We start from the raw sequence: 108,850 nt of genomic DNA, 5'->3' as shown, positions 1-108,850 counted from the left end.
GTGGTCATTCATATTTTCATAGAGGAAATGTATAAAAACACAAACATTCAGCTTGAAGCGCAAAAAGAATTGATTACAGAGCTGAGCTCGCCGGTAATTGTGCTTTTTGACAATGTCGGACTGCTGCCGCTGATCGGGGATATTGACACGGCAAGAGCCAAAATGATTTTGGAGAATACGCTGCACCAGTGTTCAGAGAAGCGCATCACGCAGCTGTACATTGATTTATCAGGCGTAGCCATGATTGATACGATGGTTGCCCAACAGCTTTTCACCTTAATTGAATCACTCGGAATGCTCGGCGTGAAAGCGACGTTATCCGGAATCCGGCCTGAAATCGCCCAAACCGCGGTGCAGCTCGGACTGAGTTTTTCAAATTTATCAATACGGTCTTCGCTTGCGGAAGCGATCGCTTCCGATCTGACACAAAAAAAGGGATAAGGCATTTCAGCCTTATCCCTTCTTTTATCAGTCTTTCCACGGATATGTCCAATACACTTCTTCTTCAAACCATGTTTGAAGAACCGGCTCGTTATTTTTAATTTTTTCTTCCAGCTCTCTCAGCATGCCTTCCGTTTGGGTGCGGTGCGCTTTTAAGGCATTCATTTTAATATCGGCAACCTCTTTAATATCAAGAATGACATCAGGCTTGCCGACGGCTTCCTCCCTGTTGCGGGTGATTGCCATGCAAAGCGTGCGCGGGCGGTCCTCTTTTTTCTTTCTGTAAAGCGCTCTGATGACCGCTTCGCCGCATGCATCATGATCCGGATGGACGCCGTGCTCCGGATAGAATGTGACAATCAGACTCGGTTTTACATCGTCGATAATCTCTTCCATCATATCCGCGAGCCACTCGTCATCTTCAAATTCAAGTGTTTTATCACGAAGCCCGAGCATTCTCAGGTCAGTAATGTCCATTGCTTTACATGCGTCAATCAGCTCTTGCTTTCTTAACAGCGGCAGTGTTTCACGGTTCGCGAAAAAGGGATCTCCCATGTTCCGGCCCATTTCGCCAAGCGTTGCGCATGCATACGTAACGGGAATATCTTTTTGTCTGTGTAAAGCAATCAGTCCTGCCACTCCGTATGATTCATCATCAGGGTGAGGCAGGATGACGAGTACATGTTCTTTCATGATTTTCACCCTTTTCTTTAAACTGTAAACGGCTTTTCGCTGATTTGAAGCGAAATCGCCAATTTTCCGCCCGGCAGATGCCCCGCCATTAACAGACGGTCTTCGTCATCTACTGTATACTCAGTCAAACCTTCTGCGTAAATCCAGCCCTCTTCTGTTTTCAAACCGACGCGGTACGGGCCGTTTCCTTTGATTTTCGCCTGATGGTACGTCACTTTTGCATTGCGTATATAGGCTACAACCGTCATGTTTTTCTCATTCAGATGCGCTGAATAAGAACCGGTCGTTGTTTCCAAATGGATATATACAGGACGATCGGCATATCGCTCTAAAGAAGTTTGCACATCTTCTTTTATGATCGCTTTCATAGCTGCTCCCCTCTTTCTTCTTTTAAAAATTGCAAACGCTTCGTATGTAGTTCAACCAATTCATATTTCTCAATCGGCCGCAGCCGGGAATCTACAATTCGCTGCACCGCCAGAGCAAACTTTTCCTCGGGTGACTTCCGGAGCCTCGGATGTGTTCTTTGATCAAGCAGTTCAAGATCAATCGCCTTCTCCGCTTCTTCAAGGGTTGAAGCCGGGAGAGTGCGGTTATTCCACAGTGCCTGATAGGCTTTTGCTATGTCTTTATCAGTGCCCATTGTACAGCTCCTTTACATACTCGTAATGATTATACATAATTTAAGCTATCGCTGGAAAGCGAAAGGCTTAGCGGCTTTTTATCGGCCGCTTCCATTTTATCTGTGAAAATGTAAACAAAAGCAATGCTGCCCATATACAAATGAAGGTAAACGCTTTTTGCCCGGAAAACGGTTCATGATACACAAACACGCCGAGCATAAGGGTAATGGTCGGCGCTATATATTGCAAAATGCCGACTTGATACAGGGGCAGACGCTTTGCCCCCTCTGCAAACAATAACAGCGGCAGGGCCGTAAATACGCCTGCGAAAAATAGGAGCGCCCATGTTCCTGCCCCCAAGGAGCCAAAAGTGCTCCCGTCAGCTGTAAATCCTAAATAAATAAGTGCAGCCGGGGTAATCAAAAGCGTCTCCAGCGTCAGCCCGATCGTGCTGGACATGCGGGTTCTTTTTTTACATAAGCCGTACAGGCCGAAGCTGAATGCAAGCAGCAATGCGATATAAGGAACCGCGCCATATTGAAACGCAGATATGAGCACGGCCGCCCCGGCAATAGAAACGGCTGCTGTTTGCATCTTGTTAAGCTTTTCTTTTAAGAATAGGATGCCCAAAAGAACGGAAACGAGCGGATTAATGTAGTACCCGAGACTTGCTTCAAGCAAAAAGCCGTGATTGACGGCCCATATGTACACAAACCAATTAACGGAAATTAAAACGGAAGCGAAAAAAAGCGCCAGCAGGCCCCCTTCCGATTTCAAAAGACGCAGTTCACGCCATCCGGTTTTCCACTTCTTAAGCACAGTTAAAAGCACACACATGAAAACAAATGACCATAAAATCCGGTGAGCTAAAATGTCCAATGCGGGTATTTGTTCAAGAAGTTTCCAATAGACCGGAAACAGCCCCCACATGGCGAAAGAACAAGCGGTATAAATGATTCCTTTTCTTACGTTATTCCCTTGCACGGCCTTCCCCTTCCTTTCTGTAAACAGATTATATTATATCACGGGAAGCTTCCGGCGGGCATATACTATGTTGTCCGTTAAGAAAGGGTGAGATGCCGTGTTTGATTGGAACAGATATTTTCCCTTCCAAAATCAGTTCTCTAAAGAAACGTTTAAAAATGCTGATCCGAAAGATGTCGAGACATATGTCAACCGAGTGATGGAAAGCGTATTCGGCGCCGGTTATGCCGGACAGTTCCCTTTTCGCGACCCGATGTCCAAAAAGACCGATCCGGTCGAAGCGGAACCGCCCAAGCCGGAAATTGACCTGTTTGAAACATCCGATCATGTTTTTGCGAAAATTCCCGCCGAACAAGAGGAACTCGACCGTATCAGGATTAAGCATACGTCACACAGCCTCGTTGTAGAGAACAGCAGCCTGGGAGAAGGAAAAAAAGAAATCATACTTCCGAGCCTCGTCAAACGGAAAGGAACAAAAGCAGTCTATAAAGACGGGATGATTGAAGTTATGTTTTCAAAACAGGAAGACTACAATCTTTCGGAAGTGGAGATTTTAAGATAAAAAAACGGCCCGCGCGATGCAGGCCGTTTTTTCTTTAATAAAATGGCGGATAACCGCCGGCTCCCGGCCCGAAACCGCCGTATGGGACGCCTCCGTATCCGTAACCGGCGAACCCGTACGGAAAGCGGGGTCTTGTAAAACCTGTGGCAATCACGCCTCCGAGAAGACCGCCTAAAAATCCGCCGAATAAAGGAGCGCCGAACAAAAAAGGACTTCTCGCCGGAAATCCGGCAGGACCGAAATTCCCGCGATACAATGCATGACGAGGGTACATGTTTTTCCTCCTTTATGTCTGCCTATTCTTAAGCGTATTCATAAAATGAGGAAATTGATTGGGCGATTGTAACAACATGTGCCTCTCTTTGATATTGCATTAACGTACAAACATTTTGGTTATAATTTGATTATATTTTGATTAACTGTTATACTTTTTTTACAAGTTGCAACATTATAAAACCGTCAGGGGGAATAAAATATGCCATTACTTCGTTTTGACGTTATTGAAGGCCGGGATGACGCAGCATTAAAAAAATTACTGGATACCGCCCATTACGCCATGGTTAAAGCTTTTGACGTCCCAGTAACGGACCGTTATCAGATCGTTCACCAGCATCGGCCTCATGAGCTTATCATTGAAGATACCGGGCTCGGTTTCAAAAGAAGCAAAGATCTTGTCATCATCAGCATTGTCAGCAAAGCGCGCACCGAACATCAGAAAGAAACGTTATATCAACTGATGGCTGATCAGCTTAAAACAGAATGCGGCATACCACCCGAGGACGTCATGATTTCCATTACAGAAAACGGGAACGCCGATTGGAGCTTCGGGCTCGGTGAGGCTCAGTTTTTAACCGGGAAACTGTAAAAGGCCTCCCCGCTTGTTCTGAATGATTGCAAACTGAATAAAAGAGGGATGTATGTTGGTTAGTGAGTTGTATCCTTGTTTGATATGCGGATTTAAAGGATTAGAGACAAATCCCGTTTATAACGGCGAATATCAAAAAACATTTGATATTTGCCCCTGCTGCGGGTTTGAATTCGGCTACAGTGAGGACCATGACGTAAGCTTAGGGTTTATTGTAACGCCTGATCATTTAATTGAAGCGGCATTTCAGTTATACCGGAAACAGTGGATTGAGGGAGGAATGAAACTATTTTCTCCGAACGATGTTCCGGCGGAATGTAAAAATGATCATTTCCTTACATTCGATGCTTTATTAAAGCAATTAAAAGGCTTGAACCTCAATCTGAACAATTTTGATATTAATGGTTTTTATGACGATTAAACATTATCATTAAGAAAAGGCTGCCTTGGGCAGCCTTTATTATTCATCACATGTGTCGTTGGCAGATCCCCCGGGCTCGCAAAAACTGTCTGCCCATTTTTGCATTTCCTGAAAAACGGCTTGCAGGGCCATGCCTTTATCAGTCAGTTTATAAATGACTTTGACAGGTGTTTCAGGCAGCACCTGACGCTCGACGATTTCATTTTGTTCCAGCTCTTTGAGCCGCTCCGCGAGCATTTTTTGGCTGATTGTCGGTATCGTTTCGGTCATATCTTTAAATCGTTTCGGCCCGTCCATCAGTACATGGATAATGAGGCCGTTCCAGCGCTTTCCCAAAAGAGAAAAAGCGGATTCCATTTTAGGACACATTGTATATCCCACGTGAGTTCATCCCTTCATCTATGAATTGACAAGTTTTTTGTGATCCATTAAAATTAGTTTTCGAGTTACATTTAGTAAGCTTCTAACTTTTCTATTATGATAACACGTTTATCCGAAGGAGGAAACATGATGACATCCGTATTAGACGTTTTAAAGGAACGCGCATCTGTTAAAGAATACGATAAAGACGCGGTCATTACAAAAGAGGAATTGACAGAACTCCTTGAAATCACAACGCAAGCGCCTTCCGCCTGGAACCTTCAGCATTGGCATTTTCAAGTCTTTCACAGTGATGAAGCAAAAGCTGCCCTGCTTCCGGTTGCTTTTAATCAAAAACAGATTATTGATTCATCAGCAGTTATTGCCGTATTAGGCGACTTAAAAGCAAATGAAAATGGTGAAGAAGTTTATGCTGAACTGGCTGAGCAAGGCAATATCACAGAAGAGATTAAACAAACGCTTTTAGGCCAGATTAACGGTGCATACCAAAATGATCAGTTTGCCCGCGATTCAGCATTTTTAAACGCTTCTTTAGCAGCGATGCAGCTGATGCTTGCCGCTAAAGCAAAAGGCTACGACACTTGCGCGATCGGCGGATTCAATAAAGAGCAATTCGTTAAGGAATTCGACGTGAGCGAGCGTTTCGTGCCCGTCATGCTGATTTCAATCGGTAAAGCCGTTAAGCCGGCGCATAAAAGCAACCGGCTGCCTGTATCTAAAGTCTCAACTTGGCTGTAAGATGAAAGAAACCCTTAGTCCGCTTAAGCAGACTAAGGGTTTTTTATAGGAATCGCTCACTGTACCAGGCTCGTGCCTGCTCGGCTTCCTGCTGTGTGAGCTGATGACCGCCCTCCTGCCATTCAAGAGCAACGGATGCATGAGCATCTGTCAGATACTGATAAAGCTCCTCCGATTCTTCTTTTGTACATAGGGGATCGCGTTTTCCCGCACCGATAAACACAGGCAGCCCTTCCATATCAGGCAGCTTCACTCCGCGTATCGGCACCATCGGATGATGCAGAACCGCTCCTTTCAGTACATCTTTATAATGAAACAAAAGACTTGCTGCAATATTGGCGCCGTTTGAATAGCCGGCAGCAATCACGTTTTCTCTGCTGAACCCGTACATTTGCGCCGCTTCATCAATGAAATTCTTTAATTCTTCCGTCCGTTCAATTAAATCTTTCTCGTCAAATACGCCTTCTTTCAGCCGCTTAAAAAAACGGGGCATGCCGTTTTCTGACACTGATCCTCTGACCCCTAGCAGACTTGCGTTCGGATCGATAAAACGTCCGAGCGACAGAAGATCATGTTCATTTCCTCCCGTTCCGTGCAAAAGCAGCAGAACATTTTCTGACGTTCCCTGTTCAAACACATGTTTCATCATCATTCTCCTTTCTCCATTTTGGGCAGAACAGCTGTAATCTGACTGCGATGCTCTTCCAGCCATTCCGGAAGCTTCAGCTCTGTTCCGAGATTTTCAAAGGATTCATCCGTCATAAAGCCCGGTTCATCGGTTGCCATTTCAAATAAAATGCCGCCGCTTTCTCTGAAATAGATTGAAGTAAAGTAAGACCTGTCAAGAATGTCAGATGAAGCAAGATGAGAATCAGCAAGAATGTCCTTCCACTCCGCCTGCTCTTTTTCGCTCGTGCGGAAAGCGACATGATGAACTGTCCCGTAACCGCCGGCACCTGCTTCTTTCGGCGCAAGGTCAACATCTATAATATGTCCGATCCGTGCCTCCGATTGCAGCCTGACAATCTGATTTTCTTCTCCTGTCTTTGAATAACCGAAGCGTTCTATGAGAAATTGAATGGTTGCTTCAGGACGGTACGAGTACAGAAGAACACCTCTCATGCCTGTGATCGCTTCTTTTTCAGTAATGCCCGAAGGAGTCCATTCACTCTGTCCGCTTCTTTCATCTTCCATTATGGCAAGCGGCAGGTCTTCTGTATCATTAAAGAGAAGGACTTGTTCAGACAGCATGATCTGTTCTTTTACAGACAAGCCGTTTTCTTCAAGCCGGCGCTTCCAAAACGCGAGTGCTCCTTTCGGCACGGAAAAATAAATTCTTCCGGCCTGCCCTTTTCCCACGGTTCCCGGGCGGCTTCCCTGAAAAGGAAAAAATGTAATGATCGTGCCCGGCTCTCCGTTTTGGTTGCCGAAATAAAAGTGATAAGTGGCCGGGTCGTCAAAATTAACGGTTTTTTTAACAAGCCGCAAACCCAGCACTTCAGTATAAAACCGAAGATTTTCAGCAGGATCTTTTGCAAATGCGGTAACATGGTGCAATCCTTGTGTATTCAATGTATTCACTCCTAAATATCTTGAGTTCGAGATATTAACTATTCTAATTTAATATGAATGAAGATGCAACTAAAGTGTTTCAGTTAAAAAAGTAATAGAATTCTTTTTTTTCTGAAAAATATCTTGTGATCTTATCTGACACCTGCTATGATAAGGAGCATTATCAAGTTTCAGGAGGAAAGTAAATGGTCAGAAAAGCACTAATTTTCGTTCTCATCTTAATCCCTTTCAGCCAGCTGGCCCTGCTGTCAGTCGCTAATCGGGTTCATCCGATCATTATCGGGCTGCCTTTTTTTCATTTCTGGCTGCTTTTATGGATCGCAGTCACTCCATTATGTTCGTTTCTTATTTATAGGCTGCAGAAGAAACAAGGAGGACTGGACTGATGCCCGCAAATATAACAGCATTGATCATTACAGCCGTAATCGTTTTAACCGTTGTCTGTATCGGCTTTATAGCCGGAAGAGACAAATCATCACGTACTTCTGTTGAGGAATGGTCTGTCGGCGGCAGACGGTTCGGAGGGCTCCTCGTCTGGTTTTTAGTCGGCGCGGACCTCTATACGGCTTATACGTTTTTAGGCTTGACAAGCACCGCCTACACAGGGGGAAGCGTAGCTTTTTTTGCAATTCCGTATTCTTTTTTGGCGTATTTTATTGCTTATTTCTTTCTGCCGAAGCTGTGGAAAGTGGCAAAAATCCATAAATTAACGACGCTTGCCGATTACGCCCGTGAGCGTTTTGACAGTAAGCTTTTGGCCAGTCTTGTCGCCATTGTCGGCGTTCTTATGCTCATTCCTTATATTTGTCTCCAGCTGAGCGGGATTCAAGATACGCTTCAGGTGGCCGGAACGGGTGTCATTAATGTCAATATGGTCGTCATCATCTCTTTTATTCTTGTAGCGCTGTATACTTTTTTCAGCGGGATTAAAGGGCCGACGTTTACGGCGATTATTAAAGACATTCTGGTGTGGGTGATTATGCTGTTTATGGTCGTCTCACTCCCGCTGATCCATTTTCACGGCTGGACGCCAATGATTCACACTTTGGCTGAAAAAGCGCCGCAAATGCTGACGATTCCGGACTCGGGGCCGAAAGGAATTCCTTGGTTTATCACAGCTTCCATCGTATCTGCACTGGCGCTCTTTATGTGGGCGCATGCGGCAACCGGCGTATTTACGGCAAAAAGCGCAGATGCCGTCCGCAAAAACAGCATGTTTCTGCCGCTTTATAATATTGTTTTGATTCTTGTTATCTTTCTCGGCTTTATCGCGTTTCTTGTCCTGCCGGAAGATACCAATCCGCGGCTCGCTTTATTGAAGCTGATTCAAACGTCTTACGGCGGAGTCGCGCAGGGCTTTGCTTACTCCACGATCGCCCTTGCGTCATTGATTCCCTGCTCTATCATGGCCATCGGAGCATCAAACTTATTTGCGAATAACTTATATCGGGATTTGATTCACCCGAATGTGTCACCAAGCAAGCTGACGATGATCACCCGTTCAATGGTATTTGTCGTCATCGGGCTCGCGCTTTTATTCGGCATGCTGTTCCCGACTGCGCTCGTTACCCTTCAGCTTCTCGGTGTTTCCGGCATGGTTCAGATCTTTCCGGCTATCGCCGTCAGTCTATTTTGGAAGAATCAAACGAAAGAAGCGACAATTATCGGTCTTCTCGTCGGTCTTCTCGTGACATTCACGGTAAATATCACCCAATCCGCCCACGGTATATATGAAGGGTTTTGGGGTTTGACCGCTAACATGGCAGCCGTTATTATCCTTAACCCGTTTTTTGTAAAAAAAGCGGCTTCAAACGCCGTCAAAGACGGTTTATTCAATAAAGCGCCTACTGATAAACTGAACCAAAAAGGCGCTTAACAGAAAGAAGCCGGCACGTAAATGTGCCGGTTTTTTACTTTTTGTGCTGCCATTTGTAGGTGGCGACGGTTTTTGCCGGGATGACGGCTTCAAACTGCCGATTTTCTGAAACGACATGGAATTTTTGTTCTGAAGATGTCTGGTTGATTACGACTGTCACAATGGATTGATCAGGATTAAGGAACGATACATTCGAGACTGTGTTTTTGGAGCCGTAATTACTTTCTATCCGCTTTGCTCCCCGGTCGATAAATTTTGAAAAGTTGCCTGTCATATGAAAGATCGGGATATTCCAATAGCGGTCAGGGTTTTTAGCATCCTGAATAAACAGCGTCGGGTCTGGGGTGCCTATCCAATGATGCGTCTTAATTTGACTGTCGAGCATCGTCACCCACGCATTGTAGCTCGACGCGCCGTTGCGGAAATACTGTGCGATCCGATCCGCCCCTGCCGTCCCCCAGACAGACCGCTCCGTTAAGTGAATAGATTGATCAGGATATCTCTTTCCGATTTCCGACATGACAGAAAGGTCACCGTCATAATCGTGAAAAGCGATGCCGTCTGCCGCCCGGTTTCCTTTTTTATCATCTAAAATCGGCGGAATATAGTTCCACGCCCCGCTCGCATTGTGATCATAAATCCAAATTTTCGTGTCAATTATGTGTTTTTTCAATTCTTTTTTCACGGCTATCGCCAGTTTGCGCTGCTGAGACGGCGGCATGTACATGCTCGGATAGTCGATTTCCAGCAATGGTTCATTTTGAAGGGTCATCGCATAAATCGGAATTCCCTGCTTTTCGTACGCCTCAATAAATTTGCGGAAGTAAACGGCCAGTGCGCCGATATATTTATCTTTCAGCTTTCCCCGCTTGAGGTTTTCATTCGTTTTCATCCAAGCCGGCGGGCTCCACGGTGAGGCGATGATTTTCAGTTCCGGATTTATCGCCAGCGCTTCCTTGATGGTTGCTGTAATGTGTAAATCAATATCCTTTTGGATCGAGAAATGACGGAGCTTAGGATCTGTTTGGCCTTCAGGCATATCGTCATACGTATAAAATTCCTGTGCCGTAAAATCAGATGTCCCGATCGTTATGCGCATAACGTCCATGCCGATACCATCTTTGGGATCAACCAATTTTTTCAGCACTTCTTTTCTTTTTGCGGGTGTCATTTTTGATAAATTATGGATTGTGGATTCTTCCAGGGACGATCCTACGCCCAACACACTTTGATAGCGGCGCGACGGATCAATATACACGGCGGCGGAGTCAGAAGCCTTCTTTTTTGTCCATGTAAGCGGTGTTTGTTCGTCTAAGGCGTATTTCACTTCCAGCGGCCCGTCATACCACGTACGGGAAGCCGGATCTTTTTCAGAACTGAACCACACCCTTACTTTGTTTTTGTCTGAAGCCTTCCGATCAGCTGCATACACTTCGGTTTCTGTGCTGCTTGATATGAAAAAGAAAAACATAAGAAAAACCAGGGTCATGTGCAGACTTTTTTCAAAAAACATGAACCACCATCCCTTTCCTTATTTTTATAAGCGATTCTAAATGAAAAGCCGGACAGTCACCTCCTTCCCGCTTAAATGAATGCGCTTTCAAAACCACTGATAAAAAGCCGGCTTCACACAACGGTGAAGCCTTCCCTTTTTACACCTTTAGGATACATATGCGCCGTTTGATTCAATCACTTTTTTATACCATTCAAATGAGTCTTTCTTAAGCCGCTTCATTGAACCGTTGCCTTCATTATCCCGATCAACATAAATCATGCCGTAGCGTTTTTTCATTTCTCCGGTTGTAAATGACACGATATCAATAATTCCCCATGGGGTATAGCCCATTACATCCACGCCATCATATGTGACTGCTTTTTCCAAAGCTTTTATATGTGACGATAAATATTCAATTCTTGAAGCGTCATGAATTGAACCGTCCTCTTCTAATGTGTCAATGGCGCCGAATCCGTTTTCCACGATAAATAATGGAATCTGGTAGCGGTCGTATAAGCGGTTTAATGTGTACCGTAAACCGGTCGGGTCAATCGCCCAGCCCCAATCACTCGCTGTAATATAAGGATTTTCCACGCCGTTTGGCAATCCTCCGTTTACGACATCCCCGGTATTATCGTTTGATACGTCACTTTTTACGGTAGTGGACATGTAATAGCTGAATCCGAGGTAGTCCACTCGGCCGTTTTTCAAAATCTCTTCATCACCGTCTTCAAAGTGTATCTGATAGCCTTCTCTTTCAAACTCTTTTAACGCATAGCTTGGATAATATCCGCGAACCTGCACGTCCGGGAAGAAAAAACGCTGTCTCATCGTTTCTTCAGCCAGCATCACATCATCGGGGTGAGATGAGTACGGGTAAATCGGGACATGTGATACCATCGCGCCGATCCTGAACTCGGGATTGATTTCTCTTCCCTTCGAAACTGCCAATGCGCTTGCCAGCAGTTCGTGATGGCCGGCCTGATACATGACTTCTTTTGCGTTTTCGTTTTCTTTAACGGCGACGCCCGAGTTCGTCCATAAAAAGATCGGATTATTCACATCCATCTTATTATTGATTTCGTTAAACGTCATCCAATATTTCACCTTATGTTTATAGCGTTCAAAACACACTTCAGCGAATTTCACAAAAAATCCGACTGTTTTTCTGTTTCTGAAACCGCCGTATTCCCTCGCCAAATGCAGCGGCATCTCAAAATGTGACAGCGTGATTACCGGTTCAATCCCATGTTTCAGCAATTCATCAAACACCCGGTCGTAAAAAGCCAATCCTTCCTCATTGGGCTCGGCTTCATCACCTTTAGGAAAAATTCTGCTCCAGCCGATGGACGTTCTTAAACATTTCAGGCCCAGCTCGCTGAATAATGCGATGTCCTCTTTATAACGATGATAAAAATCGATCGCTTCATGATTCGGATAAAATTCCCGCTCTTCAATTGTATCTGTTATTTTCCGGGGCACACCATGCGCGCCTGCCGTCATGACGTCCACTACACTCGGCCCCTTGCCGCCTTTATTCCATCCCCCTTCAAATTGGTGGGCGGCCAGAGCGCCTCCCCATAAAAAATCTTTTGGCAATGTCCCCATCGTGTATATCCTCCTTTATTTGACTGCCGCTTGCATGCCGAATAAATGCACTGCAGCAGCTTCAACCATCCGCTTCACAAGTGTAGAAGAATTCCTGCCTTCATTTTCATATTATACGTTTACATTATAATTGTACCGGTATAATTTATCAATACATAAACAATTATAGTTAATTTACGAAATGGCTTTTAAAAACGATTATGCTATAATTCTGAAAGAAGCGGGACAATAAATGAATGAGGAATGTATATGTTAAAATACCAGCAAATCGCGTTAGATATTGAAAAATACATAGAAGAACATCAGCTGCAGCAAGGGGATAAACTGCCTGTGCTGCAAACCTTAATGACCCGGTTTAACGTGAGCAAAAGCACGATCACCAAGTCCTTAGATTTATTAGAAAAAAAGGGGATTGTGTTTCAAGTGAGGGGAAGCGGCATTTTTGTCAGACGGAATAAAAGAAAAGGGTATATCAGTCTGCTTTCTAATCAGGGATTTAAAGAATCACTTGAAGATTTTAATGTCACTTCCAAATTATTAGCGCTGGAAGTGAGAAAACCCACGCCTGAGGCTGCCCAAAATCTGAATATGCCGCCTGACGGCGACGTGTATTATGTCAAGCGAATCCGATATATTGACGGGCTGACATTGTGTATCGAAGAGTCATTTTACAACAAATCGATTATTACGTATTTGAATAAAGAGATCGTGGCAGAATCAATATTTGATTATATTAGAGAAGGTCTCGGGTTAAAGCGCGGTTTTTCAGATTTATATCTGTACGCGGGGATGTTAAATGAGGAAGAAGCGGAGTACTTAGGTCTGTTTACAGGAGCGCCTAAGCTTTGCGTTGAAACGATTTTTCATTTAACCAACGGCCAGCCGTTTGACTTCTCAAAAGTCACCTATCACTATGAGCAATCACAGTTTTTCATTCAGGCGAACAGCCACCTTTTTGAACAGGAAACGACATAAGGCGGGCTTTTCGCAAACAAAAAACACCCCATGCGCGAGCGGCGCATCGGGTGTTTTTTACTATTTCATATTCTTATTTAATGTTTCAACGGCTTTTTTCATTTGTGTATCGTTGTCCGCAAGCTGTTTTTGCAGATCCGTCATCAATTTTACCGTTGTGTCTCCTGTTAAAATGCCTGTTTGTTTCAGTTTCTCTTTTGCTTGGAATTGTTTGACTGCTTGTTCAAATGCTTTATCATACGTGCCGTTTACATTCACGCTGTACCCCAGCGCTTTCAGCATTTTTTGCGCATTGGTGACGGTCGTTCCGGAATCCCCGTATTTGTATGTTTTTTTCGCATCTAAATACGGCAGGTTCGCATATTCAGGAAGCTTAACCTGATATTGCGGTTTGATTCCTTTTTTATGAATCCACTCTCCGTCCGCTGTCAGCCATTTTGCGATTGTCAGTTTAACGGTAGAACCGTCGCTGTAATCTTTTGCCGTCTGCACGGTTCCTTTTCCGAACGTTTTCTCGCCGATCAGCGGAATTCCGGATGATTCATGCAGCGCAGCCGACATGATTTCCGCGGCGCTCGCGGTGCCGTCATTGACGAGGACGACTGTCGGTTTTGTCACTTTGCGCTCTTTCGTCGCTTTCATGACTTCTTTCGTGCCGTCTTTGTATTCGACCTGCATGATATTTTTCCCTTTATCGATAAACATATTGCTCATTTTGATGGCTTCATCCATCAGGCCGCCCGGGTTGCCCCTTAAATCGAGAATGTATCCTTTCGCTCCTTGTTTTTCGAGGCTGTCAATGGCTGAATTCAGCTCTTTTGCCGTCGATTCGGAGAAGGATGTGATTTGGATTTCGCCGATGTCTCCTTTTTTCATTTCAGAATACACCGTTTCAACCGGGATGGTGTCACGTTTGATCGACAGGTTCAGATCGCCGACACCCGCTCTGTGCAGCACAAGCTTGACGTTTGTTCCCTTTTTGCCGCGGATTAATGCGACGGCTTCGTTTACATTAAGGCCTTTAACGCTTTTGCCGTTGACCTTCAAGATCTGGTCATTCGGTTTAACCCCCGCTTTTGCCGCGGGTGACCCTTTAATCGGCGATACGATCAGGATGCTGCCGTCCTTTTCTTCCACTTGTGCGCCGATGCCTTCAAACGAAGCGGAAATTGTTTCTTCAAACGACTTTCCTTCCTGAGGATCCATATAAGAAGAATACGGATCATCCAGGGAACTGATCATGCCTTTTATCGCTCCGTCTATTAATTTGCTGTCATCTGTTTTTTGATAGTAATCACTTTTAATCTGCTCATAGGCTTTATTGAATTTCTCAAATTTGCTGTTCGTCAAAGCAGCCGAGCCTTGTCCGAAAATGGTCGTATTGCCCGTGATAAACAGCGTAAGCGCCGAGGCTGCGACCGCAGTGATCAATATAATAAAAAACAGTTTAAATTGCCGCTTCAAGAAAACACCACCTTTTTATTCTTACATTATTATCATAGACGAACGCTCATTCGTCAACTTCAAACGTGAGGCGCCCTTCTTTCCCGTTTACCCAAACCTATGCTTTTCTCTCAACATATGCTGAGGAAAAAAGGAGGATTCGGCCTTTGAGCAAATATTTAGAAATGCTGTCCTTATTCGGAGTCGGAGGGGCTCACCCGGGCGGGCTCGCTTTTTCCAAAGCCGTTCTCACAAAAGCGGCTCCTCCTCCTGACGAACCGATTCTTGACGCCGGCTGCGGAACGGGACAGACGGCCGCTTATCTCGGCCACCTGCTGTATCCCGTCACCTGTGTGGATAAGGATCCCCTTATGCTTGAAAAAGCAGCAAAACGATTTGCCGCTGAAGGCTTAACCATTCCGGGCTATTTGGCGGAGCTTGAGCGGCTTCCGTTTGCTGAAAATCAATTTTCCGCCGTTCTTTCCGAATCAGTTCTCACCTTTTCAAATCTTGATTCATCGCTGTCTGAAATCCTGCGGGTCCTTAAACCCGGGGGCATGCTGATCGGCATTGAAGCTGCTTTACAAAAGCCCATGCCGGAAAACGCCATCACGCAGATAAAAGACTTCTACGGTTTTACCGTATTGCAGGATGAAACGGCATGGAAACAGAGATTGCTTCAGCAAGGCTTTCAGAAAGCGGATTTCATTCCCGCTGTCTATGAAAACAATGCGCAGGAGCCGACTACAGAAATGGATTTATCGCCCGTTATTCAGCCGGTTCACTACGATACGCTGACGGCTCATTACGAGCTTATGCAGACGTACCGTGAATATATGGGACACTGCGCTTTTGTCGCTTACAAGTAAAACGGCAATTGTCCTCCTGTTTTCGTCCAACCTTTTTACCGCACTCTATCATAAGCTGACATAGAAAGATAGGTTGGATAGGAGGAGAAAAGATGCAAAACTATTATCATCTTTGCCGGCAGCACCAAGGAAAAGTAGCAAGAATTACAGAACGAAACGGCAGAGTCCACGTCGGAAGAATCGTACGGGTGACTAACAGCAAAGTGTATATCACCCCTGTCGGCGGCCGTCACAGAGGGTACGGATTCGGTTATTGGGGAGGAGGCTGGGGAGGCTGGGGAGCAGCCTACGGTATCGGCCTTGGTTTCATTACCGGATTTGCGCTTGGAGGTCTGCTCTTCTGGTAATAAAAAAAGCCCGCTTTCTATTTTTCAAGCGGGCTTCTTCTCATTACACTTTCTTTACTTCATTAAAATATTCTTCAAGCGTTAATTGATGGTCATGGATGGCTTTTGCCGCTTTTTTGCCTACATAGCGTAAATGCCATGGTTCATACTCATACTTTGTAACATTTTCTTTGCCTTTAGGATAGCGGATGATAAAGCCGTATTCATACGCATGGTCTTTCACCCATTTGCCGTCCGCCGTGTTTCCGAACGCTTCATTCAGCTCATATCCGTTGCTTTTGCTGGAAATGTCCATGGCAAGCCCCGTCTGGTGTTCGCTTTGCCCCGGATATGCGACGGCTTCTTTCGCCTTTTTTTCACCTTTCAGACTGACTTCATTATCGAAAATAACTTTCTGTCTGTCATAAGAGCGGTATCCTGAAACGGCAACCAGGTCATAACCTTCTTTTTTCCCGGCGCTGAATAGTTCCGCCAAAGCATCGGCGGCAGGTTTGCGGATATATCGTTTCTCGATCTTCTCAGTAAAAGAAAATTCGACTTTCGGGATCACGAGATCATTCGGTTTATAATCTCCCGGCAGCGTATATGTCTTATTCACGAGCGCAAGTGTATTTGTCGGGTTTTGAATGGTCTCAAGCCCGTTCACTTCTTTAATATCATTAAAATATTTGCTCTCCAATACAAAATCGCTGTTTTCTGTCTTCGTTGTTTTTTTGCTTGATGTGTCATCTGATTGTTTTGTTTCAGCTGCTGTTTTTGTGTCCTTATGGCTGTCGCCGCCTGAAATGCTGCAGCCGGTGCCCACGATTGCGGTTACGCTGAGAGCGGCAGCGAGCGAGAACCATTTAGTGGATTTCTTCATTTTACCCTTACCTTTCTTTTTTTGAATCAGGGCGATGCATAAAGAAGAGGGCTGCTTTAATCAGCATAACCCTCATCTCAAGTTTACGATACAGTATGCAGCGCCAGTTTAATCATATCATGAAAAGTCGTTTGACGCTCTTCTGCCGTTGTTTCTTCTCCCGTTAATACGTGATCGCTTACAGTCAGGATAGACAGCGCTTTTTTGCCGTATTTAGCGGCAAGCGTATATAAAGCAGTCGTTTCCATCTCTACGCCGAGGACGCCGTATCTGGCAAGCTTTTCGATTTGGGAGTCTTCATTGTAAAACTGATCGGCGGTGAATACGCTTCCGACCGCTACGGGAAGATTGTTTTTTTGCGCTTCCTGGTACGCTTTATGAAGCAGTTCGAAGTCTGCGCAAGGAGCATAATCTACACTGCCGAAGGCGACACGGTTCATCTGTGAATCCGTTGAAGACGTCATCGCCAAAATCACGTCACGCACCTTCACGTCATTACGGATGGCTCCGCATGAGCCGACTCTGATTAAGTTTTGAACATCATAGCTTTGAATCAGTTCATTCACATAAATAGAGATAGACGGAACACCCATGCCGGTGCCTTGGACTGATACTTTTTTGCCGTTATATGTACCCGTAAATCCGTACATTCCTCTGACTTCATTATAGCATTCCACATTTTCAAGATACGTTTCCGCAATAAATTTCGCTCGGAGCGGATCTCCCGGCAAAAGCACTGTATCCGCAATTTGGCCTTTTTCTGCGTTTATATGTACACTCATTTCCTTTTCCTCCTGCCTATTCAAACTCCCACCCATTGTACACTGAATAACGGTAAGAGACAATCATCAGCATGATCAGGGCGATCTTGGGCAGAATATGCGGGATGACAGCCTAAAGAAAAAGGAGTGAACATAATGGGCAAAAAACAGCGCAACCGGGTGACCGGCCAGAAAAAGAACAATCACGTGCCCGTTTCAGACGTCATTGCAGCTGATGAAGCGCATGGAAAAGAGCATTCCGCCGCTAAACGGAAGCCTTAACACTGTCTTTCCCAGACAATACGGAAGCCGGCTGAAGATTCAGCCGGCCCCGTCTTACCTCGGCTGGACGAGCAGCCGGTTAATTTTGCTCCATCCCGCAGGGTTAAGCCTGTAATAGGTCTTTCCTTTTCTTCCTTCGTCTATGAGTATGACGTCTCCGGTCGCTATGAATCTGGCTTGATAGTCGTTTGGGACCGTATCAGGCACATTAAAAACAGAAAATGCCCTTTCCAGTGCGTCTTGATGATTGTCAGCGGCCAGCTCTGTCCGATAGACGACCCTGTATCCCTTTTTCTCGCCGTAGCGGGGTGTTTGAAAAATCGTCACATCATAGGCACAAGTCTTTTTTTTAAACACGGGCAGCGATAACAGCATCAAGATCCCTCCCTCTTATTTCTTAATAGTATTAGCGTTTTTTCTCAATTTTCCTGTCTCTATTTTTGTCGAAACGGATGATACTTTTCGTCAAAGAGCGCAAAAAGCGAAATGAGGCAAAGTCCGAGACTGAATCCGGCAAGGACATCCGTCGGAAAATGCGCGCCCAAATAAATTCTGCTGAATCCGATCAGAATGACGAGAACTCCGGTAAAGACGGTGACGGCCCTCTTTCTTTTCGTGAAAAACGGAACATGCTTGATCAAAAAGTAAGCGATGACGGGATACATCACTGCCGAATTCATGGAGTGGCCGCTCGGAAAACTGTATGAGGTTTCATGGACGAGCGGTTCAAAAGCGGGTCTGGCTCTTTCAATCAATTCTTTTATTTTTATGTTTACAATCCGTTCAATGAGAAAAAGAAGCGGCAAAAAAACAACATCCGGCGTTTTTTTGTACATATACAGAGCTGCGCCTGTCAAAAGAAGAAGCGGCAAAAGCACCGCGGTCGTGCCGAGCTCCGTTATCCATAACATCAATTCATTCAGCCAGACAGACCTGATCCTGACAGCCGCTTCTATCACACGCTCATCAAAAGCCCGGACGGCTTCTATCCGGATCGCTGCTGCGAGCAGAATAAACAATGCGAAAAGACTTGCTGGCTTGTACAACGTTTTCCCCCCATGTTTCATTCTCCCGAGCTGATTGAAAAAACCGAAGCTTTTTCACTTCGGTTCCGCAGTTTCAGTCTTCATCAAGCTCTTCGTCTATCATACATTTTTCTAATAAATAATCAAAGGTGATGTCGGCTATTTCGAAGATTTCCTCTTCACTCGGTATGTACCCGCGCATAGCAAGCTGACTGTAAAAATAATCAGCTATTTCTTCTGTGTCAATCACAAGATCTATTTCTTTCATGCAAACACCGCCTCCTTTTTTATGTTTTATGAAAAAACCGTTCAAATTATACCCGAAAGTTCTAAACGTTTTGTCCGCTCATATACTTTTAAAAAACAAGCCCCGGAGGGAGAAAAGATGATGACGAAAATGATGGCTTTATTGGACGGAGATGGATTTGATATCGTATTGGAAAAAGTGCTGAAAGGAATGTCGTTTGTCATCTTTGCCGGCTGTCTGCCCTGGTTTTTATATGTCACCGTCCGTTTTTTTGCCGGCTAGCTGAAATGCTCCCGCAGGCTTTCCAGCACAAAATTCATCATATCTTTATATTCTTCGTCACCGAACAAATGATAAAGAATCTTATAATCGTTATAAATATCAAGCAGCTCATCTACAATCGATACCGCCAGCACATGCAGGGCATCGGGATCATCAGCATCGCCTTCAAACTGAAGAAGAGCAGACGCGACGGTATCCTCGCCGATCTCATGAGATGCTTCCCCAACATAGTGGACAAACAGCAGCTGATGCACAAACTGATCCATTTCATATTTTCTCAGAACCAGCGTGAGATCCTCTTCCTCCGTTTCAAGCCACTCTCCGTCTTTCAGCCGAGTCAGCTCATAAATAATATCCTCCCAGCCATCCTCTAAATATCTCCAAATTTCAGTTCTGTGACCGATAACTCGGAATAATTCCTTTCCGTAGTCCTTTACATATACGACGTCGCCGATCAAAAATTCATATTCAATATCTAATTTTTCCATATCGACGATCACGCCCTCATAATCTTTATAAAGCTGGATGGACGATTCAAAATAAAGCACTTCATTATGATTGACTTCATAAAGATAATGTTTATCAATTTGATGAACCTTCGTAATGGTGCCGACGGTTCCGTACATCACGACGACCACGATGTCTCCCACTTGAAATTTCGGTTTATCTGGCTTCATGCTGTCTCCCCCTTGCCGCGGACTGTCATACGCTATCGTATGCCGGCCGCCATCATTTCGCATGGGCATGAAAACCACAGGAAATATCTATTTCTGCATCTGTTCAAAATGTCAAAAACCGCAACATGCTTGTGCGTTTTTTCACTTACCGTAACAGAAGCGTCTGATGGCATTGCGCTCTCGATCGAATGAGCAGTAACAATGACGAGACAAAAAGCGCCTATTTTGAATAAGTTTTTGTTTTTTTCTCCCTGACGCAAAGGTAAATACCCGGCCCGAAGGCATGTTGACAATATCACCGCCGTGATGTTCAAAATTTGCCGTGAAACACATCATCGAAGGTGTATGGAGATCCAATTCCGGCTGCATATTCGTAATGGCTTGTTTATCATGAAGAACCAAACTCGTTTTGGCTTTCAATGAAGCCACAACTTCAATCCGCTTCAACCTTGTCACATAAAATCCCCTTTTCCTTCCAAACGTCAGTGCTTCACCATAGATCATTTGATTCCTCTCACTTCATTTAAATGTTTGATGATTTCTCAGTGAAAAGAGGCTCCTTACCCGGGACCCCGCCGGCAGCAGGTCTGATCCGGTGAACTCTGCAGCTATACATTCTATTGCCTTATGATCCGTGCCGTCAGGAAGATTTGTTTACGTGCTGATCAAAACGGACGGCATTGCGGGATTTGATCATACGGCACCTCATAAGCGAGTGATTTCAACAGAAAAAAACCGCACAATGTGCGGTTTTTCGTCAGGCGTGATGCACCTCGGTCTCATATTTTTCCCAAGCTTCATCAAATGTCGCCATCGTTTCTAAATAGTCGGCGCTCAGTTCTAAATAAGAACTGAGCTCGTGATAATCGCTTGACGTTTTCGGAAAGCCGTGATCTTCGTATGCCTGATTCGCAAACCGGCTGATTGCGTCCTGCGGTTTGGGATGCCTGTATTTCATCAAATAGTGATAAAAGGATTTCATGGGTTTCCCCTCCTGATGACTGTCTTTTGTTGTACTATTATACAATTCAAGTGTGAAATTACAACAAAAGAAGACTAGGAGAAGTCAAAATAATTCCGTTTCAAGATCCGTTCTGTCCCCATCAGCTCTTGATATGTGAGTGTTTCCGGTAATTTTTTTGCATTGACTAAAAAAAGCTGATTTTCGATTTCCGCTATGACCGCTTCCTCCTGATACGTCATGCCGCAGGAGGAACAGGCGAATGCGGGTGTTTCTGTAATTTCTATGGCTCTCGTACCGTCAGGAAGCTCCCAGTACACAGCCGCCTGACAAGCTGACGCCTTCTGATTGCCGCACCACTCGCATGGCTTCACGGCGACTCACCTCCGACTTCCGATCCTGCTTTTTGCTCTTTCTTTTGCTGTGCAATAAATTTCTTTTCTTTCAATTCATCTCTCTTTTCCCTGCGGTCTTTCAGCGTTTCATGATCAGGGTTTGATGTAAACGTTTTCCTTCTGTCAATCCTCGATACATTTTCCGGTGTGAACGAAACCTCTTTGTCCGCGAAAATGGCGCTCAGTCCGACCGGCTCGCGTTTGGCCATTGTTCCCGGAAAAACAGATTCAAAATAGTCGTCGGCTTGATTCGGGATATAGTTTTCCGGCTCGGGATAAGATGTAATCACCCCTTCGAAGTTTCTGATCACTACTTTCTCCGGACTTTGGGAGAGCAAGTAGTTCGGCTGCAGGGCGATTTTACCGCCTCCGCCCGGGGCGTCGACGACAAAGGTCGGCACGGCAAAGCCTGTTGTGTGGCCTCTCAGCCCTTCAATGATTTCCAATCCTTTTGAAACAGGCGCTCTGAAATGGCCGATTCCCTCTGACAAATCACATTGATAAATATAGTACGGACGCACGCGGATTTTCACTAAATCATGCATGAGTTTTTTCATAATCGGCACCGAATCGTTAATGCCTGCTAAAATAACGGCCTGGTTACCGACCGGAACACCTGCGTTAACGAGCTTTTCACACGCCGCAACCGATTCTTCCGTCAGTTCGATGCTCGTATTAAAATGAGTGTTCAGCCAGACCGGATGATATTTTTTCAAAATCTGACAAAGGTTATCCGTTATCCGCTGCGGAAATACGACGGGCGCTCTCGTTCCGATCCTGATAATTTCAAGGTGGGGAATGTCACGCAGGTTTTTCAAAATATATTCCAGAATCTGATCGTTGATTAAAAGCCCGTCTCCGCCGGAAATCAGGCAGTCACGGATTTCCGGCGTTTCCCGGATGTAAGCGATTGCCGCATCGAGCTGTTTTTTCGGCACCCCCATTCCGATCTGTCCGGAAAAACGCCTTCTGGTGCAGTATCGGCAATACATCGAGCATTGATTTGTCACCAGAAAAAGAACGCGGTCGGGATAGCGGTGCGTAAGACCGGGAACCGGTGAATCTTCATCTTCAAACAGCGGATCTTCAAGGTCATATTTCGTTTTGTGCATTTCTTCTGACAGCGGCACGGACTGCATGCGGATCGGACATCTCGGGTTATCGGGATCCATTAAAGAAGCATAATAAGGCGTAATGTTCAGGGGAATGGTTTTTACAGACATCCTGACGCCTTCTTCTTCCTCTTCGGTCAAATGAATGACTTTTTTCAGGTCATCGACGGTTCTTACAGTATGGGTGAGCTGCCACAGCCAATCATTCCACTTGTCTTCCGGCACATCTTTCCACAATTCAATCTCCTTCCAATGACGCTTCGGCTGAAACCATTTGTTTGTCAAACGAATTCCTCCTTATGAATGGCCAAACGTAAAGTCTTGCACCATATATTCATATTTTCGAGCCCTTCTGAAATGCGGCAGTTGTTCACAAGCCTGCCTCTGTAGCCGTATCCCGCATGATACAAAACGGCGTTCATCCCGTAAGACGCTGCACGGGCCAAGGAAAAAAGATGAATGATTCCCCGGCCAGCGAGTTCCTGCTCCAACGCTTTAAACAAGTGTGCCGTTACGGAGTTCCCCCTGTAATCTGACAGAACCGCGCAATCGGTCATTTCAGCGTGCCCCAATACCGGATTGATATCTGCGCTTGCCGCCCCAATGAGACGATCCTGATCGAATGCGGCATAATAGATGGTGTTTTCTTTCATTGTTTTTTTAATATAAAGGGGATTAAAGACAGGAGTCGGATAGGTAAGAAAAACATGTTTATATAAGTGCGATAAGCAGTCTGCATCATCTTCGTCCGCTTTTCTGAACATCAGCGTGCTTTCTGTTTGAGTCAGTCCCCGCCGCGGTGTCTCATATAAACAGTCAACAGTCGAATCTTCTGATACATATGAATCTGACCGTCTCCGTTCCTCTGATAAATAGCGCACCATCACAACAGCCTTATGCCCGTTGTAATACCCGTCTATGACACCCTCAACAATAAAAAGATGCTTGACAAATTCCGGCTCATCGCCGCGCTTGGCAAAGAAAATCACCTTTTGGGCTCCTTCTTGCTTTGCTTCTGCCAAAACGGCCGGTATAAGCGCCGTGATCTGTCCGTCATAACGAATGACTCTGATCCGCTCATTGAAACGGTCTGCATCAATCTCGGCCGCTCCGCTTTCAGCCCTCAGTTCCTTTATCAGCTCCGTCACCCCCATCTGCCACCCCGCACCATTCCATGATAAAAAGAGAAATGATTTTGACGGCATCGATTAACGCCCGGACTTCAATGTATTCATTCGCCTGATGCGCCGCCTTGACTTCTCCCGGACCGAAGACGATGACCGGTGTCTGTCCCGCGTGCTGCAAAAGCCCTCCGTCCGTTCCCCACGGGGACGCTTCACGAACCGGTTTTGCCCCTTTCATTTTCTCAAAAGAAGATTCCAGAGCGGAAATCAGCGGATGCTCATCCGGGAGATCATTCGGAAGCCACTGAGCTCCAAACCATTCTATTTCCGCGGGGTGGTGTTTAAACCATTCATCCCGGTACTCCAAATCTTTCAGCCAGCTTGCCAGCTCTTCTTTTACTGCTTCGGGCGTTTCATCCGGCGCTATTCCGCACCTGCCTTCTATCACCACACGGTCAGCTACCGATGATGGCCACGTTCCCCCTTGGACGGTGCCGATATTAATGGGAACCGGAATCGGAACGTCCCGATAAAGCGGGTCTGTGATACGGGCGTTGCGGACGTGTTCAAGCTCTTTAAGGGCTGTGATGACATGCAGGCTTTTTTCAATGGCGCTCACCCCTTCATAGCGGGTGCCGCCGTGTGCGGACAATCCTCTTACCGTAATGCGGAACCACATAGACCCTTGCTGCTTAACAAACAGCTTTAAATTAGTCGGTTCGGGAATAAGCGCCCCGTCAGCCTTGTAGCCCCTCATAACAGCCGCCAGTGTTCCCGCGCCGCCGCACTCTTCATCTACGACACTTTGAAACAGAACATCTCCTTTTAACGTAATCCCGCAGGCTTCAAGCGCTTCTAACGCAAACAAGAGGGCTGTATTGCCGCCCTTCATATCCGTTGAACCGCGTCCGTAAACTTTGCCGTCCTTTTCAACAGCGGTAAACGGTTCATACGTCCATGCGGCGGGATTTCCTTCCGGGACAACATCAATATGTCCGTTCAGTATCAGTGATCTTCCGCCCCCGGCCCCTTTCTTTACGGCTGTGATATTCGGGCTTTCATGGAAGTCTTCGCGTTCCGATACAAAATAAGGATGCTCTTTCAACTGTTTGACACTCGGCTCCCAGACATCAATATCCATGTCAAACTGTCTCAGTTTTTCTAAAACGACTGCCTGTGCGTTAAATTCATGGCCGAACGTGCTTTTTTCCCCGATCAGCCGTTTCAGCAGGCTCACCGCTTTTGCTGTGTTTTCTTCCGCCCACTCAGTGACTTTCTTTTCTAATTGATCCATGGACAGACCCCCTTTTAAGAAAACATTCTCCCAATCTGATTTCGGCATCCGTTGTTTGAATGACATCGTCTATGGTCGTGCCATTCAGCAGTTCCTCAAGAACAAAAGCCCTCTTATCTATGCTGATGACGGCTTTCTCTGTAATGATGAGATCTGCACAGCCCGCTGCTGTAAGCGGCAATGAACAGCTTTCGACCAGCTTCGGCCGGCCTTTCTGATCGGTGTGGCTCATGACGACAACCACTTTTTTCGCGCCTTGGGCAAGCTCCATCGCCCCGCCCATTCCGGGCACTTTTTTCCCCGGCACGAGCCAATTGGCGAGATCACCTGTCCTGCTGACTTGGAGCGCGCCTAAAATGGTAATATCTATCAGCCCTTTTCTGATCATGGCAAAAGACAGAGCTGAATCAAAATAGGAAGCACCCTTAACTGTACTGACAGGAAATCCGGCCGCATTGCATAAAAGCTCATCCTCCTCTCCGCGCTCCGGACTACCGCCGATACCGAGGACGCCGTTTTCCGCCTGCAGCATTACCTCCATGCCGGCCGGCAGAAAGTTCGGCACTAAAGAAGGAATGCCGATCCCCAGGTTGACAATCATACCTGAGGTAATTTCACTGGCGGCCCGCCTCGCGATACTCTCTCTTTCCGCTATTCCCAAGCCCATCTCCACTTCACTCCTTCACTTTGCACGACACCCTCCACGAAAACGCCCGGCGTTACAATATGCTCGCTGTCAAGTTCGCCGGCAGGCACAATCTCTGCCGCCTCAGCAAATGTTCTTTCGGCCGCAGCAGCCATCAGTGGGTTCATGTTGCGCGCCGTTTTGTCAAACGTCAGATTTCCGAATTCATCAGCAATATGCGCGGACACAAAAGCGAAATCAGCCGTCAGCGCTTTTTCAATTAAATAGGACTTTCCGTCAATCGTTACGGTTTCTTTGTTTTCACAAACGGTTGCGTTATCAATGCCGATATCAGTTAAAATACCGCCTAGCCCCGCTCCGCCTGCGCGAATCCGTTCAGCAAGCGTCCCTTGCGGCGAAAATTCCACCTCAAGCGCTCCGTCAGTCATTTGTCTGCCTGCGACAGGATTTGAGCCGATATGGGAAGCGATCAGCCTTTTTACCCGCTTATGAACGATAAGCGGGCCGATACCGATTTCCGGAAATCCGGCATCATTGCAGATGACGGTCAATTCTTTAACGCCGCTTTCCAAAATCGCTTCGATTAATGACGGAGGTGAACCCACTCCCCCAAAACCGCCGAACATGATGACAGATTCGTCCTTGACATCGGCAATTGCTTCATGAATATCGATTTTTTTATGAAAAATAGACATATCAGCTCAATCCTTCTTCATCATTTTTTCAGCTTCTTCTGCGGACTGGGAAAATAGATCTGACAGCTCATCCAGCTCCGCATATGAAATCGTGAACGGCGGGGCGATGATGACGGCGTCTCCTTCTCCGCTGTCAATACCGGGCTTTGCTGGGTAAATAAGCAGGCCCCGTTTTTTTGCCGCTTTAATGATTTTTTCGGTAAAGGCCTGTTTTTTCGAAAAAACGTCCTTCGTCGTTTTATCCTTAACGAATTCAACTCCGATCAGGAGGCCTTTACCGCGGACATCCCCGATCACCCCGCTGCGGTCTTTGATTTCTTCTAATTTCCGCTTCAGCATTACGCCTTTTTCCTCTGACTGCCGAAGCAGCTCGTGTTTCTTGACATAGCGAAGCACTTCAAGCGCCGCCCTGGCACAGTATGGGTTGGCACTGTACGTATGTCCGCTCATAATGACCCCGGAGCCCCGCTTGATCGTTTCAACGATGTCATCAGACGCAACAGCTGCCGCAATCGGAGCGTAACCGGCGCCCAACCCTTTTCCGAGCACCGCGATATCAGGGGCGATCCCCCAATGCTCAGAAGCAAGCATCCGCCCTGTTCTCCCGAGCCCCGTCATGACTTCATCCGCAATAAACAAAATACCGTGCCTGCGGCAGACAACCTCAAGCGCTTCATAATAACCTGCCGGCGGAGTGATGGCCGCCCCGGCTGCTCCGACAATCGGCTCTGCGACAAATCCCGCGATAAATGAGGAACCGATCCGCTGAACAGCCGTTTCCAGTTCAGCCGCCGCAGCTTTCACAAATTCCTCTCCCTGCAGCTCTGAACGATACATATTAGGCGCTGAAACGGCCGGAAACCGTTCAAGCAGCTGGGTGAAGCGGTATCTCCGTTCATAGAACCCTGATAATGAAAGCGCTCCCAAAGTAATGCCGTGGTAACTTCCCCATCTTGATAGAAAGACGGATTTTTGGTATTGCCCTTTTTCCTGCCAATATTGAACGGCCATTTTCATCGCTGTTTCGACTGCCTCTGAGCCGCTGTTTACAAAAAATGACCAATTCAGCCCGCCCGGCAGATGATCGGCCAGAAATAAAGCCAGTTCTTCTGCCGGAGTACTGGTGAATTGCGAGCGATACACAAACGAAACGGAGTCAAGCTGCTCTTTTAAAGCTTGTATAATATCCTCCGTGCCGTGGCCGATATTGCAAGTGACCGCCCCCGATGCTCCGTCCAGATACTTGTTCCCCTCCTGATCATACACATATGATCCCTTTCCATGACTGACTGACGGATAATTTGCGTCAAGCTCCGGTTTGATTAAATAGCTCCCCATATCTTTCCACCTCGAAAACCCATTTGCTTCATTGTATGAACAGATGAATAACCGCATTCTTTCCTTCAAAAAGTTTTTTGCAGAAAATACCTTTCTGTAAAACAGGCTGCCGGAGATGTCCCGACAGCCTGAAGAGCGTTCTGGAAATTCTATTACTACTGTTGATTTTATTCTTTCTTCGGTTCTGCTATTTATCTGCTCAGCTCATCATCACATCATTTTTGATCTGAATCTGTATAAGCAGAAGGCGGAAAATTCCCGTCTTCTTTACTGTATGGGAATCAATATTTCACACAAATGATGATTCACCTTTTGTAAAGTATACCTTTCGATAATGGGCTGTTCTCTGATTGATAAATTATTTTTTTCGATCTCAGAAAAAACAGTGTTCCAAAATCCGCTGACTGCCTCTTTTGTATGATCAAGCAAGAAAACAGCGTACTTCCCTCCGGAAAATGTACCGATCCGGGCTGGTTCAGGCACATGGTCTTGATTGATAACAAGACAAACATCATAGCGGCATTTCTCTTTAGGAGTACGATTCGGATGATCTTGCGGAATTCCTAAAATGACAGAATAATCAAGCAGGCCATTCAATTGTGCCCAGTTTTTAAATGACTCCATCAGTTCTTTGTTTTGCTTTCCTCCATACTCTCCGACGTTTCGGAAATAAGCAATTCTGGATTCGGGTAATTCTTCAATCGTTATGTTCACATTTTCTCCCCCTTCTCCAGAAAGGCAATATGTATTAAAATGTTTTTCAAGCTGATTTTTCAGCATGGAAATAACAAAAAGCCTGCAGAAAGTGATGTTCTCTGCAGGCTGATTTTCATTATAGGATTTTTTTCAGTCTAACAAATAAAAGCCGCACCGACGATGATTAATAAAATAAACAATACAACGATCAGCACAAAAGTGCTGGTTCCGCCTCCGCAGCCGCCGTGCCCGTAACCATAGCCAAAACTGCCGCAACCGTAGCCATATCCGTATCCGTACATACGCAAATCATCCTTTCTTCTTACGATATACGGCATTGTATGCGGGCCAACTCCCAATTGGTTTATGCGAATGCCCAACTATGTAAGAAAATAATGAAAAATTGTATGCACGCGCCGAAATCTTTTGAAACCGAGTTTTTCATAAAAGCGGTTTACACCGTCCATCCCGGACGTCACAAGGTATACGGTTTCCATGCCGTTCTGCTTTGCCGCCGCCATCAGCTCATTCATCAATATCGATCCGTAGCCTTTTCGTTGGAATTGATCCAGAATTGCGACTTCTTCTATTTTTGCGGTTTTATCTGCTTTGTTGATGAAAAGCTCTCCGCAGCCGATCGGAATCGTTTGCGAGGCGTCGCTGTAGCACACGACAAGCATAACCGTTCCGTCCTTATACAAAGGATATTTCCGCTCAAGCTTTTGTTCGGCCGCCGCCTCGCCAATGTAAAGGGCATCATAGATGTTCATAATAGACGACCCGTCGGCGAGGCTTTTGTCCGTCCCCCAAGCAGTGAGCGGGTGTCCTGCCTGCAGGTCCCCATTTGCCAGTTTCCTTGCAAAAAACAGCTCATCTTCCACTACGCAGCCCTGCTTTACCAGAGTTTGTTTCAGAAGAAGCGGAAATGCGTGCTCCGGAGACGCTTTCACATGAATATAATTGGCTTGAAGCATGCCCGGAACGGACGAAAAAAACGGCAGCAGTTTGTCTAACGGAAATGTACGGTGCAGCTGAACAAAGTTATGCGAAAAAATCTGCGGCAAAAAAGGGTCCGTATATACACTGAAATGCTCGAACCTCTGAATGCCGGAAGTAAGCTCTATATACTGCTTCTCGGTTTTATCAAATTGATCGGTCATAAAAGCTCTCCTTTTCCTTACACATCCGACTGCATCTCTCAACCTTTTGTTATATTGAGATTTCTTATAATTTCATCGTACACCGGATAGAACGGCATTCCAATTGGTAATTGTTTAATTTGCTGAAAGGAAATGGGTATCGCCTTCTGATTCGCAAAAAAGCGTTTCGCTACGTCATGACTGATCGGATGGAGAACCCCTCTCAAATAAACATAAAATTTCCGTTCAATGCGAAACAGCATTCTCCCGGGCAGATGTTGAATACAGCCCGCTGTCCCCCGGCTGATCGGCGGACCGTCCGGAAGCGATTGTATTTCGGCCCGTTCTAAAGCCGGAATGTCATGCCGTTTAAATCGGTAAAAGCGAAATGCGCTATGATCAACCAGCCTTTTCTCCCCGTCTTCTATAAAATAAACATGAAACTGATCCCTGACGAGCTGAAAATTCGGAATACTGGCGGAGTCCTCTTCCTCATATTGAAATAAAAACGGATCCGGAATGACGACGGTTCGGCCTTCATATAACGTATGCCAGCGCTCGTTTACAGGCTTCCTTTTATTTCGGTCAAGCTGATATACTTTCTGGTCCGTCCCCTTTACAAAGGATCCGTCGATCAGGACAGACGGAAGCGATTGATACGTGTTCTGAAATGAGTGGGGTGTTTTATAGGTCGTATCCAACACTTCTTTTATCGGCAGAAATGATGTAAATGTGTTGAGCCTGCTCCAAAAAACAGAGTCTCCGTGATTCCAATGGATAACATCTTCGTCCCAAAAGCTGCCGAACTTCTCTTTCACACGCTCAAGCAATGATCTCCGGTGCATCACTGAACAGTGATCAACGAGAAAAGCGGCCTGATCAAGCACCTCTTCAGCGAAACGATAGAAGTGGAATTGTTCTGTTCCGCGCCCGTTTACATGTATCACCTTCTGGCTGGAATAGACGGCATCAAACTCGCTGCATTGATTAAGCGCTTCCGCCATGCGGCTGAGCCTATTCGGATGAAATACGGTGTCGTCTGTCAAATAAGTGATGTATTCGCCTTCGGCCCGTGAAAGCGCATCATTAATCAAAACGGCATACCGGGTCGACTTCAGCCGTTCGGCCGGATTGATAAAACTGTTGTCATAATATATGCGAGGATCTTTTATATACGTACTGATGGCAGCCGAGGTTTCTTCATTTGAATGATCATCCATCACAAACAGCTCCCAATTGCTGTAGGTCTGATGCAAAACACTTTCAATCGCCTGTTTCACAAGATCCGGTTTGTTGTAACTCGTTAAGATAATTGAGATCTTCTTTTCCATCCCATCACCCCTTCTGTAAAACGTAAAAAACGGCTCCGAAAGAGACAGAGCCTGATATCCGTTATTAAAAAGCACCCCAGCTGACGATGCTTGAAATCGCGACGTTTGATCTCGTATTATTGAGCGGATTTTGAAAAACGGCCAAATCTGACAGCACTTCTTTGACAATTACGTTCTGCAGTGTGCTGCCGTTAATCAGATTGACGCGCGGTACAGGAACCCCAAGCTCTTTTGCCATTATAAGCTGACGCCGCAAATCTGAATGATCTCCGGACGGCTGATGAGATAACAAAAGAAGAAGAAGCAGTACGAGCTGAAATTCCTCCTCAAAACCCCCGTGTTTTACAGTTTCTCCTGAATCCAAAATATTCCTCTCCTTCATTTTTTAATCTATACAACGTATGTCATTCTCTTACAATCCGCATAGGCAAACAAAGCCTGATTCGAAAATTCAGCTGTTTGATTAAATATTGAAAAAAACACAAGCAAAACGGCATTCGACTTATACCAATCTCTTCAATCAGGAATATGAATAAACGTGAGGTTGAAATTGTTAAAGGAGGTGTATGTCCGCATGAGCGAGGATCGTTTGGAGCTTAAAAAGAACTTATTGAAAACTCTTTTAGCCCCTGTATTTGACAACAGCGCTTTATCTGGCGGCACAGATGGAGGAGATAACGTGAAAAACAGCGTAAAAGAATTATTGGAATCGGCAATTGATGCAAAAGTAGATGAAGCAGCGGCGAAAGACAGTCTCAGCGCACAATCAGTATTGGGAAGCGGTATTTCATTAGCGGCGAGATGGATTTTTGCAAGAATTCAGCCCGGCACTGTCATCAGCATTGTGATGGATTCAGGAGACATGATCGGCCCGGTTCAATTTGTTTCCTTTGACGAAATTCACGGAATCGTTTTTGTTACGCAGGAAAATTCCGTTACACCGGCAGGCTCTGCTACAACATTGCTTGACGTCGACAAAGTTGAAAGTGTCACGTTCACTTCGTAACAGCATATGAACGTTTTATATATCCGTTCAGGATATAAAGGCATATACACGTATTTTGACCGCTGGATCGAGGAAGGCTTTTTACAGTCTTCCGTCCGCTTTTTTTCTGTTTCTGAGTTTGAGGAAGATACCATCCGCAGTATACGGGCATTCAAACCAGACATCAGTCTGATGATGACGGGAGACCGTATTCCGTCTGAATGGCTTCAATGGCTGAAGACAGAACAGATTCCCGTTTATCTATGGATGACGGAGGATCCTTTTTATTTCGATGTGAGCATGACAATCGCCCCGCTTGCCGATGCCGTTTTAACGATAGAACAAAACGCGCTTGATGCTTACCGGCAAATGGGCTTACAGCACGTATATTATGTCCCGATCCCCGTTAATCAGCGGCTTTTTAAGAAACAACCTGCTGAAGCCTCTCTTCACACAAATCTGCTTCTGATCGGATACCCGTATCCGAACCGCGTTGAACTGGTGAAAGCAGCGGCGAAGCTTCCGTATACGCTTCGTATTATCGGGAAGGGATGGCGCAGACATCTGCCTAAAAAAATCGCCAGGCAGCAAAATGTGCTCGTAATGGATGAATGGATTGAACCCGAACATGCCGCATTATATTACAACAGCGCAGACGTGGTCTTAAACCCTCACCGTTCTTATCGGTTTGCGCTCAATCAGAACGGACGCGGCATCGAAAATACCAGTTTAAATACGAGAAGCTTAGACATTGCGGCTTGTCAGGCCTTTCAGCTGACAGACCTTTCTCCCGCGCCCCCGTTTTCATCATTTGTTTCTTACAGCGGGTTTGCGGATTTTGCGGATAAGATCCATTTTTATATGACAAACCCGGGTGAACGTAAACAAATCGCGGCGCTTAATTATCAAGAGACAGTACCGGCGTACACGTATGACCGGCTGCCGGCTGTGCTTACGGCTATCCGTTCCAAGACTTTCTCATGAAACGCTCTTCACATCAAAAAGCAGCTTGGATAAGCTGCTTTTTTCATGTTTATTTTCCGCTTCTGTCAGTCAGTTTTCTCGGGTCAACCTGTTTATTGACCTGCGGATGAAAGCCGATTTTATCAGCGATTCTTTCCCATGGCACCATTTTAAAATTTTGATTGGCCTTTTGGCCGTGATCTATATTCTCTCCGTCCTGTGCGACAAAAAGACCGAACGGATATTCAGGCCCCAGCCCGAAACCCAGAACGTCAATTCCGTCTGTATCGCTTGTGCCGTCTGTTTCAGGCCCGTCTGTTATCTGAAAGTCCGCAACATATTTGTTCTGTCCCTGTCTTTCATAAATCGCGTAGCTGCTGTTACCCTGGCTTGATGCAAGCAGATAACCTTTCCCGTCAGCAGCATAGTAAATCGTCAGTCCTTCAATATCAGGGGTTAAATGCCTGCCGTCGGCACGATCGATAACCGTTCCGTTACTGCCGCCGTCCGGCTCAGCACTGAACTTCCAGATGGCCTCATCTTCTTCTGCGATATAAAGACTGCCGTATTCATCGTCTGCTGCCATTCCTTCTGTCTGAGAATTCATTTTAAACGCCCTTACCTTTTTGCCGGATATGTATCCATTTTTATCCGCATTTAATTCGTATTGTTCAAATTCGCCTTCTTTCCCTGTCACCATCGCGTAATATTTTCCTGTTTTTTGACTGTGGTACAAGCTGAAACCGTATACTTCATCAATTGCTGATGCAATCGGGCGGTCTGGATCCGTAATGCTTTGTAATGTGCCGTTTTTCCCGTCAATGGCGTAAATCTCAATGGTATTCTTTCCTTCAGACCGATTGGATGCCGCCGCAATATCGACTTTTTTTCCGTTCAACGGAAAATCATAGCGGATATCAACATTGTTCAGCTTCCCGGTATGATAGGAATGAAGCATCTTTCCCTCTAGGCTGTACACGACTAAGCCTGATTTTTTATTGGTTGTGATCAATTTGCTGTTCTGAGGATTCTTGGGGTCCAGCCAAATCGCAGGATCATCAGCTGCATCACCGGCTGTATCAACCGGCTCCGTTTCCGCCGCCGCATTCACGGTAAAATGATAAGGATCAGACAGCTTATGTTTGGCCTGGGAAGAAACCGCACCGCATGTGAGCATCAATCCGGCTGCCGCGGTTAACAAAAGTATTTTTGAATGATTCATTTTCCATCCTCCTTTTATGAACGTGCACTTTAATTGTAAAATACATACAGGAAGTTCAGTGTTAAGTTTTTGTGAAGATTGTCCGCATGTGAGAATTTATGGAGAGAAAAAATTGACGTGGACAAATATTTGAAATGAATATTTAGTACAATGTTTTATTTGTGATTTCTATTCTATTAATCGGGTAACGAGATATGAAAGCGCATCAGATTAATGTTTTTCTCTAATTTTTGATTTATTGGTTTCTTTCATTAACTCGCTGAAATTGTTCAACATATGATGCATGGTAGAGAAACGAGAGTTGGAGGATAAGCCATGCCTAAACAGCAAGCAGTAGAGCTACAACCGTTTTTTCACGATAAAACTGTTCTCGTCACAGGCGGAACAGGATCAATCGGAAGCCAAATAGTAAAACGCCTTTTGCTCTTAACCCCTAAAGAAGTCATTGTGTTCAGCAAAGATGACAGCAAACAATATGTGATGAAACAAAAATACGCGGATGAACAAAGACTGTCGTTTGTGCTCGGCGATGTTCGTGACTACAGAAGAGTCAACCAAGTGATGAAAGGTGTTGATATTGTCTTTCACACAGCTGCGCTGAAGCAGGTTCCGACATGTGAGGATAATCCCTTTGAAGCCATTCAAACCAACCTTATCGGCGGACAAAATGTCGCAGAAGCCGCTTTGCTGCAAGAAGTGACGCATGTGATTAATATCAGTACCGATAAAGCCGTTTCCCCGGTAAACACAATGGGGGCTACGAAGCTGTTGTCCGAGAAGCTGTTTCATCAGGCAAATCATCATGTTCAAAACCGCGGTACGGTGTTTTGTTCGGTCCGCTTCGGCAATGTGCTCGGTTCACGCGGTTCCGTTATTCCTATTTTATTTGAGCAGTTGATGGCAGGCGGTCCGCTCACCATTACGGATAAAAACATGACGAGGTTTTTTATGTCGATCGATGACGCCGCAACGCTCACTCTGCAATCTGCGGCGATTACAAAGGGCGGAGAAACGTTTATTTTTAAAATGGAGTCCCTGAGGCTTGAAGAACTGCTTCACGGGTTTGAAGAATATGCGTTCCGGCACGGACTGCCGCGGCCAGCCGCTGTTGAAGTGGGAAAACGCCCCGGTGAGAAGCTTCATGAAGAACTGACCTCTCCTCATGAGACGGAATCTTTATATGAATGGGGCAATCTTTACGCGATATTGCCGGATCCCGCCAAACATCCGGAATTTCGGAAGGTCAATCTCCCCAGATATCAATCCGATCAGGCGCCGCTCATCACAAAAGACACAATCGTAAAAATTATTGAACGATTACATGAAGAAAAAAAAACATAGAAAAAAGGCCTGTCTGATAGGCAGGCCTTATTGCTGAGCTCTATTTTTCAAATAAATGCAGGCAGGCTTCATAGCCCTCTTCCTTCAGCTTGTCTTTCGGAATAAACCGGAGTGCCGCAGAGTTAATGCAATAACGGAGACCGCTTGGCCCCGGGCCGTCATTAAATACGTGGCCTAAGTGGGAGTCCGCTGTTTTGCTTCTCACTTCCGTCCGGATCATCCCGTGGCTTGTGTCCAGTTTTTCGTCAACCTCTTCTTCCTCAATCGGTTTTGTAAAGCTGGGCCAGCCGCAATGAGAATCGAATTTATCCAGAGATGTAAACAAGGGCTTTCCTGATACGATATCAACATACAGCCCCTCTTCTTTGTGATCCCAGAATTCATTTTGAAACGGCGGCTCCGTTCCGTTATTTTGCGTGACTTCATATTGCATGCGGTTTAATGATTTGATTTTTTCTTCTTTATTAAAAGCCATCTTATCTGTCCCTCCAATGCTCATCCAGAAAGCCTTGACGTCCGGAACCTACACGGTAGCGCCCGTAGTGATCAGGATTTTTCTTATAAAAGTGCTGATGATAGCCTTCCGCTTCATAAAAAGGCTCAGCCTTTAAAATGTCTGTGACGATCGGCTTTTTAAATATGCCGCTTTCTTCAAGCTGTTTTTTTGAGGCTTCAGCGATTTGTTTTTGTTCATCATTATGGTAATATATCGCCGCCCGATATGAACTTCCGCGGTCTGCAAACTGGCCGCCTGCATCAGTCGGGTCGATCTGCTGCCAAAACAGCTCGACAAGCTTTTCATACGGATAAATGTCAGGTTGAAATGTGATTTGAACGGCTTCTCTGTGTCCGGTCGTTTCACTGCACACTTCTTCGTAAGTCGGATTCTCAGTATGACCTCCTGTATAGCCGGACACCACCTTTTCAATCCCGGGCTGTTCGTCAAACGGCTTCACCATGCACCAAAAACAGCCGCCTGCAAATGTGGCGATTTCTTTTTTTTCTGACATACGGGTGCCCTCCTTTGTTCATACGTGGTATTATTATATTATAGCATGTATAAACAGAATAAAAATAATTCTGCTTTCAGGGGAAGCTGAACGAATGCCACGCTGACTACATATTGGAGGTTCATGATTTGAAAGTAAGGACACAAATGATGTATGATATGGAAGCTTTGCTTCGAAAAGTGTTTAAACAAATCAGAAATGAAGTTAATGAAATTCTAGATAAAGAGCTGTCCAGGAACGAATTCACCATTTTGCGGATTCTCAGTGAACAAGGGCCTAAAAAAGTAACGGAATTTGCCCCCATTCTTGAGGTCTCCGCAAGCCACATTACCGCAGTGACCGACGCTTTAGTAGAAAAGGAATGGATCACCCGCATCCGTTCTAAAGAGGACAGGCGAATTATCAGAATCCATATTACGGAAGCCGGGGAGAAAATTGTCGATCATTTCAACCAGAAAAAAACAGAATACTTTTTTAAACGGTTTGACTGCTACTCTGATGAAGAGCTTGCAACGTTAATCAAACTGTTCAGCAAGCTAGACAAAAAACGCTGACACAAAAAAACACAAATCCCTGAAAGGATCTGTGTTTTTTTATGAAAACTTATTGTTTCGGATGATAATAGGAAAATTCAATTTCATCCGTGTCGAGATTGATTTTATCCGCTTTTACATACATGCCGTTGTCTAAAGGCATTTCTGACAGACGGATCTCGATGCTTTTATCCCCGGAATGAACGTGCACAAATGACGGGAGTTCGTAAAAGCTGTCCATATAATTCAGCACAAAGCTGATCGGCAGGCTTAATTCGCCTAATGAAAACTTCGTCACTTTCAAAACCACATCTCCGTTCTCCTGTACGGACGGTTCAAATGTGACGACCGCGTTAATGGAGGTTGAGAATGCTTTGATTTTACCTGCCACGTGCACATCGTTATTGATGTCCACTTTGTAGTCAAGCTGATTCGATGCCTTCTCTTTTAAGTACGAATTCACAAACCTGGCAAGTGATTCTTTGGAGCTTGTGATATGAAAGCCGTACTCACTTTTTGTCTGATCTTGTATTTTCGCCTGCTCTCCCGGCATAACCAATAATGTCACAATTACCGCGGCGGCAATCACATTGAGTGCGAGAAGAACAAAAAACAGCGATTTCCACTTTTTCATCATTTCACCCTATTCTGCTGGTAACCCTTGTTTTTCTATGATGCCGTATAATCGGTCGGCGATGAGTGCATACCCTTTTGCGTTCGGATGAAAATCATCATCCTTTGAAATCCGTCTGCTGCCGCTTTTTTGACTGAACAAGTCTTCAACATTCACCGCAGCGGCGTGGGGATCTTTTTCCAGCTCTTTTGCGGCGATCTTGTTCCAATCCGTCACAACCCCATTAATTTCTTTTAATTCAGGCAGCGTAAACGTGAACGGATTATACATGCTGACATACACCAGCTCTGCGTTTTCATTATATTTGCGGATTTTTGAAACGATCGCCTTGAACCGTTTTTCAAAAGGTTTCTCTTCCTTTTGGAACGGCTGAACCGTCAGCTGCATCATATTCTGGCGGAGCACCTTCATTAAGTCATTGCCGCCGATGGTAAAAAAGATATAGTCGGCGCTCTTTAATGATTTCTGCACTTTTTTATTATCAAGCTTTTCCAGCAGGTCCGACGTTTTGTCGCCCTGCACCGCATAATTTTTAATATCTACCGTTTTCACATGTCCCTTTTTCTTAAGAGACTCCGCTGTCTTGCCGACGTATCCTGAACCGTCAGGATCTCCTACTCCTTCAGTCAATGAATCACCGACCGCAGCTATGACAATATGATCTTTCGTTTTCGGTTCTTCAGCGTCAGAACCGGTGCGCTGGACAGAACAAGCTGATAAAAGCAAAGCCAGTCCGGCGATCAATGAGAACATTCGCAGCTTCAATCTGGTTGCTCCTTCCCCGTCTACTAGTGGAAAGTGTAACATGTTTTTTCAGTTTTGAAAATGTCTAATCTGCCAGTTTACTTGAGCTCCTCAGCCGCTTTGACATCTGACAGGATATCATCATACGGAACCTTCTGCACGCCGTCATAATCTTTAAGCACCTTGCCGTCAGGTCCGACTAAATAAAAAGAAGTTTGATGTATGACCTGGTCCTCTCCCTCCGGCTTTTTGACGATTGCTTTAAAGCTGTTCAGCGCAAAATCTTCAATGTCCTTTTGGCTGTAACCGGTCAGAAAATCCCAGTTGCGAAGCGAAAGCGGATATTTGGAAGCAAAGGCTTTCAGCTGTTTCGGCGTATCATTTTCAGGATCTACACTGAATGACACAATCCGCACGTCCAGGTTCTCAGCCTTCAGTTTTTTTTGCAGTTCGGTCATGTGGGCCGTCATCGGCGGACAGACTGTATTACAGTTTGTAAACATAAAATCGGCAATCCAGACATGCCCCTTCAGGCTTTTCAGTGACACTGTTTTCCCGTCTTGGTTCTGATATGAAAACGGCTCAATCTGATAGTTCAGCGGGTCTTTTATCGTTTTCCCCCCGCAGGCGCACAAGAGCAGCAAACAAAAGACGGCAGCGAAGCTTTTCATTTTTTTCATTTCCATTCCCCCCATAGATAAAACGCTTACAGCATTCATCATAAAAAAATTCCCGCACCCTCCCTTATCAAAAGGAAGGCGCTAAGGAATGTGCACCGTTATGCGTTATGTTTTAAAATCTCTTGGCTGAAAACGGCCTCATAATCTTTCCACTTCATACGGCGCTTGACATATTGTCGGAATGAATACACTGTTCTCACACTTTGTGAAGCAAAAACTTCTCTCAAATAAAGCTCAAGGTGCTGATGAATTTGAAAAAAATATTGTTCACCTTCCGTGACAACCGGTATTTCTGTCACTTTTACCTGAATCCCGTCCTGTCGTTTGAACTCTAGGCTTTTGAGTAACAAGATATCAATCCTTCTTTTTCGATTGTTTTCTTTTTATTATATACAATCTGAGAAAGCGTGTCTGTCATTTTGCGCGGCCGTTCTAAAAAAAGTCAGATTAACAGGTGGAACAGATCCTGATCTTTATTCACCTCTACGTAATGAAATCCTTTTTGATTCATCCGGGCAATGAGCGCGCCGTAATCTTCCCGATGCTTAAGCTCAATGCCGACCAATGCGGGGCCGCTGCTTTTGTTATTTTTTTTCGTGTATTCAAACCGGGTGATGTCATCATCAGGACCGAGCACCTCATCAAGGTATTCGCGAAGCGCTCCCGCCCTTTGCGGGAAATTAACGATAAAATAATGCTGCAGCCCCTCGTAAATCATGGAGCGCTCCTTCATCTCCTGCATTCTGCCGATGTCATTATTCCCTCCGCTGACCATGCAGATGACGTTTTTCCCTTTAATCTCTTCTTTGTACAGATCAAGTGCTGACACGGACAATGCACCCGCCGGTTCAGCCACGATAGCGCATTGATTATATAATTCAAGAATCGTGCTGCACACTTTTCCTTCCGGGACAAGCAAAACGTCATCGACGATGGTTTCGAGCGTTTGAAAGGTTTCAGCGCCGATTTTTTTTACGGCCGCCCCATCGACAAATTTATCAATTTTCTCAAGTTCAACCACTTGTCCGGCTTTTTTCGATTCAAAATAGGAGGCTGCGCCCTTCGGCTCTACCGCTATGATTTTTGTATCCGGCGAGATGTTTTTCATGTACGTGCCGAGCCCGGACAGGAGTCCCCCTCCCCCTACGCCTGCAAAAAGAAAATGCGGTTCAACATCAATGTCATTTAAAATTTCGATGGCAGCCGTTCCCTGTCCGGCCATGACATCGGGATCGTCAAACGGATGAATGAACGTGCGGTTTTCTTTTTCACAGCATTCCGCAGAACTCTTATACGCATCATCGAAAGTGTCACCCGTCAATATGATTTCAACAAATTCTTTTCCGAACAGCTCCACTTGGGATACTTTCTGTCTCGGTGTAGTTGACGGCATAAAAATCTTGCCGTGAATGCCGAGGTGTTTGCATGAAAACGCAACCCCCTGCGCATGGTTTCCCGCACTTGCGCATACAATTCCGTTTTCAGTCTGCTCTTTTGAGAGCTGCCTCATTTTATTATAAGCCCCTCTGAGCTTAAATGATCTGACCACCTGCAGGTCTTCTCTTTTCAAATAGATATTGCAGCCATACCTCTCAGAAAGTCTGTCATTCCTCTGCAAAGGCGTATGTATCACAACGTCCTTTACGTTTTGGTGCGCTTTTAAAATGTCTTTTACCTGGATGAGAGAGTCTTCTTTAAGCAACGGTTTCATTTACAGAGTCCTTTCTTATTTAAATCCCTATTTAATATGCCATTATAACATGAATATTCGAACAATAAGATAATTATTTTAATTTTGTAAATAAAAATAAATGAACCGATACAAGAGAAAAAGATATTTTCGATCGCATAAACGTGTTATACTTAAACCAATTAGAACCAAAAGGAGCCAATTCATGAGTGTAATTGAACAAACTGATCCTTTTTATCAGCTAGCCGGCGAACATCACACCTTTTCAGAAGCGAAACGATTGGCCTCGCAATTTGCCTTATCTGATTTGCCAGTCTTCATAACAGGTGAAGTCGGAACCGGAAAAAAACAAATGGCCAGAGCGATCCATCATAAATCCCGCAGAAACAGCGAACTATTTATTACCGTTCACTGCAGCCAAAGCGAAGATCGGCTCGAATATGAACTGTTCGGCGCTGAAGGTGCATTAAACAGGGCCCGCCGCGGAACATTATTCTTATATGAAATCGGAGACATGCCGCTCTCGGTACAGGCCCGCCTTCTTTCCGAGCTGGACGCCGGGCTTTCCGCCCGCATCATTGCAAGCAGCACGGCGAATCTTGGCGATACCGGCGCGGAAAACACGTTCAGCATAGATTTATTTTACAGGCTTCACGTGTTATGCCTTCCGCTCCCTGCTTTATCTGAACGAAAGAGCGATATACCGCTTCTTCTGCAGCATATGCTGACAGCCTCGGGGCAGCATATTCATATCGATCCGTCCGTTTATCCGCTGTTTGAGCGGCACACCTTTAACGGCAACATCAGAGAACTTGAAAATGCGGCTCACTATATGGCCGCGGCAGCATCCGGCAGCACGATTTATCCCGAGCATGTCCCGCCGTATATCAAAAACAGCCAGAAAGCGAAAACCGCTAAGAAAAAAGAAAAACGGCTGACATTGATGGAGAAAGAAGAGTTTTTGTTTATTTTGGAATCAATTAAAGACTTAAATACAAAAGGCGAACCCGCCAGCAGACGGAGCATATCCGAATTAAGCGAAAACAGCACAATGACATTAACGCCCCAGCAAGTCAGAAACAGGCTTGATTACTTAGAAAAGATGAACTATGTGACAAAAGGCCGGGGACGCGCAGGAACAAAAATCACATTAGAAGGGTTGACCTTTTTGCAGTCACTGCAAAAACAAATCCTTTAAAAAGGAGGACATTTGATTGTTCACAATAAAAGAAGAAATCGCAAATGCCGTCACACACGGAATCGGTGTATTGCTGTCGATTCCGGCGCTTATTTTTCTCATTATCTTCGCGGTGAAATACGGCTCGCCGACAGACATCGTCAGCTTTTCAATCTTCGGCGCTTCAATGCTCCTGCTGTATCTCAGTTCGACTCTTTTGCACAGCATCCAGCATAAAAAAACGAAAGACATTCTTGAGATTGTGGATCATTCCGCGATATACGTATTAATAGCCGGAACATATACGCCATTTTTATTAGGACCCCTTAAAGGGGCGCTCGGTCTGACCCTTTTAATTATTGTTTGGTCGCTTGCCATCGGAGGCATCGTGTTTAAAATCTTTTTCGTGAAGCGGTTTATCATTTTTTCAACGCTTGTCTATTTAATGATGGGCTGGCTGATCATCGTCGCCATTAAACCGCTGTACGCTTCGCTGTCAGGCCCCGGTTTCGGCCTTCTTCTTTTCGGCGGCTTATTGTATTCCGCCGGCACAATATTTTATATTTGGAGAAAGGTTCCGTATCATCACGCCATTTGGCACAGTTTTGTTTTAGGCGGCAGCGCCTCGATGTTTTTCTGTATTTTGTTTTATTGCGTCAAAGTTCCCTTTATCTGAAATAAAAAAGCACAGCCTCTCGTATAGAGACTGTGCTTTTTTTATGCACGGAGCCGTTTCTGACCGGCCGGATAATAAGCGGGCTTTATATGTAATTCAATGTCAGCCGGTTTCAGCCGTTTCAGTAATCTGCCCCGCAGCAGCCGGTCTGTTCCCGAAGTGCTGACGGGCACAATCGGGAGATCGAAACGAAGGGCCAGTTCCTCCGGATTGATTTTGCCGTCTTCGGACAGAATCAGACTTTGCCCTTTTTGCAGACGGACTTCCGCCTCCTGAAGCACTGCATCCCGGCTGTCTCCGCCACAAATGACACCCATCAGACGCAGCCAATTTCCGAGAAACGGCATCCGGAAAGCTTTCTCGCCAGCGATAAAACCAGCCGGCTCTTCAAGATGTCCCGCAAGCAGCAGAAGATCAGCCGGGCGCAATTTGGGATGCACATACAATACGGGGCCGTCCGGGATCGGCTGATCATGATGAATGCCGATTGTCGATCCCGAGACGTCAATGCAGCCTCTCATAAAGGCTTTCGGCCGCTCATACACCAGCCTCATCTGTTTTTGAAAAGAGAGCCGCGGGTCAAGCTCTTTTTGATTGATATATTCCTGAATATTTTTCATGAACATAAATACAACGTACATCACAAGGCAGCCGTAACGAATCAATTCTTGTCCCCCTGCTTAATTCTTTTTCTCGTATACAAGGTACTCATAATCGTAAGGATTTTTTTCATTTTTTACTCCCTGTTTGCGGGAGGTCAATTCCCATTCAGCTTCATTAAATTCCGGAAAAAAACGGTCTCCTTCAAAGACATGGTGAATTTTTGTCATGTAGAGTCTGTCCGCATAAGGAAAGAGCGCACTGTACAGCTGGGCGCCGCCGATTACAAAGCATTCTTCATCCGCCGGGATCAGCTTGAGCACTTCCTCAGCCGAGCGGGCGGCAATACAGCCCGGGAATGAAGATTCGTCCCGTGAGGTTACAACGATGTTACGCCGGTTCGGAAGCGGGCGTCCGATTGATTCAAACGTTTTCCGCCCCATTACAATGGTGTGGCCCGTCGTCACTTTTTTGAAATACGCGAGATCATCGGGAAGGTGCCAAGGCAGATCGTTATCTTTTCCGATCAGCCGGTTCTCATCCATCGCAAAAATAAACGAAATCATACGCTGACAGCTCCTTTTATGTGCGGATGCGGGTCATAATCCTCAATGATAAAGTCTTCAAACGTAAAATCAAAAATAGAATCAACATTTCGCGCAAACCGCAGTTTCGGCAGCGGACGGACATCCCTTGTCAGCTGCAAATTCACCTGCTCCACATGGTTTTGGTAAATGTGGACGTCTCCGAATGTATGAACAAACTCACCCGGTTCAAGCCCCGTCACATGCGCGATCATCATTGTTAAAAGCGCATAAGACGCAATATTAAACGGCACGCCGAGAAAGACATCCGCTGAGCGCTGATAAAGCTGACACGACAGTTTTCCATCCGCGACATAAAACTGAAACAGGCAGTGGCAAGGCGGAAGCGCCATACGATCAATTTCTCCGACATTCCAGGCGCTGACGATTAAACGTCTGGAATTCGGGTTTGTCTTGATGTCATGAATCAGCCGGGAGATTTGATCAATGGTCTCGCCGTCCGCTCCGCGCCACGAACGCCATTGAGAGCCGTAAACCGGTCCGAGTTCTCCGTTTTCATCCGCCCATTCGTTCCAGATACGGACTCCGTTTTCCTGAAGGTAGCGGACATTCGTATCTCCTTTTAAAAACCAAAGCAGCTCATGCGCGATGGATTTAAAATGGAGCTTTTTCGTCGTAAGCATCGGGAAACCTTCCTGAAGGTTAAACCGCATTTGGTAGCCGAACGTGCTGATCGTACCCGTTCCCGTACGGTCTCCTTTTTTTTCTCCGTTTTCTAACACATGACGGCACAAATCTTTATATTGTTTCATTTTTTTCATCCTTTTAAAGTAGTCTTTTAGTAGTGTAACACAATAAAAAATCATTTCTGCAAAATTTCTCAGAAATGATTTTTTTATTTCTTCTCGCTATTACACGCTCATCCAGTCAGGCGGCGTATTGCGGTCCCAGTAAATGCTGCCGAGCTCATGATGTGATTGAAATCCGTCTTCAGCGGTATGGTAATGAAAATTAAACCAGTAGCCGTCTTGCGGAGGATGATCCCGGCGGACGTGGAACCTTAAAAGATCTTCACCTGTCAGCCTGTTATACACATGAAAAATTTTTTCGGTTTTTCCGGCCGACGGTTTACTGGAAATAACCACATCCTGATACGCTTCATCATCTTGAAACTTGGCTAAATGTCCTGTGATCACATCTTCGATTTTAGGCAGAATTTCACTTCTGTAATCATCTTCAATGACCGGAGAGATTTTGCTGCCGAATTTTAAAAATGATTGATTTTCAGCATCACCGAGAAGCTGCTGCTGATACGATTGAAACAGTAATTCAGGCTCCCGCCCTGCCTTCGCTTCTCCCGGCAGGGCGTGTTCATCATAAAAAGCGGTGTAATCATTCTGCTCAAGACTGCTCGACTGTCCTGAAGGCTTGTCTGTCATCAAAGCAGCCGGAGGAGACACGAGTCCGAACGTTACAATGGTAAACAGAACCACAAGGGTCTTTTTCATCCACAATTTCATGATAGATTGTTCCCCTCTGTTTTATTGTCCTCTTTTCCTTTATTTTAGCATAGATTAAAGCGCGGCGTCATGCCCGGCAGCGTATTATCATGCAATATGGGAAATTGGTAACTGTGACCGAGCGGATAAACCGCTTACAATAAGAAGGAGAAAAAGGAGGGGATGAGATGATTAACGCTTTATTTGCGACTGTATCACTTCTCACGCTGCTTTATTTTGTCGTTATGGAAATCACTGATTAACGAAAAAGAAGCCCATGATATCATGAGCTTACATGGATGACACCGAAGTGGAAAAGCGCCGTCTTTCTTTTCAGCACCTTGAAGCCGTATCGTTCAAACCGCGGGCTTTTCCAATGGTCTTTAAGCACTACGCATTTTTTCGCCGCCCGGACGGCTTGCGTGATGCACTCTTCGTTAAAACCCTCTTCTGCCAGCGCGCGGAGCGGTGCAATGCCGTCTGACGTTTCAACAGGTTCGTGAAACATCGGGTCAAAATAAATGACATCTACCGATGAATCAGGAAGCTCCCGCAAATAATCGGCGCAGTCAGCATGTTTAACCTGAATGCGTTTCATGGCGGTTTGGAGCTGCTCCATTCCGGTTTCCCACGTTTGAAGTCCTGTTTCTACAAGCAATGAGACAAGCTTGTTTTTCTCCAGGCCGATGACTTGCCCGCTTTTTCCGACTGCCAGGCTTGCCAAAATCGCATCGGATGCCAGGCCGAGTGTACAATCTAAAAAGGAATCCCCCTCGCGTAATCCGGCTGCTTTTAACAACGGCTCGGCTTCCCCTCTCAAAAACCGCTTTGCGCGGAACATCGCTGTATTCGGGTGAAAAAAGAACTTCTCCCCTTGCTTCGTGTAAAGTTCGAACCGCTCCTTTCCGATGACTAAAAGATCGCTAGCGGCTTGTTCCAGCATTTTTTCAATAGGCTGTTTATTGCGGCTGCAGTAAGTGTCACCCAGCCTGACACTGAGTGACTGCGCTGTGTGTATCGTATATTCGCTTGGTCTGTAACTCGTTGTGATCATCTTTTTCTCCAAAAAGAAAATGCCCGGAATTCGGGCATTTCAGCAGTGCGCATCGAAGGCATCCGTCAGATTTTTCATAATTTCCTCCATGTCATGCCCTTCGATTTCGTGGCGGGGAATAAAATGAACGACCTCTTTCCCTTTTAACAGCGCCATTGATGGCGAGGAAGGTTCCTGCCCCGTAAAATATTCACGCATTTTTGCAGTTGCGTCTTTATCTTGACCGGCAAATACGGTAACCGTATGATCAGGCGCTTGTTCATGCTGTAAAACAGCCTGAGTCGCAGCCGGACGGGCGAGACCGGCAGCACAGCCGCACACGGAGTTAACAACGACCAATGTCGTGCCCTCTGCCTGTTCCATAAAGCTTTCTACTTCTTCAGCAGTCGTTAATTCCTGAAAACCCGCACCCGTCAGCTCACGGCGCATCGGCACGACCAGCTGGCGCATATATTCTTCATAAGCCATTGACATAAAAAAGCCCCCTCTAAAATCCTTATATGAAGTCAAGGATACTATAGAGGGGGCCGGAATTCAATTGTTCAGGCCTCTGTTTTATATTTTCATGATTCCGCCTGTATTGGCGCTTGTTACGAGTTTGGAATACCGGGCTAGATATCCTGTTTTTACTTTCGGCTCGAAGCCTTTCCATTCGGCCTTGCGTTTTTCCCATTCTTCTTCAGGCACTTGTACGTCCAAAATCCGTTTTTCTATGTCAACGATGACATGGTCGCCGTTTTCTACGAATGCGAGCGGGCCGCCTTCAGCCGCTTCAGGTGATACGTGCCCGATTGAAAGACCCCGGGACGCTCCTGAAAAACGGCCGTCTGTAATAAGCGCCACTTTCGGGCCAAGCCCCATTCCGACAATCTGAGACGTCGGAGCAAGCATCTCCGGCATGCCCGGTCCGCCCTTTGGCCCTTCATAACGGATAATGACAACATCTCCTTCTTTTACTTTGCGGTTTATAATGCCTTCAAGCGCGGCATCCTGAGAATCAAAGACGACAGCGGGACCTTCATGTCTTGTAATCCCGTCCTGTACGCCGCCTGTTTTGATAATGGCGCCGTCCGGAGCCAGATTCCCAAACAGGACGGCCAAACCGCCTTTTTCGGTAAACGGATTGTCAAGCGGATGAATCACGTCATAATCCTTTACTTCATGACCCGCAATTGTTTCTCCGAGTGTGCGGCCTGTTACAGTCAGCGCGTCAAGATGAAGCGCCCCTTCTTTTTTCGCCAATTCATTAAGGGCCGCCGAGACTCCGCCCGCTTCGTGCAGATCTTCAATGAAGACGTCCGAGGCCGGCGCCAATTTCGATAAGTGAGGCACTCGTTCAGCCACTTCGTTAATGCGTTCTAAAGAGTACTCAACCCCAGCTTCATTGGCAAGCGCAAGCGTATGCAGCACTGTGTTGGTTGAGCCGCCGAGAGCCATGTCTAACGCAAACGCGTTGTCAATCGCTTTTTCGGTGACAATATCACGCGGCTTAATGTCTTTTTTGATGGTCTCCATCAATTGGGCCGCTGATTTTCTCACAAACTCTCTTCTCTCCGGTGAAGTTGCCAGAATTGTTCCGTTTCCCGGAAGCGCCAGACCGAGCGCTTCAGACAGACAGTTCATGGAGTTTGCCGTAAACATGCCTGAACAAGATCCGCACGTCGGACAGCCGAACTGTTCCAGCTCCTGCAGGTCGCTTTCACCGATTTTCCCGGCTTGATATGCGCCGACGCCTTCAAATACTGAAGAAAGCGAAATTTTGCGGCCATCGCTTGTACGGCCGGCTGCCATCGGCCCCCCGCTGACAAAAATGGTCGGAATATTAATCCGCATAGCCGCCATCAGCATCCCCGGCGTAATTTTGTCGCAGTTCGGAATGCAGACCATTCCGTCAAACCAGTGCGCCGAGACGACCGTTTCAACTGAATCGGCAATGATTTCGCGGCTCGGCAGCGAATATCTCATGCCGATATGCCCCATCGCGATTCCGTCATCTACTCCGATCGTATTAAATTCAAAAGGCACACCGCCCGCTTCCCTGATTGCTTCTTTTACGATTTTTCCAAATTCCTGCAGGTGAACATGCCCGGGAACGATATCGATGTATGAATTACAGACCGCGATAAACGGCTTGCCGAAGTCTTCTTCTTTTACGCCGGCAGCGCGAAGAAGGCTGCGGTGCGGCGCTCTGTCAATTCCCTGTGTGATCATGTTGCTGCGTAATTCTGCCATGGTGATCCCCCTACTGTTTTTAGACTGTGCATTATTTTTAAAATTTTCAGTTTATTCTAGGGCGCGTTCTGCAAATTACCTGTTTACAGTGTCTTTGCCCTGTCTCGCTTTTCTATTCTTTCTGTATTTCGATAAAAACCCTCCAACAATTAATATTGTACTTACTATATAGAGTTTTGAATCATTTTTCAACAATATTCTAAATAATTTTTATAAAAAGTGAATTCAAATAAAAAAGGTGCATGGCGCACCTTTTTGTTATAACTGTTCTTTTTTTCTGCTTTCAGTCATTTGTTTCCAGACTGAACCTTTCGCCTCTTCTCCGTGCTCAATCCGTTCAATCGCCATTTTGACTTGCAGGCTGACTTCGAATTCCGGATCGTCTTCCGCCGCTTTTAATGCTTCCAGCGCGCTTTCATCGCCGACTTCATATAAAAACATGGCCGCGCGCCAGCGCACGAGCTTGCTTGAGTCACTGAGCGATTTCATCATAGCCGGGATGGCGCTCGCATCGCCGAGATCCGACAGACAGTCACCCGCCGTCCTTCTGACCGTCACCGTTTTGTCTTCAAGCGCTTTGTATAACAGCGGAAGCACAGACGGCTTTTCGATCATTCCCAAATAAACGACGGCTTGTCTTCTGATCGAAGTCTTCGGATCATGCAGCGCCTTTTCCAATACTGGTAAATCGTCTTCATCCGGATCCATTTGCTCAAGATGGGCATAGCGCTGTTTCCAGTCTTCATCATCGAGCATTTCCAAAGTCACTTTATAAGCTTTCCGCTGCACTGCCGGTTTGGCCTCACCCTTTTGCTGTACGGCTGCTTCTGTCAGGCGTTTGAGCCGCTCATCACTGTAGGCGGCCTGAAGCTCTTCTGTGACATCGTGTCCGATTTCGGTAAAATCCCCGAAACGCACGCCTTGTTCTTTCCAAGCCCGCTCAAATACAACATTTGAAGCTTCGGAACGCAGCTTTAAGATGGCTTCTTGGAAACGTTCCGGAAGGCCGAAGCGCTCTTCACGTTCGCCGTCCGTCAATTTGACCTGCATCGGGATTCCGCTGAACATTTGTACGAAAACCTTCACTTCACCGAACGATTCCTGTTCAGAACGGCTCTCAGACTGCTCCGTATGTTCCATTCCGAAAGCGGAACGGACCTGAGGCAGAATGTCCTTCCAGTCAAAACGGGCGTTTCTCTCCACAGCCAGAAAATCGGCAACGTGATAAACGCCCTTTACTCCTTCAATGTTTAAAATATCACGTACGACGGCCGGAGCATCATCTGCCTGATCGGGCTTGTAATTGTTGCTTTTCCCCGCCGGAAGCTCTTCAGTCAAAATCACTTTCATCGTGTTCGGACTCGGCGTCGGTTCTATTGATTTAATCTTCATATTGGTCCTCCTATGCGCAATCTGACACTTATTCTAACATAGTCGGCACAAGCGTTCTATTGCGCCGCTTAGCTTTTGCCGATGCCGGCCTCTTTTTGGATACGGGCGGCGAACTGCAAAAGAAATTGATGCCGCTCCTCTGCTAAACCGGCCCCCGCTTTTGTATTCATTAAGCCTTTAAGCTTGATTAATTTATCCTCTATATGGGCCAGCACACTTGTTTGAGTTCCGTACATCGGGTGACCCTTCGCGCCGGCAAACATAAAAGCCCTGCCGATGCCCGCTGCGCCGATCGCATCAAGCATGTCTGCATCCTGAACAACTTTCCCCTCCAATGAAAGCGGCCGCTTTATCAGCAGTTCCCTGTGTCTGAATGACATTCTCGTGATGATATCCGCGATCTCCTCAATGGAGCCAGCCGCAATGTTGAAAGCAGCCAGCCGTTCTGTCACTTCGCCTGCCGTCAGCCTTTCGCTTTTTTCGAGCTTGGCGTCAATCAGATCATGAACCAGCGCGGCCGTCTCAGTGATAAATAAGTCGGCGCCTTCTTCTTTTGCCATATAAACAGAAAGTGCTGCGACCCGGGAAATATGAAGCCAGTCATGGCCCGTACGTTCATTGATAAGCTTTTCTCTGACCCAATTCCTGACGCTTTCCAGCTGCTCTTTTTCGTTCACCGTATCACCTCTTATTGGGCCAAAAGCCTCTGCACCGTATCTTCAAGCTCTTTTGGGTTGACGTTCGGTGAAAAACGCCCGGTGACTTCACCGTTTCGGTCCACGATAAACTTAGTGAAATTCCATTTGACCGCTTTTGTGCCGAGCATCCCCTTCGCCTGCTCCGTCAGATATGTGAAGAGAGGATGAGCGTCTGCTCCATTGACATCAACTTTCGCAAACATCGGGAATGTGACTCCGTAGTTTTTCACACAGAACTCTTGAATTTCCGCTTCGTTTCCAGGTTCTTGATTCATGAATTGGTTGCAGGGAAATCCCAATATTTCAAGACCTTCCTCCCGATATGTATCATAGAGCTCCTGAAGCTGCTTGAGCTGGGATGTGAACCCGCATTTGCTTGCTGTATTCACAATGATCATCACCTTGCCTCTGTAAGCCGATAGCGTCATGTCTTCGCCTGTTATGGTCACTACGTTTATATCGTAAATTGTCATCTGCGGCCCTCCTTTTTACATTCTTCATTTATTTTACCTGTTTTACACTGCAAAACAAACGGTAACCGCTTTTTCCTTCCACTTAACGGAAAACGTTTTTTTCGAGGAACCAAACGGCTCTTTACCCGTCATAATAAAGAGCCGCTCCGAATTTTATGTCCATTTACCGCTTTTATCCCTGTCATTATGCGTTAAATGCGGTTTATTGCGCCAGGATGGATTGAAAAATGGCTTAAAAATTTCTATAATGAAGAAAATTAACGGGGAATAACGGAGGTGGCATGTTGCCTATTAATATACCAAATCACCTGCCCGCTAAGCAGGTGCTTGAAAGTGAACACATCTTTGTAATGGATGAAAGCCGGGCTTTTCATCAGGATATCCGGCCGCAGAAGATCGTGATTTTAAATCTGATGCCGAAAAAAATCCAAACGGAAACCCAGCTCCTCAGGATGCTTGGGAATTCACCTTTACAAGTTCACTTTACGTTCTTAATTCCGAGCACACATACTCCAAAAAATACGGCAAGGCAGCATCTGGATGAATTTTATACGGATTTTTCCAGCATCCGCCACAAACGGTTTGACGGAATGATTATTACCGGGGCTCCGATTGAGCACCTGCCGTTTGAAGATGTTTCTTACTGGGAAGAATTGAAGGAAATCATGGAATGGAGCAAAACGAACGTCACTTCAACACTCCATATCTGCTGGGGCGCTCAAGCCGGTTTATACTATCATTACGGCATTGAGAAAGTGGAGCTGCCGAAAAAAATCTTCGGTGTGTTTGAGCATACCGTTCTTAAAAAACATGAGAGATTGGTAAGAGGATTTGACGAGCTATACTATGTGCCCCACTCACGGCATACAGATATTAATACAGAGCAGCTGCAATCGGCTTCGGATCTGGATGTGCTCAGCGTTTCAGAGGAAGCGGGGGTCTGTTTAATCGTTTCAAAAGACGAAAAACAGATTTTCTTAACGGGTCATCCGGAATATGATACCGATACGCTGCTTCAGGAGTATGAGAGAGACATAGAGAGAAATCTTTCAAACGTAGAAGCTCCTAAGCACTATTTTGCGCCCGGCGGGAAAGAACCTGTTAACCGCTGGAAAGCTCATGCAACGTTATTGTTTATGAATTGGCTGAATTATTACGTATATCAGGAAACCCCGTATGAATGGGATTAATTTTTGTTTTGAGTGATACGGTGACAAAAATATGATAAAATACTCTTGATTCAGTATGCGTATAACAAAACTTTAAAATAATGGAACATATCAATTAAATTTAGTTTAAATATGTTGCCGCGCTTATTATAAAATGATGCACTTGTGTTATGTTTATCTATAGACAATAACTCCTTACGATGCATGAAGCTTGCTTGTTGTTGATTACATTGAGGTGAATTTACTTGAATACCAATAAAAAAGTATTAATTTTGACTGCAAATTACGGAAACGGGCATGTTCAAGTGGCCAAAACGCTCTACGAACAATGTCTGCGTCTCGGCTTAGATGTGACGGTTTCCAATTTGTATCAAGAGTCAAATCCGATTGTTTCAGAGGTTACTCAATACCTTTATTTAAAAAGCTTCTCAATCGGGAAACAGTTTTATCGTTTGTTTTATTACGGAGTTGACAAAATCTATAATAAACGCAAATTCAATATTTATTTTAAAATGGGAAATAAACGTTTAGGCCAGCTCGTCGAAGAGCATAAGCCGGACATTATTATCAATACATTTCCGATGATTGTCGTACCGGAATACAGACGGAGAACCGGAAAAGTGATCCCGACGTTCAACGTTATGACCGATTTCTGCCTTCACAAAATCTGGGTTCATGAAAATGTTGATAAATATTATGTCGCCACAGATTACGTGAAGGAAAAACTGATTGAAATCGGCACTCACCCGAACAACGTAAAGATCACAGGCATTCCCATCAGGCCTCAATTCGAGGAATCGATGCCGAAAGAACCGATTTATAAAAAATACAATCTCTCTCCCGACAAAAAAGTTCTTCTTATTATGGCGGGAGCGCATGGTGTGCTGAAAAACGTAAAAGAACTGTGCGAAAATCTCGTTCATGACGATCAGGTGCAGGTTGTGGTGGTATGCGGCAAAAACAGCTCGCTGAAAGAATCCCTCAGCAGCTTGGAAGGTGACAATGCCGACCGGCTGAAAGTGCTGGGCTATGTAGAAAGAATTGACGAGCTGTTCCGTATTACGGACTGCATGATCACAAAACCAGGCGGCATCACACTGACGGAAGCGACGGCGATCGGAGTACCCGTTATTTTGTACAAACCGGTTCCCGGACAGGAAAAAGAAAACGCCATTTTCTTTGAAGATCGCGGTGCGGCTGTCGTGGTCAACCGCCACGAAGAAATTTTAGAGTCTGTCACCTCCCTTCTTGCGGATGAGGAGAAGCTGAACCGGATGAAGGACAATATTAAAAGCCTTCACCTCCCCAACTCTTCTGAAGTCATTTTGCAGGACATTATAAAAGAATCTGAAATGATGGCCGGGAAGGCGGATATGGCATTATCGTAAAAGAAAAGCACACGAACGATTCGTGTGCTTTTTGTTTTTTTCCGGTTAAGCTTTGTTACTGGAAAAATAAAGATAAAAAATAGGGAGCGGCCGCTTGACGCCCGCTCCCATATGGTGTATAGTTGAACCATCATTTAACAACGTTTACATACGTACGGTTGGATGATGACAAAATTTTTTTTAGCACGAAGGTGCTACAGTACTAGGAGGAATTAAGCAATATGCAAAACGGTAAAGTAAAATGGTTCAATAACGAAAAAGGATTCGGCTTCATCGAAGTTGAAGGCGGAGACGACGTATTTGTTCACTTCACTGCTATCGAAGGAGAAGGATACAAATCATTAGAAGAAGGACAAGAAGTTTCTTTTGAAATTGTCGAAGGTAATCGTGGACCTCAAGCTTCTAATGTTGTAAAACTCTAAACTCAATACATGTTGATCAGATGACAAATAGAGGAGAGGCGTATGCCTCTCCTATTTGATTGCCGTCTGAATCTCAATTGCGACAAGATTCTGCTTACAGCGCTGCTCGATTTCTTCAATTTGCTTCTCCTTTGACGGAATACCTTTTTTTGCCATTTCCGCTAAACTTCCCAAATCACCGTATATTTCTTTAAATGTCTGCTGAAGGATTGTTTTTAAATCATTATCATTCACGGCTGGTTTTTCCCTTCTCTCCCAAGATACCCTGAATAATAGTAAATAAGCCCTAATTAATCAGGTTCAATAGTTATATCGGCTTATTTTCTATATTTTTTTCTATTTTCCGTACATATTTCTAAAAAAAATCTCCAAACTATTTGCGGAGGTGTTTTTTAATGGACTCTGAATTTTTTCCAAACGGACTGACGGATAAACGCCAGCTTGAATTAGCGGTGGAAACTGCCCAGAAAACAACGGGAGCGGCTACCCGGGGCCAAAATTCAACTTTGGTGGAATCTGCTTACCAAGCGATTCAGGATGCCAGAACGATGTCACAATCCAGTGAACTGCAAGCTCTCGACCAGGATTTTCTGCAAAAGCAGCGAATGCTTCTCGACGATTGCCAGCATCAGCTTGATGAATTCGAAAAATAAAACCGCAGAAGCTGCGGTTTTATTTTTTATTGATTTGTCAGCACCTTGCCGTAGGCTTTCAGCTTCTCCCCCACCGTGCATTGGTTGATACAGAAAGAATGAGCGTGCGTTTTTCCAAACTCTTTGCGGAAATGCTTTTTTACGAAACAGTCTTTACAATATTCATCCTGAAGCTCTGTCAATTCTTTATAAATGCTTTTTTTATCCAATATCAGTCATCTCCGTTACCTTCTAATGTTATGCGGCTTTCAATCTGCCGGTCCGAGAGAATTTTTCTGGCAAGGTCATCCGCTTCTTGATTTTCCTTTCGGTTTACGGCTTCATATGTCGGTGTCAGCTTTAAGGATTCGAGCAGCGCTTCAATTTTATCCAGCCATTCGTTTTGCGTTTCATCATAACACGGCCAGCTGCCGTCAAGCTGATGCAAAACGACGAGGGAATCCCCTCTTATCGTGATTGAATTTCTGCTTGCGCCAAGTTCCTGCACTTCCTTAAGTGCTTCGTACAAAGCGGCATATTCCGCCTCATTGTTCGTCTGAAGCGTTAAGCTTTTATTTTTCCGTATGCGATGCCGCTTGCCGCCGAGAGAATAATACACGACAATTCCGAGTCCTGCGCGTCCGCTTGTTTTGTCAAAGCCGCCGTCGAAATACACTGTAATGTCGTCAGGTTCGTACGCAAGTTCTTCAGTAAGCTTTTCTAATTCTTTAAGCGTCCAGCTCGCGCCTTTTTCATCCTCAAAATAAATGTCTTTTATATAAGGAAAGCGGCTGACTTCTCTTGCAAGCATGCGCGCTTTCGGAACGGTCAGCCAATCTTCGGAAAAAAACGCGACAGGGCCTGTTCCTTTTGCTTCTATTTCGATATACGGCTTAAGATTCATTGAAATCACCTTACCATTCATTAGTTGACGGGCGTGTGCTATAATCAAACCATTCTCAAATTGAAAGGAAGTCAGCAGGTTTTGTTTAACGATGTGTTATGGATCTTATTTGCGGTCATTCATTTTATCATTGTTCTTCTGTTTTATAAAGGATTTGGCAAAACGGGCCTATTCGTATGGATCGGTTTCGCCACGGTGTGCGCCAACTTGCAGGTTGTCAAAACAGTTGAGCTGTTCGGGCTCACGGCAACACTGGGAAATATCATGTACGGCACCGTTTTCTTCGCAACGGATGTGCTGAACGAAAAATACGGTCCCCGGGAAGCGCGCAAAGCCGTCTGGCTCGGCTTTTCCACTCTGCTCGCTTTAACATGCGCCATGCAGGGGGCTCTTTTATATAAACCGGCTGCGTCAGATATCGCACAGCCTGCCCTTGAGACGATTTTCGGTTTTCTGCCGCGTGTTGCGCTCGGAAGCCTCTTGGCTTTTATTTTCAGCCAAACGATAGATGTTTATGTATATTCAGCCATTCGGAGAATCTTTCCTTCAGACAGGCTTCTCTGGCTCAGAAACAGCGGAAGCACGGCGCTCAGCCAGCTGCTGGATACATTTATCTTCACTGCCGTGGCCTTTATCGGCGTTTATTCCGCGGGCGTATGGTTCAGCATCTTTATTTCGACTTACCTGATTAAATTTGCGGTATCACTCATTTCTGTCCCTTATGCGTATGCGGCAAAACGAATGACACCGAAGGGAGAGTGACGGATGATGCCTGCTGAAATTTACGTGGACGGTGCAAGCGCCGGAAACCCGGGCCCCTCCGGTATCGGTATTTTTATTAAACATGACGGGAAAACAGAATCTTTCTCAATTCCGATCGGCGACCATTCAAATCAGGAAGCTGAATTTCTCGCTTTAATTGAAGGAATGAAGCTGTGTGCCGCCCGCGGATTTGAGTCCGTGTCATTCCGGACGGATTCGGATATCGTGGAGCGGGCCGCGGATCTTGAAGCGGTTAAAAACAAGGCTTTCCAGCCGTTTGTGGATGAAATCGTCCGATTAAAGGCCGGGTTTCCATTGTTTTTTATTAAGTGGATTCCCGGCAGACAAAACCAAACAGCCGATCAGCTCGCAAAAAAAGCGATTCGGCTGAATAAATAACCGGAATGAAATTGCGTCTCACTGTTCATCCTACAAATGAGGTGAACAGCTGTGAGAAAAGAAAATAAAGGCCGGCTGACCGGGGGCGTGAATCCTCAGGGAAATATGGAAGGAAATGCGCATAAAGACCCGAAATCAGCCCTTGAAAACAACGCAAAAAAAAGCAATACAAAACGCTAGAGGGATCAGCTGATCTCTCTGGCGTTCAGCTTTTCGAGCATTCTTTCAATTCCTTTTATCTGATGGCGTCTGAGCATTAAGGATGCTTCCTCCATCTTCAATGAAAAAAGTGCTTCTTCAAGCGTACAGACTAACGGCACCTCGCAATGTATTTCAGCAAGCTGCCTTGACAGCTCCAATTCTTTCAAGCTTTGCTGAATTTTCGTTTGCTGGCCCTTCGGCAAGAGAGCGAGGCTTTCTAATAACCGTTCTATGTTTTCGTATTCACGGATCAGCTTGTACGCCGTTTTTTCCCCGATCCCTTTAACGCCGGGATAGTTATCGCTTGTGTCTCCCATCAGCGCCTTAATGTCAATCAGCGCTTTTGGCGGAACTCCCGTTTCTTCTCTGAATATCTCATCTGTATATACCTTATAATTGCCGATACCCTTTTGCAGCAGCGCTACTTGAACTTGTTCATTCAGCAATTGAAGCAGATCTTTATCACCCGTTACAATCGTAATTTCCGCTTCCCCGGCAAATAGGGCAGAAAGCGTACCGATACAGTCATCCGCCTCATAGCCTTTTATGCCGATGTTTAAAAACCCGAGCTCTCGCGCTGCTTCTTTCGCTAAATCAAATTGCGGAATCAGCTCAAGCGGCGGTTCGCTTCTGTTGGCCTTATAATCTTGAAACAAATCATTGCGGTACGTTTTGCTTCCCATATCCCAGCAGCAGACGACATGTGTGGGCTGAAACGTATCAACCGCTGTGATGAGATGCTTTAAAAAACCGTTGACGCCGTTTGTCGGGATTCCGTTTTCATTTATCATAAAATTGCGATGAACGGCCGTCGCGAAAAACGAGCGGAACAAAAGCGCCATGCCGTCAACGAGCAGTAATTTGTTATTCATATATCGAAACTCCTTTTTTTATTCAATGTTCCTATTTTACCAAAGAAGGCGGTAAAAAAACAGCATCCCCCCATTTGGAAGATGCTGCCGTCACGTTACTCACCGTGTCTTTTATTGCTTGCCATCAGCTTTTCAGCTTCACGGCCGGCATAAGAATCAAATTTCTGTCCGAAGCCGTTTTTCTTTTTGGCATTGTTATTCTGCTGAGCATTTCTGTTTCCCAGTTTTGTTCTGCCCATGGTCATATCCCCCTTTAGAGAAGATACGGATAGTATGTACAGCAAGCGCTGATGACACACGCGGCAGGTTCATCCATTACTGTCTGCCGACGAATTCTTTCACCATCTCTTCACTTACGAATCGTCTTTGCGGCACGATGCCCTTTTTCGCCAGCTGGTTCATTTTTGCGGTGATGCCATTAATGGCATCTGTCGTGAACTGTTCATTCTGTCTGCATTTTACAATGGCTTCTTCAATGGCCTGTTCACGCTCATAGTCAAGCTGTACAAATGTTTTGACGTGCTGATGCTGTTTTGCGGAATGTGCTGAAATTGCTTTATGGACTTCTGACATAAAAGGTTTCATCTCGCTTTTTTCATTTTAGTCTACCACGACTGTTATCTGCCCGCCAACCGGATTTTTAAATTTTCAGCATTTCATCTTTCTTTTTCCATGCTTTTTCGGCTTCGTAAAGGTGTTCAATTTCCCTTGCACTCGTATTTTCCGCAAGACCTTGTAAATAAGTGTCCCGCTGCTCGCGGATCTGGGACAGGCTTTTATCCGCCATGTCTTCTTGCAGACGGCGCACCTGCTCAGTATATCGCTCTGAAAGGCTTTCTTTCTCCTGCTCAAGCCACTTTTCTGTCACTTTTTGCAGGCTGAGCCTGAGCCCTTCCACAAACGCTCTTTTTCCGTTCTGTTCAAAAAACTGCTTCGGCGATTTAACTTCTTTTATGTGATGTGTGAATGCCGAGACGTCAATGACCGGAGCGACCTCTTTCAGCTGAACGGCAAATTCGTTTTCGGCGCTCACATAAATAGAGAAATCTCCGTCTTCCATAAGCTTCTTCTGACAGTTTTCCATCCATTCCTCAGTCATATGGCGCTCAATAAAACCGGTCATCCGGATATCGAGCGTTTTCAGCTCTTGAATATATTCAAAACGGAATTCTTTGAGCGCTTCATTCAGCGCCGCTGATATATTTTGTTTCCAATCACCGTTTTGAAGACCCGGATGGAAGGCGGTTTTCAGCATATCATTCGCATAAAACGTCAGGCGATGTTTAATGTGATAGAGCTGCTCTTCCGTATCTTTCATCACTTTTCGAATGATGACCTCAGACGTACGGCGCTTTGAAATGTCAGCGAGAGCTTTTTCATAGGAAGACTCCAGACGCTGTTTCTTTTTCTCTTTTTCTTCTGCCGACTGGTGAAGAGATTCGTGAAGCTGTTCCACCATATCGCACAATTTGTCGGCCTCTGTTTTCAGCTGGTGGCAGCTTGCCCTCATTACATCTTCCTCAATAAAGTGCTCAAGCCCGGTTCTTACATCAGAGAACCTGTTATAAAAAGCTGCTTTTTTACCCGCAAGCTCTTCTTTACTTGAGACATGATATAATTTCGGCCGGTTAATTCCCTCTTTTGAGAGTTCTGAGCGGACATAGTCTTTGACGGTTTCCAGCTCGCTTTCGGTTTTGGCCAGATCTGCGGCGTTAATGACAAAAAACATTTTATCCATGCCGAATGATTCTTTGACGAGGCCGAGTTTCTTCAGAAAAGACCTGTCTCCTTTTGAAAAAGAATGCTGATAGTACGTCATATAAAAGAACGCGTCAGCATCTTTTATATATTGAAAGGCAAGTTCCGTATGGCGCTTGTTTATACTGCTTGCTCCCGGCGTATCAACAATGGTGATGCCTTTTTGCGTGAGAGGCGAATCATAATACACGGTGACTTCTTTTACGCAGCAGGCCGTTTTTTCTTCCGCTGCATACGGTTTTAAATCTTCAACCGGCACCGTCAGTGTCAGCCTTTGACGGATCTGTTCTTCATACGTATCAAACGCCTGCAGCATCGTCTGAATCACCGGGATAAGTTCATCCGGAACTTTTCCCTTTTTAATGGCATAATTCCATCTCTCTTTCAGTGAACGTCCCTTTACATCAGCGTCTTTCAGCTCAGTGAGCTGAAGCATTTCAGCGTCCAGCTCCTCCTCCGTTTTAAAAACGATCTCCGCAGATTTATGCGGTTTGCCGTCTTGCGGTTTCGTTATTTTGTTGATCGTAGCCGTTGTGGGCGTCGGTGATGACGGAAGCACGTATTCACCGACAAGCGCATTTGCAAATGATGATTTACCGGAACTGAATCCGCCGAATAACGCCAAGGTAAACTGGCGGTTTTCAAGCCGCTCAATCCTGCTTCGAAAGGCTTCTGCCTGTTTTTCTAATATGCTCGAGGATTCAAGAATCCCGGCAAGCTCATAGAACCGATCAGTCTGCTCTTTTATAGGAAGTTCCTTCATCGCATTTTTTTCGGGCTTGTTTACTTCATACTGTACAGTCTCTTTTGGTTTCTCTATTTGGACGGGCGCTTTTGCAAGGCGTTTTTTTCGCGTATACCAGTCGCCGCTTCCCGTATCACAGGTCAATTCTTCTTCCCACAAAGCGCGGACTCGGGCTGCTTTTTCCAAGGCATTGCGTTCTTCTTTTGCCGATTGCGCGAGCTCATCCCTTATCTTCTTTTCTTTTTCGAGCCGGTTTTTCAAGTTGTCAATGAGCGGTCCGTTTTTTGCCTGAACATAAGCGGTCAGCTCCTCAATGAGTTCCGCTGTTTGTCTTTTGGCTTCCCTTCTGATCATCTCAGCGAGGTCTTTCGTATAAGTTAATACGTATTCAGATGAAAAGGCCGCTCCCTGCTTAATGGCCTGAGCGGTGATATCATCAGAAAGCGGTGTGCGGTACGCCTGGATTTTCTTGATCAGTTCGTCCGAATCCGCTTCATACCGCTTGGCCGCTTTCGTAAATGTGTCGATAATATGCCAATCCGCTTCCCCTTCCGTTCTTTTTTTAATATCGGCAAAAAATTCAGCATGCCTTCTCTCTTTCTCCTGAGTCGTTTTCGCTTTTGAAAAGAATAATCCGGTTTTAAATGAGGGCTGCTGTGATTCAATATAAGCAGATGCAAGCTCCCTCATCTCAAAGGGTGTCAGATTAGCGTTCTGCAATATGTTCTGCACGTCTTTTCTGATGTCTTTCTCTGCTGTTTCAGCCTGTTGAACGGCTTTTTTAAGCTCATCTTCAACAGAACGGACAAGTGCTTCTTGTTTGTCAAACTGCTCTCCGCTGCCGTTTTTATCTTCTTTTACGAGCATCTCTGTATGCTCTTTGACTAAGTGTGCGACTTTTCTCTCCGTTAAGGACCATAAATTTGATTTTGCCTGCTGTTTCAGCTTCTGCAGATGTTTTTTCAGCTGTTCCATGCCGTTTAAAGGATGGTCAGGATCAGTGACAGACGTAAAGAAAAGCGATTCTTTCGGTATTCCCGCGCCTTCAAGCATATCTTCCACCTGCCTGCGGTACTCTTCAAACTTCGTTTCGGTTTCATCATGCCTGTCAATTTGGTTGACGATCAGAAACAAATTCGGAATACGGTCTTTGATGGAGCTGAGAAACAGCATATTTTCTTCTGAATGAACGTGATTATAATGAACGACGTAAAATAAAGCGTCAGCCTGATGGAGAACCGAAGCGGCAGATAAAAAATGCGCTTCGTCCGTCGAATCAATTCCCGGTGTGTCAATGTAGGCCGCATAAGGCTCTGACTCCTTAAAGCCGGCATAGACTTCCACCGTTTCAATTTGCTCACCGTCTTTACAGAATTGCTGCACTTGTTCTTTATCGTAACTTCCTTTAATTTCTGCATAAGCCCCGTCCGTCGTATGAAGCACGACTTTATCTTCACCGTGCCGGATGACAACGAGGTTGGCGCTTGTGGGAATCGGGCTTGTCGGCAGTATGTCTTCACCAAGCAATGTGTTTAATAAAGAGGACTTTCCGGCCGAATAATGCCCGGTAAACGCGATATAAACCTCTTCATCAGCCGCTTTTTTCATAATGGCCGCGAGCTGATCGGCCCGTTTTTCATCCTGGTGATCCAAAAATTGTGCGTATAAGGCACCCGTTCTGCTGAAAATCTCCCTGTTATGGCGTTCTTCTTCTGTCATGTGTCTTTACCCCTTTGTGTCTGTCGCATCAAATGACGTTTTCATTTTTAGAAAGCTCTGAAAAAAACCTCTCCCCCATTTTACACAAGAATGGCCCACTTTTCTTCAGGAAACGTAAAAAAGCCGCCGATATCGGCAGCTGATAAAAAAAACACCCGCGGCATTAAAAACCGCAGATGTTTAAGAAGACATCGATTTATTCGAAACTTTTTTCAATACGAAACCAATTAAAACACTGTATGTACAAACGGCTGCAAATAAAAATAACATTGTCATTTTCGGCACCACCTTGAATGAGAATCATTTTCATATTTACATCTTATCATGAGTGAGAATGATTTTCAATCTCTATTTTGCGGTGTTTTCTTCTAGCGCTTTCTCTTCGGCGCGAATCCTCACAGTGAGCATGCAGGCATTGAGAATCGAAAAGAGAAACAGTGTCCAATATGCTCCGTATAACAGCGGCAGAAAAATAAATTCTAAGATGACGACCGCGTAGTTCGGGTGCTTCATCCACCTGTACGGCCCCTTTCTGACAAGCTCCGCATCCGGCACGACAAGAATTTTCGTATTCCAATACCGCCCTAATGATAATAGAGCCCAATACCTGATCCCCTGTACAAATAAAATAATACATATAATGGCGGCCCACCTTGGAGAAAGCGTTTTTTGAAACGCCGCCACCTCAGCTGTAAGAGAGACAAAAAAGAGCACGTGCATCAGGACGAGAAAGGGATAATGTCCTTCTCCGTATTCGACTGCGCCTTGCTTTTTCACCTTCTGCTCATTGCGCCGGGCCACGATCATCTCCGCAATCCGCTGGGCCGCAAGCAGCATGATAAACAGCCAAAACATTAAGAAGCCCCCTTTTCCCAGCTGAACAGCAAAAGCTCAGACGAAAATCCCGGCCCGAGAGCGCCGATCAGCCCTTTTTCGTTTTCTTTCTGCCGGCCGCGGAGCAACTGTTCTTTTATCACGTGAAAAATAGTTGCGGAAGACATGTTGCCGTGTTTTTGCAGCACCTTCCGAGATGCCGCAAGCTGACCGGTGTCCATTGAAAGACTCGTTAAATAGGCGTCAATGACCTTTTTCCCGCCTGGATGGGCAAGAAAGGTTTTAATGTCGTGAGGATCGACACCATATTCTAATAAAAATTCATCAACATTGTCCTTCAGCCACTGTGAAACCAGGGTGGGAATATCTCTTGAAAAAATGACTTGAAAACCGCTGTCGGTGAATTCCCAGCCCATCACATCTTCCGCATCCGGCATCATCACCGATTGAGTGGCAAATATCCGCGGAAGAAGCGGCTGTTTGACGTCGTTTCGGTTCGCCTTTTCCCCTCCGATTAGTACTGCGGCAATTCCGTCCGCAAACAGGGAAGTTCCGATTAAGTTGCTTTTTGACTTGTCGTTCGGCTGAAACGTTAAGCTGCAGAGTTCAGCCGCGATGACAAGCACGTATGCTTCAGGATATGCGCGGCAGTATTCGTACGCCCTGGACAGGCCGGCCGCTCCGCCCGCGCATCCTAAGCCCCAGATCGGTATCCGTTTTGTTTTCGCAGAAAACGGCAGCTGATTCATCACTTTCGCTTCAATGCTGGGTGTCGAAAGCCCGGTGCTGGAAATAAAAAAGATCGCATCCACTTTTTCATATGGGAAGGGATTTGTTAAACAATCCGGGTTTGTTAAACAATCAAGCGCCGCATCCGCACTATGCTTAACGGTTTCTTCCGTATACAGCCGGTTCTTTTCTGAAAAACCCCGCGCCGTTTTATACCATTCAATCGGCCGGACAAACTGCCTTGATTCAATTTCGCCGTTTTGAAAGGCTTTTAACAGCCGATCAATATCCTTAAATGAATCGGCAAACATCCCTCTCGCAAAATCCGCCGCCGTTTCTTGCGAGACATGATACTTCGGAATGCTCGTTCCGACCGACAACACATATGCCATGCCCATCACCTCTTCACATAAAGGTTTCCGCTTTTTTCCTGAATGTATGCATAAGTTTGAATCGAGGATTTCACTGACATGCCATTTTAATTTAAAATTGGCCCTTTTGAATGATAAACCGTTCGACTATACTTGACCCATTCATAAAAAAAGGTTGTGATAAGCATGCTGAAACCCGTCATTCTTAAAGGGTCACTCGTTCAGTTAGAGCCGATGACGATTGATCACACTCAGGCACTTTGTGAAGCTGCTTCAGGAAATAGGACGACTTACGCTTACACCCATGTTCCTGACGGAATCGAAGAAACAAAGCGTTATATTGAACGTGCGCTTTCCGATTATGAAAAAGGACTTGCATTGCCATTTGCAGTACGGAGTCTTGAAACAGAGCGAATCGTCGGAAGCACGCGGTTTATGGATGCGGAAGTGTTTACGCGGCCGGCGGACGCAGCCCCGGAAGTGTGTGAGATCGGCAGCACATGGTATGCCTCTGCCGTACAGCGGACCGGTGTCAATACGGAATGTAAACTTCTGTTGCTGACCCATGCGTTTGACGCGTGGCAAGCTGTCAGGGTGACGCTGAAAACCGATGTTCGCAACCAGCGCTCACGAACTGCGATTTTGCGGATCGGTGCCCAATTTGAAGGAATCCGCCGCGCGCATATTCCGGCTGTCGACGGCGGCCTCAGAGATACCGCCTACTACTCCATCCTTCGGGAGGAATGGCCTTATATCCGGCAAAACCTTTCTGGCCGGCTCGCAGCATATAACTGAAAAACCTGCCGATATATACGGCAGGTTTTTTACATATTCGGATCATGGACGTATAAATTGAGATCGATCCGTCCGTCTGACGTGACCGCTACCCCCTCAGCTTCAAGAGACAGCTTCTGTACAGAAAACATCTCTTCATCTCTTAATCCGATTTCACCCTTTGCATTGATGACCCTGTGCCAAGGAAGACGATGCTTTTTACTCATGGAGTGAAGAATCCGCACAACCTGCCTTGCTCCCCGCGGACTTCCCGCAAGACCGGCAATTTGACCGTACGTCATCACTTTTCCTTCAGGAATCTGTTTGATAATGGCTACCGCCCGTTCCGTAAATGTCATGTAACTCCTCATTTCGCAAGAAGCAGATGATTTTCGAGAAAATCAGCCACTTCCTGATCTTATTTTTATAGATGATAATTGCTTCATCATCATACTTATTACATCTCTGCGTTTAAATAGATTATCTCTTTGTTCACAAAAAATTAACAAAGATAGGTATGTACATGTTTAACATAATATGTAATAATACAATTGTATTAAAAAAGAAAAGGAGTGTTTGCAATGAAAATGAAAAAAGCTTTAGCCGGCTCAGCCCTATCACTCGCTTTACTCTGTTCTGCCGCCCCTGCTTTTGCCGCAGGTCCTGCTGATACACCTTCTGCAGAAAGCAAAACGAAGGAAGTATCTGCTTTGGCGACGTTCATACTTAATGGTTCTGGCCCTGATTATCCTACTTCAATTTACCAGAATGGAATCACCTATTATTTAGACAACATCACCTTCCATGGTGCTGATGGCACTTGGACAGCCGTCTACAAAAGCTGATTTTTCATGACGGCGGAATGATTGTCTTAAGTAACAACTAAAAAGCTGCTAATATAAGGGGGCTTTGCCCCTTTTTTTAGTTTCACTGCCTTTTATAATTGATCCAGCATATAGCACCTAGGTGCGTAATTTCATTTCACCCGATGATCATTATCAGTCGTACTGTTTTCTGCTTTTAGACGCAAAAACACATAATCTAAAATTCTCTCCCGCGTGTCTATCCAAAAGCCGAGTCTCAACTCTATCAATCCGGAACATTTTATCGACGCCTGAGTTCCCCAGCTAACGTTAAGAAACCTCTTACTTGCTCTTTTATTTTTGATAAAACACCATCCAGGGTGATAACATGAGATTTGCTTGGGAAGAATTAATTATAATTGCATTCGGAATGATTTTACTGAGAATTTCAGGGAGAAAATCCATTGCACAAATGACCATCGCACAGACAATGGTGATGATTTCAATCGGTACGATTATCGTTCACCCCATTTTAGAAACTGGTTTATTGAAAACATTAATCGCTGCGTCTATCCTTTTTAGTGCTTTGATTTTGATGGAATGGTTTCAAGTAAAAGTAAGCTGGATTGAATTTTTTTTTACCGAAAAATCTAAATTCGTTATAGAAGACGGCCAACTCAATATAGAAAACTTAAAGAAGCTGAGACTGACAGCAGATCAACTCGAAATGCGTTTAAGGCTTCTTGGCATTTCAAAAATAAACACAATTAAATATGCCACTTTAGAAGCTAATGGACAATTAGGCTACGAATTAAAAGATGACTGTAAGCCTTTAACCATCAAAGATCTTAAAAATGTGATCGATCCAAAATTCCTTAACAATGAGTCTCCATCTCAAACAGAGGGTCAAGCCAATCTATTTGAGGAAATCAAAAGACATCAGACTCAGCACAAGCCAAAAAATCTTGAATAATTCGCTGATTAGTAAAACCTTTTGTTATTCAAAACCGAAGCCGGATCCAGACCGTTAACCGCCGATCATTTTTTACCGAAATCGGTTTATAAGAAACAAAAAAAGCATCTGAAGCAGATGCCTTTTTTCCGACGAGGTCCTTGTATGCGCCTGAATATGCTTTTCAGCCGCCTATACCCACCGTCGGCCTTAGCCATAATGTTAATCAGTTTGTTTTTATAAAATCATTGATTAATTGATCAGTCGTTAATATTGTGGCAAATTCATCATGCAATGTAGCCAGAGATATATTGTGAATAGTCTCTGCATCATAATATGTATCATTTTGGTCTCTCATCCCGAAGGCTGCTGTTGCATCTGAAATCAGGTAGGTATCAAATCCTAAATTACCGCTCATTCTTGTAGTTGTTGAAACACAATGGGGCGTAGTCAAACCAGTTATTACGACAGTTGTTATATCATTTGATTTTAAAATCTCTTCTAGATTAGTCCCGATAAAGCTGCTGTTTACTTTCTTGGTTATAATGACTTCTTTATCCATAGGTTTAACGATTTCCTTTATAGCAACCCCCTCATTTTTTGGATAAAATAAAGAACCAGGTTTATCAGAAATATGTTGTATGTATATGACTGTCCATCCTTTTTCTCTCCATAATTTCAGTATTTTACTAATATTTTCTTCCGCTTTTACGTTATTTCGTTCTCCCCATTTTTTATCATCGAAAGCTATTTGTACATCCACAATGATTAACGCTTTTTTCTTTTCTGCCACCAGATAACCTCCTATATTGAAAATTAGTATTTATAACATTTTAAATAAAGTTTTTACTTTTGTACAATTGTTTCAGTTTTAAATTTCATATCACACCTTTCCCGTTGGAAAAGCGCTGGAATAGCTAAAGCAAACACTCACTCAAAGGCTGCAGTTCACCAGAGGCCAGCAATAATCAACTCTTTTTCTCTATATACTTATCAGTATCCCTTTTGCCATCCACTCCCCTAACAAAATTCACGCTACGCTCACAAAATATTAACAAAAAACCCCTTGGTTATTTTTGTATTTCATGTAATAATACAAGTGTATTAAAAACAAAGGAGTGTTTAAAATGAAATTAAAAAAAGTTTTAACTGGTTCTGCCTTGTCTCTCACTTTACTCGTTTCCGCTGCCCCTGCTTTTGCATCCAGCCCTGGCAATACAAATAGCGACTCAACTCAAACAAAATTTTCGACACAAGCGACCAAAGATTCTTTTACAATGGATTACCTTCATAGATGGGATATCCCAAATACAACTGTTAAAAATGGTGTTACTTATTACCTTAAGAAAGTAGAGATAATCGAAGGGTTCTATCGCGCAACTTTTGAAGGATGGATTAATTAGAAGAAGGGGCTTTCCCTTCTTTTACTCTCTTTTGTAAGGATCGGTGCACAAGACACTCCCCCTCAGCGCCCATTCTGCAGTTGCACTTCGGCATCAGGCATTTCATTGCATGTCTAAACCAAGTTTCGAGTCATCACCGTCCGAACAATGATATTCGTTTACGATATAATCCCTCCATTCTCCTTTTTTCTCTTACATTTGGTCATATGTTCACGTACATATAGTTCGGGACGGTTTTCGATGAGATAAGACGGATGCCGCATCACTCAATTTGTTTTTTTTCAAACAATGAAACTACTAAAAAAAAGAGGATGCCTCGCAAAAAGTTCAGCAACTTTCGGAAGCATCCTCGATCTGGATAAAATAAGATGTTATTTTAAAGAAAACGGATCACTAACCCTCTTGAACCCTTGTCACATCAAGGGTTTTTTTCGTTTTAGGAATCATATTATAAACTATATTCAAAAGCACGGCGGTAAAGCTTCCGGCGACGATTCCGTTTGTGGTCAGCAAATTTAAGTAAGACGGCAGGTGCTTAAACATATCGGGAACGACAGTTACACCGAGTCCCAATCCGACCGAACACGCGACGATCAGAAGGTTTTCCTGCTTTTTAAAGTCAATTTGACTGAGCATTTTAATGCCGTAGGAAATGACCATGCCGAACATGGCCACCATCGCGCCGCCCAGTACTGAAGACGGGATGATGGTCGTGAAGGCTGCGATTTTCGGAAAAAGGCCGAAGAGCATTAAAAGTGCGCCCGTGACACCGATGACCGCGTTTTTCTTAATCCCCGTCAGCTGCACGAGGCCGACGTTTTGGGAATAGGCCGTATACGGAAAAGCATTGAAAATGCCGCTGATGAATACCGCCAGACCTTCCGCGCGGTAGCCTTTTGCTAAATCACGTTCAGACAGGCGCCGATTTGTCAAGTCACCGAGAGCGAAATAGACGCCGGTTGACTCAACAAGGCTGACAATGGCAACGATGGACATCGTAATAATCGGTGCCGCATGAAATGTCGGCGTCCCGAAGTAAAACGGTTTAATCATTTGAATGGCGTCAGCATTCGCCACATTGTCAAATTGCACTTTTCCCATAAAATAAGCGATGGCCGTCCCGATGACAATGCCGATTAAAATCGAAATGGATTTCAAAAATCCTTTTGTAAACCGATAAAGCAGCACGATGATGACAAGCACCGTAAATCCGAGGGCAAGGTTAGCCGGATCACCGAAATCCTTGCTGCCTTCCCCGCCGGCAATATGATTCATCGCGACCGGCATTAAGGTCATCCCGATAATCGTCACAAGCATTATAGTTTAAGTACAACAAAAAAGAGCCGGCTTAATGGCTCTTTTCTTTTGCTAATAAATTAGACATTACTTCATTCACTTTTAGATTCACTTTCTTAATTGCATCAGCCGATGGTTGATTCATGCTTTCAATCGTTATACGATATTTTTCTATTTCAAACGATTCCTTTGACGATGATTTAACGAATTCACTCATACAGCGCTCACACTCTGCTGTTCTTTTTTAATCAAATCATCGCAAAGCTTGTTCAAGTAATATGTATAGTTAACTTTTTTCTTCATCGAACGGACTTCTGTGCCGATCTCTTCGCAAATTGCAATTGGAATGCTGGATTTGTTTACTTTATTCCTATATGTATTTGCTAACTGATTTTCAGCTATGTTCTTATATGTAAGGAAATCATTAATATGTACGAAATAAACTTTGTTTTGTGGCTCTCTAAATTGAAACAGAAAACCAGGAATTATGTTTGGATACTGCGTTGCCTCTTTTAAGTGTTTAATCTGTTGTGGCTTGATGATCTTTTCACTGAAAGATACAGACTTGTTCTTTGTTGATTTAAGTTCAAAAGGAAATAAATATCCTTTAAAGTGCAGGAAGCAATCGTATTTGTTTTTTGATACAGCTGCTCCCCTTTTCAAAAACATTGGGTTAACATCTTTAATTCTATAGAAGAACAGCTTTTGATCTGCAGCTGATTTTTCTATATTTGCTTCAAAAACCTTACCTTGGTTTGTACCTCCCAATCAATCACTCTCCTAAAATATTGAAACTAAAATTGAAATTAGAATAAACCTTTGCTACACTGTTTTATGTTAATTAATATTGAAAGAAGTGTACGAAATGAAGCAATGGACACCCCTCCGCCCTCGTTTAAATGAATTAATGTTTGAATATGACCTCACAGTTGATGACCTTTTCAAACGCACAGGATATCCGAGACAACGTATCCACGATTATATAAGTGGAGCTAAAGCAAATATGAACTTAGCTACTGGCATGACTTTTGCTGATGCCATTGGTTGCTCAATTGAAGAGCTGTACGAATGGAACCACGAAGAAAGAAGAAAAGTTAAATCTTAATCCCTTTTCGAGCCCATCTGATTTCCTGCATCAATTCTTCATTATTATCTGTAAGGTTGATTAGGTTACGGTGGGCTCTTTCGTATTCTTTGTTCTCGAGAGCTTCTTTCACCGTACCCATTTGTCTTTCCATTTTGTTGAACAGTATTTGAATGTTCTTAAAGTGCTCAGTTATTACCCTCCACCTCCAATACACTTATTTTATTTTCACTCTAAATAAATGACCGATTTTATTTAAATATCTCACCTACCCTTGAAATGCTCTTTATAATCTTCATTTGATGTCTTCAGTATCTTCATTACCAAGAGCTTAAATTGCTCCCATGTAATTTCCAAGTACTGATGTAATTTTAAATCACTATTGCTCTTATGCCATTCATCAACTAAATGATCAAAATTTTCTTTTGTGAGTTTCATTGAAATAACCCTCCCCAAATCACTCCTGCTGCAATAGCAACAATGAATACTGAAACAAATTTTATTACACCAATATAAACAGCAAATTTGATATCCCCTTGAGAATCCATTCTTGCTAACAAAACAAGCCCAAATGCAACAAACAAAATCCAAGCTGTAACGATCATCTACTTAGAACCTCTTCCAACTGTATATCCGCCGGCAATGTCATTTAAGATCGTGGTACCATAAGAAACCTTTTTACTCTCATTCTCTTTATTTATTGTGTAATTAATGAAATCATCGAACTGGTTTAAATACACTCCGTAAGCTGTGTTACTCAGTTTATAAACGGTATCGTCACTTGGTTTCAAAAACCAGCTATCAGTACCTTGTCCATACACTTCAAAAATTTGAACAATTTCGTCCTTATACTCAAAGTAAGCCAGCTTATTTTCAAGTTCACATTCCTCATCAACTGGATTTCCTACATGATTTGTCGCATATTCCATCATTGAAGTAAGCATGTAGCCTAATTCAACGTCCGAGAAACTTAGTTGAGGTTTAGGTGTTCCGTAATAAATATCTGCTTCATTTAGAGATCCCCTTTGATTAACTTCTTTAATGATCTCTTCGATAGCTGTGTAGCCTTCATGAATGATGAATTCCCTACGTTCCTCATCTCTTCGTTTATACTCCTCTAATAAACTTGTTACCTTAAACTCTGTATTCTTCATCGAATTCCTCCCTGCTAATTCATTGTGAAGATTGTTGCCCAACCTTCTTTATTTAAAATAAATCACATGGTCTTCCCAGTTATAGTCATCATCATATTGACCGTCTTTATAATAAAACGGAGGAACTAGCTTCATTAATATCCATCCCATAGTTTCGGGATCATTCGTTAAAGAAATGTCCACATAAACCCTTGTGTATCTGTATCCTCGACAATAATCACTGAATTTTCTTGCTTCAATTGTTTTCGTGGGTGTCTGAATGAATCCCGATCTATTGATGAGGATTTCTTCATTCAATTCTGAAACAATTGATTGCAACTTATTGACGGCTTTTTCTTTAGTATCTGAATAAATCATGATATTACGATGCATTGCATTTAGACTCATTGGACAACCTCCAACTGTTTGCAAATGTTAGCATATTCTTGAATGCTATTAATGATCGTGATGATCCAACCCCTCACCTCTTCCGGTTCTTTAAAATCCATCTCACTTTTAAGACAGTATTCATCGATCTCAATCATTGCAAGAAATTGATCATTGCTTGGTAAATTTTCAAAATCAATGCTCTTTAATCTTGGAATGCCCTTTACCTTAATCCATTCAATAAAGGAATGATCAACATTGTTCTTTGTTGCAGCGATTTTTAAAAACTCATGAACATCAGAAGAGTTCCCAATATTGAAATAAATGTGAAGACTCTTCTTCATGAGATCAAATAATCTCAATAGGACTTCATCAATTTTATTGTCTGTTTTAGTCTTGAAGTTTATATCAAACCATTTTGAAGAGTTTTCATTATTCATTTAATCCCTCCAAAAATCATGTTTTTCAATGACTGTTATACCGTCAATGCTTCTTTTCGTGTTTTGATTTTCTAATTTTAATAATGCCTTTCTAGACTTTTCGTCATTAAAGACCTCTTCCAGATTTAATAGTCGTGTCCGCTGTTCCTTAGTCATTGCTTGAGTATGTAAGTCAGTAATTTTATTGTTGTTTGCTGCTTTTCTAAATTCGTAGTATTTGGGTGGATTATATAACTTAAACCATTTTTCAACTTTAATCGGTGACAATTGCCCAAAGCCAAACTTAATTAACGCTGCCTTTTTGCTTTCCGGATGATTCATTATTTGTTCATATATAGTCAAAGGTTCAGTTAGTTCACTAGACACTTTGAAACCCTCAATTAGAGAACCGTTATTAAAATGAATATTTACCTTTGTTGATCCATTATGCATGACTGGTTATCCTCCTTAAACGCTCGACTTCGGCAACCAACCATTCTGCAGCAACTTATGTGAATTTTCATCACCTTGGTCGATTTAACTTGTCGAGACCTTGCTTAATTTCTTCAAATTCAATTTCTTTCATTGAAGCTTATCCCTTGTAAATGAAATCAAATTTTAATCTGTTGTAATCGTAAATGAACCATTATCTTCATCTAGAGTAATAACAATTTCACGAATACCATTGCTGCAGTCACTAAATTCTTGCATTTCCCTTCCTAGTTTCTGAAATTGATTTAGCCAATTCCTCCGGTGTATTTGCCCCTCTTTGGGTACTCATTATTAAATTCTCTCCCTTCCGATAAAATCAACATTTTATTCATTTACAGCAGAAGTCCAATTTTTACATCATCGACGTAATCAAGATCAAGTGTTAGTGTTTTACCTATTCTCAAACCCAACGAGTTTTCACTGTCGTTTTTAATTATGATATGCCCTGTGTCAAAGTTGATAGTTGCTACTTCAAACCATGAATTATTGTATAATGCTTTTCCAATCACAATAGCAATCCTCCTTTCTGAATAAAATTAGAATTTCATTTGATTTCAAATGTCTTCAGCTCAAACATTTTATACGTATCGACTTGCTTACCTGGTATCTCATTTACTCTAGGATACATATCATAGTCATATGGATATCCAATGCAGTTCATGTGAAAGCTCGTTCCTTCTTTATAAAACTCAGCTTGCAAATGATCGTGTCCACAAACCCAATGTTCAGCATTAATAAATGGCAAATCGACCATATAGCAGCTGTTAGGCTCAAACGGAGAATAAGGATTGTGAACAGGTGGGACATGAGATACAAATACATCAATATCAGAGTTTTCAAGAGTGTCATACCAGTCCATTGATTTTTTCCACATTGCTCTTACTCCATCTTCTTTGCTGTATCCATTAAGGCTGATGTAGTTTGAATCATTAGAGACACCTTTGAAGAAATCCCATCCTTCATTTCCTTTTGGAAGATACCACATGACATCTCCAGCAAAGACTTTTCCTTTGTATGTATCCGTAGACTTTATTAATGGAGTGACATTATTGATGTCGGCAGCCTTCTGAATTAAATCATTCACCCTCCCTAAAGAATCGGAATATTTTCGGCGCTGATTCTTACTGAGTAAATAAAGATCATGATTACCATATGTGAAGTAAACCTTTTCATACTGCTTTGCTACTTCATCAAGTACCCACAGTGTCTGTTGATTCCACTCAGTAAAGTCACCGGCAATAATTAATACCTCACCATTTCCATTCGATATTAACCTTCTAATAATCTCCCTTGTTCGCTTTTCCCATTTTATCTGGTTATTGTTCCAAGGTATCCAGTGATTAATATGCAGATCTGAAACATAATCGATTTTCATTTTATCCCCCTTCTTTGTTTAAGTACGTGTTAATTCATGCTCCATGACCAATTGACATTTAAATCCCCTCACTTTAAATTAATGTGTATATTTACAAAACATCTCCACACAATACAATTGAACAAGCTTGTTTACATACAACTTTAGGAGATGATCATATGGCTCAACAAAACAGATCAAACAACAGCAATGAATTACTTGTGCCTCAAGCTGCTGGTGCCCTTGAACAAATGAAGTATGAAATTGCTTCTGAGTTCGGTGTGAACTTAGGGCCTGAGACAACTAGCCGAGCAAACGGTTCAGTAGGTGGAGAAATCACAAAACGTTTAGTTCGCCTAGCCCAACAAAGCATGAATGGCCAATTTCATTAATGTATGAGGGGATTACTCCCCTCTCTTTTTATGCTCCTCTTCCAAATCCATAAAGTACTACTGGCATTGTATTCACCTCCTTTAGTGAACAAATGTACTTCGTCTAACCAGCTCGTCTAAAACGATTTGAAGTTTTCTTCTTTGGTCTTTTATGTATGCATTGTTATCGGTACGCAATCCATCATTAATTCTATTTTGTATGTCTGTTTTCAGTCTCTCTAAGCTTTCAATTGGTAATTTTTCTAGACTAACTTTATATGATTGATTCATTTTAATAGCCCCCAGCAAAAACGAGTGAAATTATCAATAACCAAAAGACTGCTCCAGAAACAGCAAGAAAGCTTTTTGCAATACTCATAAACTCTTGAAAATCATTCTTCAACGACTCTTTCACTGCATCACCTTCTCTTTAAAATACAGATTTCATAAAGAATTATGTCCAGCACAGTAATTGCAAAACGCTATTCCGTTGTTAGTTGCCCAATCTTCCCCCAATTCATCGCCACACTCAGCGCATCGGCAGCTCGATATTACTTCGTTTAGAAAAGAAATTTGATCAAGAAGTTTAGGAATGTCTTGATGTGCGTTTGCGATGAAGTCTGCGTCCTCTTTGTTCTCCAATTTATGAATGAGGAATGTAACCTCGCTATATTCCGTTTCAATATCTGAAAATATGCGATAGTAAGTTCGGTGATCCATCAGTCCGTCGTTTTCCTCTGCGACCCATTTACCGCCTGTCGCTTTTGTCGCACGCTGACGGATTTCTTCGAGTTGACCTTTCGCTAGTTTACCGCTCATCTTCCGACCTCCTCACGTAATGCTTCAATTTCGTAAATAAGGCTCCAAACGTGATGATAAAGGTGTTCGGGTACGCCGAGTTTTAGCACCGATATTGATTCGTTTAATTCGTACGGTGTTGGTCGTTTCACTAACCATTCACCCCTTCGATTTCGATTCCGAGAAGGTCAAGTGTATTGCATATTCCGGTTAATACTCCAGCATTATGGCGTTTAGCTTCAATATCCCCTGCTACATACCTCTCATCCCGCGATCTTTTTATATGCTCATAATAGTCCCGTAGTTTTTCCTCAGGCGTCGGTTCAGATTCATAACCGTTAATTAATGCAGCAGCTAATGTTAATAGATCAAGATTATATAAACAACCACTTCTATTATCGCCAACTGTTAAGCTATCATTTGTATATGATAGTAATATTCCTTCATCGCTCAATCTTAATCGGAGTTCTTCTATAGCCTCTGCCTGTTCCTTCGTGATTGTCGGCTTCATTTTAACGCCTCCTTTGCGATTGTTTGAATAAGATATACCGTATTTGAATACTGCATGATATCTGGTTTTATAATATAAGTACCGTTAGCAACCGAATTATCCTCAACGTAAAAGTTATCAGCGAGCTCCGTGATTTCCTGAAAAGACGCCTTCAAGCGTTCATTCTCGCCAATCAAATTCGCCACTGTACAACGTAGTTGTTTGACTTCCTCAGTCATTGGTTCCGTAAATAAATCCTCTGCAGAGATTTCTCTGTCAGCTCCATCCTCGTTTATGATGTAAAGACCGCCCTTTGCACCAGGATCATCATGTCGCATTTTAATCGCAAGTTTCTGGGCACTCTCCTTAATGCGTTCATTATTAAACTCAAACCCTTTCATACGCCCACCTCTTCACGTGAGTCGTTGATGATTTTTGCATAATGCGATGGGTACTGTATAATCCTTCCCGGCAAATGCGCATTTAGACTTCCTGCTTTTAAAGAAATAACGGGCTTTTTCTCTATTTCTCCGCTATCTAATGTAACTTCTATAACATCGCCCACACGAACTTCAGTCGGCTGCGGAGCGTTCAAGTATTCGTCCAGTACCGTCAGCCCCAAAGCACGTCTTAGCGCAATCGCCTTTCCGATGTGAACGTTGAAACAGTCGTCCGGTGCGGCTTTGGCGATTCCTTTTTCTCGTAATTCACTACGAACACGCTGACTTTTTCCGAAGACCAGAGCGACAACGGTACGCTTCTCTCGGTTAACAACGAACTCTACACGATTTGTACATTCCCGCATCGTATAATTACCGTAATAGACCGGGCATATCGAGCCAGCATCCTCAATCAGTTTCTCAACGTCCGCCTTCGCCTGCTCAACGATTTCATCACGGCGGGCTTGAGCGCTTTTCTCCGGCTTCCATAAACGTTCCTCTAGTGTTGTACATACCGGAGTCGTTACCGTATTTACATCGCCAGATATAATAACAACATCTTGATTCGTTTTTGCATAGTGAACAACGAATCTATAAGAATACGCGCCGCCAATAACAATATCTCCAAAACGAGATTTATAACCGAAATATTTATCGTCCTTCTTTTCAAATACCGTATTCGCATTATTGATCACCGTTTGATTTACGTTTTCCATTCCTTATCTCCTCCACTTACAATTAAATTAATTTGATCCTCAATTTCTTCAATAAACCCCTCTAAAGCTGCTTCATCAACCATAACTCGTTCATCATGGACTTTGATAATTTCTTTCATTCGGTCATCCATATTTCTAATTTCTTCTGCTTGCTGCACAGTAAACATTGCTCTGTATTTCTTTATGTATAAAAGAAAATCTTTGAGTACACCGATCTCCCCAATTTTGTGGAGATTGGAATCTTCTTGTTCCACTTCTAGCCGGAGTAAAGCTACTTCCTTTTCTAAAACATCAACTTCAAGCTGTTCTTTCTTTGACAACAATTCTCGCTCTTTTTGTTGCAATCCGTCACCTCCTTATAAGGATTAAATATGTATTTACAATGTGAATGTGGATTATGGTTTTAAACTGATTCATACTGTAAATGCTTGTTTTTCTTTTTGCTAATTTTATATTCCGCAATCTTCAGTGATTCAAGAGTCAATCCGTTATTGTTTAAACTCCCGAAAAGTGTGTTCATTAATTGGAGCTCTTGTTTTAAGTTTCTTCTCTTTCTCAATATCTTTTGACCTTTTAACGAAAGATGATATCCCTCTGATGCATTAAATTTGTCCTCTTCTAGCTTGTGATAAAATTCATTGAGCTCTTTATCAACTTTCCCCAGCTCTTTATAAAGGTTATCAATTTCATTTTGAAGTCGTTGTTTAGTCTCCTCAATTGCAACAAGAGGTTTGGAAATGGAAACAAGATAATCTTTTGCAGTTTTCATAACGCCACTCCTATTTATTATTTTATTTTTATTCTAAAAGTATGTAAAAAAAAGACAAGCTCTTAACTTGTCTTTATCTTATCATTCAGCCTCTCAAAAGTCTATAACTATTTTATTTTTACTCTTAATTATTTTGAGTAAGTTACAAATGAATAATTATATGTGGTATTGTTTTCTGCTTTTCTGTGAACCTTTTCAATTACTCTCCAGTCATCATTTAACCTTGGAAAATATGAATCTGCCTTTTCAGCAACTGAATCAACAATCGTCAAATAAACCTTATCAGCATGTGGTAAGAATGCCTCGTATATAGCACCTCCACCAATGACCATTACCTCTTCATCTGTATCCAATTGTCCTCGTATGAGCTTTAATACATCATCAATCGAATGATAAACAAATGAAGAATGATCAGGTTTGTAATCCTTGTTTTTAGTTAATATGATATTCCTTCGATTCTGAAGTGGTTCTCCTGTAATGTTTACGATCGATTCATATGTAAGCCTTCCCTGAATACACAGCTTTCCTGTAGTAAGTTCTTTAAAACGTTTCATGTCTTCTGGAATATGGTAAAGCAAATTATTTTCATATCCAATGGCCATTGATTTGTCGCAGCAAGCAATAAGAGATAGCATTATACTGCTACCTCGAAGTAAAGCTTGTCTCCATGCTTATAATTAACCAATCTGAAATCATCAATTGTGAAATCATAAAAGTCCTTTACATCTGGATTAATCCATAGCTCAGGTGCTTCATATTGCTCTCTGTCCATTTGAATTTTCAAATTGTCTATATGACGAGTGTACACGTGACAGTCTCCGATATTGAAGATATACTCACCTAGCTCATATCCAGTAATTTGAGCAATCATACGCTGCAATACATTGTACTGGAATACATTAAACGGATTCCCGAGCGCAAGATCACTACTGCGACAGAAAACTTCTAAATGCAACTTCCCGCCTTTTACAAGCCATTGAGTACCATAGACACAGGGCGTCAATGCCATCGAGTCTAATTCATCAGGATTCCAAAGCGTAGTAATATGTCTGCGTGAAGATGGGTTGTTTTTTAACTGATGGAGAAGATAGTCAACCTGATCAACCTTTTCACCGTTTAGCATTCTGTTCTTCTTACCAAGCTGATAGCCATAGGCATTGCCGATCGTACCGTCTTCTTGTTTCCATTGATCCCAAATATGCACGTCCATCTTGTTTAATTCGTTAACATTGTTTGATTTAAACTGCCATATCCAAAGTAATTCCTTGATTGCCGTTTTCCAGGCAACTTTTTTAGTCGTTAAAATCGGTACTTCGGAATTATCAAAGCGCATTTGCTTACTGATTACACTTAATGTATGTGCTGGTGTTCCATCTGTATCCCACTTGGTTCTGACATCGAATTCTTCGTCAGATGCCCCATTATTTATTATGTCATTTATGATTGTGTTGTACTGCTTATCAAACTGAGTCATAATTCTATTCTCCTTTATCTAAACCAACTGATAATAAAGTTAACTACGAAGATAATATTACCGCAAACAAACAACATGTACACGAACTTGTTTTGCTTATTGTTTGAGTCACCGTCCAAAACTTCAAGAATTTTAAACATTGTTAAACCGGTATAAATTAAAGCAAAGGCTGTCCAAGCTAACATTAGCAAGTTACCATGCGTGATCAGTCCAATAGTAGCCAAGGGGATAATGAACGAAATCCCCTTGAACAATGTTATAACATACACTAAGTTCTTATTTTTCTTCAGATCCTTATACGGTGATTTAGAAAGCATATGCTTAACTTTAGCGTATACGTTCTGTTCTCCTCGTGAAATGAGTATAATTTCATTAATATTTAATGCAAATAAGTATGCTGCAAGTATTAACGTAAAGTATGTAATTACAATACATCTCCTTATTTTATTTTTTAGAGCAGAGGAATTAAATCCAACTGCTCTGGTTAAGTTTATCGATAGATTGGGCCGTAGCAGTTTCTATGACACCATTCAGCATTACCATGAGTTTGGTACATACATTGTTGAAAACATCGTTCAGCACTATTCAAGTAAGCAATGTATGGTGAAAATTGTGGCAAGTAATTCAAAGTATACAGCGACGGTGTGTACCATATTGGATATTGTCTAAACACATTAAGACCTCCAGTTGTTCAAAGTATTCAATGTATTGTATTTAAGCTCACACCCAACCGATACTTGTCACTGTTTATATAGGCTTGTTTAAAGTTTAAATATCAATCAAACAACTCTCCCGCCCTCTTCATGTCATTGATTTCCTCACTTACACTTTCTTTGATTGCGTGAGGTAACTGATCAATTCCCCGTTGTATTCTTTTCTGACCTGTATTTCTTATATGTAAAGTTAATTCTTTAAACCCTTCCATTGATTCATCTGAAATTAAATCAAACTGATGTTGAATCTTAGCTAATAAGCTTATGTATTCTTCTTCATCTTCACTGAATAATGCCAATCCTTTTTCAAGCTCAGCAATTTTATGAAGATGTTCTTTAATTTTATCTACATAATTGTTCACTGAATCTCACCTCACTTTTCTATAAAAGTCTTCTTTTATAGAGATGTTCGTTCAATCGACACCCTTTGGTATCCCTAAGATCTTTATCAACTTTAGTCATCACAATTTCGCTTGTTTCTAAATTTTGAACTTGTACATATTCCCTTTCCTGTCTACATGATAGTGTCCTTTTGGATAATATACATGTCCATCTGCATTTACCTTATCAATTACATTAAACATGAATTCGCCCTGTTTTATATTCCCTGTCATCCACGCCTTTTTGCGTAATCTTTTTTTCATCCAGCATCTCCTTTGTAGGCATAATTGTTGAGTTTTTTGAGTATTTTAAGTTGTACCCTGGCTGAGACCCTCCACTGACAAACATCATGATCAAAGCCAGGGGTTTAAACTAATAAATAATATCTGCCACGTATTTAGACCAAGATTCTAAACGATTAAATACTAATGGATTATCAAAATCTTGTTTATTTAACCAAAAGCCTTTTAATTGATCTGTTTCTCTTACAGATACCTCTGCATTTTCAGGCAGTTTAACAATAATCATTATGCCTAAATGAACTTTCCCCACTTCATTTAAGTCATCGTTTATCAACCCCACAACTTCTAAATTTAAATTGGAAGTTGAGATAAACACCTCTTCTGAAAGCTCTCTCCTTAAGTTCTCATCAATAGCTTCCCAAAAATTTGTTGCTTCAGTTAAATTCATGTGCCCGCCAACACCAATTGATAATTGATCATGAAGCCTCTTTTCCCCGCTTTTTCTTAACCGCTCGTATGCAAATACTCGGTCTCCTTTTTGTAAAATGGCATAGGGAATTGGTTGCTTACAGCTTTGATCCCTCTCAGCATCTCCCCTATTCATAGTGATCATGCTTTCAGCGAGATTTTCGATTATTTGATCAACCTTGCCTAGATCAGATTCAATTCCTTGAAAGACTAGTTCTTCATTATCAAATACTTTATCTCTAGGTGCTACAACAATTACTTCATCCATTTTCCCCATTTAACATTCTCCTTTTGTTTTATTATGTGAAAAATCTATCCAAAAATTAAATAGGCCGCCCAACATGAATATCGTTGAATAATCCAGTCAATATGCTTAATCTTACAGAAGGTTATCCAATCCATTATCAACAAAGGTATTACAGTAATTAAAAAAATTAAAAGCAGTATGTACTTCCACCATGAAATCTCGTTAATATTCCAACCGAATATGGTTAGCCCTCCCCTAAGGAAATTATCTTTTATTGTAATCCCTTTAGTAGTTCATCAAGTTCTTCAGGCTTAAATCCAACACTACGCTTTACTTCTTCTTGCTCATTCAGCAGTATAGTCACCGGTACACTCATTACCTCAAATTGCGCTGCCACTTCTGGCTTCTGTGTTACATCAAATGTCTCATATTCGACTCCTGCTTCGTTTAAATAATTGGATACCATTTTGCAAGGATTGCAATTCGGTTGTTCTAATTTAATCAGTCTCATGAAATAACTCCTTTGCTATCGAAAATGAAATCCGTGTCCCTTAATGATTCTACTGTTGCTTTTTTATAGCCAACGCCCTTCATTGAAAAGAAGTCATGTGATTTAGTCTTTGTGCTCAATCCATTAATAACAATTGGATTAACATCCTCTTCTTCAAACCAATGATCAAATCCAAGATTGTTTAATGCTTTATTTGCGTTGTATCTGATGAATTTCTTTACATCTGGAGCTAAGCCAACCTGATCATAAACATCTTCTGTATACTCTAATTCATTTTCATAAAGCTCCTGTAGAAATCTTAAAGCCCATGCATACAGTTCTTTTTGCTTGTTAGGAGTTTGTTTCTTGTATATCTCTTGAGCTAATAGACCGACGTAAACGCCGTGTATCGCCTCGTCTCTAATACCCCTAGTTCAACCGAGTTCGCTACTCTCGGCTCGTTGCCCTGTTGCAACCGCCTTACGTTACCGTAAGGAGCAGACTATATCATCATCCCTGTAGGATGCCTCCCGTTTCGATTTAAGGGGTTCTCACCCACGCCAATAGCTTGCGCCCTACTCGTTTTGCGGAATTTCGCCGCCTATGCGATAGTCGTTGAACGTTCTATGCGATCCCATAAAGTCTTCCATCTTCTTTTATGTCGAACCAGACTAACGTAACGAGGATGAAGGCTGTATTTTTCACCAGCTTCAACATTGTTCATTCCAGCAAGCAAATCATAGATTAAATTTGTTGCCTCTGAGTCTGTGAGCTTTGACATTGAATTACTTTCTCCAGGTTGTCCTGACATTAATCCAATTTTCATTGCGTGTAGAGTATTTTCTTTAGGTGTAACTATCTCTAAATTCCGAACGTGATTGTTTAGTTTATTTCCATCTATGTGGTTTACAAACATTCCTTTTGGTATTTCATGAATAAAATATTTTGCGACTAACCTATGTACTAAAAAGTTCTGTGTTCCTTTATTCGGATGCGTGTATCCTATCATTTCATAGCCATGTGGAGTAATAAATGTCTTTCTTGGTTTCTTTAATTTTTTTGATATGATAACTCCCGTTTCCGTTATCCACCAAGGTGCTTCTTCGACTTCTTTCCTTATCATTTTCACCTCCTTTGGGTTCGCATAGCTTCGCTGCTGATTGTCCTAAAAGGATTTTCCAGCAATTAGAGAGGTTCACATTTGCCGTTGCCGACAAAAGGGACTATTAAATAATCAGGTTAATAATCTCTCCGCTCTGCATGAGCTTCCCTTGTCCATAAAAGTAAAGTGGATAATAAAACCCTGAGTAGAAAAGGAAACTCTCCAGAAACACAGATGCAACCATTGCTTTGAATAAGGAAATATCATCGTTTTTCTGAACCGCTTCATAAATCGAAACAATTGTTTTTGCTTTCTTTTGAAGAAACCTATTGTTTTTCACCCATTCGAAGACTTCATTGATCTTCTCGGTTGGAGCCAAAGTTAGAAAGATGTTGCTGTAAGATTTTGCGTGCACCGCGTTTTCCATCATCGCCATGAAATTAAGAACCGCTTTTCGCTGATGGCCTTCGACGTGCTCGGCCACAATCGGCATGCCTGTGTTCCCCTGCTCTGTGTCCAATAATGTAAGCCCAGCTAAAACTTTCATATAAGTATCTTGTTCCTTTGTTCCAAGATACTTCCAAGTGAGAAGATCGCCGTTTAATGCGATCTCTTCCGGAAGCCAAAACTGCTTTACGTTTTGGTTGTAAAACATTTGGGTGAAATCATCTTCATGCTTTGACCAGTTTGCTGCTGTATATTGCGTCAATTATTAGTCCTCCTTCTTAGATATAAACTCTTGTTCAATTGTGAATTTCCCTTCAGGCAATATAATAGGTCTATCATCAGCAGACCTATAATTAACATCAAATAATACGTTGTCGTAAGTTAGTGCGTGTTTATTAAGGGTTTTAATACATCCGCCCTTTAGGTGACACCCAATCAGTACTGACTTTTTTCTTTTTCTCAAATACCAAACTGCCAATGAACTTAACATCTTTCAGCGCCTCCTCGCTTAAACCACGCAACTCAAGCACGAATCCTGCCCTGTATCCTTCGTTCGAGCATAATACAGCGTCTTAATTCCTTTATGATGCGCATATAAGTCGATCCGGTTTAAATCTCTTGTCGTCATCGTATCTTTCAAGAACAGCGTAAATGAAATCCCTTGATCGACGTGCTGCTGAATAGTGGCAATAAGATCAACTACCTTAAACATATCCATGTCGTATGCTTCCTTATAAAAGAACCAATTCTGAGCCGATAAACCTGGCATTGGATAATATGTCTTACTGTTTCCGTATGTACGTTCCTCGATTCTCTCCATAATCGGCATTACACCGGCTGTAGATGATTGAACATATGAGATGCTTCCAGTAGGTGCAACAGCTTGCCTATACGAATGATACAACCCATATTTCATAACATCCTCTTTAAGCTTCATCCAATCTTCAATGTTAGGAATATGTTGATCTCCAAACAGGCTTTTAATCTTTTCATATTTAGGGCTATAATCAATTGTCACGTACTTATCAAAATACTCGCCTGATTTGTAAGTTGATCCGTGAAACTTGTAGTACGTCTCCCCTGTTTCTTTTGCAATTTCCATTGAACGTTGCAGGGAGTAGAAGTTAACCATCATAAAGTATGTATTTGCAAAGTCCTTAGCTTCTTCACTTTCATAAGCAATTTTATTTTGAGCTAAAAAACCATGTAGATTCATCTGCCCAAGACCAATTGATCGCATTAGTGTATTTGCTCTCGCAACAGCTGGGGCATTTACAATGTTTGTTTTCCTTGTAACAGTCGTTAGTGAGTCAATTGCTATTCTAACCGTGGAAGCAATTGATTGATTGCTCATTACGTTTACAATGTTCATGGATCCAAGATTACATGAGATATCTAAACCAATTTCGTCTTCCTGATCGTAATCTGTATAAACTGAGACTTGTGATGCTTGGAGCACCTCTGAACAGTTGCCAGTAACAATCCCATTGAAAATCAGAGAGTGATAGTCTTCTTGTGTTGTATCATAAACATCCTCAACACCATCTTCTTCAATACTAATAATTTCAGCCGTAAAATCATGCTTTGGCTTTCTTGAAGAAGGTTGCAATGTCTCAGTTAGCAAATTGAATTTATAAATATCGTATTCTTTCATTTCAACAATGCTCATAAACAACTCTCTTGAGTTTCTATCTTGAATACTGATTTTGTGAGTTGGCTTTACATTGTACAGCTTAGAACCACCTTTCCCGTCAGGAAGGAGTTCTTGTGAACGCTTATTGTTAGAATAGATCGTTGTATAAACACCCATGTTTAGTAATAGCTTCTGAACGTCCTGAAGGCTCTCATAGTGAATGGATGTTAACTCAATTGTTAATGCTTTGGCTTTATGATTTGCATTTACACACCCATCAGTCTGGAATAAACCTGATAAATAAGCTGCTTGCGTTTCCTTATTAGCTTGAAAAATGAATTCTGGGACTCTTGTTTTAGTTTCTTTGTCCATACCGAACTTCTTCAAGATGTCGAATAAGACTGTACTATTCATGTAGAGTAAATCTTGTTTTTCTGGATTAGCCATATTAAATGTTGGAGCCAGTGAAGTATTGTGTTTATAAGCACGATCGAGCTTGTGTTTTTGAATAATACGGTGAACTGCATCAGTAACTTTCTGCTCAAGAACTTTTTTGTTATCGTATAAATAAATCTTGGCAGTTTTTTCAGTAATGGTTCCATCCCCAGCTATAATGCCCATGATGTAAGCAAGATCTGGCTCATGAATGTCGCCGTATGCTCCCTCACCTGATTGAACTAATAATTTATCGCCCGTTTTTAGCTGATTCAATTGGAGCTTTTGAATTTCACCGTCCCTTTTCACATAGAATTTGTGCCACTCAGTTGTCCTTATTTCATATCCTTGCTTCGTTTTGACTTTAAATATTCCCGCATCTTTTTTAGTCAATTGCATTGGAATTGCATCTACTATTGAAGTACCTTTGCTGCCAACTGCAAAATCTTTTGTTCTATTATCAATGACCACTTTAAGCTCATTCTGCTTTTTGTAAAGATCAGCTGCTTTTTCATATCCATTCTCAGTTAAAAGAAGTGTTTCTCCAGTAACGCACAAATTAGAAAACTTCACTTTTGAAATATGTTCATTTGGATGGACTGTATTTACATTGTCAGCAAACATGATATAAGGATAGCCAGATTCACTTCTTAGAATGGCCAATTGCTCTAACAGCTTTCGAGCATTCCCTTTTGCTTTTCTAACTTTAGGGTTTTCAACAAGCTCATCATACATTTTGTTGATATCCATCTCATCAAGATACTGCCCATATTCTTTGTAAACTGAATGAGGATAGAACATGTAAAAATCCTTATCTTCTCTTGCCAATTCAATAAATTTATCAGGAAGCACTACACCAATAGACAGTGTTTTAACTCGGACATCTTCATCTGCTGAGATTTTTTTGGTATCCAGGAAATCTGTAATATCTGGATGGAATACATTTAGATAAGCTGCTCCAGACCCTTGCCTTTGTCCCATTTGATCTGCATATCTAAAAGCATTATCCAATAGTTTCATAACACCTACGACGCCTTTAGTTGCATTCTCTACGTCTTTAATCGCTTCACCCTTGGCTCGTAATTTGCTTAGGTTTAATGCAACGCCGCCGCCCAATTTAGACAGCTGCATGGAAATATCGATCGCCCGTGAAATATCATTCAAACTGTCTCCCACTTCAAGCAAGAAACAGCTTACCATTTCACCTCTTCGCTTACGTCCTGCATTAAGGAAAGTAGGCGTTGCCGGCTGATACTCTTGTTTCATCATGGCGTGTACTTCCTCAATAGCCTTATCATAATCACCATCTGCACAATACAAAGCTACAATTGAGACACGATCCTCATATCTCTCTAGGATCTTTGTTTTATCGTTTGTCTTCAATGCATAGTCATTGTAGAACTTGAAAGCACTCATGAAAGAAGGGAATCTGAATTTGTAACTGTAAGCAATCTTATAAATTGATTTAATCTGCTCAAATGTGTATTCGCTTAAGAATTCTTCTTCGTAATAATCATTTTTAATCAGATAATCCAGTTTCTCTTTTAAGTCATGGAAAAAGACTGTGTTTTGATTAATGTAATCAACAAAGTAACTGTGTACGGCCTCCTTATCCTTCTCAAATTGAAACTTACCGTCTTTCTGAATCATGATCTCATTATTGAGCTTGATCCACTTTGGTATTGTGTTTGTCAATAAGTTGTACCTCCCGATTAATCTTCTGCAAATCTTGTTTTGTTCCACTTAGTTCAAACTTTAATAACAATGGTACGTGGAACATTGCTGAAAGCTTCTCCCCAGCTAAACCATAGTTATCACCCCAAACCTTGTTACCACTCACAACAACCCCTTTTATTTTACTTTTATTCTTGATAATAAAATTCAAAGTCCTTTCAGGTACTTCCCCAAAGCCTATCGTATATGTAATATGTATAAATTCTTCTTCAATGATTAAGTCATCTGTAATTTCAATGACATCGAAGTTTAACTCCCTTTGTAAAGCTTGAGCAAACCTTTTCACATTACCTGTCTTGCTTTCATATGTAATAATCAATATTCTTTATATTCTCCGTTAACCAAACTGGTGGTGGTTGTTTCTGCTTCATTTTCAGCATGATGAAAAGCTTCAGACATTTCTAAATTAATGTCTCCCATTTCCTTGTAGCCTTTAGCCATCTTAACTCTAAGAGGGGATAAGTCCTCCATCTCCAAATCAACTGGTACATATTTATGCTTTTGACTCTGCGGGATAACCATTTGGTTTCCATCTAAGTCAGTTGCAATAAGCTCTCCTTTAAAAACCGTAAACGACTCACCATTTTGCATATGTATTTTCGTATTATCTTTCGCATCATCTAAAATCACCAAGTCACTACGCTTCACGTATAACTGTTTAGCAGCTCCCATTCCACAACTCCCTTTTCTCTATTTTTTGTTTTTATCTTTTTCGTGTCTTACGTCCAACTCATCCATATCATTGAGAATATGGTTAATAACAACATCACTGAACTTACCGAATGCCTTATATCCAATTAACTTGCTTCTCAAATCTCTCCACTTTCTTGCTGCACTCATTTTGCTTCCCCTTCCTTTGAAACTGTGATTTTATAGAGTTATTTCTCTTACAATAAATGTCCATCCATTACAACTATACCTTCTTCTCTGCCTTTTAAATTGTTTGTAATCTCATCTTTAAAGAAGAATCCTTGTTCAAATCCAGTTCTATGAATGTAGGCTTTTACTGCATGTTCTAATGAAACTTCCTGCATTTCTTTGCTAAGATTCTCTTCATCATCGGCAACTCCTTCTGTATACAACTTCATTGCCTTTTCTTTTGTATTTGCCTTGATTAATGCGTAATATGGATCACTTACCTCAAACAATTTCATCATATTTCGTCAACTCCTAATCTATTTTTGTGAATCTCATAATCTCTTCGCCATCAATAACCACTCTTCCAAAGAACATGTCTTTAGGTCTTGCCCAAAGAACACCGTCTTGGTCTTCATATGTAACCAGCTTTTCTTCTGTTTCAGTGTGGATGACCTCTCCAATAACCTTATAAAGACCGCCTTTATAATGTCTAAACCGACAACCGACTACATCGTATGTATCCTTCAAAGCATTCAACAACTTCTGTGCATCTTGAGCACTTTTTGAACTGCTGTCATATTTGTTGAGATGTAAAACCGCTTCCTGCATTTTCAAATTCACTTTGTTCATCCTTCCCGGTTCCTCGAAGTGCATTAATTCTATTCACCATTTCTCTAAGCTCTTCAAGCTTCACTTTTGCATTTTCATATTCCCACTCTGGATAATACAAAGTTTCCAGCTCCAAAATTCTTCTCTTGAGTAGATGGAGAACTTCTGATAATACCTTATCCATTCCAATTTCCTCAGCAGTTGTGTTTGAATTTATCAGAGCTTCTCGAATACGTTGAGACTGCCTTTGACTTATACTAATGTCTAATCAACTCCTTAAAATCATCCTTTTATGGAGAGCGAATGAATGCCCGGTACGCCCTCAATGCTCCGAAATGGACTGAGTACATTAAATTCTATTTCCACCGCCAAATCTCTGTCTGAGTTCGTTTGGATTTTTTCGATTTTCACGTAAACCTCGTTTGTTTCATCCTCAAGGCTAGTCATTTTCATTTTATAAGAACCCTTAAATACCCCGCCTAGTTCAACCCATTTATACACCAATGAATCAACACCAAACCTTAATGTGATTTTATCTTCGTTTTCAGTTGCCTCTACATTTCTGTAATGAAGAACCATTTTTGTTTCATTTGGCAAATGTTTATTTAGTGTTTCTTCATATAAAGCAATTTCTTTTAAGATCATATCTGACTCTCCTTTTGCAAAATTGGTTTAAAGCCACATTTTTTTATTTAAAATACTAAGTTGCCCTCTCTATCAATAGCTTTATATGTATTCACATGCTCATTACTGAAGATGACTAGTGCATTAGGGAATGGAGCATTAATTTTACTCCCTCCAAACTTTAGTCTGTGTCTAATGAATAAGATTTCACCTTTCATACAGTATTCATGCCACCAAGCAGAACAAGTTCTTGCAGGAACAAGACAAACTGCAATTTCTGAATTCCCATTTTCAACTTCTTCATAAGCTTTTTTAATCCACTTTTTAATTTCCCTTCCATATGGGGGATTCATCCATACCCTACCAACCCATTTTTGTTTCAATCCATCAATTTCAGGAGTAAAGAAGTTTTTACACTTAGCGTTTGATGGCTTGGCACACACATCAAGATTTAATTTATACCTTTCATTGATTTTATTAAAAAAGTCAATTGGGGTTGCCCAGACATCTGTTCGTTCCTCTGGGTTAAAAAATACCCCCTGGTTAAAATTTGTTTTAGTCTCTATATTTAGTTCCCCCTCTGTTTAGATAAAATAAAACTTTTATTTAGACTTCAATCAACTGATTCGTATCTAACCTTTGGATAGGTTGTTTTCATATAAACTTTTTTCATGCACAATGGGCATTGAAACGGATATTTCGGTGGGCTTGATGTGAGCATCATATTTGAAAACACAAGCTCTGGAGCCTCTTCGCATTCATCACAATGTAACGTCTCTCTAAAAACTTTAACTTGCTGCGATTTAATCATATTCAGATTCCTCCTTCGTTAAATAAACAATGTACTGACATACAGAACAATCAATGCAAAAGCTGAATGAAGTAAAGACTTACCGGCTTTCTTGAAAATGTTCTCATCTTTTTCCTGATCTGACCGTTTTACACCTTTGACAAATACGTTGAGTAAAACACCAATCACAAATGCATGAGGTAAAGTGATATGGGTATTTTGAATGTTGTATGTATCAATAAGCAATGGGTTTAACACATGATTCAATCCATAATAGACAACTAGTGACATAGTCACTGCTTCAACAAAAATGAGTAACCCCACTACAATCAGAGAACCTGATCCGATAAAGAAACCGTTCCAAATATTTTTTGTATCCTTATTCAATAAATATCTCTCCTTTAGTCTTTTTTAGTGATTAGCCTCTTCCACCAGGAAGTTTTACGTTTCTTTTCTTGCTCTTTAAAGCGTTCATAGTCTTGTTTAACTTGCTGATTCCATTTCTCTATTTTTTCTTGTTTTTGAATTGCTTTTTCAAGGCTCTCTTTATCCTCAATTGTTTTAATGACCTTGTCAGTCTGATATGTCCATTCATTTTTTGTGTTGCGTTGCCTGTCTGTTACGACTACGTATTCGTTAAACCCTGGGATATACACTTTCCCTCCGACTTCAATTGGGTCTAAGTCGATGTTCCCTTCAAAAAATGTCTGATACTCACATTGCTGCTCGATTGGGACAAGGGCATCACACAAGCCTAATGTCCAACTTTTCTTAATTACCTTCCCTTCAAATGTTGCTTTATGTCGTCCCACTTATTCACCTCCTACTGTTGCATCTCTTTCTTAAAAGCATGTTTCAAATGTTTCCAAAATGATATCCTTTTATTTCCTAGCTGATTATCATGCTTTTCTTTTACTTTACTTTCGTCTAAATACTCCCTTAATTGTTTTTCAGCTTGAATTTTACTCTCCTTATTCTCGACTGTGCTAATGACATAATCAGTGAAGTAAATCCATCCCCCATCAAGCATTTTGACCTTTTTTTCTATATGAACATTTTCATCAAGTTCATTTATGTAAAGAGTGTCACCACAGTTAACTTCAAAATTAATTTCATCCTCATAAAAAGTTTCTGTAGATATATCTAAATACTCGTGGTCAATAGCTGGTGGCTTTCGTTTCGCATGGACGCCATGAAAACACGATGGATATGCCCTGAAAAGGTAAATCTTTTCTATTTTCTTGCCTTTAAATACTGCTCTACACTTCTCCATGTTAGTTTCTCCCTTCTCACATTTCATTAAATGCCGTTATTGCCACCAACAGTTGCTTTGCCTCAACTTCTGCTATTTGATCTCCAATTTGAACCTTTACCCATGTATCTGGATAATCAATACTCTTAGTTGCCAGGAGTTTCAGAGTTTTTCTGTTTACTCCTCTCAATGTGAATTCGGATGTAATGTCTCTCATGTTTTTCTCCTTTCTTTATAAAAATTGAATTTTAATCTAAATGCTCCATTACAATTTTTAGATAATCCTTATAGTCAATAGCAACCACATTGTCTCCTTTGACAAGTTGCTCACTTTTAACTCCAAAGAACCACCTGTCGTCTATCCACTGACGACCAGTCATGTTATTTAAACCAAGTTCATCATGAGACCTGAAAGGACTTACCTTTTCAATTTGCTCAATCATAGATTTTATCTCGTTAAAATGCTTAGATCGTTTTTTAAAAGCGTAAAATCCGTCTTTTGGATTTTTAACAATGTCATTTTTAAATACTTCATACGCTTCAGTTCCTTCATAGACTCCGAAATACTCAGAGTGATAAAACGAGAAACCTTCCTCGACGCCATACTTTTCTTTAAACTTGTCGAAGAAGGTGTTAATACCCTCTTTTCGTTTCTTCTCTGCTTTATACCAGTCGCTCTCCTGTTTAACTTCATAAATCGGTGCATTTAAGGTTTGCATACTCCTCACCCCTCATCATTTGTTCCAATTTGTCGCATACTGCGCTTTCCCAGGAAATCATTTATATTTCCTTTCACTATTTCAATTCCACCACTTCACACCAAGTTCTTAGTGAACTGTCTTTTTTTAAATTTAAAGCAGCTACGCCAGCTACATCTCTAAATGAAAATTCAGTAACTTTTCCATCACTGTCTAGCATTTTTCCCACATACTCTTTTCCAGCCCAAATCTCTACTACATACTTACTCATACAACATCTCTCCATTCTCGAAAAAAGGAATATTTTATTTTTACTCTTAAAGTAATTGCAAGTAATCCAATGTCTTTTCTAATTTCATGTCTTTACATTTCTCAATGCATTCTTTCTTGATTGCTTCTCCACATTCTTTATGTACCGGGAATTCCCTGTATTCTTTGTTGTCGGATATTCTTATGTAATATACGATGTCTCCAATGTGATCCTTGCATTTAACACACTCCAATGCATCACCTCGATTCTTATATTTCTAATATACTCGCATTCTCTCAAAAAATCAACAACCATTTTATTTTTATTCTTAAAAAGTTTCTTTTAAATTTCTTAGCTTTACTGTTGCAGCCAAAATATCCGAGTCACACCTTTTCCATATGTGGTTATCCTCTGGCCTTAAATTGTTCTCTAAATATACCCAAAGCTTATCTAATATCTCCTCAATCTGATCAACGTCATTATTAATGATATCCCTGGCAATATCCCTAATTACACGAAACCTCCTCTACGAGAATATGATTATAGTTTTCCCGTTGTCATTCTTTATGTACGGCGAATGTTTTCTCTGAAGGTAATTTGCCCCTCTGCCTTCCCCAATGCTCACGTTATAAACAGTCTTTACCTTATGTATGTCTAATGCCTTCCGTTTAGCCTCTTCTGTAGACATTGCTTCAATTACCAAAGACGCGTTTTCGCCTTTGTGATCTTTACATCTAACATAGTACCTTTTCAATAAACATCCCTTTATCCTTTCTTGTTATCCTGTTGTATTAATCTTCTTTTAGATAAGACTTGAAGAACTCATCTAGGTTTGCAGCAATCGCTCCAGCAACTTCTGCACAATGAGCATGACTCTTTTCTTGAGATCTTAAAAACTCAACTGCAGACTTAGCAATGTCTTTTATTTTCCCCTCGTCTAATTTGCCGCTTCTTACTTCATCTTTAATTTTTTCGGCTTCCTCTTTTAAGCTTTCTGGGTAGTTCACTACAGACTCCACCTCTTATATTTTATTTTTACTCTTTAAAAGACAAATTTTATTCACATTCTTCATTAACGTATGTATGTATTAATTCTTTAAATATTGACTCAAGTACTGTCACTGTAATTGAGTTGCCGGCTTGCTTATACAATTGTGTGTTACTGATGCCTTCAGCAAAAACTTTTTCAAAATCTTCATCATCAAATGCCTGCAGTCGAAAGCATTCTAAAGGGGTCAATTTTCTAATTTTATATTTAGGTTGTTCCTCAATAATTTTATGACCTTCTCCTTTACTGGTGGTAACAGTAGGACTTAATCCGTTTGAATCGTATACTTTCCCGTTCATTCCGTTACCGGATGGATTTAAGTTCCCGGCACATTTAACTGCTATCTTAGGCTCTCTATGACCTCCTCCCATAGTTGTCAATGTTGGAGAAACTCCTTCTGGCGAGTAAACTCTTTTGATGGCATCGTGACCTTTTAAATCTACATGTCCCACCATTAACGGTTCCCTTGTTTCATGTTTTTGCTGTGGTGAAGCTGCAAGCTGTTCAACAAGTTTCCTTGTCTTTTCTTCGTTTAAGTAATACTTTTCATCGACAACATCCTCAAGAATTTCTCTAAGCCTCTTATTAATTATGGCTTGTAAAGGCCATTTAAAATTAAAACTCTTTATATATAATTCTTTTAATCTATTTTTCCCCTTGGCTAAAACATCGTTCCTTCCATTTTCTATAACCCATTCGTCATTTTCAATTAAATCTTCTCTCACTCCAATTATGTATAAACGTTCACGATTTTGTGGGACATTGAAAAACTTGGAGTTAAGCAGTTCTAAGTCAATTCTGTACCCCACTTCACTAAAAGCTTCTGTCATTACATTCATCGTATTGCCTTTATTGTGATTTATTAACCCTTTAACATTTTCAAAAACAAAGAACTTTGGTTGCTTTTCCTTAAGAGTCTCAACGTATTGAAAAAACAATGTCCCTCTTGTATCTTCAAATCCCTTTCGATGGCCGGCTACACTAAAGCTTTGACAAGGAGACCCTCCAACTAAAAGATCAAATTTAGGCAGTTTTTTCTTATCAATCTTACTTACATCACCAAAATTTAATTGCTTATCAACGTTGTGAATTGCACAATATGATTTAATTGCATATTTATCAATTTCACTAAAGCCAACTAGTTCATAGTCAACCCCAATGTTTCTTAGTGCAGCTTCAAATGCACCGATTCCACTAAACAGGCTCATTACTCGTAGTTTTCTCAACAAACAACCTCCATATATTTTATTTTTATTCTAAATAAAATTGATCTTTTAATTAGTTGTTGATTCTTTTTCTAATATCTTGTAGAGATTGATCTCTCACTAGCTTACCGTCGATAAATACGTCCTCCATTTGATCTTGATTTTTAAATTCAGAGTTATAAGCTTGGATTGTTAACCCGTCAATGAGAGTAAGTTCATCGTTTTCATTGATAACTGCAACTCTCCCCCGCTGACTTCGTTTTGTCCCGTCATCAGTCTTTGGATTCTTAAACAACATTCTTTCTTCCCCGTCAACAATGGCATGAGTAGCCTTTACGGCAAAACCAAATGTATCTCTAGTGTTGTATTGGTACGTATAGCTGCCAATTCCAAACACAACATTTGTACTTGCAAAGCCCTTGGATTCCAACCCTTCCACAATTCGCTCACAACGATCTAACGTAATTGAGTCTCCGTATATTGCTCCAATGTGCGAATCTAAGAGTTTGTAACCTTTCCTGGTCACAGTCCCTCCAAATATATCCCATAGACATTCGATTAATCCCTTACGTTCAAGTTCTGTTTCTCCATTAGGATCACCAATCAAAATTAAAACTGGGTCTCCACTATCAGGGCGAATTACAACTTTCCCCTCTCGACTCATTACCTCTTTTTTTAGTTTAGGGAGATATTCTCCAATTACTTTCCAAAAATCCCAGGTGTCAGATACCACACTAAAGAATCCGCTTGGATATACGCTGGTCATAAGATGTTTGAATAAATCAAACTCATTTTTATCTCCATAGGAGCACATGACTGAATGCTCAGTTGCACTTATTGATGAGCCCACTAGCTCTTTCTCTACATTTGCATCATAATATTCTTCTAAATATGCAATAGCAGGAATAGTGTCTGTTCCATTAAAGCTTAGTAAATGACCTGCTCCACTTGTTTGGGAGGATTCTAAAGAAGACATTCCACGCATTGAAAAATCATGTCCCTGAAATCCTACAGCTTCCGTATCTCCCACTGTTTGCAAAGCATACTTCTCTAATATCTTTCTATACTGATATGCAACAGTTGCAGAAGTCATAGGTTGCCAAGTCTCTGTTGAGAGGATTGTCTCCAAATAATTTGTTAGCCAAAAGAACCTTTTATCTGTGTTTTCAATTGTTAAAACTGGAACTCTCATGGGTACCCGAGAACCTTCTTTAAGTGCTCTAATCTTAATTGGCAAGTAGCCTAAATCATGTAGTTCTTCAATATGATTTGTATCAGGACTTTCTTTCCCCAGTGCATTTTTAACAATTCTCATATACTCATTTACAATTTCCTGTTTAGGTCTTCTGAAGAAATGGTTATTAAAGTACTCAATCAGATATTTTTTCACAAACCCCTGAACACCAAAAACAATAATTTTATCAGCTCTCGGAAAAAATTTATTACTACGTGGAGTTAGAGTTGAATACACACTTTCTGTTTTCTCAGGGTATTGTTCACGATGGCTCAATTTATAAAAGTCAGCTAATAATGTTGCAGGTGTTTTTTTCATCGAATCGATCCTCTCTATCATGTTATTAGGTTTGGTTTTTATTTGTTCAAATATTGTATACTTTTAGCTTTGACTCATATTTTTTATTTTCCCAATTGTTTTGTTCGGTTAAAATGCTATCTGTAGTGAAGACAGTGTCAATGTGATTAAATAGTTCACCTTTGAAGATTGTGTTCTCTGCATGAGCTACTAATAAGAACACATTAGAAAAACCATGTTCACGTAATTTCTTTGAGCTATGGACAAACGTACCGCCTCTGGATGAAAGGTCATCTACAATTATTACTTGGCGTCCATTCGCTCCACTAATGTCTCCAACAAGCTCTAGCCCTTTTATTTCACCTGTTTCAAAATCTCTATGCTTGTGTCCTACAAGGACATTTTTAGCTTTCATCCTACTGTATCTTTTACTTGCACCTGCATCTGGAAACATCAAATAATCTTTGTTCTCATCAAACCTCACAATTCTTTTAACTAAATTAATCAAATTAAAATTAATGAAATTTGGTTTCACTCTGTTTAAAAGTGCAGTCGTTACATCAGAATGTGGTTCGTATACTTCGATCTCTGAAAATTCTAATTCATTAATAAACTGGGCAACGTATTTCAAAGTAAATGGTGAACCGTTCTCACTCCTATCCATTCTGCTGTACGGCATATATGAAATACTCAACCTGGTAGTTTTAATTTTTAGTTGGTCTAAGTATCTTTTAACAAACATCAGTTTTATCAAGTCAGTATTATTTTCAAATTTAAAACCTACATTAGTAGCTGAATCCGAATTCGCCAGTACATCAATGCTTTTGTGATTTAAGTTTAATTCTCCATTTGGGAACTCTGTAAATTCAACTTTCTTGCTATTCACTGTAATCATCTTCATTAATCCCCTTTCTAAAGCATTGTTTTATAGCCATTTGTCTTGAGTTATCCAATCAAATGAATAATGCCTTCAGCAATCTCATCACTGTTCCACTGTCCTGTATCCCACGAATATGTATGTAACCCTACATCGCTCATCACTTCTCTATATAACTCTAATACCGGCTCAATATCACGATCATTTATGTATTCATCACCACGTTCAAGTAAGCGCTGCTTAATAACTTTTGGATCAGCGTGTAAGTAGATCACTTTTGCTTTATCTCTAATCTTTTCCTCGATTGTTCTTTGCTGCTCTTCCGTTAAGATTGAGTAATCCTTGAACTTCTTCGCATAGACTAAATTTGAATATATGTATCGGTCAATAATTACATTGTCCTCATCAGCCAGCTTGTTAAAGTGTTCAAACAGCTTCTCATTACCGCTCTTAGCCAATTCAAAGCTGGATCCCTTTATTACCGGATATCCGAGTTCTTTGCTAAGCTTATCTGCTACTGTTGATTTGTAGCAGCAGTCAGTGCCTTCTAAAATAATCATCGTCATTTATCTTCCACCCTTCTTACATTGCTGAAGCCTATCACCCTATATGAGCCGTCTGGAAACTCAACTTCTAATTGCTCATGTCCTTTATCAACTTGCGCAACAACACCAATCTCACCCGTGAAACCTGCAATCACCTTCTCTCCCTGTTTAAACATTCAATTAACCTCCTTTAGCTGGATTTATTTCATGCTCCTTGAAGAATGTAATATCACCTGTTTCATCACTGACCGCGTAATCATATGTGGCAGAATGCATCAACTCAACAATCTTCCCTTCTCTTCCAACATGATGTGGGCAAGCGTTCTTTGCATTCTCATTTATGATGACTTTTAACCCTTCTGGATAAGACCAAAACTTCGGCAATTAACCGCCTCCTAACTAATAATCGAGATTGTTCCACTTTGCTTACCAAAATTAATTGCGTCACGCTCGGTTGCTACAAGCAAGTCCACTTTATTTCCAACGATTGCGCCTCCAGTATCAATTGCAATTGCTTTGAACGTTTCCCCACCGATTCTTACTTCAACAATTGAATTCAAAGGAATAACGCTTGGATCGCTTGCAATAACACGATACCCTTTATAATAGATTGATTGAGTAACATCAACACCTGTTCTAGTTGTTCCTGTGCATCCTTCTTGGCAGTGTGCAATATAAGCACTCAGCTTAACCTGGACGGTTTTCTTTGCGGCCGGTGGCTTGTTTTCTTTTTCTTTAATAATAATTTTATTTTTATTCTTAATAACTCTATGCTTTGCCTTCTCACCTCCTCTCATGTGCCTTTTCTTACTTTGCTTAGGTTTAATGAGTTTTGCTGAGATAATCTTCTCTGTATGCCTTTTTAATTGTTGTTCTTTGTTCGTTTGAGCTTTTTTAAATAGCCGTAAGACAATATTCTCACTTGATGGTATCCTAATCTGTCCAGACTTCTTATAAAATGATTCTTTTATTGAGTCTTCATTTCCCTCTGTTTTATGTAAATGTTGCTCATAACTTATGTAAGAAAAAGTGGTTAACGGAATTAAAATCATCATACCATAAACGGATTTGAAAATGTTCGTTTTTATTTTATTTTTATCCATAAAATTTTTATTGATAATCCTGCCTCCTATACCTCAGCTCTTTTGGTTGTTAAACTAATATTGCCTTCACTATCAACATGATCAATCCTACAGACCGTGTGGCTATAGATGCTGTTCTTATATACTTTAGGAATAAAGTTATTGCCTCTTCTGAATCCAGTAAACATCAGCAGAGTTCCTCTGGTATACCAAGACTTCTCAACAACCTCTTTCTTGCCGCCGGCAACAGGTCGAGAAATCTGTTTATTATAATGTCCAAAGCTACCAGCCCACTGTTTAACTGTTACCACCCCTGTAGGTGTAAGGAGTGTAATTGTATGTTTGTTTTTATCCCTGTCTAATACGGTTCCTGCAATCCGAGTTGTTCCATATTCGTAGAGAGTTCTCCCTCTCCATTGATATGGCTTCTCTTTAATCGGTTCTTCAGGAAGCTCATAAAAATCAGCAATGCCATATTTTTCAAAGTTAATACCAGAAAGCTCATGATCGTTATAATAATAGCTCAATGAATCCATTTCCCATTTGCCATATGTGCCGCTAGCATATTTAATCCACTCATTGTTAAGTAGTCTTCGATTTAAAAGATTTAGAGCCTCATCAGTTCCCAACCATTTTTTTAATGCAATCATCTTTTTGTCATATTCTTTTTTGAATGCATTCTCTGAGATTATAAGATGTTCATTGTGAAAATCCACCACACAATTTTCATCAAAGTTTTGATTAAAGAACTCAGACGCTGCATCATCTAACAAATAAAGCTTATCATTAGGTGATTCAATTGTCTTAAAGACTTTCTTTGAAATATATTCTTTAAATTTAAAGCACCTAATTTCTAAAGCAAATTGTTCAGGAATTAAATCGTTTTCTAACATCATACCTATATTTGCCATGGTTAATTTCTTTTTAGGTTCGGCAATTATTGTGATGTACTTTTTCATGATTTCTTTTCGGTCATCAAAGGTATCAAAGCAGCCTCCCTTAATCAATTGTATTACTTGGCCTTTTTTGATTTTTCCGGTATAGAATAATTTATCAAGGAATTCTTCAAAGGACTCGTATGGTCTATTTGAAATTATTCGGTGAACTATTTCATCTCCAATTCCATTCATGCCCTTCATTCCAAAGATAATTGAATTGTTTTGAATATCTGCTTTAAAACCAAAACCTGCTTTATTAACATCCGGCAAATCAACCTTTATACCTCGATGGCGTATGCTTCCTATAGCCGAAGCAACTTTCCCATAGTCGGTTTTCTGAGTCTTTTTATTTCCGTCTTTGTCTTCTGTTTGTTCTTCATTTTCAACACCTCCACTGTTAACTGTCAAACAGGCAGTATTCCAGTATAAGGGGTTATATCGATAGTTTAAGTTCAATTCCTGTAACGCAATAATGGAATACGCTAAAGTATGAAGCAGACTGAAACTGTAGCCAAACTGTCTTTTAAATTGAACATTCCATACATAATTCAAAAGAGCGTCTGATGCACCACATTCTTTCCCTTTCTTGAAGAACAAGTTCTGAACTTCTTTTAATACATCTTCTTTTTTCTTTGCTATGGATTTTCTTAAATAATTTGACTCCTTAATATCGAAGCCGGCTATATCTTTATCCATTACCATTTGCATGACAACTTCTTGAGTATCAGCAACTCCATAAATGTCTTTTAAATATCGTTCAACCACCTTTATCCCAGCATTGCTTAGGCCATAATTGCGCATTTCTTCATACCATAGTGACATATTGTTCTTATACTTTACGTATGTGTCAACAGGTTGCTCTTCGCTATCAGACATTAACCGCATTAAAGAGTTTGTGACTGCCGCCTCAAGCAGGTTTTTGGGTTTAACTTTAATCACGGATTGGTGGCCGACCTCGGTCGAAAACTGGAACAAATCCATTACCTCTCCATTACCAGCCATTTCCCACAGCCTTGGATCTTCATATTCGATTACGTCTGGATGTATGTACTTCTTGTATGTTTCCTTTAAGTTCCCTTGCCATTCAATTTCTTTGTTCTCGATTAATTGGTCTAAGGTTACTCGAATCTTGTCTAAAGCCTCAATGGTAAGAAGATCAAACTTTACCGAGCCCATGGCTTCACTATCACCCATATTAAACTGTGTAATAAAAGCTCCTTTAGGAGTTTTCATCATTGCATTCGACTTCGTGTATTCATTGTTAAAGATGATAACTCCAGCTGCGTGAGAAGACCGTTTATTAGTTAACCCTTCAATTTTCAGAGCTGTTTCTTTAAGATTGGGATATTGTTCAACCTCTCTAATAAACTCTTTCATTGGTTTTCTATTAGTTTCTTTGTCACCATAAAAACAATGCGTTAAAGGCCAGTTAGACCCTCTTTCATAAGGAATCATCCCACTTAAATATTCAGATATATCGTTATCTATCCCTAAGCCTCTACATGCTGTCTTAAGTGCTGATTTTGAGCCCTCAGTTCCAAAAGTAGCAATTTGAAGAACACGTTTGTCTCCAAATCTTTTTCTAAGTGCCTTAAGAATTTTTTGTCTTTTTGATCCTTCAGTATCAATATCGATATCTGGAAGATCAGGTCTAGATTTATGTATATGTCTCCAATGTGGTAAATCATATTGCATTGGGTTAAATTGAGTGTTGTCGAGTAAATAGTTAACGAGATATCCTGCCGCACTTCCCCTGGCTGCCCCAACTAAACTATCTCCACCACACTCATCATCCCAAATAATATTAATTATTTCTCTGACTGTTATGTAATAAGAAGGCATGGACTGGTTTAGCTTTTGGCTGATTTCCCAAAGCTCTCCAAGCTCAACATTAATCCTATTTAATATTTTGTGAAATGCTTCCTTTGTTAGCTCATTTGTTTTCAACTTATCATCAAAGCCATCTTCAATTAATTTCAAGAGATATCTGTCCTGCTCATCTTTTGATTCAGACATCTTCTTTATGTACTCATATTCATTATATGCTGGTTTAAATAAATGCCTTAATTTAAACTGTGGTAGCTCCATTTTTGGAATAATTGGTTCGTGCTCAATCGTATAGTCTTCAATCATCTCTCCAATTAGCAATGTGTTTTCAATGGCCTCATTGATGATCTCTTTGTCCATGTAGTCCATTCTCTCATGAATTTCATCAACATTCTGAACAAAACACGCCTCATAAAAAGAGTCGACTTCTCTCTCTCCATCCTTGGCGTTTAAAAAGGCTTGATGAATTGCCCTGTCTTCCGGTCTAAGAAAGTGTGCATCAGTTGTGACAATCATTTTCAATCCATAGCCGTTAGCTATATCAACAAGTTTCTTATTACAATAAATCTGTTCTTCACTTAAAGCTGGCTGAAGCTCAATAAAGAACTTATCTTTCCCAAAGACTTTAATACACCATGTTATAAACTCATGAATTTTTAATTTGTGCTGTTTGATTGACTGAATGTCTCCACTTTCTTCGCATTCTTTGATTCTGAGTAAATTGATATTCACCTCAGAGCCGAGACAAGCTGTTGTAGCGATAATGTGACCTGGATCTTTGCTAAGCAGTTCTTCTACATCCTTTTTAACTGTTGGCACTCTTTCCATTGTTCCTGTGTAAAATGAATTTCCCCAGGCTTGTGAAGACAGTATTCTTAGCTGCTCATGTCCTATAGGATCGATTGCCAACATTAAAAAGTGCGGAAACTTTGTCTGTCCTGACTTATAGTTATCACGAACTTCTTCCAGTGAATCGACTAAATATGCTTCATTCCCAAGTATGAGTTTAAAATCTGCAGGCATATCCCCCTTCTTCTTCATTTCTCTGACAGTCTTAATCGCTTCCAAATGCGCTGAAAGAACCTCATGGTCAGTAATAGCTAATCCTTTATAATGCATCTGAACCGCTGTTTTAAGCAATTCTCCTACTGAATTTGTTGAATCGAGAAGCCTTATGTTACTTTTATCAGTGTGACAGTGACATCCAATCAATTTTCATCCCCCTTAAAACACAAGTTCTTTTTTCTTTGTACGAACCACCTCCAAGTCATAAATTTCAATTTGAGGTGTTTGTCTGCCCTTATATTCATTTACCTTTGCCTTACCAACAACATTAAGTATTAAAGTTCCATTTGATTGAGTAAGTTTCTCAAAGTATTCTGTATCGCTTTTAAAGCGTATGTATTCAATATCTCCATGTTTAAACTTGATTGTTGTCTTGTTCTTTTTCCCTATGTGTTCAATTTGATCAGTATCAACTTCTAGTTCTGTTATTGCTACTAATGGTTCTTCGACCTTATAGCCCCAATAATCTTTATAGCTATACAGCTTAATTAAAAATTCCTTTCTAAGTTGATTAGCCGGTATCTCAAAGTCAACATTTTGAACTTCTTCACCTGTCTCTACATCTTTAAATTTTTCATTTATAACTTCATTAACCAAAATTAAGTTTTCACGCTTGATTGCAAATCCGGCTGCATTTGGATGGCCTTCAACAAATTCAAACAGCCCTGTATCTGTTAGCTCTTTTTTAAAGTCTTTGATGTAGCCAGTCTCATACCCTCGAATAGACCCGCTCAACATCCCTTCTTCTTCATCGCTTTTTCTAGCCAGCAAAACTGGCTTTTTATATTCACCTGCAAGTACATTTGCTACTAGCCCAGTCAAGCTTTTATCCAAAATTCCCTCAGTGTAGACTATAAGCACTTTATTAGCTACCAAATTCTTTTCTTCAATTCTGTTTTTAATTTCCACTGTAGCTGCATCAACAATGCGTTTCTGTTTAGCTTTAAGGTTCCCCAAAATCCTGACTGTGTCATCGTGAATTGACACGAGATTGATTTCATCTTGTCCACGTTTCTTATATGGAACTTTTTCTTTAGACAACAGAAACGATCTCAACAATTGATCTTTTTCTTCACTGCTACCGACCCTTATAGCTGCGTTAATTAATGGATTAATAAAGAACTGTGTGTTCTGTATGTTTGTGCAACCCTTGGTTGAAAACTCTTGTTTTTTAAAGAGCTTTTTGATTAATGGATGCTTAATGTTCCTTAAGCCTTCATTCATAAAGTACCTGGTCTCTAGATTTCTTGAATCAGCTGAATCGGCTATATTACCAATAGAAACAAGATCTAAAAATTGTTCTGCTTTGGTTTTGCCTAGCTTATAATCAATGGCCTGGCAAAGCTTATATGCCATTCCAGCACCCGTTAATGTTTTGTTTGAATACTCAGTCGAGAGCTGATTGTTGACGACTATAGCGTGTTTAGATTCTCTTTCACATTCATGATGGTCAATAACAATTACATCTACGCCACTCTTTTTTAGCTCCTCATGTTCATCAAATTGACCTGATCCAGCATCCGGAATTAAAACTAAGTCGACATCATCAGGAATTGTATCAATGAAAATGCCGTGCTCTTTATCCTCATGAATCCGGTATCGTATGTCAGCTTTCGGATAAATTGCTTTTATGTAATTGATAATGATTGAACTGGATGTGTACCCATCTACATCGCTATCCACTTGAACAAATATTTTATTTTTATTCTCTAAATGCTTTATTAAACAATTAGATGCTTTATCAATGTTATCGAGTTTTGAAAAATGAATGACTGAGCTCTGGTTCACATCAATAAAGCTCTGAGGATTTTCAATTCCTCTGTTCTTTAAGATTGTAAATAATAGGTTGAAATTATAATCATTGTTGCCAATGAGCTTATAAGCCACTAAATTCCTCCTTCGTTTGTATTGATTTCAATCTTTCTTCTCATCAGCTCCTCTAAAATGTCTTTTCCCTTATCAGCTGGACTGTCTTTATAATCCAACATGTTTTCAAAATCCCACAAAACATACACACGAACATACGGCGTAAATTTTCCTGCAAGCTTCAAGATTTTTTTCTGATACTCTAGCAGTTTACGTTGATACATCTCCTCTGTCTCATGCTCTTTCGGTGGTCTATATTTATCTAAAGCAATAAATACTTCTTCCACTCCAAGAGAAAGTAAGATATCACGGTGAAAATTTGAAATGTTGTTTGAACAGACTGCGCATGTGAAATTTGCTTCTCCATAAAAGTCCTGACATTTTAATACTGACTTTTCTGATTCAAAAATTAAGGCTTTTTTAAACCTTTCAATTGAATCTTTTGTTTTATGTAATCCATATAAATTCATCATGGTCTGATGATTATACAGGGTGTTCCCAACTTTTAAAGGCATATATTTATAGCCGGCATCAACTTCCTCTTTAATAAGAGACCGTCTACGTATGCCAATCAATCTATTATTTAAATCTCGATGTGGAATGGTTATACCTTCTGTGTAGCTTCTAAAATAGTAGCCAATTTCAAAGTCATTTAATGTTTGCGTGCTTATCCCCTCGTCTAACCACATTTGATGAGGATAAGGCATAAATACATCTAAAACAGTCTCATTGAAGCTGGGAAGTTCAATATCTATCTTTTTCCTCTTTTTGAACTTCCCCATCCATTCCCAGTCATCAATTAAATCATTATTCGTGAATGTCTCCCTATTACCGAAACCAAATGTTCTCCCAGCTAGCCCTGCAACATACTCAATGGCTTGATTGAAAGATATATTGATCCCTTTTTGTCTTTTTGCTCGTATTACAAGCTCAAAGACATCGAATGTGTCTCCACATTCTGTATAGCAATGAAATTGCTTTGCTTCGTGGTAATAATACAGTTTGTAGCTTCCACTAGAAGCGTTATGACAAACGGTTCTGTATATTGGGTTTCCTTGTTGATCCCATTGATTATTTTCGCTACCCAATTCTTTTAATATTTTATGTATATCCTCAAGCGTAAGACTTTCTTTTATTCTGTCCTTATCATATTTCAAAGGGTGCTACACCCCTTATCCTGCTTTAACATTCAATTTTTCAACTGTAATTAATTCGTTATCGAGATTTGTTGTGAAACAATCCTTGATCCGCATATTTCCCATATTTATATGGGAGAAGACTTTTACTTTGTCGTACTCATTTCCCCTGTTCTTAAATACGTGTGTAACAAAATTTGGCTCTGAGTAAAAACCTGCTTTTAAAATCGGATCAATAGCATCCTTCTCTTTTTTACTTAAGGGTAGAATAATCATTGCAGCATCAGTCTTATCTGCAATAGCTTTACTTCCTCTAAGGTAAGATGCATCTATAGCTTGTCCTTTTTGCCATGCCTCTTTCCATTCACCATTTAATTGAGTAGCACTCATCATATAGACATCGTATTTGTTGCATAAGCCCTTTAACTTATCAGACATAAGCAAAAGGATTTGATCCTCTCTTAGGTTGACGCCGCTTTTTTTACTCATCTCCGAAAAAATTGTCACCGATGAGTGAATATAATCAAAGTAAATGTACTCAACATTATTTTTAATTACATTCTTTTCAATCGTTCTCTCGATCTCCTGGATATTGAAATCTGGAAGATGCTCGAACCAAATATTGGACTCTTGAAGAACTTTAGCAGCTTTGCGCACAAGCTGTTTTTCTTGCTCATTAATAGTATTTCTTAGTATTTTTTTCTCTTCTACACCACTGATATAGGCAAGAGCCAAGCTTTGCAATTCCTCTGCCATCATTTCCGTTGAGATGACCGCGGAACTTTCATTCCAAGGATTTTTAACCCATTCCTTCTTTTTAAGGTCGTACAACTCAGTTGCACTTAATCTACAAGCATCAGCAACCATATTCCTTGTTTTACCTCCGCCTGTAATACTTGAGCGAATATAAAACTTTTTCTTGCGAGACCCACGGAAAATTGACGTAAGCATTTCGCTATTTAGTGGTACTCCAATATCTGGCGACTCCTCAAAAGAATCTAATAACTCATCAATGCCTTCTCCACCTTGAATTCCCACGCTTTCGGATGAGGTTCGAAACTTCTCTTTTACATCTACAATCTTCATTTCATAAGCTGCTAGAATTTCATCAATCGATTTCTTATCAAACTGTTCCTGCATTTTTTCTTGTTCTTTTGGATCAATTATAGTTTCATCATAAATCTCCTTGATATCGAAACCTAAGCCGCTCATTTCTCTGAGCAAACTAAACTTTTTTAGTCTTTTGTAGTGGTAATCAAAGTTTTCGACTACAGCCAACTCTTGAATTCTCTCGATGTATTCAAGGCCATTGTTATCATGAAAAATCTTATATTGAATGTCGTAATCTTTTAGATATCCATCTATCTCAACCTCATTCAATACTTCCGTCCCTTGCTGGAATAAGTTACTCATAGCAAAAAACAGTATTGAGTGAAATCTTGAAGGGAAATCATCCGAAGTAATCCTATACTTGTTGCTTTCAGACAAGATTGTGGGATCCTTGAGTATGCTTCCTAAAACCTGAATAATTGCTTTTTTGTCTTGTAGCAAATGGACTCTCCTTCCTATAATGTTGAGATGTCAACAAGTCCCCTTTTCTTTCTCAATCCCTTTTTTATAACTAACGTGATTTCTTCTCTTTTGTGATTTTTAGGGTCTTCAGCTGATTTTTGGATTGCCTTTTGTTTAATGTAATGTCGCTTGGCCTCATCATATACAAAAGGGACGATTCCAATGCCGTCACCTTCTCTTGGATGATTCTCCAGTGTTTCATAAAAGTACTTAAGCGCAAGCTCGATTCCTTTTAGCTTATACCCATATTCCTCTTGAAACTCTTTGATCTGTTTTAGCATCATACCTGTCGGAGATGCAAGACCATATAAGTTGCATATGTATTGAAGTAAATCTTTTCGATGGTCTGCCTCTTGTCTCCACGTGTTGAAGCACTGTTCATGGTAGTATCTTTTTTTATAAGAAATCGCTAAATCCTTATCTAATTTAGTCTCACAATATGGACATTTGACTTGTCTTCCCAAATAATCACCCCTAATAAGGAGGAGGGAATAATCCCCCCAGTTTATTTAGATAGAAGATCGTTTAGGTCATCCAAGATTACAGACATGACGTTTACTTGTTTGCGGCTGCATTCAGTCACTTTAACTCCCTTGCCTAAATGCTTCTCTGTAATCTCATTAACCTCTTCCAATCGTCCCTCTCCATTGAGCTTAATTCCAACTTCTTTGATTTGCTCCATCAAAGAGTCATAATCAAGCTCCTCTGAAGCATTGTTTTGTTTTTGCTCTTCATATGTAACAGCAACAATACCTTCTGCTTCTTCCTGTCTTTCAACTGCCTCGATAATGGCCTTCTCCAGGTTCTCTGCAGTGAATTCAGGAAGATATGTGTCAATGTAATCGAATCGGCTTCGAGCGAAATACTCATCTGTTTCAGCCAGCCAGGCGCTTGATTTAATAACCTTTCCATCTTCATCAACTCCATTAGAAGTTAGATAGAGGACAATATCACTGTTATCAAGTACTGGAGCTAAAACTCGCTTATCTCCTTTCGGTTGTACCTTCCCTTTTTTGTCTTCTGCAGCATGAGCTATAAAAATAACGGTAAATCCGACACTGATTAGTTTGTTAATTTCTTCCCATACTTCAGTTTCATACTCTTTCCAAAGTCCATAACCGTCATTTCCGTCTTTAATCCGTTCAACATCATATTGTTCACAAACATATCTTGTTGCATATTTAGCGAATGCGTCTACTTCATCAACAATGATTGACTGATACCTTTCTTTGGCCTTTTCAGCATTTTTGTTTAACTGCTTGTTTACCTTTTTAAAATCAGCCCAACTATTGACAGGCATGAATGGAACACCAGCAATAGCATTCAATCCTTTTTCGAATGGGAGATATAAGGGTTTTTTCATTCTTGTGCTCTGTTTTGTCTTACCTAGATTATTCGGCCCATAGACTGTTATAACTTTTCCTTCTGTTCCTTTTGCTACTACAGAAATTTGAGGGTTGAAAATATCGATTGCCATTTAAGCTCTCCTTTATTTTTGAATTTGATGGGTGAGTCAAAGCCCACCCCCAGTTATGTATTTTCATTCAAACTATTTTATTTTTATCTATTAAAAAGGGAGGTCATCATCTGAAATTTCAACCGGCTTTGAAGGCTTGTTATTAGGAGCGCTTCCGCCAAACCCAGACTTTTTATCGTTTTCTTTATTTCCTTCTTTCTTCAGCTCATCTAGGTAAATCTCTCTTTCAGTCAACGCTTTTTTAATTGCATCTGTCTTAAAAGCATTTTTGCTATCCTCGTCATATGGATCATTGCCACCTGTAATTAGGTACTCTCTTTTCGAATTAGTAGTGATTTCTTTCTTGTCTTCGCCAAATGCTGCTGTTTTGGACGTTACTTTTTGCTCTTTGAAGTTAATAATCTTTCCAAAAACATTAACCGTAGACCCTTTTTCATAATTATTTTCAACATATTGAGACCCTTCTTTTGTGACTACAAATTCAAACGGAATTACTTTCCCACCATATAAAGGAATATAACCATTTAAATTAACTCTGCCCGTTTCTTCACCTTTTACTTTTTCTTCGGTTACATTCTTTACAAACAGCTCAACATCAAATTCTGCTCTTGGATTGAATTCTTCATTGGCGTCCAGTCTATTTACAAAGTTAGTCGTTAACTGTGGATACGCCTTTAAAATCCCTTGAGAGTAATATTCATTCAATCCAATCTTTCCTTGGGTAATTCTCACTTTGTCAG

General features: G+C 41.9%; 145 protein-coding genes and 6 pseudogenes (1 of these 151 cut by a window edge). 32 read left to right on the top strand and 119 right to left on the bottom strand.

Annotated elements, in window-relative coordinates; all coding sequences use genetic code 11:
* Positions 1-441: the 3' portion of an STAS domain-containing protein gene (locus tag ACWJJ4_RS14395; RefSeq protein ID WP_003153745.1), read on the top strand. The gene continues 408 nt to the left of window position 1, outside the view; the window shows 441 of its 849 coding nt (coding positions 409-849); its start codon lies beyond the left edge, outside the window; the stop codon is at positions 439-441.
* A 27-nt stretch (positions 442-468) separates the two neighbouring features.
* Here the strand turns inward: ACWJJ4_RS14395 and bshB2 are convergent, their stop codons facing one another.
* From bshB2 to rarD, 4 genes are all read right to left on the bottom strand, one after another.
* Positions 469-1,134 carry a bacillithiol biosynthesis deacetylase BshB2 gene (gene bshB2 / locus ACWJJ4_RS14390; protein ID WP_031379023.1) on the bottom strand — a complete coding sequence of 222 codons (666 nt, stop codon included), beginning with the start codon at positions 1,132-1,134 and terminating at the stop codon, positions 469-471.
* Between the two features lie 17 nt (positions 1,135-1,151).
* Positions 1,152-1,502 (bottom strand): YojF family protein, encoded by a 351-nt coding sequence (locus ACWJJ4_RS14385; protein WP_007611980.1) that lies wholly within the window; start codon positions 1,500-1,502, stop codon positions 1,152-1,154.
* A complete protein-coding gene (locus ACWJJ4_RS14380) occupies positions 1,499-1,777 on the bottom strand; it encodes a hypothetical protein (protein WP_003153742.1) in 279 nt (92 codons plus the stop codon). The genes ACWJJ4_RS14385 and ACWJJ4_RS14380 overlap by 4 nt, the downstream gene beginning before the upstream one ends.
* Positions 1,778-1,844: 67 nt before the next feature.
* Complete coding sequence (rarD, locus tag ACWJJ4_RS14375; protein WP_077722462.1) at positions 1,845-2,741, bottom strand: EamA family transporter RarD; 897 nt, start codon at positions 2,739-2,741, stop codon at positions 1,845-1,847.
* Between the two features lie 97 nt (positions 2,742-2,838).
* On the opposite strand from rarD, the gene ACWJJ4_RS14370 reads away from it, so the two are divergent.
* Positions 2,839-3,303, top strand: coding sequence for a hypothetical protein (locus ACWJJ4_RS14370; RefSeq protein WP_031379022.1), 465 nt, complete (start codon positions 2,839-2,841; stop codon positions 3,301-3,303).
* A gap of 34 nt (positions 3,304-3,337) precedes the next feature.
* Here the strand turns inward: ACWJJ4_RS14370 and ACWJJ4_RS14365 are convergent, their stop codons facing one another.
* The gene (locus ACWJJ4_RS14365) at positions 3,338-3,577 is read right to left on the bottom strand and encodes a hypothetical protein (RefSeq protein ID WP_031379021.1); all 240 of its coding nucleotides are present in this window, start codon (positions 3,575-3,577) and stop codon (positions 3,338-3,340) included.
* 201 nt (positions 3,578-3,778) lie between these two features.
* Between ACWJJ4_RS14365 and ACWJJ4_RS14360 the strand changes: the two genes are divergently transcribed.
* Together ACWJJ4_RS14360 and ACWJJ4_RS14355 are read left to right on the top strand one after the other, a co-directional pair.
* A complete protein-coding gene (locus tag ACWJJ4_RS14360; protein ID WP_173612991.1) occupies positions 3,779-4,168 on the top strand; it encodes a tautomerase family protein in 390 nt (129 codons plus the stop codon).
* 52 nt (positions 4,169-4,220) lie between these two features.
* On the top strand, positions 4,221-4,589 hold the full coding sequence (locus ACWJJ4_RS14355; RefSeq protein WP_102422256.1) for a hypothetical protein: 369 nt from the start codon (positions 4,221-4,223) through the stop codon (positions 4,587-4,589).
* A gap of 39 nt (positions 4,590-4,628) precedes the next feature.
* On the opposite strand, the gene ACWJJ4_RS14350 is transcribed toward ACWJJ4_RS14355, so the two are convergent.
* The gene (locus ACWJJ4_RS14350) at positions 4,629-4,970 is read right to left on the bottom strand and encodes a winged helix-turn-helix transcriptional regulator (protein ID WP_003153729.1); all 342 of its coding nucleotides are present in this window, start codon (positions 4,968-4,970) and stop codon (positions 4,629-4,631) included.
* Between the two features lie 129 nt (positions 4,971-5,099).
* Between ACWJJ4_RS14350 and ACWJJ4_RS14345 the strand changes: the two genes are divergently transcribed.
* Positions 5,100-5,708 carry a nitroreductase family protein gene (locus tag ACWJJ4_RS14345; RefSeq protein WP_031379019.1) on the top strand — a complete coding sequence of 203 codons (609 nt, stop codon included), beginning with the start codon at positions 5,100-5,102 and terminating at the stop codon, positions 5,706-5,708.
* 43 nt (positions 5,709-5,751) lie between these two features.
* On the opposite strand, the gene ACWJJ4_RS14340 is transcribed toward ACWJJ4_RS14345, so the two are convergent.
* Positions 5,752-6,354: an alpha/beta hydrolase gene (locus ACWJJ4_RS14340; protein ID WP_031306620.1), complete on the bottom strand. Its 603-nt coding sequence runs from the start codon at positions 6,352-6,354 to the stop codon at positions 5,752-5,754.
* A gap of 2 nt (positions 6,355-6,356) precedes the next feature.
* Positions 6,357-7,280, bottom strand: a complete 924-nt coding sequence (locus tag ACWJJ4_RS14335; RefSeq protein WP_003153719.1) for a ring-cleaving dioxygenase — start codon at positions 7,278-7,280, stop codon at positions 6,357-6,359.
* Between the two features lie 185 nt (positions 7,281-7,465).
* Here ACWJJ4_RS14335 and ACWJJ4_RS14330 point away from each other — a divergent pair, with 185 nt between their 5' ends.
* Together ACWJJ4_RS14330 and ACWJJ4_RS14325 are read left to right on the top strand one after the other, a co-directional pair.
* Positions 7,466-7,666 (top strand): DUF3311 domain-containing protein, encoded by a 201-nt coding sequence (locus ACWJJ4_RS14330; RefSeq protein ID WP_003153716.1) that lies wholly within the window; start codon positions 7,466-7,468, stop codon positions 7,664-7,666.
* Positions 7,666-9,156, top strand: coding sequence for a sodium:solute symporter family protein (locus ACWJJ4_RS14325; protein ID WP_454021744.1), 1,491 nt, complete (start codon positions 7,666-7,668; stop codon positions 9,154-9,156). Before ACWJJ4_RS14330 ends, ACWJJ4_RS14325 begins: the two co-directional genes overlap by 1 nt.
* Positions 9,157-9,190: 34 nt before the next feature.
* Here ACWJJ4_RS14325 and ACWJJ4_RS14320 read toward each other — a convergent pair whose 3' ends face one another.
* On the bottom strand, positions 9,191-10,669 hold the full coding sequence (locus tag ACWJJ4_RS14320) for a glycoside hydrolase family 30 protein (protein WP_454021743.1): 1,479 nt from the start codon (positions 10,667-10,669) through the stop codon (positions 9,191-9,193).
* Between the two features lie 147 nt (positions 10,670-10,816).
* Entirely contained in the window at positions 10,817-12,259 is a 1,443-nt protein-coding gene (gene bglA, locus ACWJJ4_RS14315) for a 6-phospho-beta-glucosidase BglA (protein ID WP_176283377.1), read from the bottom strand.
* Positions 12,260-12,508: 249 nt separating this feature from the next.
* Here bglA and ACWJJ4_RS14310 point away from each other — a divergent pair, with 249 nt between their 5' ends.
* On the top strand, positions 12,509-13,234 hold the full coding sequence (locus ACWJJ4_RS14310) for a GntR family transcriptional regulator (protein ID WP_071391727.1): 726 nt from the start codon (positions 12,509-12,511) through the stop codon (positions 13,232-13,234).
* 60 nt (positions 13,235-13,294) lie between these two features.
* On the opposite strand, the gene ctpA is transcribed toward ACWJJ4_RS14310, so the two are convergent.
* Entirely contained in the window at positions 13,295-14,698 is a 1,404-nt protein-coding gene (ctpA, locus tag ACWJJ4_RS14305; RefSeq protein ID WP_454021742.1) for a carboxy-terminal processing protease CtpA, read from the bottom strand.
* A gap of 146 nt (positions 14,699-14,844) precedes the next feature.
* On the opposite strand from ctpA, the gene ACWJJ4_RS14300 reads away from it, so the two are divergent.
* Both ACWJJ4_RS14300 and ACWJJ4_RS14295 read left to right on the top strand, forming a co-directional pair.
* Positions 14,845-15,546: a class I SAM-dependent methyltransferase gene (locus ACWJJ4_RS14300; protein ID WP_077722469.1), complete on the top strand. Its 702-nt coding sequence runs from the start codon at positions 14,845-14,847 to the stop codon at positions 15,544-15,546.
* Between the two features lie 92 nt (positions 15,547-15,638).
* The gene (locus tag ACWJJ4_RS14295) at positions 15,639-15,893 is read left to right on the top strand and encodes a hypothetical protein (protein WP_003153704.1); all 255 of its coding nucleotides are present in this window, start codon (positions 15,639-15,641) and stop codon (positions 15,891-15,893) included.
* A gap of 43 nt (positions 15,894-15,936) precedes the next feature.
* Here ACWJJ4_RS14295 and ACWJJ4_RS14290 read toward each other — a convergent pair whose 3' ends face one another.
* Complete coding sequence (locus ACWJJ4_RS14290; protein ID WP_003153703.1) at positions 15,937-16,755, bottom strand: M15 family metallopeptidase; 819 nt, start codon at positions 16,753-16,755, stop codon at positions 15,937-15,939.
* 83 nt (positions 16,756-16,838) lie between these two features.
* Positions 16,839-17,537 (bottom strand): purine-nucleoside phosphorylase, encoded by a 699-nt coding sequence (deoD, locus tag ACWJJ4_RS14285; protein ID WP_003153702.1) that lies wholly within the window; start codon positions 17,535-17,537, stop codon positions 16,839-16,841.
* Positions 17,538-17,672: 135 nt separating this feature from the next.
* On the opposite strand from deoD, the gene ACWJJ4_RS14280 reads away from it, so the two are divergent.
* Complete coding sequence (locus tag ACWJJ4_RS14280) at positions 17,673-17,798, top strand: hypothetical protein (protein WP_003153701.1); 126 nt, start codon at positions 17,673-17,675, stop codon at positions 17,796-17,798.
* Between the two features lie 54 nt (positions 17,799-17,852).
* On the opposite strand, the gene ACWJJ4_RS14275 is transcribed toward ACWJJ4_RS14280, so the two are convergent.
* From ACWJJ4_RS14275 to ACWJJ4_RS14265, 3 genes are all read right to left on the bottom strand, one after another.
* Positions 17,853-18,173 carry a YodL domain-containing protein gene (locus ACWJJ4_RS14275; RefSeq protein WP_003153700.1) on the bottom strand — a complete coding sequence of 107 codons (321 nt, stop codon included), beginning with the start codon at positions 18,171-18,173 and terminating at the stop codon, positions 17,853-17,855.
* A 59-nt stretch (positions 18,174-18,232) separates the two neighbouring features.
* On the bottom strand, positions 18,233-18,844 hold the full coding sequence (locus tag ACWJJ4_RS14270; RefSeq protein ID WP_454021741.1) for a phosphatase PAP2 family protein: 612 nt from the start codon (positions 18,842-18,844) through the stop codon (positions 18,233-18,235).
* 73 nt (positions 18,845-18,917) lie between these two features.
* A complete protein-coding gene (locus ACWJJ4_RS14265) occupies positions 18,918-19,091 on the bottom strand; it encodes a YozD family protein (RefSeq protein WP_003153696.1) in 174 nt (57 codons plus the stop codon).
* Between the two features lie 117 nt (positions 19,092-19,208).
* Here ACWJJ4_RS14265 and ACWJJ4_RS14260 point away from each other — a divergent pair, with 117 nt between their 5' ends.
* The gene (locus ACWJJ4_RS14260; protein ID WP_012117771.1) at positions 19,209-19,352 is read left to right on the top strand and encodes a hypothetical protein; all 144 of its coding nucleotides are present in this window, start codon (positions 19,209-19,211) and stop codon (positions 19,350-19,352) included.
* On the opposite strand, the gene ACWJJ4_RS14255 is transcribed toward ACWJJ4_RS14260, so the two are convergent.
* From ACWJJ4_RS14255 to cgeC, 15 genes are all read right to left on the bottom strand, one after another.
* The gene (locus ACWJJ4_RS14255) at positions 19,349-20,029 is read right to left on the bottom strand and encodes a hypothetical protein (protein ID WP_003153690.1); all 681 of its coding nucleotides are present in this window, start codon (positions 20,027-20,029) and stop codon (positions 19,349-19,351) included. The genes ACWJJ4_RS14260 and ACWJJ4_RS14255 overlap by 4 nt on opposite strands.
* A 141-nt stretch (positions 20,030-20,170) precedes the next feature.
* On the bottom strand, positions 20,171-20,533 hold the full coding sequence (locus ACWJJ4_RS14250; protein WP_454021740.1) for a glyoxalase: 363 nt from the start codon (positions 20,531-20,533) through the stop codon (positions 20,171-20,173).
* Positions 20,534-20,786: 253 nt separating this feature from the next.
* Positions 20,787-21,011 (bottom strand): YozE family protein, encoded by a 225-nt coding sequence (locus tag ACWJJ4_RS14245; RefSeq protein WP_003153684.1) that lies wholly within the window; start codon positions 21,009-21,011, stop codon positions 20,787-20,789.
* A 74-nt stretch (positions 21,012-21,085) separates the two neighbouring features.
* Positions 21,086-21,364: a YokU family protein gene (locus ACWJJ4_RS14240; protein ID WP_053573288.1), complete on the bottom strand. Its 279-nt coding sequence runs from the start codon at positions 21,362-21,364 to the stop codon at positions 21,086-21,088.
* Positions 21,361-22,782, bottom strand: coding sequence for a lysine 2,3-aminomutase (gene kamA, locus ACWJJ4_RS14235; RefSeq protein WP_031379013.1), 1,422 nt, complete (start codon positions 22,780-22,782; stop codon positions 21,361-21,363). The genes ACWJJ4_RS14240 and kamA overlap by 4 nt, the downstream gene beginning before the upstream one ends.
* The gene (gene ablB, locus ACWJJ4_RS14230; RefSeq protein ID WP_167860219.1) at positions 22,779-23,651 is read right to left on the bottom strand and encodes a putative beta-lysine N-acetyltransferase; all 873 of its coding nucleotides are present in this window, start codon (positions 23,649-23,651) and stop codon (positions 22,779-22,781) included. Before ablB ends, kamA begins: the two co-directional genes overlap by 4 nt.
* On the bottom strand, positions 23,614-24,915 hold the full coding sequence (locus tag ACWJJ4_RS14225; RefSeq protein WP_003153675.1) for a peptidase: 1,302 nt from the start codon (positions 24,913-24,915) through the stop codon (positions 23,614-23,616). The genes ablB and ACWJJ4_RS14225 overlap by 38 nt, the downstream gene beginning before the upstream one ends.
* Entirely contained in the window at positions 24,887-25,582 is a 696-nt protein-coding gene (locus ACWJJ4_RS14220) for a 3-oxoacid CoA-transferase subunit B (RefSeq protein WP_070081987.1), read from the bottom strand. Before ACWJJ4_RS14220 ends, ACWJJ4_RS14225 begins: the two co-directional genes overlap by 29 nt.
* Positions 25,567-26,256: a CoA transferase subunit A gene (locus ACWJJ4_RS14215; protein ID WP_454021739.1), complete on the bottom strand. Its 690-nt coding sequence runs from the start codon at positions 26,254-26,256 to the stop codon at positions 25,567-25,569. Before ACWJJ4_RS14215 ends, ACWJJ4_RS14220 begins: the two co-directional genes overlap by 16 nt.
* Positions 26,257-26,262: 6 nt before the next feature.
* A complete protein-coding gene (locus ACWJJ4_RS14210) occupies positions 26,263-27,594 on the bottom strand; it encodes an aspartate aminotransferase family protein (RefSeq protein WP_024085487.1) in 1,332 nt (443 codons plus the stop codon).
* Positions 27,595-27,861: 267 nt separating this feature from the next.
* Positions 27,862-28,308, bottom strand: coding sequence for an AraC family transcriptional regulator (locus tag ACWJJ4_RS14205; protein ID WP_014305226.1), 447 nt, complete (start codon positions 28,306-28,308; stop codon positions 27,862-27,864).
* Positions 28,309-28,445: 137 nt separating this feature from the next.
* Positions 28,446-28,592 carry a YjcZ family sporulation protein gene (locus ACWJJ4_RS14200; protein WP_014418145.1) on the bottom strand — a complete coding sequence of 49 codons (147 nt, stop codon included), beginning with the start codon at positions 28,590-28,592 and terminating at the stop codon, positions 28,446-28,448.
* Between the two features lie 78 nt (positions 28,593-28,670).
* Complete coding sequence (locus ACWJJ4_RS14195; protein ID WP_454021738.1) at positions 28,671-29,450, bottom strand: GNAT family N-acetyltransferase; 780 nt, start codon at positions 29,448-29,450, stop codon at positions 28,671-28,673.
* Between the two features lie 38 nt (positions 29,451-29,488).
* The gene (locus tag ACWJJ4_RS14190; RefSeq protein WP_454021737.1) at positions 29,489-30,760 is read right to left on the bottom strand and encodes a glycosyltransferase family 2 protein; all 1,272 of its coding nucleotides are present in this window, start codon (positions 30,758-30,760) and stop codon (positions 29,489-29,491) included.
* Between the two features lie 64 nt (positions 30,761-30,824).
* On the bottom strand, positions 30,825-31,124 hold the full coding sequence (gene cgeC, locus ACWJJ4_RS14185) for a spore maturation protein CgeC (protein ID WP_079891442.1): 300 nt from the start codon (positions 31,122-31,124) through the stop codon (positions 30,825-30,827).
* Between the two features lie 210 nt (positions 31,125-31,334).
* Here cgeC and ACWJJ4_RS14180 point away from each other — a divergent pair, with 210 nt between their 5' ends.
* Together ACWJJ4_RS14180 and ACWJJ4_RS14175 are read left to right on the top strand one after the other, a co-directional pair.
* On the top strand, positions 31,335-31,766 hold the full coding sequence (locus ACWJJ4_RS14180; RefSeq protein WP_003153666.1) for a hypothetical protein: 432 nt from the start codon (positions 31,335-31,337) through the stop codon (positions 31,764-31,766).
* Between the two features lie 6 nt (positions 31,767-31,772).
* Positions 31,773-32,729, top strand: a complete 957-nt coding sequence (locus ACWJJ4_RS14175) for a CgeB family protein (protein WP_063095002.1) — start codon at positions 31,773-31,775, stop codon at positions 32,727-32,729.
* 49 nt (positions 32,730-32,778) lie between these two features.
* On the opposite strand, the gene phyC is transcribed toward ACWJJ4_RS14175, so the two are convergent.
* Complete coding sequence (gene phyC, locus ACWJJ4_RS14170) at positions 32,779-33,930, bottom strand: 3-phytase (RefSeq protein ID WP_146284462.1); 1,152 nt, start codon at positions 33,928-33,930, stop codon at positions 32,779-32,781.
* A gap of 315 nt (positions 33,931-34,245) precedes the next feature.
* Here phyC and ACWJJ4_RS14165 point away from each other — a divergent pair, with 315 nt between their 5' ends.
* A complete protein-coding gene (locus ACWJJ4_RS14165; RefSeq protein ID WP_128574884.1) occupies positions 34,246-35,271 on the top strand; it encodes an SDR family NAD(P)-dependent oxidoreductase in 1,026 nt (341 codons plus the stop codon).
* 40 nt (positions 35,272-35,311) lie between these two features.
* On the opposite strand, the gene msrB is transcribed toward ACWJJ4_RS14165, so the two are convergent.
* Both msrB and msrA read right to left on the bottom strand, forming a co-directional pair.
* Positions 35,312-35,746 (bottom strand): peptide-methionine (R)-S-oxide reductase MsrB, encoded by a 435-nt coding sequence (msrB, locus tag ACWJJ4_RS14160; protein WP_007409536.1) that lies wholly within the window; start codon positions 35,744-35,746, stop codon positions 35,312-35,314.
* A 1-nt stretch (position 35,747) separates the two neighbouring features.
* Positions 35,748-36,281, bottom strand: coding sequence for a peptide-methionine (S)-S-oxide reductase MsrA (gene msrA, locus ACWJJ4_RS14155; RefSeq protein ID WP_003153641.1), 534 nt, complete (start codon positions 36,279-36,281; stop codon positions 35,748-35,750).
* A gap of 128 nt (positions 36,282-36,409) precedes the next feature.
* On the opposite strand from msrA, the gene ACWJJ4_RS14150 reads away from it, so the two are divergent.
* Positions 36,410-36,835 (top strand): MarR family transcriptional regulator, encoded by a 426-nt coding sequence (locus tag ACWJJ4_RS14150; RefSeq protein WP_003153639.1) that lies wholly within the window; start codon positions 36,410-36,412, stop codon positions 36,833-36,835.
* Positions 36,836-36,884: 49 nt separating this feature from the next.
* Here ACWJJ4_RS14150 and ACWJJ4_RS14145 read toward each other — a convergent pair whose 3' ends face one another.
* The 5 genes from ACWJJ4_RS14145 to ilvA form a co-directional block, all read right to left on the bottom strand.
* Positions 36,885-37,448: a YpmS family protein gene (locus ACWJJ4_RS14145; RefSeq protein WP_003153637.1), complete on the bottom strand. Its 564-nt coding sequence runs from the start codon at positions 37,446-37,448 to the stop codon at positions 36,885-36,887.
* A gap of 9 nt (positions 37,449-37,457) precedes the next feature.
* Positions 37,458-38,213, bottom strand: coding sequence for an SGNH/GDSL hydrolase family protein (locus tag ACWJJ4_RS14140; protein ID WP_369614708.1), 756 nt, complete (start codon positions 38,211-38,213; stop codon positions 37,458-37,460).
* Between the two features lie 77 nt (positions 38,214-38,290).
* Positions 38,291-38,872: an SCO family protein gene (locus ACWJJ4_RS14135; RefSeq protein ID WP_079005166.1), complete on the bottom strand. Its 582-nt coding sequence runs from the start codon at positions 38,870-38,872 to the stop codon at positions 38,291-38,293.
* A 98-nt stretch (positions 38,873-38,970) separates the two neighbouring features.
* Entirely contained in the window at positions 38,971-39,222 is a 252-nt protein-coding gene (locus ACWJJ4_RS14130) for a DUF2535 family protein (protein WP_048367428.1), read from the bottom strand.
* Positions 39,223-39,314: 92 nt separating this feature from the next.
* Entirely contained in the window at positions 39,315-40,583 is a 1,269-nt protein-coding gene (ilvA, locus tag ACWJJ4_RS14125) for a threonine ammonia-lyase IlvA (RefSeq protein WP_031379000.1), read from the bottom strand.
* A gap of 184 nt (positions 40,584-40,767) precedes the next feature.
* Between ilvA and ACWJJ4_RS14120 the strand changes: the two genes are divergently transcribed.
* Both ACWJJ4_RS14120 and trhA read left to right on the top strand, forming a co-directional pair.
* Positions 40,768-41,760, top strand: a complete 993-nt coding sequence (locus ACWJJ4_RS14120; protein WP_454021736.1) for a sigma-54-dependent transcriptional regulator — start codon at positions 40,768-40,770, stop codon at positions 41,758-41,760.
* Positions 41,761-41,776: 16 nt separating this feature from the next.
* Positions 41,777-42,415, top strand: a complete 639-nt coding sequence (gene trhA, locus ACWJJ4_RS14115; RefSeq protein WP_007409529.1) for a PAQR family membrane homeostasis protein TrhA — start codon at positions 41,777-41,779, stop codon at positions 42,413-42,415.
* Positions 42,416-42,456: 41 nt separating this feature from the next.
* Here trhA and ACWJJ4_RS14110 read toward each other — a convergent pair whose 3' ends face one another.
* From ACWJJ4_RS14110 to ACWJJ4_RS14065, 10 genes are all read right to left on the bottom strand, one after another.
* Complete coding sequence (locus ACWJJ4_RS14110) at positions 42,457-43,080, bottom strand: lysophospholipid acyltransferase family protein (RefSeq protein WP_015417675.1); 624 nt, start codon at positions 43,078-43,080, stop codon at positions 42,457-42,459.
* A 15-nt stretch (positions 43,081-43,095) separates the two neighbouring features.
* Positions 43,096-43,581 carry a dihydrofolate reductase gene (locus ACWJJ4_RS14105; protein WP_077722486.1) on the bottom strand — a complete coding sequence of 162 codons (486 nt, stop codon included), beginning with the start codon at positions 43,579-43,581 and terminating at the stop codon, positions 43,096-43,098.
* Positions 43,578-44,372: a thymidylate synthase gene (locus ACWJJ4_RS14100; RefSeq protein ID WP_102422248.1), complete on the bottom strand. Its 795-nt coding sequence runs from the start codon at positions 44,370-44,372 to the stop codon at positions 43,578-43,580. The genes ACWJJ4_RS14105 and ACWJJ4_RS14100 overlap by 4 nt, the downstream gene beginning before the upstream one ends.
* 99 nt (positions 44,373-44,471) lie before the next feature.
* A complete protein-coding gene (locus tag ACWJJ4_RS14095; RefSeq protein ID WP_031378998.1) occupies positions 44,472-45,080 on the bottom strand; it encodes a YpjP family protein in 609 nt (202 codons plus the stop codon).
* Between the two features lie 262 nt (positions 45,081-45,342).
* Positions 45,343-46,113, bottom strand: a complete 771-nt coding sequence (locus tag ACWJJ4_RS14090) for a class I SAM-dependent methyltransferase (protein WP_454021735.1) — start codon at positions 46,111-46,113, stop codon at positions 45,343-45,345.
* 39 nt (positions 46,114-46,152) lie between these two features.
* The gene (locus tag ACWJJ4_RS14085) at positions 46,153-46,587 is read right to left on the bottom strand and encodes a BrxA/BrxB family bacilliredoxin (RefSeq protein ID WP_454021734.1); all 435 of its coding nucleotides are present in this window, start codon (positions 46,585-46,587) and stop codon (positions 46,153-46,155) included.
* Between the two features lie 81 nt (positions 46,588-46,668).
* Complete coding sequence (ilvD, locus tag ACWJJ4_RS14080) at positions 46,669-48,345, bottom strand: dihydroxy-acid dehydratase (RefSeq protein ID WP_007409524.1); 1,677 nt, start codon at positions 48,343-48,345, stop codon at positions 46,669-46,671.
* Between the two features lie 258 nt (positions 48,346-48,603).
* Positions 48,604-49,737: a conserved virulence factor C family protein gene (locus ACWJJ4_RS14075; RefSeq protein WP_046559705.1), complete on the bottom strand. Its 1,134-nt coding sequence runs from the start codon at positions 49,735-49,737 to the stop codon at positions 48,604-48,606.
* 68 nt (positions 49,738-49,805) lie between these two features.
* Positions 49,806-50,414: an HD domain-containing protein gene (locus tag ACWJJ4_RS14070; RefSeq protein WP_071391713.1), complete on the bottom strand. Its 609-nt coding sequence runs from the start codon at positions 50,412-50,414 to the stop codon at positions 49,806-49,808.
* Positions 50,415-50,425: 11 nt separating this feature from the next.
* On the bottom strand, positions 50,426-50,908 hold the full coding sequence (locus tag ACWJJ4_RS14065) for a glutathione peroxidase (RefSeq protein WP_454021733.1): 483 nt from the start codon (positions 50,906-50,908) through the stop codon (positions 50,426-50,428).
* A gap of 284 nt (positions 50,909-51,192) precedes the next feature.
* Here ACWJJ4_RS14065 and metA point away from each other — a divergent pair, with 284 nt between their 5' ends.
* The 4 genes and pseudogenes from metA (at position 51,193) to cspD (ending at position 53,887) form a co-directional block, all read left to right on the top strand.
* On the top strand, positions 51,193-52,098 hold the full coding sequence (gene metA / locus ACWJJ4_RS14060) for a homoserine O-acetyltransferase MetA (RefSeq protein ID WP_003153608.1): 906 nt from the start codon (positions 51,193-51,195) through the stop codon (positions 52,096-52,098).
* Between the two features lie 224 nt (positions 52,099-52,322).
* Positions 52,323-53,465, top strand: a complete 1,143-nt coding sequence (locus ACWJJ4_RS14055; RefSeq protein ID WP_007409520.1) for a diglucosyl diacylglycerol synthase — start codon at positions 52,323-52,325, stop codon at positions 53,463-53,465.
* Positions 53,466-53,559: 94 nt separating this feature from the next.
* A pseudogene (locus ACWJJ4_RS14050) lies at positions 53,560-53,671 on the top strand (hypothetical protein); the annotation flags it as partial.
* Between the two features lie 15 nt (positions 53,672-53,686).
* Positions 53,687-53,887: a cold-shock protein CspD gene (gene cspD / locus ACWJJ4_RS14045; protein ID WP_003153604.1), complete on the top strand. Its 201-nt coding sequence runs from the start codon at positions 53,687-53,689 to the stop codon at positions 53,885-53,887.
* Between the two features lie 51 nt (positions 53,888-53,938).
* Here cspD and ACWJJ4_RS14040 read toward each other — a convergent pair whose 3' ends face one another.
* Positions 53,939-54,121 (bottom strand): hypothetical protein, encoded by a 183-nt coding sequence (locus tag ACWJJ4_RS14040; protein WP_070082002.1) that lies wholly within the window; start codon positions 54,119-54,121, stop codon positions 53,939-53,941.
* Positions 54,122-54,282: 161 nt separating this feature from the next.
* On the opposite strand from ACWJJ4_RS14040, the gene ACWJJ4_RS14035 reads away from it, so the two are divergent.
* The gene (locus ACWJJ4_RS14035) at positions 54,283-54,540 is read left to right on the top strand and encodes a DUF2564 family protein (protein WP_007409519.1); all 258 of its coding nucleotides are present in this window, start codon (positions 54,283-54,285) and stop codon (positions 54,538-54,540) included.
* A 26-nt stretch (positions 54,541-54,566) separates the two neighbouring features.
* On the opposite strand, the gene ACWJJ4_RS14030 is transcribed toward ACWJJ4_RS14035, so the two are convergent.
* Both ACWJJ4_RS14030 and ACWJJ4_RS14025 read right to left on the bottom strand, forming a co-directional pair.
* Complete coding sequence (locus tag ACWJJ4_RS14030) at positions 54,567-54,749, bottom strand: zinc-finger domain-containing protein (RefSeq protein WP_003153581.1); 183 nt, start codon at positions 54,747-54,749, stop codon at positions 54,567-54,569.
* A 2-nt stretch (positions 54,750-54,751) separates the two neighbouring features.
* Positions 54,752-55,423, bottom strand: coding sequence for a ribonuclease H family protein (locus ACWJJ4_RS14025; RefSeq protein WP_024085518.1), 672 nt, complete (start codon positions 55,421-55,423; stop codon positions 54,752-54,754).
* Between the two features lie 81 nt (positions 55,424-55,504).
* On the opposite strand from ACWJJ4_RS14025, the gene ACWJJ4_RS14020 reads away from it, so the two are divergent.
* The 3 genes from ACWJJ4_RS14020 to sspL are packed head-to-tail and all read left to right on the top strand — an operon-like array spanning position 55,505 to position 56,764.
* The gene (locus ACWJJ4_RS14020) at positions 55,505-56,185 is read left to right on the top strand and encodes a queuosine precursor transporter (RefSeq protein ID WP_003153578.1); all 681 of its coding nucleotides are present in this window, start codon (positions 55,505-55,507) and stop codon (positions 56,183-56,185) included.
* Between the two features lie 6 nt (positions 56,186-56,191).
* A complete protein-coding gene (locus ACWJJ4_RS14015) occupies positions 56,192-56,584 on the top strand; it encodes a reverse transcriptase-like protein (RefSeq protein WP_031378992.1) in 393 nt (130 codons plus the stop codon).
* Between the two features lie 51 nt (positions 56,585-56,635).
* The gene (sspL, locus tag ACWJJ4_RS14010; RefSeq protein ID WP_003153575.1) at positions 56,636-56,764 is read left to right on the top strand and encodes a small, acid-soluble spore protein L; all 129 of its coding nucleotides are present in this window, start codon (positions 56,636-56,638) and stop codon (positions 56,762-56,764) included.
* Between the two features lie 5 nt (positions 56,765-56,769).
* Here the strand turns inward: sspL and ACWJJ4_RS14005 are convergent, their stop codons facing one another.
* The 7 genes from ACWJJ4_RS14005 to ACWJJ4_RS13975 form a co-directional block, all read right to left on the bottom strand.
* On the bottom strand, positions 56,770-57,657 hold the full coding sequence (locus ACWJJ4_RS14005; protein WP_070082003.1) for a 5'-3' exonuclease: 888 nt from the start codon (positions 57,655-57,657) through the stop codon (positions 56,770-56,772).
* 95 nt (positions 57,658-57,752) lie between these two features.
* A complete protein-coding gene (locus tag ACWJJ4_RS14000; RefSeq protein WP_003153570.1) occupies positions 57,753-57,896 on the bottom strand; it encodes a hypothetical protein in 144 nt (47 codons plus the stop codon).
* Between the two features lie 76 nt (positions 57,897-57,972).
* Positions 57,973-58,230 (bottom strand): YpbS family protein, encoded by a 258-nt coding sequence (locus tag ACWJJ4_RS13995; protein WP_454021732.1) that lies wholly within the window; start codon positions 58,228-58,230, stop codon positions 57,973-57,975.
* Positions 58,231-58,297: 67 nt separating this feature from the next.
* Positions 58,298-61,879, bottom strand: a complete 3,582-nt coding sequence (locus ACWJJ4_RS13990) for a dynamin family protein (protein WP_454021731.1) — start codon at positions 61,877-61,879, stop codon at positions 58,298-58,300.
* Positions 61,880-62,059: 180 nt separating this feature from the next.
* Positions 62,060-62,155 (bottom strand): Fur-regulated basic protein FbpC, encoded by a 96-nt coding sequence (gene fbpC, locus ACWJJ4_RS13985; protein ID WP_025284905.1) that lies wholly within the window; start codon positions 62,153-62,155, stop codon positions 62,060-62,062.
* Between the two features lie 72 nt (positions 62,156-62,227).
* On the bottom strand, positions 62,228-62,734 hold the full coding sequence (locus ACWJJ4_RS13980; protein WP_003153565.1) for an isoprenylcysteine carboxyl methyltransferase family protein: 507 nt from the start codon (positions 62,732-62,734) through the stop codon (positions 62,228-62,230).
* Complete coding sequence (locus ACWJJ4_RS13975; RefSeq protein WP_094247848.1) at positions 62,734-63,834, bottom strand: type III polyketide synthase; 1,101 nt, start codon at positions 63,832-63,834, stop codon at positions 62,734-62,736. The genes ACWJJ4_RS13980 and ACWJJ4_RS13975 overlap by 1 nt, the downstream gene beginning before the upstream one ends.
* A gap of 165 nt (positions 63,835-63,999) precedes the next feature.
* Between ACWJJ4_RS13975 and ACWJJ4_RS13970 the strand changes: the two genes are divergently transcribed.
* A complete protein-coding gene (locus ACWJJ4_RS13970; protein WP_077722495.1) occupies positions 64,000-64,608 on the top strand; it encodes a GNAT family N-acetyltransferase in 609 nt (202 codons plus the stop codon).
* 29 nt (positions 64,609-64,637) lie between these two features.
* Here ACWJJ4_RS13970 and ACWJJ4_RS13965 read toward each other — a convergent pair whose 3' ends face one another.
* Positions 64,638-64,946, bottom strand: coding sequence for an MGMT family protein (locus tag ACWJJ4_RS13965; protein ID WP_014305272.1), 309 nt, complete (start codon positions 64,944-64,946; stop codon positions 64,638-64,640).
* Between the two features lie 222 nt (positions 64,947-65,168).
* Here ACWJJ4_RS13965 and ACWJJ4_RS13960 point away from each other — a divergent pair, with 222 nt between their 5' ends.
* Positions 65,169-65,432: a hypothetical protein gene (locus ACWJJ4_RS13960; RefSeq protein WP_031378986.1), complete on the top strand. Its 264-nt coding sequence runs from the start codon at positions 65,169-65,171 to the stop codon at positions 65,430-65,432.
* 346 nt (positions 65,433-65,778) lie between these two features.
* The gene (locus tag ACWJJ4_RS13955; protein WP_454021730.1) at positions 65,779-66,363 is read left to right on the top strand and encodes a DUF421 domain-containing protein; all 585 of its coding nucleotides are present in this window, start codon (positions 65,779-65,781) and stop codon (positions 66,361-66,363) included.
* A gap of 205 nt (positions 66,364-66,568) precedes the next feature.
* On the opposite strand, the gene ACWJJ4_RS13950 is transcribed toward ACWJJ4_RS13955, so the two are convergent.
* Positions 66,569-67,135 carry a cysteine hydrolase family protein gene (locus tag ACWJJ4_RS13950; RefSeq protein ID WP_070082006.1) on the bottom strand — a complete coding sequence of 189 codons (567 nt, stop codon included), beginning with the start codon at positions 67,133-67,135 and terminating at the stop codon, positions 66,569-66,571.
* A 334-nt stretch (positions 67,136-67,469) separates the two neighbouring features.
* Here ACWJJ4_RS13950 and ACWJJ4_RS13945 point away from each other — a divergent pair, with 334 nt between their 5' ends.
* A complete protein-coding gene (locus ACWJJ4_RS13945) occupies positions 67,470-67,745 on the top strand; it encodes a hypothetical protein (RefSeq protein WP_070082007.1) in 276 nt (91 codons plus the stop codon).
* Between the two features lie 393 nt (positions 67,746-68,138).
* Here the strand turns inward: ACWJJ4_RS13945 and ACWJJ4_RS13940 are convergent.
* Positions 68,139-69,059: pseudogene (locus ACWJJ4_RS13940) on the bottom strand (nucleobase:cation symporter-2 family protein); the annotation flags it as partial.
* A 195-nt stretch (positions 69,060-69,254) separates the two neighbouring features.
* Positions 69,255-69,809, bottom strand: coding sequence for a Holliday junction resolvase RecU (locus ACWJJ4_RS13935; RefSeq protein WP_169539312.1), 555 nt, complete (start codon positions 69,807-69,809; stop codon positions 69,255-69,257).
* A gap of 97 nt (positions 69,810-69,906) precedes the next feature.
* Between ACWJJ4_RS13935 and ACWJJ4_RS13930 the strand changes: the two genes are divergently transcribed.
* Positions 69,907-70,146, top strand: a complete 240-nt coding sequence (locus tag ACWJJ4_RS13930; protein ID WP_014470254.1) for a helix-turn-helix domain-containing protein — start codon at positions 69,907-69,909, stop codon at positions 70,144-70,146.
* 243 nt (positions 70,147-70,389) lie between these two features.
* Here the strand turns inward: ACWJJ4_RS13930 and ACWJJ4_RS13925 are convergent, their stop codons facing one another.
* From ACWJJ4_RS13925 to ACWJJ4_RS13890, 8 genes are all read right to left on the bottom strand, one after another.
* The gene (locus tag ACWJJ4_RS13925; protein WP_454021729.1) at positions 70,390-70,563 is read right to left on the bottom strand and encodes a hypothetical protein; all 174 of its coding nucleotides are present in this window, start codon (positions 70,561-70,563) and stop codon (positions 70,390-70,392) included.
* Positions 70,560-70,730: a hypothetical protein gene (locus ACWJJ4_RS13920; protein ID WP_263625200.1), complete on the bottom strand. Its 171-nt coding sequence runs from the start codon at positions 70,728-70,730 to the stop codon at positions 70,560-70,562. The genes ACWJJ4_RS13925 and ACWJJ4_RS13920 overlap by 4 nt, the downstream gene beginning before the upstream one ends.
* A complete protein-coding gene (locus ACWJJ4_RS13915; RefSeq protein WP_454021728.1) occupies positions 70,731-71,279 on the bottom strand; it encodes a hypothetical protein in 549 nt (182 codons plus the stop codon). It abuts the gene before it with no gap.
* Positions 71,280-71,327: 48 nt separating this feature from the next.
* Complete coding sequence (locus ACWJJ4_RS13910) at positions 71,328-71,666, bottom strand: hypothetical protein (RefSeq protein ID WP_077722354.1); 339 nt, start codon at positions 71,664-71,666, stop codon at positions 71,328-71,330.
* Positions 71,663-72,085 (bottom strand): hypothetical protein, encoded by a 423-nt coding sequence (locus tag ACWJJ4_RS13905; RefSeq protein WP_454021727.1) that lies wholly within the window; start codon positions 72,083-72,085, stop codon positions 71,663-71,665. Before ACWJJ4_RS13905 ends, ACWJJ4_RS13910 begins: the two co-directional genes overlap by 4 nt.
* Complete coding sequence (locus ACWJJ4_RS13900; RefSeq protein ID WP_454021726.1) at positions 72,086-72,517, bottom strand: hypothetical protein; 432 nt, start codon at positions 72,515-72,517, stop codon at positions 72,086-72,088.
* Positions 72,518-72,888: 371 nt separating this feature from the next.
* Positions 72,889-73,065 carry a hypothetical protein gene (locus ACWJJ4_RS13895; protein ID WP_454021725.1) on the bottom strand — a complete coding sequence of 59 codons (177 nt, stop codon included), beginning with the start codon at positions 73,063-73,065 and terminating at the stop codon, positions 72,889-72,891.
* A 35-nt stretch (positions 73,066-73,100) separates the two neighbouring features.
* A complete protein-coding gene (locus ACWJJ4_RS13890; RefSeq protein ID WP_407632945.1) occupies positions 73,101-73,931 on the bottom strand; it encodes a metallophosphoesterase family protein in 831 nt (276 codons plus the stop codon).
* 158 nt (positions 73,932-74,089) lie between these two features.
* On the opposite strand from ACWJJ4_RS13890, the gene ACWJJ4_RS13885 reads away from it, so the two are divergent.
* Positions 74,090-74,302 (top strand): alpha/beta-type small acid-soluble spore protein, encoded by a 213-nt coding sequence (locus ACWJJ4_RS13885; protein ID WP_042976081.1) that lies wholly within the window; start codon positions 74,090-74,092, stop codon positions 74,300-74,302.
* Positions 74,303-74,383: 81 nt separating this feature from the next.
* Here ACWJJ4_RS13885 and ACWJJ4_RS13880 read toward each other — a convergent pair whose 3' ends face one another.
* The 48 genes and pseudogenes from ACWJJ4_RS13880 to ACWJJ4_RS13645 all read right to left on the bottom strand — a co-directional run.
* A complete protein-coding gene (locus ACWJJ4_RS13880; RefSeq protein WP_046559719.1) occupies positions 74,384-74,572 on the bottom strand; it encodes a hypothetical protein in 189 nt (62 codons plus the stop codon).
* Positions 74,573-74,725: 153 nt separating this feature from the next.
* Positions 74,726-75,100 (bottom strand): hypothetical protein, encoded by a 375-nt coding sequence (locus ACWJJ4_RS13875; protein WP_454021724.1) that lies wholly within the window; start codon positions 75,098-75,100, stop codon positions 74,726-74,728.
* Positions 75,097-75,231, bottom strand: coding sequence for a hypothetical protein (locus tag ACWJJ4_RS13870; RefSeq protein WP_454021723.1), 135 nt, complete (start codon positions 75,229-75,231; stop codon positions 75,097-75,099). The genes ACWJJ4_RS13875 and ACWJJ4_RS13870 overlap by 4 nt, the downstream gene beginning before the upstream one ends.
* Complete coding sequence (locus ACWJJ4_RS13865; protein ID WP_454021722.1) at positions 75,231-75,590, bottom strand: hypothetical protein; 360 nt, start codon at positions 75,588-75,590, stop codon at positions 75,231-75,233. Before ACWJJ4_RS13865 ends, ACWJJ4_RS13870 begins: the two co-directional genes overlap by 1 nt.
* Entirely contained in the window at positions 75,587-75,970 is a 384-nt protein-coding gene (locus tag ACWJJ4_RS13860) for a hypothetical protein (protein ID WP_454021721.1), read from the bottom strand. The genes ACWJJ4_RS13865 and ACWJJ4_RS13860 overlap by 4 nt, the downstream gene beginning before the upstream one ends.
* Positions 75,967-76,725, bottom strand: coding sequence for a hypothetical protein (locus ACWJJ4_RS13855; protein WP_454021720.1), 759 nt, complete (start codon positions 76,723-76,725; stop codon positions 75,967-75,969). Before ACWJJ4_RS13855 ends, ACWJJ4_RS13860 begins: the two co-directional genes overlap by 4 nt.
* Positions 76,713-77,069, bottom strand: coding sequence for a hypothetical protein (locus ACWJJ4_RS13850; RefSeq protein ID WP_206583911.1), 357 nt, complete (start codon positions 77,067-77,069; stop codon positions 76,713-76,715). The genes ACWJJ4_RS13855 and ACWJJ4_RS13850 overlap by 13 nt, the downstream gene beginning before the upstream one ends.
* A 59-nt stretch (positions 77,070-77,128) precedes the next feature.
* A complete protein-coding gene (locus ACWJJ4_RS13845) occupies positions 77,129-77,494 on the bottom strand; it encodes a hypothetical protein (RefSeq protein ID WP_454021719.1) in 366 nt (121 codons plus the stop codon).
* 128 nt (positions 77,495-77,622) lie between these two features.
* Positions 77,623-78,129, bottom strand: a complete 507-nt coding sequence (locus tag ACWJJ4_RS13840; RefSeq protein WP_454021718.1) for a dihydrofolate reductase — start codon at positions 78,127-78,129, stop codon at positions 77,623-77,625.
* Positions 78,129-78,968, bottom strand: a complete 840-nt coding sequence (locus ACWJJ4_RS13835; RefSeq protein ID WP_454021717.1) for a thymidylate synthase — start codon at positions 78,966-78,968, stop codon at positions 78,129-78,131. Before ACWJJ4_RS13835 ends, ACWJJ4_RS13840 begins: the two co-directional genes overlap by 1 nt.
* 775 nt (positions 78,969-79,743) lie before the next feature.
* On the bottom strand, positions 79,744-80,043 hold the full coding sequence (locus ACWJJ4_RS13830) for a hypothetical protein (protein ID WP_454021716.1): 300 nt from the start codon (positions 80,041-80,043) through the stop codon (positions 79,744-79,746).
* 117 nt (positions 80,044-80,160) lie between these two features.
* Entirely contained in the window at positions 80,161-80,325 is a 165-nt protein-coding gene (locus ACWJJ4_RS13825) for a hypothetical protein (protein ID WP_172424409.1), read from the bottom strand.
* A gap of 109 nt (positions 80,326-80,434) precedes the next feature.
* Positions 80,435-81,049 (bottom strand): hypothetical protein, encoded by a 615-nt coding sequence (locus ACWJJ4_RS13820; protein WP_077722340.1) that lies wholly within the window; start codon positions 81,047-81,049, stop codon positions 80,435-80,437.
* Between the two features lie 241 nt (positions 81,050-81,290).
* Entirely contained in the window at positions 81,291-81,530 is a 240-nt protein-coding gene (locus ACWJJ4_RS13815) for a thioredoxin family protein (RefSeq protein WP_079005128.1), read from the bottom strand.
* Positions 81,527-81,934 (bottom strand): annotated as a pseudogene (locus ACWJJ4_RS13810) (ribonucleotide-diphosphate reductase subunit beta); the annotation flags it as partial. The gene ACWJJ4_RS13815 and the pseudogene ACWJJ4_RS13810, both read right to left, overlap by 4 nt.
* A gap of 176 nt (positions 81,935-82,110) precedes the next feature.
* A complete protein-coding gene (locus ACWJJ4_RS13805; RefSeq protein WP_454021715.1) occupies positions 82,111-82,632 on the bottom strand; it encodes an HNH endonuclease signature motif containing protein in 522 nt (173 codons plus the stop codon).
* A 106-nt stretch (positions 82,633-82,738) separates the two neighbouring features.
* Positions 82,739-83,320: pseudogene (locus tag ACWJJ4_RS13800) on the bottom strand (ribonucleotide-diphosphate reductase subunit beta); the annotation flags it as partial.
* 246 nt (positions 83,321-83,566) lie between these two features.
* Complete coding sequence (locus ACWJJ4_RS13795; RefSeq protein WP_454021714.1) at positions 83,567-86,821, bottom strand: ribonucleotide reductase N-terminal alpha domain-containing protein; 3,255 nt, start codon at positions 86,819-86,821, stop codon at positions 83,567-83,569.
* Complete coding sequence (nrdI, locus tag ACWJJ4_RS13790; RefSeq protein WP_326998158.1) at positions 86,784-87,179, bottom strand: class Ib ribonucleoside-diphosphate reductase assembly flavoprotein NrdI; 396 nt, start codon at positions 87,177-87,179, stop codon at positions 86,784-86,786. The genes ACWJJ4_RS13795 and nrdI overlap by 38 nt, the downstream gene beginning before the upstream one ends.
* Entirely contained in the window at positions 87,176-87,532 is a 357-nt protein-coding gene (locus tag ACWJJ4_RS13785) for a hypothetical protein (protein ID WP_326998157.1), read from the bottom strand. The genes nrdI and ACWJJ4_RS13785 overlap by 4 nt, the downstream gene beginning before the upstream one ends.
* A gap of 18 nt (positions 87,533-87,550) precedes the next feature.
* Positions 87,551-87,700 carry a hypothetical protein gene (locus tag ACWJJ4_RS13780; RefSeq protein ID WP_154066726.1) on the bottom strand — a complete coding sequence of 50 codons (150 nt, stop codon included), beginning with the start codon at positions 87,698-87,700 and terminating at the stop codon, positions 87,551-87,553.
* A 47-nt stretch (positions 87,701-87,747) separates the two neighbouring features.
* Complete coding sequence (locus ACWJJ4_RS13775) at positions 87,748-88,017, bottom strand: hypothetical protein (RefSeq protein WP_454021713.1); 270 nt, start codon at positions 88,015-88,017, stop codon at positions 87,748-87,750.
* A gap of 13 nt (positions 88,018-88,030) precedes the next feature.
* On the bottom strand, positions 88,031-88,339 hold the full coding sequence (locus ACWJJ4_RS13770; RefSeq protein WP_234419465.1) for a DUF1653 domain-containing protein: 309 nt from the start codon (positions 88,337-88,339) through the stop codon (positions 88,031-88,033).
* Positions 88,293-88,511, bottom strand: coding sequence for a hypothetical protein (locus tag ACWJJ4_RS13765; RefSeq protein ID WP_154066725.1), 219 nt, complete (start codon positions 88,509-88,511; stop codon positions 88,293-88,295). Before ACWJJ4_RS13765 ends, ACWJJ4_RS13770 begins: the two co-directional genes overlap by 47 nt.
* Positions 88,512-88,609: 98 nt before the next feature.
* On the bottom strand, positions 88,610-88,972 hold the full coding sequence (locus ACWJJ4_RS13760) for a hypothetical protein (RefSeq protein ID WP_077722328.1): 363 nt from the start codon (positions 88,970-88,972) through the stop codon (positions 88,610-88,612).
* A 47-nt stretch (positions 88,973-89,019) separates the two neighbouring features.
* Positions 89,020-89,517, bottom strand: coding sequence for a DNA N-6-adenine-methyltransferase (locus ACWJJ4_RS13755; RefSeq protein WP_077722327.1), 498 nt, complete (start codon positions 89,515-89,517; stop codon positions 89,020-89,022).
* A 47-nt stretch (positions 89,518-89,564) separates the two neighbouring features.
* Positions 89,565-89,762, bottom strand: a complete 198-nt coding sequence (locus tag ACWJJ4_RS13750) for a hypothetical protein (protein ID WP_454021712.1) — start codon at positions 89,760-89,762, stop codon at positions 89,565-89,567.
* Between the two features lie 18 nt (positions 89,763-89,780).
* Positions 89,781-90,128: a hypothetical protein gene (locus tag ACWJJ4_RS13745; protein ID WP_454021711.1), complete on the bottom strand. Its 348-nt coding sequence runs from the start codon at positions 90,126-90,128 to the stop codon at positions 89,781-89,783.
* Positions 90,129-90,142: 14 nt separating this feature from the next.
* Positions 90,143-90,493 carry a hypothetical protein gene (locus ACWJJ4_RS13740; RefSeq protein WP_206701188.1) on the bottom strand — a complete coding sequence of 117 codons (351 nt, stop codon included), beginning with the start codon at positions 90,491-90,493 and terminating at the stop codon, positions 90,143-90,145.
* Positions 90,494-90,564: 71 nt separating this feature from the next.
* A complete protein-coding gene (locus ACWJJ4_RS13735) occupies positions 90,565-91,014 on the bottom strand; it encodes a hypothetical protein (protein ID WP_454021710.1) in 450 nt (149 codons plus the stop codon).
* A 16-nt stretch (positions 91,015-91,030) separates the two neighbouring features.
* Entirely contained in the window at positions 91,031-91,210 is a 180-nt protein-coding gene (locus ACWJJ4_RS13730) for a hypothetical protein (protein ID WP_038458576.1), read from the bottom strand.
* Between the two features lie 31 nt (positions 91,211-91,241).
* Positions 91,242-91,773: pseudogene (locus ACWJJ4_RS13725) on the bottom strand (hypothetical protein).
* A gap of 15 nt (positions 91,774-91,788) precedes the next feature.
* Entirely contained in the window at positions 91,789-91,962 is a 174-nt protein-coding gene (locus ACWJJ4_RS13720) for a hypothetical protein (RefSeq protein ID WP_454021709.1), read from the bottom strand.
* A gap of 770 nt (positions 91,963-92,732) precedes the next feature.
* Entirely contained in the window at positions 92,733-92,948 is a 216-nt protein-coding gene (locus tag ACWJJ4_RS13715) for a hypothetical protein (RefSeq protein ID WP_454021708.1), read from the bottom strand.
* A gap of 49 nt (positions 92,949-92,997) precedes the next feature.
* Complete coding sequence (gene dcm, locus ACWJJ4_RS13710) at positions 92,998-94,215, bottom strand: DNA (cytosine-5-)-methyltransferase (protein WP_454021707.1); 1,218 nt, start codon at positions 94,213-94,215, stop codon at positions 92,998-93,000.
* Between the two features lie 52 nt (positions 94,216-94,267).
* Positions 94,268-95,746, bottom strand: coding sequence for a nicotinate phosphoribosyltransferase (locus tag ACWJJ4_RS13705; protein ID WP_454021706.1), 1,479 nt, complete (start codon positions 95,744-95,746; stop codon positions 94,268-94,270).
* Between the two features lie 46 nt (positions 95,747-95,792).
* Positions 95,793-96,635, bottom strand: a pseudogene (locus tag ACWJJ4_RS13700) (ribose-phosphate pyrophosphokinase); the annotation flags it as partial.
* Between the two features lie 35 nt (positions 96,636-96,670).
* Positions 96,671-97,168 (bottom strand): ATP-binding protein, encoded by a 498-nt coding sequence (locus tag ACWJJ4_RS13695; protein ID WP_110124783.1) that lies wholly within the window; start codon positions 97,166-97,168, stop codon positions 96,671-96,673.
* Positions 97,165-97,323, bottom strand: coding sequence for a hypothetical protein (locus ACWJJ4_RS13690; protein ID WP_454021705.1), 159 nt, complete (start codon positions 97,321-97,323; stop codon positions 97,165-97,167). The genes ACWJJ4_RS13695 and ACWJJ4_RS13690 overlap by 4 nt, the downstream gene beginning before the upstream one ends.
* 4 nt (positions 97,324-97,327) lie before the next feature.
* Complete coding sequence (locus tag ACWJJ4_RS13685; RefSeq protein ID WP_125122792.1) at positions 97,328-97,531, bottom strand: YorP family protein; 204 nt, start codon at positions 97,529-97,531, stop codon at positions 97,328-97,330.
* Positions 97,532-97,542: 11 nt separating this feature from the next.
* On the bottom strand, positions 97,543-98,250 hold the full coding sequence (locus ACWJJ4_RS13680; RefSeq protein ID WP_454021704.1) for a 3D domain-containing protein: 708 nt from the start codon (positions 98,248-98,250) through the stop codon (positions 97,543-97,545).
* Positions 98,251-98,276: 26 nt separating this feature from the next.
* Positions 98,277-102,206 (bottom strand): DNA polymerase III subunit alpha, encoded by a 3,930-nt coding sequence (locus ACWJJ4_RS13675; RefSeq protein ID WP_327861516.1) that lies wholly within the window; start codon positions 102,204-102,206, stop codon positions 98,277-98,279.
* 12 nt (positions 102,207-102,218) lie between these two features.
* Positions 102,219-103,946 (bottom strand): single-stranded-DNA-specific exonuclease RecJ, encoded by a 1,728-nt coding sequence (gene recJ, locus ACWJJ4_RS13670; protein WP_454021703.1) that lies wholly within the window; start codon positions 103,944-103,946, stop codon positions 102,219-102,221.
* Positions 103,946-105,082 carry a hypothetical protein gene (locus tag ACWJJ4_RS13665; protein WP_454021702.1) on the bottom strand — a complete coding sequence of 379 codons (1,137 nt, stop codon included), beginning with the start codon at positions 105,080-105,082 and terminating at the stop codon, positions 103,946-103,948. The genes recJ and ACWJJ4_RS13665 overlap by 1 nt, the downstream gene beginning before the upstream one ends.
* 15 nt (positions 105,083-105,097) lie before the next feature.
* Positions 105,098-106,612 (bottom strand): replicative DNA helicase, encoded by a 1,515-nt coding sequence (locus ACWJJ4_RS13660; RefSeq protein WP_327861513.1) that lies wholly within the window; start codon positions 106,610-106,612, stop codon positions 105,098-105,100.
* 14 nt (positions 106,613-106,626) lie between these two features.
* Entirely contained in the window at positions 106,627-107,097 is a 471-nt protein-coding gene (locus ACWJJ4_RS13655) for a hypothetical protein (RefSeq protein ID WP_327861512.1), read from the bottom strand.
* A gap of 41 nt (positions 107,098-107,138) precedes the next feature.
* On the bottom strand, positions 107,139-108,110 hold the full coding sequence (locus ACWJJ4_RS13650; protein WP_454021701.1) for an ATP-binding protein: 972 nt from the start codon (positions 108,108-108,110) through the stop codon (positions 107,139-107,141).
* 90 nt (positions 108,111-108,200) lie between these two features.
* On the bottom strand, positions 108,201-108,850 hold a 650-nt coding region (locus ACWJJ4_RS13645; RefSeq protein ID WP_454021700.1), incomplete at its 5' end, for a hypothetical protein.

Source organism: Bacillus sp. JK62, assembly GCF_053663455.1.
This window is presented reverse-complemented; position numbering and strand designations above follow the sequence as displayed.

Excerpts from the sequence above, each read along its gene's own strand:
- ACWJJ4_RS14135 (WP_079005166.1), bottom strand. The coding sequence starts at position 38,872 with ATGAAAAAAATGAAAAGCTTCGCTGCCGTCTTTTGTTTGCTGCTCTTG.
- ACWJJ4_RS14295 (WP_003153704.1), top strand. The coding sequence starts at position 15,639 with ATGCAAAACTATTATCATCTTTGCCGGCAGCACCAAGGAAAAGTAGCA.
- ACWJJ4_RS13930 (WP_014470254.1), top strand. The coding sequence starts at position 69,907 with ATGAAGCAATGGACACCCCTCCGCCCTCGTTTAAATGAATTAATGTTT.
- ACWJJ4_RS14385 (WP_007611980.1), bottom strand. The coding sequence starts at position 1,502 with ATGAAAGCGATCATAAAAGAAGATGTGCAAACTTCTTTAGAGCGATAT.
- ACWJJ4_RS13980 (WP_003153565.1), bottom strand. The coding sequence starts at position 62,734 with ATGTTTTGGCTGTTTATCATGCTGCTTGCGGCCCAGCGGATTGCGGAG.
- ACWJJ4_RS13885 (WP_042976081.1), top strand. The coding sequence starts at position 74,090 with ATGGCTCAACAAAACAGATCAAACAACAGCAATGAATTACTTGTGCCT.
- ACWJJ4_RS13720 (WP_454021709.1), bottom strand. The coding sequence starts at position 91,962 with ATGAGTAAGTATGTAGTAGAGATTTGGGCTGGAAAAGAGTATGTGGGA.
- ACWJJ4_RS13995 (WP_454021732.1), bottom strand. The coding sequence starts at position 58,230 with ATGTCAGAAGTCCATAAAGCAATTTCAGCACATTCCGCAAAACAGCAT.
- deoD (WP_003153702.1), bottom strand. The coding sequence starts at position 17,537 with ATGAGTGTACATATAAACGCAGAAAAAGGCCAAATTGCGGATACAGTG.
- ACWJJ4_RS14280 (WP_003153701.1), top strand. The coding sequence starts at position 17,673 with ATGGGCAAAAAACAGCGCAACCGGGTGACCGGCCAGAAAAAGAACAAT.
- ACWJJ4_RS14220 (WP_070081987.1), bottom strand. The coding sequence starts at position 25,582 with ATGGGCTTGGGAATAGCGGAAAGAGAGAGTATCGCGAGGCGGGCCGCC.
- ACWJJ4_RS13840 (WP_454021718.1), bottom strand. The coding sequence starts at position 78,129 with ATGCTATCTCTTATTGCTTGCTGCGACAAATCAATGGCCATTGGATAT.
- ACWJJ4_RS13945 (WP_070082007.1), top strand. The coding sequence starts at position 67,470 with ATGAAATTAAAAAAAGTTTTAACTGGTTCTGCCTTGTCTCTCACTTTA.
- ACWJJ4_RS13805 (WP_454021715.1), bottom strand. The coding sequence starts at position 82,632 with ATGATAAGGAAAGAAGTCGAAGAAGCACCTTGGTGGATAACGGAAACG.
- ACWJJ4_RS13690 (WP_454021705.1), bottom strand. The coding sequence starts at position 97,323 with ATGTTTAAACAGGGAGAGAAGGTGATTGCAGGTTTCACGGGTGAGATT.
- ACWJJ4_RS14000 (WP_003153570.1), bottom strand. The coding sequence starts at position 57,896 with ATGGGCAGAACAAAACTGGGAAACAGAAATGCTCAGCAGAATAACAAT.
- ACWJJ4_RS14120 (WP_454021736.1), top strand. The coding sequence starts at position 40,768 with ATGAGTGTAATTGAACAAACTGATCCTTTTTATCAGCTAGCCGGCGAA.
- ACWJJ4_RS14195 (WP_454021738.1), bottom strand. The coding sequence starts at position 29,450 with ATGACCGATCAATTTGATAAAACCGAGAAGCAGTATATAGAGCTTACT.
- msrB (WP_007409536.1), bottom strand. The coding sequence starts at position 35,746 with ATGGCTTTTAATAAAGAAGAAAAAATCAAATCATTAAACCGCATGCAA.
- ACWJJ4_RS14145 (WP_003153637.1), bottom strand. The coding sequence starts at position 37,448 with ATGAAAAAGTGGAAATCGCTGTTTTTTGTTCTTCTCGCACTCAATGTG.
- ACWJJ4_RS14005 (WP_070082003.1), bottom strand. The coding sequence starts at position 57,657 with ATGAATAACAAATTACTGCTCGTTGACGGCATGGCGCTTTTGTTCCGC.
- ACWJJ4_RS14365 (WP_031379021.1), bottom strand. The coding sequence starts at position 3,577 with ATGTACCCTCGTCATGCATTGTATCGCGGGAATTTCGGTCCTGCCGGA.
- ACWJJ4_RS13650 (WP_454021701.1), bottom strand. The coding sequence starts at position 108,110 with ATGGCAATCGATATTTTCAACCCTCAAATTTCTGTAGTAGCAAAAGGA.
- ACWJJ4_RS14340 (WP_031306620.1), bottom strand. The coding sequence starts at position 6,354 with ATGAAACATGTGTTTGAACAGGGAACGTCAGAAAATGTTCTGCTGCTT.
- ACWJJ4_RS14260 (WP_012117771.1), top strand. The coding sequence starts at position 19,209 with ATGATGACGAAAATGATGGCTTTATTGGACGGAGATGGATTTGATATC.
- ACWJJ4_RS14225 (WP_003153675.1), bottom strand. The coding sequence starts at position 24,915 with ATGGATCAATTAGAAAAGAAAGTCACTGAGTGGGCGGAAGAAAACACA.
- ACWJJ4_RS14165 (WP_128574884.1), top strand. The coding sequence starts at position 34,246 with ATGCCTAAACAGCAAGCAGTAGAGCTACAACCGTTTTTTCACGATAAA.
- ACWJJ4_RS13815 (WP_079005128.1), bottom strand. The coding sequence starts at position 81,530 with ATGAGACTGATTAAATTAGAACAACCGAATTGCAATCCTTGCAAAATG.
- ACWJJ4_RS13875 (WP_454021724.1), bottom strand. The coding sequence starts at position 75,100 with ATGAGCGGTAAACTAGCGAAAGGTCAACTCGAAGAAATCCGTCAGCGT.
- ACWJJ4_RS13925 (WP_454021729.1), bottom strand. The coding sequence starts at position 70,563 with ATGAAACTCACAAAAGAAAATTTTGATCATTTAGTTGATGAATGGCAT.
- ACWJJ4_RS13780 (WP_154066726.1), bottom strand. The coding sequence starts at position 87,700 with ATGAGTGCAGCAAGAAAGTGGAGAGATTTGAGAAGCAAGTTAATTGGA.
- ACWJJ4_RS14075 (WP_046559705.1), bottom strand. The coding sequence starts at position 49,737 with ATGAAGATTAAATCAATAGAACCGACGCCGAGTCCGAACACGATGAAA.
- ACWJJ4_RS13785 (WP_326998157.1), bottom strand. The coding sequence starts at position 87,532 with ATGGGAGCTGCTAAACAGTTATACGTGAAGCGTAGTGACTTGGTGATT.
- ACWJJ4_RS13680 (WP_454021704.1), bottom strand. The coding sequence starts at position 98,250 with ATGGATAAAAATAAAATAAAAACGAACATTTTCAAATCCGTTTATGGT.
- ACWJJ4_RS14025 (WP_024085518.1), bottom strand. The coding sequence starts at position 55,423 with ATGAATCTTAAGCCGTATATCGAAATAGAAGCAAAAGGAACAGGCCCT.
- ACWJJ4_RS14200 (WP_014418145.1), bottom strand. The coding sequence starts at position 28,592 with ATGTACGGATACGGATATGGCTACGGTTGCGGCAGTTTTGGCTATGGT.
- msrA (WP_003153641.1), bottom strand. The coding sequence starts at position 36,281 with ATGTCAGAAAAAAAAGAAATCGCCACATTTGCAGGCGGCTGTTTTTGG.
- ACWJJ4_RS14360 (WP_173612991.1), top strand. The coding sequence starts at position 3,779 with ATGCCATTACTTCGTTTTGACGTTATTGAAGGCCGGGATGACGCAGCA.
- ACWJJ4_RS13765 (WP_154066725.1), bottom strand. The coding sequence starts at position 88,511 with ATGGATAAGGTATTATCAGAAGTTCTCCATCTACTCAAGAGAAGAATT.
- ACWJJ4_RS14190 (WP_454021737.1), bottom strand. The coding sequence starts at position 30,760 with ATGGAAAAGAAGATCTCAATTATCTTAACGAGTTACAACAAACCGGAT.
- bglA (WP_176283377.1), bottom strand. The coding sequence starts at position 12,259 with ATGGGGACATTGCCAAAAGATTTTTTATGGGGAGGCGCTCTGGCCGCC.
- ACWJJ4_RS13880 (WP_046559719.1), bottom strand. The coding sequence starts at position 74,572 with ATGAATCAATCATATAAAGTTAGTCTAGAAAAATTACCAATTGAAAGC.
- ACWJJ4_RS13835 (WP_454021717.1), bottom strand. The coding sequence starts at position 78,968 with ATGACTCAGTTTGATAAGCAGTACAACACAATCATAAATGACATAATA.
- ACWJJ4_RS13915 (WP_454021728.1), bottom strand. The coding sequence starts at position 71,279 with ATGAAGAATACAGAGTTTAAGGTAACAAGTTTATTAGAGGAGTATAAA.
- ACWJJ4_RS13910 (WP_077722354.1), bottom strand. The coding sequence starts at position 71,666 with ATGAGTCTAAATGCAATGCATCGTAATATCATGATTTATTCAGATACT.
- ACWJJ4_RS13825 (WP_172424409.1), bottom strand. The coding sequence starts at position 80,325 with ATGAAAAAAAGATTACGCAAAAAGGCGTGGATGACAGGGAATATAAAA.
- ACWJJ4_RS14015 (WP_031378992.1), top strand. The coding sequence starts at position 56,192 with ATGCCTGCTGAAATTTACGTGGACGGTGCAAGCGCCGGAAACCCGGGC.
- ACWJJ4_RS13705 (WP_454021706.1), bottom strand. The coding sequence starts at position 95,746 with ATGAAAAAAACACCTGCAACATTATTAGCTGACTTTTATAAATTGAGC.
- ACWJJ4_RS13865 (WP_454021722.1), bottom strand. The coding sequence starts at position 75,590 with ATGAAGCCGACAATCACGAAGGAACAGGCAGAGGCTATAGAAGAACTC.
- ACWJJ4_RS14310 (WP_071391727.1), top strand. The coding sequence starts at position 12,509 with ATGTTAAAATACCAGCAAATCGCGTTAGATATTGAAAAATACATAGAA.
- ACWJJ4_RS14320 (WP_454021743.1), bottom strand. The coding sequence starts at position 10,669 with ATGTTTTTTGAAAAAAGTCTGCACATGACCCTGGTTTTTCTTATGTTT.
- ACWJJ4_RS14355 (WP_102422256.1), top strand. The coding sequence starts at position 4,221 with ATGTTGGTTAGTGAGTTGTATCCTTGTTTGATATGCGGATTTAAAGGA.
- ACWJJ4_RS13860 (WP_454021721.1), bottom strand. The coding sequence starts at position 75,970 with ATGAAAGGGTTTGAGTTTAATAATGAACGCATTAAGGAGAGTGCCCAG.
- ACWJJ4_RS14085 (WP_454021734.1), bottom strand. The coding sequence starts at position 46,587 with ATGTCAATGGCTTATGAAGAATATATGCGCCAGCTGGTCGTGCCGATG.
- ACWJJ4_RS14290 (WP_003153703.1), bottom strand. The coding sequence starts at position 16,755 with ATGAAGAAATCCACTAAATGGTTCTCGCTCGCTGCCGCTCTCAGCGTA.
- ilvA (WP_031379000.1), bottom strand. The coding sequence starts at position 40,583 with ATGAAACCGTTGCTTAAAGAAGACTCTCTCATCCAGGTAAAAGACATT.
- ACWJJ4_RS14325 (WP_454021744.1), top strand. The coding sequence starts at position 7,666 with ATGCCCGCAAATATAACAGCATTGATCATTACAGCCGTAATCGTTTTA.
- ACWJJ4_RS13735 (WP_454021710.1), bottom strand. The coding sequence starts at position 91,014 with ATGGAGAAGTGTAGAGCAGTATTTAAAGGCAAGAAAATAGAAAAGATT.
- ACWJJ4_RS13695 (WP_110124783.1), bottom strand. The coding sequence starts at position 97,168 with ATGACGATGATTATTTTAGAAGGCACTGACTGCTGCTACAAATCAACA.
- ACWJJ4_RS13760 (WP_077722328.1), bottom strand. The coding sequence starts at position 88,972 with ATGATCTTAAAAGAAATTGCTTTATATGAAGAAACACTAAATAAACAT.
- ACWJJ4_RS13905 (WP_454021727.1), bottom strand. The coding sequence starts at position 72,085 with ATGAATAATGAAAACTCTTCAAAATGGTTTGATATAAACTTCAAGACT.
- ACWJJ4_RS14380 (WP_003153742.1), bottom strand. The coding sequence starts at position 1,777 with ATGGGCACTGATAAAGACATAGCAAAAGCCTATCAGGCACTGTGGAAT.
- ACWJJ4_RS13970 (WP_077722495.1), top strand. The coding sequence starts at position 64,000 with ATGCTGAAACCCGTCATTCTTAAAGGGTCACTCGTTCAGTTAGAGCCG.
- fbpC (WP_025284905.1), bottom strand. The coding sequence starts at position 62,155 with ATGACAATGTTATTTTTATTTGCAGCCGTTTGTACATACAGTGTTTTA.
- ACWJJ4_RS13990 (WP_454021731.1), bottom strand. The coding sequence starts at position 61,879 with ATGACAGAAGAAGAACGCCATAACAGGGAGATTTTCAGCAGAACGGGT.
- ACWJJ4_RS14035 (WP_007409519.1), top strand. The coding sequence starts at position 54,283 with ATGGACTCTGAATTTTTTCCAAACGGACTGACGGATAAACGCCAGCTT.
- ACWJJ4_RS14245 (WP_003153684.1), bottom strand. The coding sequence starts at position 21,011 with ATGAAATCCTTTTATCACTATTTGATGAAATACAGGCATCCCAAACCG.
- ablB (WP_167860219.1), bottom strand. The coding sequence starts at position 23,651 with ATGGGGGTGACGGAGCTGATAAAGGAACTGAGGGCTGAAAGCGGAGCG.
- ACWJJ4_RS13960 (WP_031378986.1), top strand. The coding sequence starts at position 65,169 with ATGAAAATGAAAAAAGCTTTAGCCGGCTCAGCCCTATCACTCGCTTTA.
- ACWJJ4_RS13750 (WP_454021712.1), bottom strand. The coding sequence starts at position 89,762 with ATGATTAAATCGCAGCAAGTTAAAGTTTTTAGAGAGACGTTACATTGT.
- ACWJJ4_RS13855 (WP_454021720.1), bottom strand. The coding sequence starts at position 76,725 with ATGGAAAACGTAAATCAAACGGTGATCAATAATGCGAATACGGTATTT.
- ACWJJ4_RS14250 (WP_454021740.1), bottom strand. The coding sequence starts at position 20,533 with ATGATCTATGGTGAAGCACTGACGTTTGGAAGGAAAAGGGGATTTTAT.
- ACWJJ4_RS14065 (WP_454021733.1), bottom strand. The coding sequence starts at position 50,908 with ATGACAATTTACGATATAAACGTAGTGACCATAACAGGCGAAGACATG.
- ACWJJ4_RS13920 (WP_263625200.1), bottom strand. The coding sequence starts at position 70,730 with ATGATCGTTACAGCTTGGATTTTGTTTGTTGCATTTGGGCTTGTTTTG.
- ACWJJ4_RS14175 (WP_063095002.1), top strand. The coding sequence starts at position 31,773 with ATGAACGTTTTATATATCCGTTCAGGATATAAAGGCATATACACGTAT.
- ACWJJ4_RS13730 (WP_038458576.1), bottom strand. The coding sequence starts at position 91,210 with ATGAGAGACATTACATCCGAATTCACATTGAGAGGAGTAAACAGAAAA.
- ACWJJ4_RS14265 (WP_003153696.1), bottom strand. The coding sequence starts at position 19,091 with ATGAAAGAAATAGATCTTGTGATTGACACAGAAGAAATAGCTGATTAT.
- ACWJJ4_RS14100 (WP_102422248.1), bottom strand. The coding sequence starts at position 44,372 with ATGAAACAATATAAAGATTTGTGCCGTCATGTGTTAGAAAACGGAGAA.
- phyC (WP_146284462.1), bottom strand. The coding sequence starts at position 33,930 with ATGAATCATTCAAAAATACTTTTGTTAACCGCGGCAGCCGGATTGATG.
- ACWJJ4_RS13965 (WP_014305272.1), bottom strand. The coding sequence starts at position 64,946 with ATGACATTTACGGAACGGGCGGTAGCCATTATCAAACAGATTCCTGAA.
- ACWJJ4_RS13900 (WP_454021726.1), bottom strand. The coding sequence starts at position 72,517 with ATGCATAATGGATCAACAAAGGTAAATATTCATTTTAATAACGGTTCT.
- ACWJJ4_RS13845 (WP_454021719.1), bottom strand. The coding sequence starts at position 77,494 with ATGAAAACTGCAAAAGATTATCTTGTTTCCATTTCCAAACCTCTTGTT.
- ACWJJ4_RS13975 (WP_094247848.1), bottom strand. The coding sequence starts at position 63,834 with ATGGCATATGTGTTGTCGGTCGGAACGAGCATTCCGAAGTATCATGTC.
- ACWJJ4_RS13890 (WP_407632945.1), bottom strand. The coding sequence starts at position 73,931 with ATGAAAATCGATTATGTTTCAGATCTGCATATTAATCACTGGATACCT.
- ACWJJ4_RS14105 (WP_077722486.1), bottom strand. The coding sequence starts at position 43,581 with ATGATTTCGTTTATTTTTGCGATGGATGAGAACCGGCTGATCGGAAAA.
- ACWJJ4_RS14345 (WP_031379019.1), top strand. The coding sequence starts at position 5,100 with ATGACATCCGTATTAGACGTTTTAAAGGAACGCGCATCTGTTAAAGAA.
- cspD (WP_003153604.1), top strand. The coding sequence starts at position 53,687 with ATGCAAAACGGTAAAGTAAAATGGTTCAATAACGAAAAAGGATTCGGC.
- ACWJJ4_RS14255 (WP_003153690.1), bottom strand. The coding sequence starts at position 20,029 with ATGAAGCCAGATAAACCGAAATTTCAAGTGGGAGACATCGTGGTCGTC.
- bshB2 (WP_031379023.1), bottom strand. The coding sequence starts at position 1,134 with ATGAAAGAACATGTACTCGTCATCCTGCCTCACCCTGATGATGAATCA.
- ilvD (WP_007409524.1), bottom strand. The coding sequence starts at position 48,345 with ATGGCAGAATTACGCAGCAACATGATCACACAGGGAATTGACAGAGCG.
- ACWJJ4_RS14210 (WP_024085487.1), bottom strand. The coding sequence starts at position 27,594 with ATGGGGAGCTATTTAATCAAACCGGAGCTTGACGCAAATTATCCGTCA.
- ACWJJ4_RS13775 (WP_454021713.1), bottom strand. The coding sequence starts at position 88,017 with ATGATGAAATTGTTTGAGGTAAGTGATCCATATTACGCATTAATCAAG.
- ACWJJ4_RS14180 (WP_003153666.1), top strand. The coding sequence starts at position 31,335 with ATGAGCGAGGATCGTTTGGAGCTTAAAAAGAACTTATTGAAAACTCTT.
- ACWJJ4_RS13955 (WP_454021730.1), top strand. The coding sequence starts at position 65,779 with ATGAGATTTGCTTGGGAAGAATTAATTATAATTGCATTCGGAATGATT.
- ACWJJ4_RS13820 (WP_077722340.1), bottom strand. The coding sequence starts at position 81,049 with ATGGGGAAAATGGATGAAGTAATTGTTGTAGCACCTAGAGATAAAGTA.
- ACWJJ4_RS14330 (WP_003153716.1), top strand. The coding sequence starts at position 7,466 with ATGGTCAGAAAAGCACTAATTTTCGTTCTCATCTTAATCCCTTTCAGC.
- ACWJJ4_RS14275 (WP_003153700.1), bottom strand. The coding sequence starts at position 18,173 with ATGCTGTTATCGCTGCCCGTGTTTAAAAAAAAGACTTGTGCCTATGAT.
- ACWJJ4_RS14215 (WP_454021739.1), bottom strand. The coding sequence starts at position 26,256 with ATGTCTATTTTTCATAAAAAAATCGATATTCATGAAGCAATTGCCGAT.
- ACWJJ4_RS14090 (WP_454021735.1), bottom strand. The coding sequence starts at position 46,113 with ATGATCACAACGAGTTACAGACCAAGCGAATATACGATACACACAGCG.
- ACWJJ4_RS14095 (WP_031378998.1), bottom strand. The coding sequence starts at position 45,080 with ATGAAATTGTGGATGAAAAAGACCCTTGTGGTTCTGTTTACCATTGTA.